82 protein-coding genes and 7 pseudogenes are annotated in these 115,343 nt (G+C 60.8%); 32 read left to right on the forward strand and 57 right to left on the reverse strand.

From position 1 onward, the window contains the following. Positions 1-65: 65 nt before the first annotated feature. Positions 66-629 (forward strand): CBO0543 family protein, encoded by a 564-nt coding sequence (locus PM3016_RS27610; RefSeq protein ID WP_014371709.1) that lies wholly within the window; start codon positions 66-68, stop codon positions 627-629. A 1-nt stretch (position 630) separates the two neighbouring features. Next, a complete protein-coding gene (locus tag PM3016_RS27615) occupies positions 631-1,110 on the forward strand; it encodes a CBO0543 family protein (protein WP_014371710.1) in 480 nt (159 codons plus the stop codon). Between the two features lie 208 nt (positions 1,111-1,318). Here PM3016_RS27615 and PM3016_RS27620 read toward each other — a convergent pair whose 3' ends face one another. Beyond that, positions 1,319-2,278 (reverse strand): acetylxylan esterase, encoded by a 960-nt coding sequence (locus PM3016_RS27620; protein WP_014371711.1) that lies wholly within the window; start codon positions 2,276-2,278, stop codon positions 1,319-1,321. A 226-nt stretch (positions 2,279-2,504) separates the two neighbouring features. Here PM3016_RS27620 and PM3016_RS27625 point away from each other — a divergent pair, with 226 nt between their 5' ends. From PM3016_RS27625 to PM3016_RS27640, 4 genes are all read left to right on the forward strand, one after another. Further along, complete coding sequence (locus PM3016_RS27625) at positions 2,505-4,493, forward strand: methyl-accepting chemotaxis protein (protein WP_014371712.1); 1,989 nt, start codon at positions 2,505-2,507, stop codon at positions 4,491-4,493. A gap of 574 nt (positions 4,494-5,067) precedes the next feature. Continuing rightward, positions 5,068-6,816, forward strand: coding sequence for an ABC transporter ATP-binding protein (locus PM3016_RS27630; RefSeq protein WP_014371713.1), 1,749 nt, complete (start codon positions 5,068-5,070; stop codon positions 6,814-6,816). Positions 6,817-6,854: 38 nt separating this feature from the next. Further along, the gene (locus tag PM3016_RS27635) at positions 6,855-8,975 is read left to right on the forward strand and encodes an ABC transporter ATP-binding protein (RefSeq protein WP_014371714.1); all 2,121 of its coding nucleotides are present in this window, start codon (positions 6,855-6,857) and stop codon (positions 8,973-8,975) included. Between the two features lie 287 nt (positions 8,976-9,262). After that, positions 9,263-10,279: a transposase gene (locus PM3016_RS27640; RefSeq protein WP_014369723.1), complete on the forward strand. Its 1,017-nt coding sequence runs from the start codon at positions 9,263-9,265 to the stop codon at positions 10,277-10,279. A gap of 710 nt (positions 10,280-10,989) precedes the next feature. On the opposite strand, the gene PM3016_RS27645 is transcribed toward PM3016_RS27640, so the two are convergent. From PM3016_RS27645 to PM3016_RS27660, 4 genes are all read right to left on the reverse strand, one after another. Beyond that, complete coding sequence (locus PM3016_RS27645; RefSeq protein WP_014652329.1) at positions 10,990-11,739, reverse strand: amino acid ABC transporter ATP-binding protein; 750 nt, start codon at positions 11,737-11,739, stop codon at positions 10,990-10,992. Positions 11,740-11,766: 27 nt separating this feature from the next. Continuing rightward, positions 11,767-12,444 carry an amino acid ABC transporter permease gene (locus PM3016_RS27650; RefSeq protein ID WP_013919697.1) on the reverse strand — a complete coding sequence of 226 codons (678 nt, stop codon included), beginning with the start codon at positions 12,442-12,444 and terminating at the stop codon, positions 11,767-11,769. Positions 12,445-12,456: 12 nt separating this feature from the next. Beyond that, positions 12,457-13,305, reverse strand: a complete 849-nt coding sequence (locus PM3016_RS27655) for an amino acid ABC transporter substrate-binding protein (RefSeq protein WP_013919698.1) — start codon at positions 13,303-13,305, stop codon at positions 12,457-12,459. A 209-nt stretch (positions 13,306-13,514) separates the two neighbouring features. After that, positions 13,515-14,783 carry an MFS transporter gene (locus PM3016_RS27660; RefSeq protein WP_013919699.1) on the reverse strand — a complete coding sequence of 423 codons (1,269 nt, stop codon included), beginning with the start codon at positions 14,781-14,783 and terminating at the stop codon, positions 13,515-13,517. Between the two features lie 278 nt (positions 14,784-15,061). On the opposite strand from PM3016_RS27660, the gene PM3016_RS27665 reads away from it, so the two are divergent. Then, a complete protein-coding gene (locus PM3016_RS27665; protein ID WP_013919700.1) occupies positions 15,062-15,412 on the forward strand; it encodes a DUF3243 domain-containing protein in 351 nt (116 codons plus the stop codon). A 146-nt stretch (positions 15,413-15,558) separates the two neighbouring features. Here the strand turns inward: PM3016_RS27665 and PM3016_RS27670 are convergent, their stop codons facing one another. Then, the gene (locus PM3016_RS27670) at positions 15,559-16,056 is read right to left on the reverse strand and encodes a metal-dependent hydrolase (RefSeq protein WP_013919701.1); all 498 of its coding nucleotides are present in this window, start codon (positions 16,054-16,056) and stop codon (positions 15,559-15,561) included. A gap of 251 nt (positions 16,057-16,307) precedes the next feature. Between PM3016_RS27670 and PM3016_RS27675 the strand changes: the two genes are divergently transcribed. Beyond that, positions 16,308-17,417 (forward strand): glycine-rich domain-containing protein, encoded by a 1,110-nt coding sequence (locus PM3016_RS27675; RefSeq protein ID WP_238540333.1) that lies wholly within the window; start codon positions 16,308-16,310, stop codon positions 17,415-17,417. 658 nt (positions 17,418-18,075) lie between these two features. On the opposite strand, the pseudogene PM3016_RS27680 reads toward PM3016_RS27675, so the two are convergent. From PM3016_RS27680 to PM3016_RS27695, 3 genes and pseudogenes are all read right to left on the reverse strand, one after another. Continuing rightward, a pseudogene (locus tag PM3016_RS27680) lies at positions 18,076-19,235 on the reverse strand (IS3 family transposase). 558 nt (positions 19,236-19,793) lie between these two features. After that, complete coding sequence (locus PM3016_RS27690) at positions 19,794-20,168, reverse strand: hypothetical protein (RefSeq protein WP_013919705.1); 375 nt, start codon at positions 20,166-20,168, stop codon at positions 19,794-19,796. Between the two features lie 591 nt (positions 20,169-20,759). Beyond that, a complete protein-coding gene (locus PM3016_RS27695) occupies positions 20,760-21,341 on the reverse strand; it encodes a pyridoxamine 5'-phosphate oxidase family protein (RefSeq protein ID WP_041619268.1) in 582 nt (193 codons plus the stop codon). A gap of 293 nt (positions 21,342-21,634) precedes the next feature. On the opposite strand from PM3016_RS27695, the gene PM3016_RS27700 reads away from it, so the two are divergent. Next, positions 21,635-22,345: a glycerophosphodiester phosphodiesterase gene (locus tag PM3016_RS27700; protein ID WP_014371719.1), complete on the forward strand. Its 711-nt coding sequence runs from the start codon at positions 21,635-21,637 to the stop codon at positions 22,343-22,345. Between the two features lie 157 nt (positions 22,346-22,502). Here the strand turns inward: PM3016_RS27700 and PM3016_RS27705 are convergent, their stop codons facing one another. The 10 genes and pseudogenes from PM3016_RS27705 to tkt form a co-directional block, all read right to left on the reverse strand. Then, positions 22,503-24,152 (reverse strand): methyl-accepting chemotaxis protein, encoded by a 1,650-nt coding sequence (locus tag PM3016_RS27705; RefSeq protein WP_014371720.1) that lies wholly within the window; start codon positions 24,150-24,152, stop codon positions 22,503-22,505. Between the two features lie 18 nt (positions 24,153-24,170). Continuing rightward, positions 24,171-25,160: a BMP family lipoprotein gene (locus PM3016_RS27710; RefSeq protein ID WP_014371721.1), complete on the reverse strand. Its 990-nt coding sequence runs from the start codon at positions 25,158-25,160 to the stop codon at positions 24,171-24,173. A 184-nt stretch (positions 25,161-25,344) separates the two neighbouring features. Beyond that, positions 25,345-26,490, reverse strand: a complete 1,146-nt coding sequence (locus tag PM3016_RS27715) for a sensor histidine kinase (RefSeq protein ID WP_041619270.1) — start codon at positions 26,488-26,490, stop codon at positions 25,345-25,347. A gap of 81 nt (positions 26,491-26,571) precedes the next feature. Continuing rightward, positions 26,572-27,147, reverse strand: coding sequence for a chemotaxis protein CheB (locus PM3016_RS27720; RefSeq protein ID WP_041619535.1), 576 nt, complete (start codon positions 27,145-27,147; stop codon positions 26,572-26,574). Positions 27,148-27,173: 26 nt separating this feature from the next. Then, the gene (locus tag PM3016_RS27725) at positions 27,174-28,007 is read right to left on the reverse strand and encodes a CheR family methyltransferase (RefSeq protein WP_013919714.1); all 834 of its coding nucleotides are present in this window, start codon (positions 28,005-28,007) and stop codon (positions 27,174-27,176) included. 4 nt (positions 28,008-28,011) lie between these two features. After that, entirely contained in the window at positions 28,012-29,409 is a 1,398-nt protein-coding gene (locus PM3016_RS40285) for a response regulator (RefSeq protein ID WP_238540641.1), read from the reverse strand. A 36-nt stretch (positions 29,410-29,445) separates the two neighbouring features. After that, positions 29,446-29,664, reverse strand: a pseudogene (locus PM3016_RS40290) (ATP-binding protein); the annotation flags it as partial. Positions 29,665-29,953: 289 nt separating this feature from the next. Continuing rightward, positions 29,954-32,179: pseudogene (locus PM3016_RS40295) on the reverse strand (nitrate- and nitrite sensing domain-containing protein); the annotation flags it as partial. 378 nt (positions 32,180-32,557) lie between these two features. Continuing rightward, entirely contained in the window at positions 32,558-33,214 is a 657-nt protein-coding gene (gene fsa / locus PM3016_RS27735; protein WP_013919716.1) for a fructose-6-phosphate aldolase, read from the reverse strand. A 114-nt stretch (positions 33,215-33,328) separates the two neighbouring features. Further along, a complete protein-coding gene (gene tkt, locus PM3016_RS27740) occupies positions 33,329-35,353 on the reverse strand; it encodes a transketolase (RefSeq protein WP_013919717.1) in 2,025 nt (674 codons plus the stop codon). Between the two features lie 115 nt (positions 35,354-35,468). Between tkt and PM3016_RS27745 the strand changes: the two genes are divergently transcribed. Further along, the gene (locus tag PM3016_RS27745; protein WP_013919718.1) at positions 35,469-36,383 is read left to right on the forward strand and encodes a LysR family transcriptional regulator; all 915 of its coding nucleotides are present in this window, start codon (positions 35,469-35,471) and stop codon (positions 36,381-36,383) included. 244 nt (positions 36,384-36,627) lie between these two features. Then, the gene (locus PM3016_RS27750) at positions 36,628-38,382 is read left to right on the forward strand and encodes a methyl-accepting chemotaxis protein (protein WP_014371724.1); all 1,755 of its coding nucleotides are present in this window, start codon (positions 36,628-36,630) and stop codon (positions 38,380-38,382) included. A 1,212-nt stretch (positions 38,383-39,594) separates the two neighbouring features. Here PM3016_RS27750 and PM3016_RS27760 read toward each other — a convergent pair. The 6 genes from PM3016_RS27760 to PM3016_RS27785 form a co-directional block, all read right to left on the reverse strand. Beyond that, positions 39,595-40,089 carry a PaaI family thioesterase gene (locus PM3016_RS27760; RefSeq protein WP_014371726.1) on the reverse strand — a complete coding sequence of 165 codons (495 nt, stop codon included), beginning with the start codon at positions 40,087-40,089 and terminating at the stop codon, positions 39,595-39,597. 47 nt (positions 40,090-40,136) lie between these two features. Next, positions 40,137-41,840 (reverse strand): long-chain-fatty-acid--CoA ligase, encoded by a 1,704-nt coding sequence (locus PM3016_RS27765; RefSeq protein ID WP_014371727.1) that lies wholly within the window; start codon positions 41,838-41,840, stop codon positions 40,137-40,139. Between the two features lie 24 nt (positions 41,841-41,864). Further along, entirely contained in the window at positions 41,865-43,646 is a 1,782-nt protein-coding gene (locus PM3016_RS27770; RefSeq protein ID WP_014371728.1) for an acyl-CoA dehydrogenase family protein, read from the reverse strand. Between the two features lie 57 nt (positions 43,647-43,703). After that, entirely contained in the window at positions 43,704-44,888 is a 1,185-nt protein-coding gene (locus tag PM3016_RS27775) for an acetyl-CoA C-acyltransferase (protein WP_014371729.1), read from the reverse strand. A gap of 23 nt (positions 44,889-44,911) precedes the next feature. Further along, positions 44,912-47,311 (reverse strand): 3-hydroxyacyl-CoA dehydrogenase/enoyl-CoA hydratase family protein, encoded by a 2,400-nt coding sequence (locus PM3016_RS27780; RefSeq protein ID WP_014371730.1) that lies wholly within the window; start codon positions 47,309-47,311, stop codon positions 44,912-44,914. Between the two features lie 205 nt (positions 47,312-47,516). Continuing rightward, a complete protein-coding gene (locus PM3016_RS27785) occupies positions 47,517-49,664 on the reverse strand; it encodes a (Fe-S)-binding protein (protein ID WP_014371731.1) in 2,148 nt (715 codons plus the stop codon). A gap of 351 nt (positions 49,665-50,015) precedes the next feature. Between PM3016_RS27785 and PM3016_RS27790 the strand changes: the two genes are divergently transcribed. From PM3016_RS27790 to PM3016_RS27800, 3 genes and pseudogenes are all read left to right on the forward strand, one after another. Beyond that, positions 50,016-50,597: a TetR/AcrR family transcriptional regulator gene (locus PM3016_RS27790; protein WP_013919728.1), complete on the forward strand. Its 582-nt coding sequence runs from the start codon at positions 50,016-50,018 to the stop codon at positions 50,595-50,597. Between the two features lie 42 nt (positions 50,598-50,639). Then, positions 50,640-51,407: an electron transfer flavoprotein subunit beta/FixA family protein gene (locus PM3016_RS27795; protein WP_014371733.1), complete on the forward strand. Its 768-nt coding sequence runs from the start codon at positions 50,640-50,642 to the stop codon at positions 51,405-51,407. Positions 51,408-51,447: 40 nt separating this feature from the next. Further along, a pseudogene (locus PM3016_RS27800) lies at positions 51,448-52,432 on the forward strand (electron transfer flavoprotein subunit alpha/FixB family protein). 231 nt (positions 52,433-52,663) lie between these two features. Here the strand turns inward: PM3016_RS27800 and PM3016_RS27805 are convergent. Continuing rightward, positions 52,664-52,957, reverse strand: coding sequence for a hypothetical protein (locus PM3016_RS27805; protein WP_014371735.1), 294 nt, complete (start codon positions 52,955-52,957; stop codon positions 52,664-52,666). Between the two features lie 210 nt (positions 52,958-53,167). On the opposite strand from PM3016_RS27805, the gene uraA reads away from it, so the two are divergent. Beyond that, positions 53,168-54,448 carry a uracil permease gene (gene uraA / locus PM3016_RS27810; protein WP_014371736.1) on the forward strand — a complete coding sequence of 427 codons (1,281 nt, stop codon included), beginning with the start codon at positions 53,168-53,170 and terminating at the stop codon, positions 54,446-54,448. Between the two features lie 256 nt (positions 54,449-54,704). Here the strand turns inward: uraA and PM3016_RS27815 are convergent, their stop codons facing one another. Both PM3016_RS27815 and PM3016_RS27820 read right to left on the reverse strand, forming a co-directional pair. Beyond that, positions 54,705-55,205, reverse strand: coding sequence for a CBO0543 family protein (locus tag PM3016_RS27815; RefSeq protein WP_014371737.1), 501 nt, complete (start codon positions 55,203-55,205; stop codon positions 54,705-54,707). Between the two features lie 24 nt (positions 55,206-55,229). After that, a pseudogene (locus tag PM3016_RS27820) lies at positions 55,230-55,658 on the reverse strand (CBO0543 family protein); the annotation flags it as partial. A 286-nt stretch (positions 55,659-55,944) separates the two neighbouring features. Here PM3016_RS27820 and PM3016_RS27825 point away from each other — a divergent pair. Continuing rightward, positions 55,945-56,955 (forward strand): DUF3231 family protein, encoded by a 1,011-nt coding sequence (locus tag PM3016_RS27825; protein ID WP_014371739.1) that lies wholly within the window; start codon positions 55,945-55,947, stop codon positions 56,953-56,955. 122 nt (positions 56,956-57,077) lie between these two features. Here the strand turns inward: PM3016_RS27825 and PM3016_RS27830 are convergent, their stop codons facing one another. Both PM3016_RS27830 and PM3016_RS27835 read right to left on the reverse strand, forming a co-directional pair. After that, entirely contained in the window at positions 57,078-58,199 is a 1,122-nt protein-coding gene (locus PM3016_RS27830) for a Gfo/Idh/MocA family protein (protein ID WP_013919737.1), read from the reverse strand. 250 nt (positions 58,200-58,449) lie between these two features. Continuing rightward, a complete protein-coding gene (locus tag PM3016_RS27835; RefSeq protein WP_013919738.1) occupies positions 58,450-59,265 on the reverse strand; it encodes a dienelactone hydrolase family protein in 816 nt (271 codons plus the stop codon). 337 nt (positions 59,266-59,602) lie between these two features. On the opposite strand from PM3016_RS27835, the gene PM3016_RS27840 reads away from it, so the two are divergent. Further along, entirely contained in the window at positions 59,603-60,664 is a 1,062-nt protein-coding gene (locus tag PM3016_RS27840; protein WP_014371740.1) for an aliphatic sulfonate ABC transporter substrate-binding protein, read from the forward strand. Positions 60,665-60,788: 124 nt separating this feature from the next. Here the strand turns inward: PM3016_RS27840 and PM3016_RS27845 are convergent, their stop codons facing one another. The 4 genes from PM3016_RS27845 to PM3016_RS27860 all read right to left on the reverse strand — a co-directional run bounded on the left by PM3016_RS27845 (position 60,789) and on the right by PM3016_RS27860 (position 64,340). Continuing rightward, positions 60,789-61,037: an HPr family phosphocarrier protein gene (locus tag PM3016_RS27845; RefSeq protein ID WP_013919740.1), complete on the reverse strand. Its 249-nt coding sequence runs from the start codon at positions 61,035-61,037 to the stop codon at positions 60,789-60,791. A 95-nt stretch (positions 61,038-61,132) separates the two neighbouring features. Beyond that, on the reverse strand, positions 61,133-62,659 hold the full coding sequence (locus tag PM3016_RS27850; RefSeq protein WP_014371741.1) for a tripartite tricarboxylate transporter permease: 1,527 nt from the start codon (positions 62,657-62,659) through the stop codon (positions 61,133-61,135). Positions 62,660-62,672: 13 nt separating this feature from the next. Then, the gene (locus tag PM3016_RS27855; RefSeq protein ID WP_013919742.1) at positions 62,673-63,134 is read right to left on the reverse strand and encodes a tripartite tricarboxylate transporter TctB family protein; all 462 of its coding nucleotides are present in this window, start codon (positions 63,132-63,134) and stop codon (positions 62,673-62,675) included. Between the two features lie 153 nt (positions 63,135-63,287). After that, complete coding sequence (locus tag PM3016_RS27860) at positions 63,288-64,340, reverse strand: Bug family tripartite tricarboxylate transporter substrate binding protein (protein WP_014371742.1); 1,053 nt, start codon at positions 64,338-64,340, stop codon at positions 63,288-63,290. 276 nt (positions 64,341-64,616) lie between these two features. Here PM3016_RS27860 and PM3016_RS27865 point away from each other — a divergent pair, with 276 nt between their 5' ends. From PM3016_RS27865 to PM3016_RS27875, 3 genes are all read left to right on the forward strand, one after another. Then, entirely contained in the window at positions 64,617-66,227 is a 1,611-nt protein-coding gene (locus PM3016_RS27865) for an ATP-binding protein (protein WP_013919745.1), read from the forward strand. Next, positions 66,224-66,937: a response regulator gene (locus PM3016_RS27870; RefSeq protein ID WP_014371743.1), complete on the forward strand. Its 714-nt coding sequence runs from the start codon at positions 66,224-66,226 to the stop codon at positions 66,935-66,937. The genes PM3016_RS27865 and PM3016_RS27870 overlap by 4 nt, the downstream gene beginning before the upstream one ends. A 328-nt stretch (positions 66,938-67,265) precedes the next feature. Further along, positions 67,266-67,889 carry a LysE family transporter gene (locus tag PM3016_RS27875; protein ID WP_013919748.1) on the forward strand — a complete coding sequence of 208 codons (624 nt, stop codon included), beginning with the start codon at positions 67,266-67,268 and terminating at the stop codon, positions 67,887-67,889. On the opposite strand, the gene PM3016_RS27880 is transcribed toward PM3016_RS27875, so the two are convergent. Next, positions 67,886-69,340 carry an amino acid permease gene (locus PM3016_RS27880; RefSeq protein ID WP_013919749.1) on the reverse strand — a complete coding sequence of 485 codons (1,455 nt, stop codon included), beginning with the start codon at positions 69,338-69,340 and terminating at the stop codon, positions 67,886-67,888. The genes PM3016_RS27875 and PM3016_RS27880 overlap by 4 nt on opposite strands. Positions 69,341-69,615: 275 nt before the next feature. Here PM3016_RS27880 and PM3016_RS27885 point away from each other — a divergent pair, with 275 nt between their 5' ends. Together PM3016_RS27885 and PM3016_RS27895 are read left to right on the forward strand one after the other, a co-directional pair. After that, complete coding sequence (locus PM3016_RS27885) at positions 69,616-70,968, forward strand: LLM class flavin-dependent oxidoreductase (protein ID WP_014371744.1); 1,353 nt, start codon at positions 69,616-69,618, stop codon at positions 70,966-70,968. Between the two features lie 885 nt (positions 70,969-71,853). Continuing rightward, entirely contained in the window at positions 71,854-72,774 is a 921-nt protein-coding gene (locus PM3016_RS27895) for an ArsR/SmtB family transcription factor (RefSeq protein ID WP_013919752.1), read from the forward strand. Positions 72,775-73,584: 810 nt separating this feature from the next. On the opposite strand, the gene PM3016_RS27900 is transcribed toward PM3016_RS27895, so the two are convergent. The 6 genes from PM3016_RS27900 to PM3016_RS27925 form a co-directional block, all read right to left on the reverse strand. Continuing rightward, positions 73,585-75,015, reverse strand: coding sequence for a transposase (locus tag PM3016_RS27900; RefSeq protein WP_014368491.1), 1,431 nt, complete (start codon positions 75,013-75,015; stop codon positions 73,585-73,587). 542 nt (positions 75,016-75,557) lie between these two features. Further along, positions 75,558-76,598 (reverse strand): glycoside hydrolase family 43 protein, encoded by a 1,041-nt coding sequence (locus PM3016_RS27905; RefSeq protein ID WP_014371746.1) that lies wholly within the window; start codon positions 76,596-76,598, stop codon positions 75,558-75,560. Positions 76,599-76,769: 171 nt separating this feature from the next. Continuing rightward, positions 76,770-77,615, reverse strand: coding sequence for a carbohydrate ABC transporter permease (locus PM3016_RS27910; RefSeq protein ID WP_013919755.1), 846 nt, complete (start codon positions 77,613-77,615; stop codon positions 76,770-76,772). Positions 77,616-77,619: 4 nt separating this feature from the next. Further along, the gene (locus tag PM3016_RS27915) at positions 77,620-78,549 is read right to left on the reverse strand and encodes a carbohydrate ABC transporter permease (protein WP_014371747.1); all 930 of its coding nucleotides are present in this window, start codon (positions 78,547-78,549) and stop codon (positions 77,620-77,622) included. A gap of 83 nt (positions 78,550-78,632) precedes the next feature. After that, entirely contained in the window at positions 78,633-79,949 is a 1,317-nt protein-coding gene (locus PM3016_RS27920; protein ID WP_013919757.1) for an ABC transporter substrate-binding protein, read from the reverse strand. A 227-nt stretch (positions 79,950-80,176) separates the two neighbouring features. Further along, entirely contained in the window at positions 80,177-81,145 is a 969-nt protein-coding gene (locus PM3016_RS27925) for a glycoside hydrolase family 43 protein (protein WP_013919758.1), read from the reverse strand. Between the two features lie 379 nt (positions 81,146-81,524). On the opposite strand from PM3016_RS27925, the gene PM3016_RS27930 reads away from it, so the two are divergent. Then, positions 81,525-82,445 carry an ArsR/SmtB family transcription factor gene (locus tag PM3016_RS27930; protein WP_013919760.1) on the forward strand — a complete coding sequence of 307 codons (921 nt, stop codon included), beginning with the start codon at positions 81,525-81,527 and terminating at the stop codon, positions 82,443-82,445. A 711-nt stretch (positions 82,446-83,156) separates the two neighbouring features. Here the strand turns inward: PM3016_RS27930 and PM3016_RS27935 are convergent. Next, the gene (locus PM3016_RS27935; protein WP_014371748.1) at positions 83,157-85,562 is read right to left on the reverse strand and encodes a glycoside hydrolase family 95 protein; all 2,406 of its coding nucleotides are present in this window, start codon (positions 85,560-85,562) and stop codon (positions 83,157-83,159) included. 287 nt (positions 85,563-85,849) lie between these two features. Here PM3016_RS27935 and PM3016_RS27940 point away from each other — a divergent pair, with 287 nt between their 5' ends. Further along, positions 85,850-86,692 carry a sugar phosphate isomerase/epimerase family protein gene (locus tag PM3016_RS27940; RefSeq protein WP_014371749.1) on the forward strand — a complete coding sequence of 281 codons (843 nt, stop codon included), beginning with the start codon at positions 85,850-85,852 and terminating at the stop codon, positions 86,690-86,692. Positions 86,693-86,782: 90 nt separating this feature from the next. Here the strand turns inward: PM3016_RS27940 and PM3016_RS27945 are convergent, their stop codons facing one another. Next, complete coding sequence (locus PM3016_RS27945; RefSeq protein ID WP_014371750.1) at positions 86,783-87,055, reverse strand: hypothetical protein; 273 nt, start codon at positions 87,053-87,055, stop codon at positions 86,783-86,785. A 269-nt stretch (positions 87,056-87,324) separates the two neighbouring features. Here PM3016_RS27945 and PM3016_RS27950 point away from each other — a divergent pair. The 4 genes and pseudogenes from PM3016_RS27950 to PM3016_RS38905 all read left to right on the forward strand — a co-directional run. After that, positions 87,325-87,969 (forward strand): annotated as a pseudogene (locus tag PM3016_RS27950) (AraC family ligand binding domain-containing protein); the annotation flags it as partial. 13 nt (positions 87,970-87,982) lie between these two features. Continuing rightward, positions 87,983-88,210, forward strand: coding sequence for a helix-turn-helix transcriptional regulator (locus PM3016_RS40300; RefSeq protein ID WP_238540642.1), 228 nt, complete (start codon positions 87,983-87,985; stop codon positions 88,208-88,210). 402 nt (positions 88,211-88,612) lie between these two features. Then, complete coding sequence (locus tag PM3016_RS27955) at positions 88,613-89,899, forward strand: glycoside hydrolase family 27 protein (protein WP_014371752.1); 1,287 nt, start codon at positions 88,613-88,615, stop codon at positions 89,897-89,899. Positions 89,900-89,988: 89 nt separating this feature from the next. Next, a complete protein-coding gene (locus PM3016_RS38905) occupies positions 89,989-90,129 on the forward strand; it encodes a hypothetical protein (RefSeq protein ID WP_187297973.1) in 141 nt (46 codons plus the stop codon). Between the two features lie 886 nt (positions 90,130-91,015). Here PM3016_RS38905 and PM3016_RS38910 read toward each other — a convergent pair. The 7 genes and pseudogenes from PM3016_RS38910 to iolD all read right to left on the reverse strand — a co-directional run bounded on the left by PM3016_RS38910 (position 91,016) and on the right by iolD (position 98,847). After that, the gene (locus tag PM3016_RS38910) at positions 91,016-91,192 is read right to left on the reverse strand and encodes a hypothetical protein (RefSeq protein ID WP_187297974.1); all 177 of its coding nucleotides are present in this window, start codon (positions 91,190-91,192) and stop codon (positions 91,016-91,018) included. 61 nt (positions 91,193-91,253) lie between these two features. Beyond that, positions 91,254-92,312: an inositol 2-dehydrogenase gene (gene iolG, locus PM3016_RS27960; RefSeq protein WP_014371753.1), complete on the reverse strand. Its 1,059-nt coding sequence runs from the start codon at positions 92,310-92,312 to the stop codon at positions 91,254-91,256. Then, positions 92,309-93,187, reverse strand: a complete 879-nt coding sequence (gene fba, locus PM3016_RS27965; RefSeq protein ID WP_014371754.1) for a class II fructose-1,6-bisphosphate aldolase — start codon at positions 93,185-93,187, stop codon at positions 92,309-92,311. Before fba ends, iolG begins: the two co-directional genes overlap by 4 nt. A 329-nt stretch (positions 93,188-93,516) precedes the next feature. Beyond that, a complete protein-coding gene (locus tag PM3016_RS27970; protein ID WP_013919772.1) occupies positions 93,517-94,974 on the reverse strand; it encodes a CoA-acylating methylmalonate-semialdehyde dehydrogenase in 1,458 nt (485 codons plus the stop codon). 58 nt (positions 94,975-95,032) lie between these two features. Next, positions 95,033-96,047, reverse strand: a pseudogene (iolC, locus tag PM3016_RS27975) (5-dehydro-2-deoxygluconokinase). Beyond that, positions 96,047-96,961, reverse strand: a complete 915-nt coding sequence (gene iolE, locus PM3016_RS27980) for a myo-inosose-2 dehydratase (RefSeq protein WP_014371755.1) — start codon at positions 96,959-96,961, stop codon at positions 96,047-96,049. Before iolE ends, iolC begins: the two are co-directional and overlap by 1 nt. Positions 96,962-96,981: 20 nt before the next feature. Continuing rightward, positions 96,982-98,847 carry a 3D-(3,5/4)-trihydroxycyclohexane-1,2-dione acylhydrolase (decyclizing) gene (gene iolD / locus PM3016_RS27985; protein ID WP_014371756.1) on the reverse strand — a complete coding sequence of 622 codons (1,866 nt, stop codon included), beginning with the start codon at positions 98,845-98,847 and terminating at the stop codon, positions 96,982-96,984. Positions 98,848-99,385: 538 nt separating this feature from the next. Here iolD and PM3016_RS27990 point away from each other — a divergent pair. The 4 genes from PM3016_RS27990 to PM3016_RS28005 all read left to right on the forward strand — a co-directional run bounded on the left by PM3016_RS27990 (position 99,386) and on the right by PM3016_RS28005 (position 103,117). Then, positions 99,386-100,042, forward strand: coding sequence for a helix-turn-helix domain-containing protein (locus PM3016_RS27990; protein WP_013919777.1), 657 nt, complete (start codon positions 99,386-99,388; stop codon positions 100,040-100,042). A 90-nt stretch (positions 100,043-100,132) separates the two neighbouring features. Continuing rightward, positions 100,133-101,101, forward strand: a complete 969-nt coding sequence (locus tag PM3016_RS27995) for an ABC transporter substrate-binding protein (RefSeq protein ID WP_014371758.1) — start codon at positions 100,133-100,135, stop codon at positions 101,099-101,101. 4 nt (positions 101,102-101,105) lie between these two features. Next, the gene (locus PM3016_RS28000; protein WP_014371759.1) at positions 101,106-102,140 is read left to right on the forward strand and encodes a FecCD family ABC transporter permease; all 1,035 of its coding nucleotides are present in this window, start codon (positions 101,106-101,108) and stop codon (positions 102,138-102,140) included. Further along, on the forward strand, positions 102,137-103,117 hold the full coding sequence (locus PM3016_RS28005; protein WP_013919780.1) for a FecCD family ABC transporter permease: 981 nt from the start codon (positions 102,137-102,139) through the stop codon (positions 103,115-103,117). The genes PM3016_RS28000 and PM3016_RS28005 overlap by 4 nt, the downstream gene beginning before the upstream one ends. Before the next feature lie 68 nt (positions 103,118-103,185). Here the strand turns inward: PM3016_RS28005 and PM3016_RS28010 are convergent, their stop codons facing one another. The 7 genes from PM3016_RS28010 to PM3016_RS28040 form a co-directional block, all read right to left on the reverse strand. Beyond that, positions 103,186-103,956 (reverse strand): AAA family ATPase, encoded by a 771-nt coding sequence (locus tag PM3016_RS28010; protein ID WP_014371760.1) that lies wholly within the window; start codon positions 103,954-103,956, stop codon positions 103,186-103,188. 935 nt (positions 103,957-104,891) lie between these two features. Beyond that, entirely contained in the window at positions 104,892-106,400 is a 1,509-nt protein-coding gene (locus PM3016_RS28015; protein WP_014371761.1) for an extracellular solute-binding protein, read from the reverse strand. 180 nt (positions 106,401-106,580) lie between these two features. Continuing rightward, positions 106,581-108,200, reverse strand: a complete 1,620-nt coding sequence (locus PM3016_RS28020; RefSeq protein WP_187298039.1) for a glycoside hydrolase family 43 protein — start codon at positions 108,198-108,200, stop codon at positions 106,581-106,583. Positions 108,201-108,284: 84 nt separating this feature from the next. Continuing rightward, the gene (locus PM3016_RS28025) at positions 108,285-109,157 is read right to left on the reverse strand and encodes a carbohydrate ABC transporter permease (RefSeq protein WP_013919784.1); all 873 of its coding nucleotides are present in this window, start codon (positions 109,155-109,157) and stop codon (positions 108,285-108,287) included. 21 nt (positions 109,158-109,178) lie between these two features. Then, complete coding sequence (locus tag PM3016_RS28030) at positions 109,179-110,144, reverse strand: ABC transporter permease (protein WP_014371763.1); 966 nt, start codon at positions 110,142-110,144, stop codon at positions 109,179-109,181. Between the two features lie 610 nt (positions 110,145-110,754). Next, complete coding sequence (locus tag PM3016_RS28035) at positions 110,755-113,079, reverse strand: AraC family transcriptional regulator (protein ID WP_014371764.1); 2,325 nt, start codon at positions 113,077-113,079, stop codon at positions 110,755-110,757. A gap of 425 nt (positions 113,080-113,504) precedes the next feature. Then, positions 113,505-115,064 (reverse strand): glycoside hydrolase family 43 protein, encoded by a 1,560-nt coding sequence (locus PM3016_RS28040; RefSeq protein WP_014371765.1) that lies wholly within the window; start codon positions 115,062-115,064, stop codon positions 113,505-113,507. Positions 115,065-115,343: the final 279 nt, after the last annotated feature.

The following is a 115,343-nucleotide window of genomic DNA, read 5'->3' on the forward strand; positions in this document are numbered from 1 at the left end:
CGCCCCCGCTTCCGCCCCCTGCATATTGCTGGGATTCCCGCCGCATACTATGCAGGAGGCTCCTCATGAGCCGTCATCCGCGCTTGGGCGGCAGTCTTCAGATTCGTACTCCCATTATCCGGCCGGCAGGTGAACGCCCGATGTCCTTGGATCACGCTTTCCTTCTTGCCATCGCCGTCTCTGCTGTGGCCGTTCTCTTCTTCGGCATTCCGCGCAGCCAGATCAGGGAGGCACTGATCTCTTTCACCTGCTTCCAGGCGCTGACCTGGCCGGTCGGTTTTGCGATCACCGGTCTTGGATGGATCACCTACCCCGTCCGGATTTTCCCCCTAGCCACGGACCTTGGCTTCCTGTTCGACTATCTCTTCTGCCCGGCTGTCTTCACCTTGTTCCAGGTGCGTTACCCGCAGGATCGGCCGCTGATGGTCCAGGGTGCCTATTATGCGGTCTATGCCGTCGGTGTCGCCCTGCTGCAGTCCTGGGTTGCTGATCACACCGGGCTTATTGACTTCAAGCGGTGGACGGCGTACAACTCTATACTGCTATATCTCGCCGAATACTGGGTCGCCAGACGCTACGTCATCTGGTTCCTCCGGCGCTGGGCGCCGTCTCTGAGAGGGGAGCGCTGACATGTATACCACGGAACTCATCATTCTGGGGGCCGCGAATCTGGGTGCGCTGCTATCCCTGTTCCTCCTCCCCCGGGGCAAAGTGCTCCAGTACCACCTTGTCTTTCTGGTTGTGAGTCTTCCCACTTGGGTGATCGGTCTTATGGTCGTGGAATGGGGCCTGCTGGCTTACCCGGTCCGGGAACTGGCCGCCATCAACCGGACAAGCTTCTGCTTTGAGTATTTCCTGCTGCCTATCGTGGCGGTTCATTATAATGCCTGGTATCCCGAGAACAAACGCTTAGGGGGAAGGGCCCTGTACCTGCTGCTGTACTGTTCGGCGCTGACGGTCCCCGAGATTCTGATCGAGCGGTACACCGATCTGCTGAGCTACCTTCACTGGTCCTGGTATATTACCTTCGTCTCGGAAGGATTTATTTTTCTGTATTCCCGGGCTGTGCTGCTGTGGTTCTTCCGGCCTTCCTCTCACCGCATGTCGTAACATACCTGCACAAGATGAGTCTGGGAGAGATGTAGAGATAAATTCTTATATTCTGCACAAAAGCCCCTTCCCGGTCCGGAAAGGGGCTTCTTTGACTTACAGTATGATTCACATCATCTTACTCTGCCCGTTCTTCTGCTGCCCTGCTTCGTAGGCATGCCTCTTCCCCAAAGGGCTGAGTCGGCTGGCCTCACGAAACAGGCGGGCCCTACAGCTCTTTCAGGAATTGATAAATCTTGTCGTTCATCCCCGGCAGGCCCTCATGTCCGAAATCAGGAAAGATTTCGAGCTTCAGCGGCGCCGTCATTTTGTTGAAGGCGGCAAACTGGGTCGAAGGGGGGCAGATCGGATCCATCAGCCCGACACCGGCCAGCGTGTCGGCCTTGATCCGCGGAGCGAGGTGCTGGATGTCGATATAGCCGAGCTTCGTGAAGATCTCCTCCTCCCGCTGGTGCTGCGGGTCGAAATGCCGGAAGTAGGTCCGCAGCTCCGCATAAGCGTCCTTCGCGAGATCCATCTCCCACACGCGCCGGTAGTCGCTCAGGAACGGATACACCGGAGCGGCCTTTTTGATGCGGGGCTCGAGCGCGGCGCAGGCCATCGTCAGTGCACCCCCTTGAGACCAGCCGGTAGCCCCTACCCGCCCGGCATCGACTTCGGGGAAGCCCATCACGATCGAGGCGAGCTGCGCGGTATCCAGGAAAATGTGGCGGAACAGCAGATTCTGCGGCTCGTCATCGAGTCCGCGGATAAAATGACCGTTATGGGTCGTCCCCTTGACGCCGCCGGTGTCTTCCGAGAGGCCCCCCTGGCCGCGGACATCCAGCGAAGCGTACGCGAAGCCGAGGGCCGCGTAGGACAACTTGTCCTGCCAGTCCCCGCTGCTGCCCGTGTAGCCGTGGAAATGCAGCACGGCCGGATGGGGCGTATCCACACCCTTCGGTCTTATGTATTTGGCATGGATGCGGGCTCCACGCACCCCGGTAAAGTACAGATCGTAGCACTCGGCGAACGGCACCGTGAAGCTTGACGGCACCAGCTCCACCTGGGGATCGACGTTTCTCATCTCTTCGAGGGCTTTCTCCCAATAAGCATCAAAATCGTCGGGGCGCGGATTGCGTCCCTGGTAGGTCTGGAGCTGGCCCAGCGGCATATCCAGCAGCGGCATAATGATCGTCCTCCTGTACATTGAGTGGCGGTATATGGAAAAGCAGGCATCCTCTCCACTCTACCTCCTGCGGCCCGCGCCTGCAATAGGCCGATGGGCGTGCGTGAAGCGCTTCCGCCGGTGGCCTGCCAGCCATTCACTCTTTACTTCGCGTCTTCCCCTGCCGACATAAGAAATATCCAACTTTCATTCATCCAACAAAACGACTGCAGGAGGAAATATCCATATGAACAAATGGTTCGGCAAATCCATCCGGGCGAAGATCATCGCCCTGCTCCTGTCGGTCACGATGATCCCGCTGCTGATCGCATGCAGCCTGCTTATGGCTATCTCCACCGGGGCCATGGAAACATCGACAAAGGTCAACCAGACCGCTCTGGCACAGCTCAGCGCAGCCAGCATCGATACCTGGCTCAAGGGGAAAATCACCAGCGCGCAGCGCGTCATCGATGCCCATCCTGAATTCAAGCAAGGCAATCCCGCCCAGATCGTTCCGATTCTGAAGGTCCTCACCGAAGCGGATCCCGATGTGCAGGCGTTTAACTTCGTCACCTCGACAGGCGCCTCCCACCGCATTGACGGCAGTGTGGTGGACGTCAGCAAGTTCGATAACTTCAAGGCGGCCCAGAGCACGATGAAGACGGCGGTGTCCGATATCCGCAAATCCGCGGCCACCGGCGAGAATGTCATCATCATTGACGTGCCGTTCAAAAAGGACAACGGCGAATTCGCCGGCCTGCTCCAGATGCTGCTCAGCCCTGCGGACCTCATCAGCATGGTCAGCTCCATCAAGGAAGGCAGCGGATACGGCTATCTCCTGTCTTCCACCGGCACGTATCTCATCCATAAAGAAGTCGAACGGGTGGGCAAGCCGGCAGGCGAACTGCTTGGGGATGCTGCTGCCGCGTTCGAGAACAGCGTGCTGAAGTATACGAACGGCACGCTGGACTACACGGAAGCCGACGGCGCCTCTTATGCGGCCGCCTACGACGCCGTAGCATCGACCGGCTGGAAGATGGTGATCATCGCGCCGGAGAAGGAAGTCTATGCGGAGGTCAACCGTACCCGCATCACAACCATCGCCATCATCGTCATTTCCCTGATCGTTGTAACGGGTATCGCGCTGGTCGTCGCCCGGATTATCTCCACGCCGCTGCTGCGCATCTCCTCCCTCATGAAGGAAGTCGCACAGGGTCGCTTGGTGGACCGGCTCGAGGTCCGCGGAGAGGATGAGATCCAGACGCTCAAGGCCCACATCAACCACATGCTCGATTCGTTCTGCGAGCTGATCGGCAAGATTTCGGAATCTTCCGAGATCGTGGCCGCCTCCTCCGAGGAGCTCACCGCCACATCGCTGCAGACGGCTGCGGCCACGGAGCAGGTGAACCGTTCCGTCTCGTTCATCGCCACGAGCTCGGAAGCCCAGTACGAAAGCGCAAGCCAGACGAGCATGACCATGACCGAGATGGCCGTGGGGATCACACGGATTGCCGAGTCGGCCTCCGGCGTATCGGAAGCGACGAATGAAGTCGTGTCGGACGTCACCAGCGGCCATGCCGAAGTGCAGGCGGCCATCCGCCAGATGACGGCGGTAGGCGGCACGGTGCGGCAGACGGCAAACGCCGTCCAGTCGCTCGAGCAGCAGTCCCATACGATCGGCGAGATTATCGATGTCATCCGCGGCATTGCCCAGCAGACGAATCTGCTTGCCCTGAACGCTTCGATCGAGGCGGCACGGGCCGGCGAGCACGGCAAAGGCTTCGCTGTCGTGGCCACCGAGGTGAAGAAGCTTGCCGAGCAGACGCGCACGGAAGCCGAGCGCATTACAGTCATCGTCTCCTCCATCCTGGACAACACGCGCACGGTGGCAAGCTCCGTGAACGAAGGCGTCGAGATGATGAACGAAGGCGTCGGCCAGGTGTCCAAGGTCGGCGAGATCTTCGAGCACGTACTCGCTTCGGTGCGCTCCGTCAGCGACCAGATCCAGGAGGTATCCGCCGCTTCGGAGGAGCTCTCCGCCGGTACGGAGGAAGTCGCCGCCTCGATGTCCGAGATGCTGCATGTCACCAAGGAAGCCGCCGAGCAGCTCGCCCAGGTGTCCCGGGCCGCTTCCGAGCAGAAGCAGTCCATGGACGAGGTATCGAACTCGTCGCAATCGCTGAGTGAGATGGCCATGGAGCTGCGCGAGATGGTCAGCCGTTTCAGCACCAAATAAATCCCGCTCAGGGCTCCTCCGGTCTCCGGAAGGAGCCCTTTTCGGCGTTCCCATGGGCTCGAATTTGCCTCAAACCTCCGAGTCCCCCAAGGCCTGCGTGGATTGGAAGCGGGAAGGACTCCGCGGCAGGACGCGGGCAAGCTTGAATATAACGATTCTTTCCCGTTGACACCCCCGGAAGCGGGATGGTACAGTGGCTCTTGTAGATATTACCAAATTACAGGAAAGGACGGCTGCACAATGATGATGACTCCAGGGAACGATCGGCCCCACCGCTTTGTCATCTTCCATCGCCATCACCGCGGCGTAACCGTCCCGCTTCCTTCCTGTGCCCTCATGCCTTCCGAGGCCTGAGACCGACAAGAATGCGGCGCACCGGTTGCGTAATGTAACCCGTGCGCCTTTTTTGCGTGTTCTCCCGCCCTGCCCTCATGCACCTTGAGGTACCGCGGGAGAACCCGCTGCAGAAGGCGTACCGTAAGCGTGATGGGCGGTAGGCCTTTTTGCTGCGGGAGCACCGTGTTCCCCTCCCTCTACGGACATAATTTAAGCACATAGAAAGGAGCTTCCCCCCATGCTTACCGTGCTTTACAAGCTGCGCTGGTTCTTCAGGCAGCACTGGCGGCGGTATACGGCCGCCATCCTGCTTCTAACAGTGGCCGGCGTCATCGACGTCATCCCGCCCAAACTCATCGGTTATTCCATTGACGGCATCCACCAGGGAACGCTCGGCGGCACGCACTTCTACGGCATTCTGGCCCTGTGGGCCGCCATTACCGTGATCGGCTACGCCATCAACTATGTCTGGATGTGCCAGCTGTTCGGCGGGGCCTTCGTGCTCGAGCGCACCCTGCGCACCTCGCTGATGAAGCATCTGCTGCGCATGACGCCTACGTTCTACGAGCGCAACCGCACCGGCGACCTCATGGCCCGGGCGACGAACGACCTCCGTGCGGTATCGACCACCGCCGGCTTCGGCATTCTCACCCTGATCGATTCCAGCATCTTCATGCTGACGATCCTCATCACGATGGCCGGGTTCATCTCCTGGAAGCTGACCCTCGCCTCCCTGCTGCCGCTGCCCGTCATGGCCCTCCTCATCCAGCAGTTCGGCGGGCGCATCCACAAGCGGTTCACCGAAGCGCAGGAAGCCTTCGGTCAGATGAACGACAGTGTGCTCGAGACGATCGGCGGGGTGCGCGTCATCCGCGCCTTCGTGCAGGAGCAGGCGAGCCGGGAGCAGTTCGGCGAGATGACCCGGCACGTCTTCCACAAGAATGCGGAGGTTGCCCGCATCGATGCGCTGTTTGAACCGACGGTCAAAATCCTCGTCGGTCTCTCCTACCTCATCGGCCTCTGCTACGGCGCCTATCTCGTGTTCCACGGAGAGCTGACGCTCGGCGAGCTCGTGTCCTTCAACGTCTTCCTCGGCATGCTGATCTGGCCGATGTTCGCGATCGGCGAGCTCATCAACATCATGCAGCGGGGCAGCGCGTCGCTGGACCGGGTCAACGAGACGCTGGCCTATGAACCGGATGTGCCCGGACCGGCCGCCCCCGCAGCGGTAGCCCGGCCCGAGACCCTTGCATGGAACGGACTGACGTTCCGCTATCCTTCGTCGCCGATCGATAATCTCGTCGATATCACCTTCGAGCTGCAGCGGGGACAGACGCTCGGCATCGTCGGGCGAACCGGCAGCGGCAAGACGACGCTGCTGAAGCAGCTGCTCCGGGAGTATCCCTCCGGCAGCGGGTCGCTTACGGTCTCCGGCACGCCGATCGAGGAGATCGATCTCGATGTGCTTCACGGCTGGATCGGCTACGTGCCGCAGCAGCCGATCCTGTTCTCCCGCACGATCCGCGAGAATATACTCTTCGGGCGCTCCGGTGCGGGTGACGCCGAGCTGGACCGGGCACTCGAGCTCGCCTCCTTCCGCAAGGACATCGCCTTCCTGCCCGAAGGGCTGCAGACGCTGGTCGGCGAGAAGGGCGTCGCCCTCTCCGGCGGCCAGAAGCAGCGCGTGTCCATTGCCCGGGCGCTGATCGCCGATCCCGAGATCCTGATGCTCGATGACGCCCTCTCGGCCGTTGACGCGAAGACGGAGGCCGAGATCATCGCCGGCATCCGCCGGGAGCGCGCGGGACGGACGACGCTGATCACGACCCACCGGCTCTCCGCCGTGCAGCATGCCGACCTCATTCTCGTCCTGGACGAAGGACGGGTGACGGAGGCGGGCACGCACGAGGAGCTGCTGGCGCTCGGCGGCTGGTACAAAGAGCAGTACGACCGGCAGCAGCTGGAGTCTGCCGCCCCAGGTGCATAAGAACATTACTTTAATTGAGACAAGAGGGTGAACCCCAGATGAATACCGATTCACGCCGCACAGGCGCCCGCCTCTTCCGCTACGCCATGCTGTTCCGCCGGCCGATCCTGACCGCGCTGGTGCTGCTGACGCTGGCCGCCTGTGCCGAGCTCGCCGGGCCGCTGATCGCCAAGCGCATGATCGACCGCCACATTCTCGGCATCGAGATGGCGTGGTACGAGGCGCCCGGGCCGGGCGAATCCACCGCCGCTTACAGCGGCAAGCACTACAAGCGGAGCGACCACTGGCTGCCCGGCGAGAAGCCGGGTACCGAGGTGCGCATCGTCCAGAGCGGCATGGGCTACTACTTTGCGGAAGGCCCCTTCGCTTCGGACGGCACCCGGACGGTCGACACTTCGGCCCCTGATGCGCCCCTGCTCACCGTGACTTCACCGTCCGGCGACCGCAGCACGTATCCCGCCCGCCAGCTGACGGCCCCTGAGCTCTACGCGTTCTATGCGCCGGAGTTTCGGCCGCTGCTGATGCTGGCGGCCGGCTACTTCGGCCTGCTCGTGCTCAGCGCCCTGTTCACCTACGGCCAGCGCTACCTGCTGCAGATCTCCGCGAACCGCGTCATCGGCCGCATGCGCGAGGACGTCTTCGCCCAGGTGCAGCGGCTGCCGATTCAGTACTTCGACAACCTGCCGGCAGGCAAGGTCGTTTCGCGCATCACCAATGACACCGAATCGATCCGGGAGCTGTATGTCGCAGTGCTTGCGAACTTTTTCTCCGGCATCATCTATATGACCGCCATTGTCGGTGCGCTGTTCCTGCTCGACACCCGGCTCGCCCTGATCGCCCTGCCGCTGTTCCCCCTCCTCTACTTGTGGATCAAGGTTTACCGCCGCTTCGCCGAGCGGTACAACGAGGAGATCCGCTCCCGGCTCAGCGACATCAACGGGATGATCAACGAGGCGATCGGCGGCATGCCGATCATCCGCGCGTTCCGCCGGGGCCGCCAGACCATGGAGGAGTTCGAGACGCTGAACGGCGAGCACTACACTTATCAGAACAAGCTGCTCAGCCTGAACTCCATCACCTCGCACAATCTCGTCAACGTGATCCGCAACGTGATTTTCCTCGGGGTGATCTGGATGTTCGGCGGCGGCCTGCTGGGTGCGGCCGTCACGGTCGGCGTCCTGTATGCCTTCGTCGATTACATGAACCGCATGTTCCAGCCGATCGTCGGCATCGTGAACCAGCTCAGCAATCTCGAGACCGCCCTTGTCTCGGCGAACCGCGTGTTCGAGCTGCTCGATCAGGAGGGAACCGATGTCGCCGAAGGCCGGCTCGACCGGTATCGCGGCGATGTCTCCTTCGAGAGCGTCTCGTTCGCTTACAAGGAGAACGACTACGTGCTGAAGGAGATCGGCTTCGAGGCCCGGCAGGGCCAGACGGTCGCGCTCGTCGGGCACACGGGCTCCGGCAAGAGCTCGATCCTCAACCTGCTCTTCCGCTTCTATGACCCGCAGCACGGCCGCATCACCATCGACGGCCGGGACATCCGGGACATTCCGCGCCAGCTGCTGCGGCAGCATATGGGCATCGTCCTGCAGGACCCGTACCTCTTCACCGGTACGATTGCCTCCAACGTGTCGCTCGGGGACCCGAATATTTCCCGGGAAAAGGTCGAAAAAGCGCTGCGCGATGTCGGAGCCTACGACATGTTCTCCGCGCTGCCCGGCGGCATCGATGAGCCTGTCATCGAGAAGGGCAGCACCCTGTCCGCCGGCCAGCGGCAGCTGATCTCCTTCGCCCGGGCGCTCGCCTTCGACCCCGCCATCCTCATTCTCGACGAGGCGACGGCGAGCATCGATTCCGAGACGGAAGCGGTCATCCAGTCGGCGCTCGAGGTGCTGAAGCGCGGGCGCACGACCTTCATCATCGCCCACCGCCTGTCGACGATCAAGAACGCGGATATCATCCTCGTCCTTGACCGCGGCCAGATCATGGAGCGCGGCAATCATGCCGAGCTCATGGCCCGGAAGGGACGGTACTACCAGATGTACCTGCTCCAGTCCGGCGAAGCGCTGGACGGCGGCAGAGCGGAAGCCGCAGCGGATGCCGGGAGGGAAGCTGCGGCCCCGCCGGCCGCAGCGGTTCCTTCAACGCTTTCGTAAGACGCACGGGAGCCGGCCGGTCTCCCCATTGGAACGGCCGGCCGGCAAGCCTGCACAGCGCCTGGGAATTGGCTCTGTGCGTGAGAGCCAGCCTGCCAGGGGCAGTTGCCGGCCTCTCTTTGCGCTGCGCCTCTGGGTCCTGCATTACGCCAAGACCGCTCCCCCCGGATGCCTCTTCGCTTCCCGGGGAAGCCTCCGAATACAGCAAAAAAACTACGGCTGATTAACTTACTAACTGCCCCCTCCAATGGGTAATTATCGGTACAGACCATTTGGAGGGATCTTTCATGAAAGCGAGAAGAGGGCTACCTCGAAATCGACTTATTCCTGAAAAAAGAATCTACTTCCGTCCCGAGCTGACACACTGCCCGGATTGCGGTACGAAGCTCAAGCGGCATCATACCGCTTCACATAAGATTGTAGCTACACTGAAGGGAATTTTAGATGTCTGGAATATGGCCTACCACTGCCCGAACGAAGCCTGCGGTAAATTGGAGCGTTATTTTCGTTCGGCTCAAGCGGACGCCCTATGTTTAAAACATACATCTTATGCTTATGACGTTCTTGTGCTTGTTGGAGAAATGCGCTTCAAACAGCATATGACGGTTACTGAAATATCCGAAGCGTTGACCCAGCGAGCGATTCCAACCTCCGAGCGCCATGCGATGCGTTTATACGAATGGTATCTAACTTTGCTTCGCGCTTCTTTAACCGATGATGTAAAGGAAGATTTAAAAAAAATCGTAAAGGAACATGGCGGCCTTCTCTTGTCTATGGATGGGGTTCAGCCCGAAAAAGGTAATGAAACGCTCTATGTTGTTCGCGAAGGATTTAGTGGTCGTATTTTAGCTGCCAAAAACCTGAAAAGCGGATCGTGCTCGGAGCTCAAAGCTCTGCTAAAGCCTGTTAAGGACTTGGATTATCCAGTTGTTGGGTTGGTAAGTGATGGCCAACGGTCGATCCGTATGGCTATGGAGGAAACATGGGGTGACACCCCTTACCAATATTGCCAGTACCACTATCTCAAAGATATTGCCAAGCCGGTAGTCGATTTGGACCGTAAACTGAAGACCGAGATTAAAAAAAGCTTGCGAGGTATTCGGGAAATTGAGAAACAGGTCGAGCACGAGTCCACTGTAGAAGCCGAAGTAGCCCGGGACTACCTGGCCGCCACACGCTCGCTGCTTTTGGAAGACGGCACCCCTCCCCTAGACTTGCCTGGTATTCGGATTTACGAAAATGCCCAAGCAGTAAAAGCTTCACTGGAGCAAAGTGAAGCAAAAAAAGGGGGCCTTCATTCCTGAGTAAAATAACCAAACTCTTCCGAAAGCTGCCGGAATTGACTGCTCAGTATGAAGCTGTAAAGCGTTGGCAGATCCCCATTCAGGAAACAGCCAGAATATTGGAGCCTGCCCTTGTAAAAGCGGACCAGAGTAGTGAAACGGTTCGATGGGAAATGGGCTGTCTGCTGTCTTGGATGCAGCAGACATACACTAGGACGGAGGATACGCCCCTCCTAACCAATTTTCAGAGTTACACTGAAGGTTTTTGGAAGGGGCTTTTTACGTGTTACGATACCCCGAATATTCCGAGAACGAATAACGACCACGAACGATTCTTTCGCCAAACCAAAACCAAGCACCGGCGTACAACTGGCCGCCGCAGTTGGAACGAACACATACTGCGTAGTGGGGAATTTGTTGTCCTTGTGGATGATGCCCTGAAGCAAAAAAACTTACTGCACCGTCTCCGATCTGTTCCCTACGACACTTTCTACAGAGAACGAAGTCGTTGGAAGGAACGATTGACTGAAACAACAAAACGGAGACGCTTCCGCCGTAACCCCGCGGCTTACCTCAGGCAAACTGAGGCCAAACTTTGTAAGTGGATTGGACAGCCGTAGAAAAAAAACCGCATCACCGGCACGGGGCCTTCCCGTTCCGGCGATGCGGCTTTTTATTTGGGTCCGCTGCCATGTTGAACAACTTCTAATCAAGAAGCGTGCTGTCCGCTCCTACGCCTGCGTCTGCAGACGGGAGAGGAACAGCTTCGTCCGTTCGCTGCTCGGCCGGTGGAAGACCTCGTCGGGAGAGCCCTCCTCGACAATGCGGCCGTCATCCATCAGGATGACCCGGTCGGCGACCTCGCCGGCGAACTTCATCTCATGGGTGACGATCACCATCGTCCGGCCTTCGAGCGCCAAGGCCTTGATGACCTTGAGCACCTCGCCGACAAGCTCCGGATCGAGCGCCGAGGTCGGCTCGTCGAACAGGAGCAGCTCCGGCTCCATGGCCATCGCCCGCGCGATGCCGACCCGCTGCTGCTGCCCGCCGGAGAGCTCATGCGGGTAGGCGTCCGCCTTCTCCGCAAGGCCCACCTTGCGCAGCAGCTCCAGCGCCCGGGTGCGCGCTTCTTCCTTCGGCCGCTTCTGCACCGTAACCGGCCCCTCCATCACGTTCTGGAGCACGGTCATGTGCGGGAACAGGTTGTACGCCTGGAAGACCATCCCGGTCTTCTTGCGCAGCTGGAGCACCTGCCCCTGCTTCGGCAGCTGCGCGCCCCCGAAGTCCAGGGCAAGGTCGCCGATCCGCAGCGTGCCGCCGCTCGGCGTCTCGAGCAGGTTCATGCACCGGAGCAGCGTCGTTTTCCCCGAGCCGGACGGACCGATAATCGCCAGCACCTTCCCCTGCTCCAGGGTCAGGTCAATGCCTTTGAGCACCTGTGCCGGGCCGAAGGATTTGGTCAGTTGCTTCATTTCGAGCATGGCGTTGCTGCTTGTCATGGTTCACCTCTATTTGGCGGAAGTGCGGTCGTACCGCTTCTCCAGCCGGTTCTGCAGGCTCGAGAGCACCGTGCTGAAGATCAGATAGATCAAGGCCGCTTCGCAGTACAGCAGCAGCGGCTCGTAGACCGTGGCCGTGATCTGCTGGGCTTTCTGGAACAGCTCCGTGACCGTGACCGTGGCCGCAAGCGACGTATCCTTCACCAGGGAGATGAAGGAGTTGAACAGCGGCGGCACGGATACCCGGACCGACTGCGGCAGAATGATGCGGCGCAGGGCTTGTCCGCGCGTCATGCCGAGCGAGTAGCCTGCCTCCCACTGCCCTTTGGGGATCGACTGGATCGCCGCCCGGATGATCTCCGACGCATAAGCGCCCACGCTGAGCGTGAAGCCGATCACCGCCGCCGGGAACGCTTCAAGCGTCACCCCGGCCGCCGGCAGGCCGTAGAAAATGATAAAGAGCTGCACGAGCAGCGGTGTGCCGCGGATAATCCACACGTAGAAGCTGGCCAGCCAGGCCAGCGGCTTCACGGAGGAGATCCGCGCAAGCGCGGTCAGGAAGGCTAGGATCAGTCCGAGAGTAAATGAAATCAGCGTCAGCGGAATCGTAAAAGCTACCCCTGCCTTCAGCAGGGGTAGAAAGGAATCAACGAAGATATCCAGCAGTCTCTGGGTATTGTCATCCATAGGGATCAACCTTTACTTGGACACATCCTGCCCAAAATATTTTTCCGAGATCTTCAGGTACGTACCGTCGCTCTTCATGTCCGCCAGCGCCTTGTTAACTGCGGCGAGCAGCTCCGGGTTGTTCTTGTTGAGCAGGAGCGCGCTTGGCGTCGCTTCCTTCGTCTCGTCCACTACCTTGATCGCCACATCCGGCTTCTGCTTCTTGAGGTCAAGGTAGGACAGGCCGTCGTTGATCGTCGCATCGATGCGCTTGGAGAGCAGCAGGTCGATCGCCTGGTTGAACCCGTCGATCTGTACGATCTCCGCGCCGTTCGCCTTGGCGATCTCGGTCAGGTTGCTCGTCAGCGACTGGCCGGCCTTCTTGCCCTTCAGGTCGGCGAGGCTCTTGATGTCCTGGTTGTCGTTATGTACGATGAGCACTGCCTTGGACACGATGTACGGATCGGAGAAATCGTACTTCACCTTGCGGTCTTCCTTGATCGACACCTGGTTCGCTACGAGATCGAAGCGCTTCGCATCCAGACCCGCGAACATGCCGTCCCATTTGGTCTCGATGAACTCGGCCTGCACACCCAGGCGCTTCGCCACCTCTTCGGCGATCTCGACGTCGAAGCCGGTGAGCTTGCCGTCCTTATCATGGTAAGTGAACGGTGCGTACGTGCCTTCCGTACCGACGCGCAGCTTGCCGCTGCTCTTGACCGTCTCGAGCAGGTTGGCTCCGGCCGCAGGCGCCGCGCCTTCCTTCGTTCCTTCCGGTGCCGCCGCTCCGCCGTTCGGAGCCGGATTCTTGGTGCCGCAGGCGGCAATGAGTAGCGTGAGTACCGCGAAGAGCAGTACGATGGATGTCCATCTTCTGGTCATGAGTTGAATCCTCCACATCTGTTTTCTCTGTAGTTTGCCAAATTCAGCCGGACCTCATGCTGAGAACAGGCTATTGGTCAGTTTACCACTGGTCGAATTTGCTCGTCAAACCATTTCGGTCCCTCCCCAGCGGAATAGTGCGTAATGAAACCGTTCCCCTGCCTCCGAGGTACCGGGTTTTAGAACATTCCCCCAGCGCATCGGATGTCTTAGGGGGCTGGGTCCGCCCCTTCCCTGCCGACCGCCGGTGCAGGAGACGTGCGAGGCGCAGTCCGGCTGCGCCAGGCCTGAAGGCCGAGGACGGCTGCCGCAGAGGCCATCAGGACGGCCCCCGTGACAGCGAACACCCAAGAGCTGCCGAGCCAGACCCCCAGCGCGCCTCCCGCGAGCGGCCCTATCAGGCCCCCGAGCTGATTGGCGCTGGAGGTCAGCCCGAACGAGCGGCCTCTGGCGGCCGTGTGCGTGTGGCGCATGATCATCGTGTTCACGGTGGGCACGATCCCCGCGATGAAGAGCCCGTAGGCGAACTGCACCGCCGAGAACATCCCCACGGAAGGCACGGCGGACTGCAGCGCCAGCAGGCTGCCGGCCCCCGCCAGGCACAGGGGCAGAATCCGCCGGCCTCCCCATGACGCTCCGCGCCGGCCCCACCAGGGCGAAGCGAGAATGCCGGCGGCACCGGCGAGCGCCAGCACGATCCCCGAGGTCAGCGCCGCATCCTCCAGCTGCCCCTGCAGCTCCGCCAGATGGAGCGAGAGGATCGGCTGGATCGTATTCACGGCGAGCTGGTACAGGAACAGCAGCCCCAGCAGCCCTACCAGCATGGGCGACCGCAGCCATTCTCCCAGGGTCGAGGCCCCGCCCTCCTCCTCATCCTGCTCCGTGTCCGCAGCCGGGCCGCCGTCCGCGGACAGCGGTGCCTCCCTCACGAACAGGATGACCGAGAGGGCCGCCAGCAGCACAATGACAGCCGCAGCCGCGAAGGACTGCCTCATGCCGAACGCCGAGGCCAGTACGCCGCCGAGCAGCGGGCCGAGAATCCCTCCGGACATCGCGGCCGACTGCATGTATCCCAGCGCCTCGCCCAGCTTCTCTTTGGGGGCGGTCGAGGCGACGAGGGCCATCGAAGCCGGGATGAACCCGGCGACGAACCCGTGCAGCAGGCGCACCCCGAGCAGTTCCCACGGGCTGCGCACTACGGTGAAGAGCAGATAGACGGCCGCCAGCGACAGCCCCGCCCGGATGATCATGTTCCGCTTGCCGTACCGGTCCGAGAGCATTCCCCAGAAGGGCCCCATCACCACGCCTACAAGGAAGGAGGCCGACAATACCAATCCGGCCCACAAGTGCACGCCTGTACCGGATACGCCCAGCTCGAAGAGGAACAAGGGCAGGAACGGGACACACATCGTATAACTGGCGGAGCACAGAAGCACGCACGCCCATAAGATCCACATATTCCGCTGCCAACCGGCCATGCCGCTCTCCCCTTTTTTCCGGATCGAATCCCAGAAGCCGTAACAAAAGAGACCCCCTCTCCTTACGGAAAGAGTGCCTCCAGCGGTCTGGTCAACATTCTTTAATCCTACTGTATCGCCCTGTTTACACTTCATTCCATAGTAGCCCCACCGTCTTCCTGTGTCAATAGGGACTCCTCCCCCATTGATTCAGGCCCGGACAACCCGGTTAAGTAGGTCATGTGCAGCGGGGGAGATCCTCCGGTGTGCGGAATCCTTACCCAGAGGAGGCGTTACAGATGTCGTTACAACAGAATCATGTCGTAGACAAGAACGGTAACCTGTCCCCGGACCGGGTAGAGAATGCGCTGAACACGATGGATCCGTCACGCAAGGACGAAATTCTCCAGAACTTCCAATCCTTCAAAAGCTATCTCGCCAAACGCATCGAAATGGCCGAGAACATCGGTCTGAGCGAAGAGCAGATGGCGGTGCTTGCCGAGAAGGTGGCCGGCTATCTCGCTTCCCACGAAGAGCCGCGCAACAGCGAAGAGAAGCTGCTGCAGGAGCTGTGGAAAGTGGCGGATAAAGACCGGCAGCATGCTCTGGCCCACCTGCTGGTGCGTCTGGCCCAATCTTCGTCCAAGTAAGACCGGCAGCCTGACGCACCCGTCCCGCCATCCGCAGGACCTGCGCTCTCGCACAGCAATCAACACGAAGAACGCTGCACGCCCCGCTTCGTCGCTTAAGGGGCAGGCAGCGTTCTTCGTGTTGTCAAGGCCGGTCTTGCTTCACATTACATATGAAGATAATAGCGCACGGGCAGCACGACCGACAAAATGCTGAGCAGATAGCGGATCGCCGTCTCCATCTCGGAGCCCGTATCCACGGCGAGGAACTTCGGCAGCAGCCGGAACTTGATCGGCAGCGGCCACAACAGCTCCACCCCCTGCTCGTTCAGCAGGTCGATCAGCGGATGGGAGGCATACGCCAGCATGAAGCACCAGAACAGCGGTTCCGGCAGCGATATCGACAGAGCGAACATCGCCGCCATGAAGAGGAGCGAATGGGTCATCGTCCGGTGCTTCACCTTCAGCACGCGCAGTACCGCGGATAACGGGAAGAGCACCTTTGCCATCGTCGAGCCCTTCTTGTCCACGTCCGCCAGGGGGCCAGCGATACAGCCGATCATGAGACCGGCCGCGGATTCCCAGGAGAACACCGGCATGTGGTAATACATCAGTACGCATTCGGCGGCCACCAGTCCGGCCGCGCTGTGGGTTTTTTGCAGCATTGTGATTCGATTCTCCCCAGGTTCAGTTGGGCCGCAGCCCTGTCTATCTATGCAGCACCATCCATTATACCAAACATATGATCCCATATCCATACCCATTGTGCCGAAGGCTGAGGAGCGAGGCTGCCGTCTTTTTTCCTCCTTCTGGAAATGTGCTACAATGAGAGTATCCTACTAGCCAAGGAGGCTGGTCATGCTGCCCTTTCTCGTTATTCTGGTTCCCCTTTTGCTTTTTGCCTTATTTGTGACTATTGCCGCCAAATCAAACGCCCGCCGGCCCGCACGTCCTGCACAGCGGACCGGTTACAGACCTCTTCGCCCCGGAGCCGGCGTCCCAAGGCCTCCGCGCCGCCCGTCCCGCCTGTCATATGAAGACGCCCCGCTTCCCGCCGGACTCGGCCTGCAGCCCGATATCCCGCTCGCGCCGGCAGCCGCCCGGCTCGAGGAAGCGCTCGGGGGGCTCCTATCCGGAGCAGCTGAGACAGCGTGTGACGGCCCGGCAGCCCGGCATGACCCGCGCCGAGTTTGACTGGACCTTTCTGGAGCTGAAGCGCTACTTCCTGATGGCCGCCGTGCTCCGCGAGGTGCCGATGTTCAGCGGGAAGGTGGATGCGCTGTGGCATGAGATGCTGATGTTCACCCGCGAGTATCACGCCTTCGGCGAAGGGTTCATCGGCTCCGTGATTCACCACGCCCCCCACACCGGCGGGGCGCCCGATCCCGGAGGCCGGGCCTGGTTCGACTGGGTGTACGCGAATCTCTTCGTCCACACGCCCTACTCCGACCGGATCTGGGGACCATTCTTCCGCCACCCGCTCTCCCCTGCCCTTCTGGAGGAGCTGAGAGCCGCTCCCGGAGAAGGGGCACCTGCCGGCCGCCTGTTCAACAGCATGACGGCAGCCCGCTATCCCGAGATCCGCGAGACGGCGGCCTTGCTGGCCGCCCGTGCCCGGGAGCAGGCCTCCCGGCCGCCGGAGCATGAGGAGTACCCGGGCGGAAGACCGGCCTATCACTCCTCGGATTATATGCCTTTCCTGGCCGGTGCCCTCATGTTCTACTCGGCCGGGGAGCTGTCCCTCTTCAACGAGCGGATGGGGGAGCAGATCGCCGAGGAAGAAGTGCAGCGACGGGAGGAGGACGAGAGGGATGGAGGCGGCGGCTTCGGGGGCGTGAACGGCGGAGATTACAGCGAGGACCCCGACCATGACGACCATGACAGCCATGACGGCTACGACAGTGGAGACGGAGGCGGGGGCAGCGGAGGCGATGGCGGCGGTGACAACGGCGGCGGTTCCTCCTGCTCCTCGTCCAGCTGCTCTTCATCCAGCAGCTGCTCGTCTGGCTGCGGCGGAGGAACCTGAATCTCCGCCCCTCTGTCCTCCGAGCCGCATGGCCGAACAAACATGCAGGGAAAGCACCAAGATAATCGGCTTCGCCGTCCTTTTAAGGACGATGCACGTTTATAAGAAATAAGATGACAGGATCGAGCTCTGGCGAGGTATAATTTCTTATATATAATTTCTTATATTTTAAGAAAAACCCATGATCGGGGTTCGTTTAAGGAGATGCACTTAAACATAAAGGATGGGATGTGCAGCTCCTCTACCGGGACCGCTGGGAGGCGGCAGGCTGGCTGTGATCTGGCAGTATCCCTATCTCACCGCCGTCCATACGGGGGCAGAGGTGCGGAGAGTACGCCAGCCGGACGGATGGTCCCAGCTGCGCCGCTGCAGGCGGAACGGGTCCGCTATTTGCCTCAGGCGCCCCGATCCGCGACCTGCAGGTTCGATCCGGAAGGTATGCGGTTCAGCCTCCGTCTCCGGTGACCGATCGTTTCGGCACGGCGCCGGGACGTTCGTTTTACAATAACGGAAGTCAGGTATCTTATTAAAGGTATTTCCCTGCATTTCCCGGAAAATAGCGGAACTCAAATGCCTTATAAAGGGAAAACGGGTCCCGAAACCTCACCCATGTACTTCTGTCAATAAAGTAGACACAAATTAAAGGAACCCTTTAAGGCTAAGCTGTTCTTTTTTCATGGTACATCTGTTCAAAGCGATGAGGCGTTTTATAACCCAAAGTGGAGTGACGCCGTGTTCGGTTATAGTAAAACTCGATGTAATTATAGAGTTCATCGGTAGCTTGTTTGCGAGTTTTAAACTTGGTCTGGTACACAAGCTCTTTTTTCAATGTACTGTGGAACGACTCAATACACGCATTATCATAGCAGTTACCTTTTCGACTCATGCTGCCCGTCATGAAGTAGCCTGCCAGCCGTTCTTGGTAATCACTGCTTGCATACTGAGATCCGCGGTCGGAGTGGTGGATCAAGCCAGGGGCCGGCTTCTGACGCCTGTAAGCAAGCTCCAGGGCATCGATCACCAGCTCCCTAGTCATCCGTGCACCTGTAGCCCAGCCTACGATTTTACGTGAAAATAAGTCCATCACACTGGCTAGATATAACCAGCCTTCGCCAGTGGCGACATAAGTAATATCTGTTACCCAGACCTTGTTTGGCGCATCGACTTTAAACTGCCGATTTAGGATATTGTCATGAACAGGCATGTTGTGTTTGGAATTGGTCGTTGCTTTGTATTTTCCAACCGTAATTGACTTAAGACCCATCTCTTTCATTAGGCGGCTGACCGTTTTTGAGGAGACAGTACAACCGTCATCCTCTCGCAGAATTGCAGTAATTACGGGGCTGCCCGGGCGTTTCTTCAAACGGAAAAAGTGATGCCGGATACGGTTTTTCAGCCACTTCCGGTGCTTTTCCCGTTTACTAGGCTTGTGTTTTACCCACTTGTAATAACCGCTTCTGGATACTTGTAACACGGAGCACATCTTCTCGACACGGTACTGGAAGCGGTGTTTATGAATAAACGAAAAAATCAGTGCCGGTCTTTCGTGAAGAAGTGCATCGCCTTTTTTAAGATTTCATTCTCCTCTTGTAGTTCGCGGTTTTGCTGCTCCAATTTCCGTAGTCGTTCGTAATCCACAAAGACTTGCGATTGTTCCGCAGTCGCACTTTTGCCATACTGCTTGATCCAGCGGCTCAAGGTACTCTTCGGAATCCCGAGCTCCCGGGCGATCTCTATCGGCTTCTTCCCCTCCTTCTCCATGTGTTCCACCGTTTTTTTCTTAAACTCACTGCCGTAACTCTCCCGCTGCTGACTCATGGCACACCTCGACCTTTGTTGGTTTGTCTTTATTATAAAGGTCGTTCCTTAAGCTGTGTCCACCGTTTAGTCTACATACACCATCCCTACAATAGCGCATTTGAGTTCCTTTATTTCTGATGGGTACCATCGCAAAGTGGAAATAACGTACCGTACTTCCGCTATTTGAAAAACCCCTGATCGGGGCCTTTCGAAGAAGGGCATCTTTGGTATTCTATGAAGTTTTTCTGCCAAAAAAGCGTCCGTTTCCGGTTACTGCCGGAACGGACGCTTTCTTTGGATACTGCCTGCTCTCCGGATCGATGCCCATCCCCGCAGGCTGAAGGGGAAGCAGTCGGCGGAGCTGGCTGTCACAGGACGGCGGACGGCATCGGGTAGGCTGCGGGCCATTCCGCTCCCTGCCGTTCTGCAAGTGCAGGGGGGGCAGAACCTGCGGGGAGGGCCTGCCTTTCCCATCCGCGTGCTCATCCGGGAGACGCCAGAGCCGGTCCCTTCTTCCGCTGCCGACTGCTTTCGAATGGATGTACGCTTCAGATCATTGGGCGAACATTCGCCCCCTTACGGGCGGACGTTCCTCCGCGCAGTCTTCGCTCCGCTCTCCCGGCGGGACGAGCAGATGCGGTTGGTCAGGCGGATCCGCTCCACCTTCAGCGCCCAGATCTGCCCCTGCAGCTCTTCGGCCGATTCGCCGGAATCCGCTTCCCGAAGGCGGGCATACAGCTCCAGCAGACGCAGATTCAGGGCGTCGAACTGACGCCAGAGCTGCTCCCGGACCGCCGCCTGCTCCTCCCGCCGGATCGAGACATCGTGCGAACGGAGCGTTTCCAGGATGTCTGCCTGCCATGCCTCGTCACCAATCGCCTTGGCGTAATTATATAAATCCAAATAATCGTTGATCCATGCCACCGTCAACCCTTTTCCTACCCCGTTCATCTCCGAACCTCCCCAAAACCTTTATTTTCCTAGTATTATACTAGGTTTTATCAGTTTTGCAAGAGAATGTACATCCCCCCTTCACGTTCAGGAAGCCGCTGACAAAACTAGTGCTTTTTCCACAAAGGAATTCCGGGCCGGACAGAGAATTGTTAACGCAGTGTAAAAATAGGCGCATCTTTGTGTAAACTCCTGCATATTCTAGGTTGTTACGTTCACGAAGGAGGCGGTTCCCATGTTTTCACGCGAAGATATCGTTACGCTCCGGCTGGCCTTTCTGTTCTTCGTCATGCCGGTTGTCGCGATCTATGCCATGTTTGCCCTGACCTGACCCACACCACACCTGCACTCCCCTTCACGGCTCTGCAGATGATGCCCCATCACCCGCACCCTTAGCCTGACAGCTCATCTCATCTTTATCACCAAACCAAGAACCTGCTGGGCAGGAGGGGGCGGTCTGCGTCCTCTCCCATCACCCCAGAGGCGGGTCTGCATGCGTCGGCTGCCCCATGGTTCACGCACAGTTCCGATCCCATGAGCATATCTAAAAGCAAGAGGCCGCCGGGATATCCGGCAGCCTCTTTTTTGCCGTCAGGGCACCTTGAGCGCATCCTCTTCCTGCAGCTTCTTCCCGAGCGGGGTCGGCAGGCCGTCCAGGGTGGTCCTGTTCTTCTCCCGCCAATACGCCTGCAGGGCAACGGGTCCCTTGGCCTCCCACCACTTGACCAGCGTCTCCCTGTCCCTCTCATAGCGGTACAGCGGCACCCCGAAGCCGCAGGAGGTCTGCACCTGATCCACCCGGATCCGGATGATCTGCCTCGTGCCCGGCAGCTCCTCGAAGAGAGGAGCCAGCTCGCTCCATGCCTCCGTCCCCGGCAGAACCACCTCTCCCCTGCCGTAGAGGCGCAGAATGTTCGGCGGCCCCTCGAAGGCGCAGAACATCACCGTAATCCTTCCGTTTTCCTGCAGATGTGCGCTGGTCTCGTTCCCGCTGCCCGTCAAATCGAGGTACGCGACCTCTCCGGAAGAAAGAATCCGGAACGCATCGTAGCCCTTCGGCGAGAGATTCACATGCCCCTCCCCGCTGAGCGGCGCTGAGCCCACGAAGAACATACGCTGCCTGGAGATGAACTCCATGTGTTCCTCCAGCATGCAATCAAAGGTTTTCCCCATAACCGTCCCCTGCCCCTTTCCTCCTGCCCGATATCCAGATTATACCACGAATAAGCTGTTAGAAAAGTGTTAGGGAAGCCGTCCGGCCCGGGCTTTTCTTCTAAATCTTTTCTAAAATTTGTGTGATATCTTGGGATCAGAAGCGGTTCACGGGCACCGGCCCCGGATGGCTTCACGGAATGGAGGAGAGAGTTCACCTTGCATAAAACGCTGCTGCTGCTGACCCTGCTGCTCACCGCCCATCTGGCCGCCGTGCCCCCCGCGCTACGACACTCGCCGAGTCCCATCACCAAGTGACCGCCCACCGCGGCAGCTCCGCTTCCGCACCCGAGAATACGCTCGCCGCGATCCGGCAGGCCATCGCCGACGGCTCCGGCTACGCCGAGATCGACGTCCAGGAGACCGCCGACGGCGTGGTGATGCTCATGCATGACGACAGCGTACTGCGGACCACCGGAATCGACAAGCCGATGTGGAAGGTAACGGCCGACGAGCTCCGGCAGGCGAGCGCCGGCGCCTGGTTCCACAAGCGCTTCGAAGCGGAGCGCGTCCCCTCGCTCGAAGAAGCGGTCCGCACCGCCAAGGGGCGCATCCGGCTGAACGTCGAGCTGAAGAATAATGGCCACGGACGGCGGCTCGCCGAAGAAACCGTACGGCTGCTGCAGGCACAAGATGCGGTCCGCGACTGCACCGTCACCTCGTTCGACGGCCGGCTGCTTGCGGCGGTCAAGAAGCTGGACCCGCGGATCAAGACGGGCCTGATCATCGGTGAGAAGCGTTCCGACATGGCCGCGGTACTGGCCAACCCCACGTATGACGCCATCTCCATTGCCTATACGCTCGTTCAGGATACCTTAGTGAACGAAGCGGCGAAGCACGGCAAGGAAGTCTATGTATGGACGGTGAACGATCCGGCCGTCATGGAGCGGATGCTGAATCTCGGTGTCACCTCCATCATCACGAACCATCCCGAGCAGCTTGTCCGGCTGATCCGGGCCCGGTAGACGCACGATTGTCAGCACACGGCCTTATTCCTTTCGTTTTCATTCACATACAGCGGCCCCTGAATAACCAAGAGGGCTGGCGGCACCGAACCGGATGCCGTCAGCCCTCTTGCTTTACTTTTTCCCCTCACCGTCTGTCCCGCAATCTGCTGCGGAGCTACAGCCGGAAACGGGCCACCTGCTCTTCCAGCTCGGAAGCGATGTCCTTCAGCGAGAGCACTTTCTGCTGCACCGCGGACACGGTCTGCAGCTGCTCGCTGCTCGAGGCCGCAATCTCCTCGCTGCCCGCCGCGGCTTCCTCCGTCACCGAAGAGATGTTCTCCACGGCGGCAAGGATGATGTCGCTGACCCGGCGCAGCTCCTCCATCCCTTCACGGATCGATTCGAGCCGGCGCACCTTCTCCTGCACCTTCGTGCCGATCAGCTCGAAGGCGGTCATGGAGGCGTCCGCCGAAGCCTTCTGGCGCCCCACGGTGTCCACGCCGGTCTGCATCACCGCCAGGGCCGTCTCCATGCTCTCGTTCATCGTGGCGATCCGCCCGAAGATCTGGCGGGTGACGCCGTCCGACTGTTCGGCCAGCTTCCGCACCTCGGCCGCCACCACGGCAAAGCCGCGTCCCTGCTCGCCGGCACGGGAGGCTTCGATCGCCGCATTCAGCGCGAGCAGATTGGTCTGGCGGGAAATGCCGGAGACCGCCTCCGCCATCGCATTGATCTCTTCCGTATGCCGGCTCAGCTCCTGCAGTGTCCGCTCGATCTCCGCGGTCACCTGCGTATTCTGCTCGGCCAGCCGGTGCTGCTCCAGCATCAGGCCGCGTCCCTGCGAGACCGCCTGCCTCGACTCGCTGCTGAAGGTGAAGGTCTCGTGAATCTCTTGTGCGCTGCGCTCCAGCGCCGTCCGCATGCCGTAGATCTGCTCCACGGTGACCTGCAGATCTTCCGAGATGGAAGAGGTGCCGCGGGCGATCTCGTCGATCGATTGGGAGACCTGTCCGCTCATCTCCGTCAAGGCCCGGTTCTCCGCCTCAAGCTGCAGCGTGTGGCCGCCGATGCGGGAGCTCGCCCCGTTCACCGATTCGAGGATCGAGCGAAGGTTCATGACCATCTCCCGGAACGACACATTCAGGGCCGCAATCTCGTCACTCGAGCTCACCGGGCGGATCTCCACCCCGAGATCGCCCGAGGCAATCTGCCGGGCTTTGGCCGAGAGCTCCGTCACCGGACGGACGATCTGGCGGGTGAGCCAGAAGCTCGCGGCACCGCCAACGGCCAGCAGCACGGCGCAGCCGGCCGCCGCGATGAAGACGATGCGTGCGATGCGGTCCAGCATCTCCTGCGTCAGCTTGTCGTAATGCTCCGCCCCCTGCTCGCCGAGCTGATGAATATCATTCATGATCCCGAGCGTGCGGATCGACTGCCGTTTGACGCCGGCCAGGTCGGACTTGGCAAGCGCCGCTTCCGACTCCTGGCCCAGCTGCATGAATTTCGCTTCCGCTTTCTGCAGAAGAATCCGGTTCTCCTCCGTCAGCGCAAGGCCTTTCAGCTTGTCGAAGATGGCCTTGGACTGCGTGAGGAGCTCACGGCTCTCCTCCTTATTGGCTTCACTCGGATTAAAGGCGTAATTGCCCAGCGCCTGCTTCACGGAGACCAGAGATGAATTAAGCTTCTCGGTCTCGAGCAGAACAGGCACATAGCCTGCATTGGTGGATTGGATGGAGTGCATCGACACGATGATATATGCAATGAGCGCGATCGCCGGAAGCAGCAGGAACAGCGCATTCGCAAACAATTTGGATCTGAGCTTCATAGGTATCCGGGTTCCTCTCTATTGGGGGATCGTAATGCTGCCTTCCTTCAGCTGCTTCTTCAGCGCCTCCAGCCGGGCGGCCTCCTCTTCGGACAGGCCCAGGAGACGGACGGGCGCATGGTCCACGCCCTGCTCCTTCAGCCCCAGCTGCACCTGCTTGGCGGCGAAGGCACGGTTCACGCTGAATTCCTTCACGGCCTGATACACGGCCACATCGACATTCTTGAGCATGGACGTCAGCACCGCCTTCTCCGCAACGAAGAATTGGTCGGTATCGACACCGATGCCGTACCGGCCTGCCTGCTCGGCGGCCTTCAGCGCCCCTACGCCGGTAAAGCCCGCCGCCGGAAAGACAACGTCGGCCTGGGCCTTGAACATCCCGTCCGCAAGCTCGGCCCCCTTCTTGTCATCGCCGAACGTGCCGGCATACGCGGAGAGCACCTTCGCATGCGGGGCGACGCTGCGGACCCCGTACTCGAAGCCCCGCTGGAATTTGTGGATGATCGGCACATCGACGCCGCCGATAAACCCGACCACGCCGGTCTTGGACTTCATGCCGGCAATCACGCCCACAAGGAAGCTGCCTTCGTCTTCCTTGAACGTGATGCTGCTCACGTTAGGCAGGTCGGATACTTCGTCGACCAGCAGATACGGCAGCTCGGGATGCTTCTTCGCCGCCTTCTCGAGATCTTCCTTGGCCGAGAAGCCGAGGCCGATGATCAGCTCGCTGCCCTGCGCGGCCAGCTCCTCGAGAGCCTGCTCCTGGGAGGCCTTGTCGTTACCCGGTTCCCGGTAATCGAAGCGGATGCCCAGCTCTTCGCGGGCCCGGATCAGGCCCTTAATCCCCGCATCGCTGAAGGACTCATCCCCAAGCCCGACATTGGACAGCAGAATCCCCGCGCGGAGGGGCTCTGTTTTTTTACTTTCATTGTTTTTCATGACGGAACAGCCCGAAGCGGCCGCGAGGACGAAGGCCATCAGCGGAACCAGCAGTGTGCGTATGCGCATAACCCATGCTCCTTTGGTATGTAAAGTAATCTCACTTGAGTAGGATATCGGCAGGAGACGCCCCTTTTTTTAGACCATCGGATGATAAAATGAAATGGAAAGGGAATGACACCGGCGGCATGCCAAAAAACAGTGTGGAAGCTTCCACACTGTTTCTGCACCGCACGGTACAACCGCAGCGGTCTTATTCCCGTTCCTCCGCTCCCCCGCGGGCCTGCAGCACCACCCGAAACTTGGTGCCCACCCCCGGCAGTGAAGACACGGCGATGTCCCCCCCGTGACGCTCCACGATCCCCTTGACCGTCGCCAGTCCGAGTCCGGTGCCCTCGTACCCTTTGGCGTTGTCCAGCCGCCGGAACGGCGTAAAAATCGTCGGAATGTCCTCCGGGCTCATCCCGATCCCGTTGTCCTCTATGACGAACGCCACGCGCCGGTCCGATTCGGTCCGCTCACTGTACACCTGAACCCGCGGCGGCGTGTCCGGCCGGTGATACTTGACGGCATTGCCGATAAGGTTCAGCAGCAGCTGGTACATCTGGGTCGGATCGGCCTCGATCACCGGCAGGGGAGCCAGCTTCTCCACCTGCCCATCCGTCTGCTGCAGGCGGCTGTCCAGATCGGCCAGCACATCCTCGTACACCCGGTTGAGGTCCACCTCCGTCAGCTGTCCCGGCTCGGCATTCGCCTGGGAGAAGCTCAGAATATCCGTAATCAGCGAAGTCATCCTATGGGCCGCACTGGTAATATGCGAGAGATACTGCCGTCCCTTGGGGCTCAGGCCCTCCGCATGCTTGGCTTCCATCAGCTCGCAGAGGCCGGTGATGACATTCAGCGGATTCTTGAGATCGTGCGAGACGACCTGCGCGAACTCCTGCAGGCTGCGGTTGCTCCGCTCAAGCTCCGCCTGGATGAGCTCCAGCTCTTTCTTCTTCATGTTCAGCTCGAGGAACACCTTGACCTTGCTCAGCAGAATATCCGTATCGACCGGCTTGAACAGGTAATCGACCGCCCCCGATTCGTACCCCTTGAACACGCTCTTGTCTTCCTTGTTGATCGCCGTCACGAAGATGATCGGAATGTTCTTCGTCTCCTCGTTCATGCGCAGGAGCTCGGCCAGCTCAAAGCCGTCCATCTCCGGCATGTTCACATCGAGCAGCAGCAGGGCAAAATCGTGACGCAGCGTATAGCTCAGCGCCTCGTTGCCGCTCTCCGCCGTATAGACTTCACAGCCGAGCGTCCTCAGCGTTTTCTCCATGGCAAATAAGTTTTCCCGGCGGTCGTCTACGACCAGAATCTTGGTTTGAGGTTCCCGGTTTCTCTCGGTTCCCATAACCGTGTCTCCCCCTTGGCGATTCGGCGTGCGGACAGCCTCGTCCATCACGCAGGGCCGCCCCTTCCATAATAAAAAAACCTATTCCTCTTCCTGCGCCAGCCTGCTCAGCAGGCTGCCGATCCCCGTCAGCGGCAGGATGTAATCCGCCTTCACCGCCGCGATCGCAGCCCGGGGCATCGCGTCATATTCCGCCTCCTGCGGGTCCTGCACGACCGCCAGTCCGCCGGCGGCGGCAATCCGGGCCAGACCCGCGCTGCCGTCCCCGTTCGCACCGGTCAGTACGACGCCGATGCACCTTGGCCCGTACACATACGCGGCGCTTTCGAACAGCACATCGACCGACGGCCGCGAATAATTGACGCGCGGGTCCACCGACAGGCTGGCCGTACGGGTCTCCTCGGCGAGCAGATGATAGCCCGCGGGGGCCAGGTACACGCAGCCTCCTTCGAGCTCCAGCTTGTCCTCCGCTTCCCTGACCCGGATCCTCAGGGAACGGTCCAGCGATTCGGCCAGATAGCTGTCGCTGCTCTCCAGCCGGTGCTGAACGATCAGCACGGGGAGCGGGAAGTCCCCCGGAAGACAGCCGAGCAGGACCGACAGCGCCTGGAGCCCGCCCGCGGACACGCCGACCACCACCGCTTCATAGCGCCTCATGCCTTTGCCCCCCTCCACTTCCATCCTCAGAGCTCCGGAAGCTGCTTGCGGAAGATCCGCCACTTTGGCACGAGGGGTTCGAACTGGTCCCCGTTGTCCGCAAAATCCAGCGACTCCTTGCTTCCGAGGCAGAGAAATCCGCGGTGTCCGAGGCTTCGGCCGAACAGGCCCAGCACCTTGTCCTGCAGGTTCCGGTCGAAGTAGATGAGCACGTTGCGGCACAGAATCAGATGCATCTGGCCGAACGACTCGTCGGTCACGAGGTTGTGCTGCGTGAACACGATGTTCTTCTTCAGCCCCTCGTTCATCTTAGCCATCCCGTACTTCGCATGATAGTAGTCCGAGAAGGAGGCCCGGCCGCCGCTCTTCAGGTAATTGGCCGTGAACTTGCGGATATTCTCCTGCGGGTAGATGCCCTCCTGCGCCGTCACGAGCGACTCGGCGTTCATGTCGGTGCCGTAGATCTGCACCCGGTCATAGAAGCCTTCCTCCTGCAGCAGAATCGCCATGGAGTACACTTCCTCCCCGGTGGCGCAGCCCGCATGCCAGATCTTGACGAACGGGTACGTCTTCAGCACGGGAATGACCTTCGTCCTCAGCTCGTAGAAGAACTCGGGGTCCCGGAACATCTCGGTCACCGTCACGGACATGTCGAGCAGGAAGCGCCTCAGGAATTCTTCGTCCTGGAGCACCCTCGGGATCAGGTCGGCGATCCGCCCCGCTCCCGCCTTCTGGCGGATATGATGCAGCCTGCGCATCAGCGAAGAACGGGCATATCCCCGAAAATCGTATCCGTATCTCCGGTAAATGGCTTCAAGCAGCAGGTCAATCTCTATTTTTTCCGCTTCCTTGGCGTCCATCGGGCTACACCGAGAGCCACACGCGGATCAAGGACAGCAGCTTATCCGTGTCTACCGGCTTGGTCATATAGTCGTTGGCCCCTCCTTCGATGCTTTTCTCGCGGTCCCCCGCCATCGCCTTGGCGGTCAAAGCGATGATCGGGAGCGCCGCATGCTTCGGATTCGCGCGGATGCGCTTCATGGCTTCGTAGCCGTCCATTACCGGCATCATGATATCCATGATCACGAGCTCGACGCCATCTTCACTCTCGAGCTTCTCGAGGGCAAGCTTGCCGTTGTCGGCCATCACCACGTTCAGGCCGTGCTGGCGGAGCACCTTCGACAGCGCGAACGTATTGCGCAGATCATCGTCCACGAGCAGAATCTTGCGCCCCTTGAGCGACACATCGGTCTCCTCCATCGGCCGCAGCGACGGCTTCCGCTCATCGGGCAGCGCCCGCTTCACGCTGTGGAGGAACAGGGAGACTTCGTCAAGAAGCCTCTCCGGCGAGTTGACCCCCTTGATCACGATGCTGTCCGTAAAAGAGCCGAGCTCCCTGTACTCCTCCTGGGTGAGCTCCTTGCCCGTATTGATGATGACCGGCGGCAGCGCCTTCTCGCCTTCGGCCACAAGCCGCTGGAGCATCTCGAAGCCCGTCATGTCGGGCAGCTTCAGGTCCAGAATGACACAGTCGTAGGTCTGCGACTTCATCCGCTCCAGGGCATCCCGCCCGGAGAAGACGCTGTGGATCTCCACATTCTTGCCGCGGAGCAGCTCCTGGATCGCCTTCTGGTTCCCCGCGTCGTCCTCGACGACGAGCACCTGCTTGATCCGCTCCTGCAGCGCATCCTCGAACCGGGCGAAGACGCCCTCGAGCTCCTCGGCCGCCACCGGCTTCGGCAGGAAGCCGATCGCCCCCTTCTGCAGGGAGGCCGCACTCTCGTTGCGGCCCGACACGATGTGAACGGGGATGTGCCGCGTCTCGCTGTGGAACTTGAGATGGTCGAGCACCTTGAGCCCGCTCATATCCGGCAGCCCGAGGTCAAGCAGGATGGCCGTCGGCACATACTGCTTGGCGAGCTGCAGGGCGCTGAAGCCGTCCCCCGCGGCCAGGCAGCGGAAACCCTTCCTGCGGGAGAGGTCCATGAGCACCTTGGCGAACTTCGGATCGTCCTCGACGATCAGCAGCACTTTCTCGCCTTCCGCACTGCGAATCGCTTCGCGGTCATCCGGGATGAACACCTTCGCCGGCTGCGCCGGAAGATCAGCCTCCGCTGATGCCGGGGAGGGGACATCCTCGGGCTCCTGCGTGAGCCCGCTCCGGGGCGCTTCCGGCTCGGATGGCCGGACGGCCTCCTGTGCCGCTCCAGGCCCCCCGGCCTGCACGCGGCTGCCGCCGGCCGGCAGAAACAGGGTGAACACGCTGCCCTCTCCTTCGCGGCTCTGCAGCTGGATCTCGCCGCCGAGCAGCCTCGCCAGCTCCCGCGAGATCGTCAGCCCGAGGCCCGTGCCGCCGTACTGGCGAGAGGTTGAGCCGTCCGCCTGCTGGAACGCCTCGAAGATTGCGCGCTGCTTGCCCGCCGGAATGCCGATGCCGGTATCTCGCACCTCCAGTGCGACCGTCTCCTCCGGCACGAGCGCCCCGCTGAAGAAGCGCGTCCCCCGGGCCCGGCGCATAGATCCGCACCGAGACGCTGCCCTGGGAGGTGAATTTGAAGGCGTTCGAGAGCAAGTTCTTCAGAATCTGTTCGGCCCGCTGGCTGTCGGTCACGATGGTCTCCGGCAGCCCCGGAGCCAGCTCCAGCTTGAAGACCAGCCCCTTCTCCTGCGCCACGTGGCCGAACTGGTTCTGCAGGTGGCGCAGCATGCCGGCCAGCCGGACTTCCTCCCGGTGGATATCCATCTTGCCTGCCTCGACCTTCGAAAGGTCGAGGATATCATTGATGAGCGTGAGCAGATCCAGTCCGCCGCTGTGAATGATTTTGGCGGATTCGATCTGATCTTCGGTCAGATTGCCCTCATCGTTGGCCGCAAGCGACTTGGCCAGAATGAGGAGGGAGTTCAGCGGCGTCCGCAGCTCGTGGGACATGTTCGCGAGGAATTCGGACTTGTATCTGCTCGCGAGCGCCAGCTCTTCGGCCTTCTTCTCGAGCTCCGTCTTCGAGTGTTGAATCTCCGCGTTCTGCCGCTCGATATCCGCCTTCTGATGCTCGAGGTAGTTCGTCTTCTCCTCGAGCTCCTCGTTGATCGCCTGCAGCTCCTCGCTCTGCACGCGTAGCTTCTCCTCCGACTGCTTCAGCATGCGGGTCTGTTCTTCCAGCTCCTCGTTGGCGGTGCGCAGCTCCTCCTGCTGGGTCTGCAGCTCTTCGGCAAGCTCCTGGGATTCCCGCAGGAGCTCCTCGGTACGCTGGCGGCCCACGACGCTCTGGATCATGACGCCAAGCAGCTCCGTGAGCTGGTGAAGCAGATCGCGCTGAATGTCCGTGAAGCCGCCGAACGTGGCCAGCTCCAGCACGGCTACGACTTCATCCTGGTAGAGCACCGGAAGCACGAGGATCGACCTCGGACTGGCTTCGCCGAGCCCGGACGAGATCCGGATATAATCCTCGGGCACACCGGTCAGCAGGATCGGCTTCTTCTCCAGCGCACACTGGCCGACAAGGCCTTCGCCCGGCCGGAACCGGTTCGAGAGGTGCTTGCGCTCCTGGTATGCGAAGCTGCCGAGCAGCACATAGACGACCTCCCCGGCCGTTACCCGGCTGCGCTCTCTGACATAGAATGCCGCCTGGCCGGCTTCGACCAGGAAGGCAATCTCGGAGACCAGCATGGAGACGAGCGCCTGCAGGTCCGTGACCCCCTGGGCCAGTCCCGTCAACCGGGCCAGCTCTGTCTTCAGCCAGAATTGGCGCTCGTTTTCCGCCTTCGTGTCCCTCAGGGACTCCAGCATCTCCGTCAGCGCGTAACTCAGACGGTCCCGGTCGGACCGGGGGACGATCGTCAGCTCATAATCCCCCTGGGAGATCCGGTCCGCCTGGGTGATGACATCCCGCGTGCTCTCCACCATCTGGTTGAACGCCTCGGTCAGTTCGCCGAATTCGTCGCGGGAGCGGACCTCGATGCGGACGTCCGTCTCGCCCTGCAGGATGAGCTCCGTGGACCGGCGCAGCTCCCGGATCTGCTGCAGCAGCATCCTCGAGATCGCCAGGATGAAGAGGACGGACAATCCGATGATAAGAACATTCAGGATCATCATAAAGATCAGCGAGGACATGGACTCCTGCTTCATCCGCTCGAGCGTGGAGAGCAGCTGCTCCGAGAAGCGGGTCTCCACTTCCTTGTAGAGATCAATCTTCTGCGTGGATGCCGCATACCAGGCCGACGGATCCATATTCAGCGGCTTATCCACCCCGATGGCCAGGGCTGCCTGCACCATCCGGTCGACTTCCGTCACCGGCTCCCCGCGGACGGTGGTGCGGAAGAGCTCTTCCATCTCGGCGGGAGCAAAGGAAGCGAAGACGTTATAGTAGAGCGTTTGTTCGCTCCTAAGAACATTGGCCTGCACTTCCAGCGCCCGGCTCAGCGTATTGACCGAAAATGCATGATTGAAGAGCGTCCGTTCCCGGCTCACCGCATATTTGCTCTTCGACAGATTGATGTAGGCGGAGAGCATATTGCCGACTTCCTGATTCGTGCCGGTGTGCGTCATCGCTTCCATGGACCCGAACAGCGACTCCATCAGCTCCCGGTAATAATCCAGAGCTTCGAGCTCCGTAGCCGTCCTCTGGTCGATCCTCGAGCGTTCCTCTGCCAGACGGTCCAACAGTCCGAGGCCCTTGGCCAGATAAGCGTCGAACCGGCTGCCGTAGTTCTTGTCCCCGGCCTCCGTAAGACTGCTTCGCATCTCCGCCAGGAAGCGGTCGGTATCGGCGCGCTGCCTGTTCATCGCTGCGGTGTCGACGGTCCCCTGCTCCCCGTAATAACCGGCGACGAGGCCCCGCTCCTTCTGCAGTTCATGCACGGCGTCGTTGATCCGGACTGCCAGCCCGGTCATCTGCTGCAGCCCCGTCATGGTGCGGGTATCCGCTATTTTGTCAACGATGGCCGTTACCGAGAAATACAGGACTCCCAGCATCGGGATGAGAATCATAAGCATGAGCTTGCTGTTCAGCCTGGCGTTCTTGATCCACTGCATACGTGCTCCTCATTTCGTTCATAAATAATGCTTATTATTAACTTTTCTTTATAAGAATTCTCCCATCACGACAGAATTCCTCCCGCTTTTCCTGTATTCGCCATAAAATGAGATGATTCTGCATGCGCGCTAAGAAAAATGCCTGTTGGAGTCTTTTAAGATCTTTACTTGCCAGTCCATACTTTTGGCACACTGGGGGGGGGGAGGGGTGTGGGGTTCCAGCCGCTCTTGAAGTCGTGTTCAATATGAATTTTTTAGTGGTAAGAACACGAGCCTCTGCAAGTTAGAGGTTCTGAAACTTCAAAAAAGCCGCCTCCGACGCACGGTCGGAAACGGCTTTTGTCATGTCTGTATAGAGTGTTGGCAGGATACTTTGACCTAGAATACGCTTTGCTTCGCGCCTTCCCAGTCAGCCAGGAAGCGCTCGATGCCCGCATCGGTCAGCGGATGCTTCGTCATGGACTGGATCACTTTGTACGGAACCGTCGCGATGTCGGAGCCGTGGAGAGCCGATTCGATGACGTGTGCGGAGTGGCGTACAGACGCCGCGATGATCTCGGACGTGATGCCGTGGATTTTGAAGATATCCGAGATTTCCTTGATGAGGTTCATGCCCACCTGGTTGATGTCGTCCAGACGGCCGATGAACGGCGATACGTAAGTCGCACCTGCTCTTGCCGCCAGCAGCGCCTGTGTGGAGGAGAAGATGAGGGTGACGTTCGTCTTGATGCCGAGCTCGGAGAAGATCTTCGTCGCCTTCAGGCCTTCTTCAGTCATCGGCAGCTTCACGACAACGCTGGAGCCGAGAGCGGCCAGCTTCTTGCCCTGCTCGACCATTTCATTCGCTTCGAGCGAGATGACTTCCGCGCTGATCGGCAGATCGCCGACGATGGAGATAATTTCTTTTACCGTTTCGAAGAAGTCGCGGCCTTCCTTGGCAATCAGGGAAGGGTTCGTCGTTACCCCTGCAATCACGCCCAGCTCATGCGCTTTGCGGATTTCTTCTACGTTCGCCGTATCGATAAACAGTTTCATCTTCTCATCTCTCCCGGTTTGTAAGTTTTGGCTGTCTTCCTCATGCAAATGCGAGTTATAACTTTCTGATATTTGAACAGAGGCCGGACGGGCCGGCCCTGTCATTCCCTAACCTTACGCAAAAAACTTCTGAACGACGCGCTCCGCGATCTTCTCCGGCGTGAAGCCGTACTCGGAGATCACTTTATCCGGCTTGGAGGACGCGCCGAACTGCTTGATGCCGACGGCAAACCCTTCGCCGCCAAGGACTTCATCCCAGCCGGACGGGTATGCCATCTCGATCGCCACACGCGCCTTCACGCCCGGCAGGATGACCTCGTCGCGGTATTCCTGCGGCTGACGCTCGAACAACTCGCGGCTCGGCATCGAAACGACGCGCGCCTTGATGTTCCGGGCAGCCAACGTTTCTTTGACCTTCAGCGCCAGGGATACTTCGGAACCGGTCGCCACGAGCTGCACGTCCGGAGCACCGCCCTCGGCGTCGGACAGCACATAAGCGCCGCGGTGGATGTTCGCCGCCGCCAGCTCGCGGGTGCCTTCGAGCACCGGCAGGTTCTGGCGGGACAGCGCCATCACATACGGGCCTTCCGCCGCTTCAACCGCATAGCGGTAAGCCGCGGACGTCTCGTTCGCATCGGCCGGACGGAACAGCGTCAGATCCGGGATCAGACGCATCGACGGGATCTGTTCGATCGGCTGGTGCGTCGGGCCGTCTTCGCCGACCGCGATGCTGTCGTGCGTGAAGACGTAGATCGCCGGCACCTTCATCAGCGCCGACAGACGGATCGCGCCGCGCAGGTAATCGCTGAATACGAGGAACGTGCCGCAGTAAGCGCGCAGGCCGCCGTGCAGCAGCATGCCGTTCACCGCCGCGCCCATTGCGAACTCACGTACGCCGAACCAGAGGTTGCGGCCCGCATAGTTCTTCGCGCTGAAGGCATCTTCGCCGTTCAGTGCCGTCAGGTTCGACGAAGCAAGGTCGGCCGAGCCGCCGATGAAGTTAGGGATGCCCTTCGCCAGCGCGTTCAGCGCCTTGCCCGAAGCCGTACGGGTCGAGATCGCCCCGTCTTCCGGCGAGAAGACCGGCAGGTGTGCATCCCAGCCCTCCGGCAGCTCGCCGCTTACAGCCGACTTGAGCTGCTGCGCAAGCTCAGGATAAGCCAGAGCATAGCCGCTCCACAGCTTCTCCCACTCGAGCTCTTCCGCGCTCCAGCGCTGCTGCAGCTCCGCGAAGTGGGACGTTACCGCTTCCGGCACGTAGAAGTCCGGCTCGAGCGGCCAGCCGAGCGCTTCCTTCGTCAGGCGCAGCTCTTCCTTGCCGAGCGGGGAGCCGTGCGTACCGCCGTGGCCGCCTTTGCCCGCTTTGTTCGGGGAGCCGTAGCCGATCGTCGTCTTGATCTCGATCAGGGTCGGACGGGACAGATCCGCCCGGCCTTCCTCGATCGCCTGGGCGATCGCTTCGATGTTGTTCTCTTCTTCCACGCGCAGGTACTGCCAGCCGTAGGACTCATAACGCGCCTTGACGCTCTCGGAGAAGCTCATGCTGAGCTCGCCGTCGAGCGAAATATCGTTCGAATCGTACAGCACGATGAGCTTGCCGAGCTTGAGGTGGCCCGCCAGCGAAGAGGCTTCGCCGGAGATGCCTTCCATCAGGTCGCCGTCGCCGCAGATGGAGTAGGTGTAATGATCGACTACCGGATAGCCTTCTTTGTTGTACACCGCACTCATGTGCGCTTCCGCCATCGCCATACCGACAGCCATCGCCACGCCCTGGCCGAGCGGACCGGTCGTCGCTTCCACGCCGTCCGTGTGGCCGTATTCCGGGTGGCCCGGCGTCCGGCTGCCCCACTGGCGGAACTGCTTCAGGTCCTCCAGGGTCACGTCATAGCCGGTCAGGTGCAGCAGCGAGTACAGCAGCATCGAGCCGTGGCCGGCCGACAGCACGAACCGGTCGCGGTTCACCCATTTCGGGTTCGCCGGGTTGTGCTTCAGGAAACGGCTCCAGAGCGTGTACGCCATTGGCGCCGCGCCCATCGGCATGCCGGGGTGACCCATGCCCGCCTTCTCTACGGCGTCGATGGTCAGGGTGCGGATCGTGTTAATGCTCAGATGTTCAACCGAAGTATCTACGGTAATCAAGTCATCGCCCTCCCAGGTGCATTGTCAACTTTTTCTCCCTTCATTATAATAAAGACCATGCTTATATACGTAATCGATATCTTGAATACTTGCTATAGAGGGTGTCTATATCCATATGATCAACTTTGAGCTGTATAAAGTGTTCTACCTCACCGCCCGCTCCGGCAGCCTGTCGAAAGCCGCCAAGGAGCTCTATATCACGCAGCCGAGCGTCAGCCATTCGATCAAGCTGCTCGAGGAAGGCCTCGGCCTGCAGCTCTTCGCCCGCACCTCCCGCGGCGTGGAGCTGACGAAGGAGGGCGGCGTGCTCTACACGTACATCGAGCAGGCCTTCAATTTTATCTCCCTCGCGGAGCAGAAGATGGAGGAGCTGCGGAGCAACACGAGCGGGGAGATCCAGATCGGCGGCAGCGACTCGCTCTGCAAGCATTACCTGCTCCCCTTCCTGGAATCGTTCCACCGCGAGTTCCCCGGGATCGGCATCAACCTGGTGCACGGCACGACCCCCGAGATCGTCCGGAGCCTCAAGGAGGGCAAGATCGACATCGGCATCGTCCGCCTGCCCGTTACCGACGAGCAGCTCCACGTCCGGGAAGGCATCACGATCCGCGACTGCTTCGTCGCCGGCCCCAAGTACCGGGAGCTCGCCGAACGGGACGTCTCGCTCGAAGAGCTGCTGAACTACCCGATCATCCTCTTCTCGCGCAACTCTTCTTCCCGGCGCTTTATCACGAAGCAGTTCCTGGAGCAGGGGCTTGTCCTCGAGCCGGAGATCGAGCTTGGCAGCGTCGACCTGCTCATCGAGTTCGCGAAGATCGGCTTCGGCGTCTCCTTCGTCACCCGCGAATTCGTCGCGAAGGAGCTCGAGGAAGAGTCGCTCTTCGAGGTGAAGCTGAAGGCGCCGCTTCCTTCGACGCGCGTCGGCATCATCACGCTGAAGAGCGTGCCCCTCTCGGCGGCGGCGGCCGAGTTCATCAAGAAGCTGGAGGGCGGCAGCGGCGCGGAGGGGGCGGCCGCCAACCCCGCTTGAGGGTCGGCGCGCCCGTTGAGCCGCAGCATGCCGCATAGTGCACCGTATCGTGGGAGATACGGTGCTTTTTGCCATACCCGCGTCTGTTGTCAGGATTGCGCTGCGGGCTCCGTAGGACTTCAGCACTCTCGGGCGGACGGGAATCCCTTCGAAACTCCTATGCAGACGGGAGACGGCACCGCCGATATAGAGAGTAACTCTACCAACAATATGACCAGCTCTCAACGAAACGGAGAAACCGACCATGCTCAAAAAACTCGGCCTGCGCGCCAAGCTAGTGATGATGCTTCTGATTCCCCTGCTCCTTCTGCTGGTAACCAACGCTTACGGCATGCAGAAGATGAGCGTCATGCAGCAGAACCTGATCGTCTCTCTGCACGATTCGACTTACCGCAGCTCGGAAGCGCTGCTCAATGCCGACCGCGACCTGTATCAGGCCCTCGTCGCCGCGGAGAAGCTGCTCCTGATCCCGGCCGGAACCGAGGCTTTCGCGGCCGGTGAGAAAGAGATCAAAGATAACCTGGCCCAGGCCAAGGAACGGGTCCAGGGCGCCGAGGCCATCTGGAAGCAGAATCAGGACCAGCTGCTGGCCCCTGATGCCGAGGCGAAGCTGGCCGCCCAGTTCAGCCTGTTCCGCCAGGAGATCGCCGCTTGGGAATCCGGCTCCGCCGAGGTCATCCGCTCGCTGCCCGGAACACAGCCCGGCTTACGCGAAGCACAGACAGCGAAGCTTGACGGACTCGACAAGACCTTCGGCACGGCCCGCAATGCGCTCAACGAGCTGGAAGCAATCGTGGATGCTAATGCCGGCGAGCAGATTGAACAGACGAAATCGGCGATGAACGCCCTGAAGCTGAAGCTGGCCGCCGTCGTCCTGCTTGCAGGTCTCGTGATCGTGGCCTTGGGCTGGATGGTGTCGCAGGACATCCGCCGGTCCGTCGGGCGTGTAGTCGAAGTCGCCAACCGCGTCGCGGAAGGCGATCTGACGGTCGGGGAGATCCCGGTTCATGCGAAGGACGAGATCGGCCGGCTGGCCGCCTCCGTTAACGGGATGACGCGTAACCTGCGGGACCTGATCACGGCCATCAACACGACCGCGATGCAGGTGGCCGCCTCCTCGCAGGAGCTGTCCGCTTCGGCCGAAGAGACGGGCAAGGCGAGCGAGCATATCGCCCACAGCATTCAGGGCATCGCCTCCGATGCCGAGACCCAGCGGCTCAGCGTGGGTTCCGGCTTCCAGAACCTGCAGGAGATCACCGGCGGCGCCCGCCGCATCGCGGAGAGCCTGGACAATGTCAGCGGCCACGCCGGGGAGACGTCCCGGAAGACGGGCGAGGGCAGCCAGCGCATCCGTGCGGCCGTCGCGCGGATGACGAGCATCGGCCGGTCGGTCGCCGATCTGGGCGGCTCGGTCCGCACGCTCGGGGACCATTCCCGGGACATCGAAAGCTTCGCCCGCACGATCGCCGGCCTCTCGAACCAGACGAACCTGCTTGCGCTCAATGCCGCCATTGAGGCCGCACGGGCCGGCGAGCAGGGCCGCGGCTTCGCAGTGGTTGCCGGTGAAGTGCGCAAGCTGGCCGAGCTCTCCAGCGAGGCCGCCAAGAACGTAAGCGAGCTCGTGCAGCAGATGCTGGCGGTGACCGGCCATACCACCGCTTCCATGAGCTCCACGGCCCATGAAGTGGAGCTCGGCATCACGGCCGTCCATGAAGCGGATGCCGCCTTCACGGAGATTCAGGAGTCGATCGGCGAAGTCGTCGATTACATCTCCCGCATCTCGGCGGATACCCGCGAGATGTCCGAAGGCGCCGGCCAGGTGAACGCCGCCTTCCAGGAGATCGGCGCGATCATGGACCGTTCGGCCGGCGACGCGCAGAACGTGTCGGCCGCCTCCGAGGAGCAGCTCGCCACGATGGAGGACATCTCCTCCTCCGCCCGGGCCATGGCGCACATGGCCGAGGAGCTGCAGGGGCTGATCCTGCGCTTTAAGCTGTAAGGCTGAGGGGGCTGCGCTGAAGAGGCTGGCGCAGCGGCGGACATGCGCGGCAGCGGGCAGTCGGCTGCATCCAGCTCATCGAACCGCCGCCTGGCTTGCTCGCATGCAGCCGCTTCGCACAGCCACCTGGCTCGCACGCATGCAGCCGCTTCGCACAGCCGACTGGCTTACCCGCATGCAGCCGCACCGGACCGCCTCCTGGCTCGCCCGCATGCAGCCGCGCCGGACCGCTACCTGGATTGCCCGCATGCAGCCGCGCCGGACCGCCACATGGCTTGCTCGCATGCAGCCGCGCCGGACCGCCACATGGCTTGCTCGCATGCAGCCGCTTCGCACAGCCACTTGGCTTGCACGCATGCAGCCGCGCCGGACTGCCTCCTGGCTCGCCCGCATGCAGCCGCTTCGCACAGCCACTTGGCTTGCACGCATGCAGCCGCGCCGGACGGCCTCCTGGCTCGCACGCATGCAGCCGCACTGGACCGCCGACTGGCTTGCCCGTATGCAGCCGCACTGGACTGCCACCTGGCTTGCACGCATGCAGCCGCGCCGGACCGCCACCTGGCTTGCACGCATGCAGCCGCTTCGCACAGCCACTTGGCTTGCACGCATGCAGCCGCGCCGGACCGCCACCTGGCTTGCACGCATGCAGCCGCGCCGGACTGCCACCTGGCTCGCACGCATGCAGCCGCGCCGGACAGTCCATAGGGCTCGCACGCACGCAGCCGCCAAAAAGACCGCATCTTCCAGGCATTCTGCCCGGGGTGCGGTCTTTTTGGCGCTGCCTCGGAAGGCTCCGTGGTACTGCCGTGCAGCTTTCTCGGCGAAAACAACAATAGCGGAACTCAGATGCCTTATGCGGCCCAGAAAAGAGCAGCTGAGCCGTATAGAGGAACTGAGGTTCGCTATTTCGATGCATGAGGCCGTTTGGGGAGTGAACGCACATGCATAGCGCATCTGAGTTCCGCTATCCGCCGGGAAATAACGGGAAATATCCCAATAAAGCATCCTAGTTCCTTTATTTCAACAGGAGGGCGGATCCGTCGGCGGGTGCTCCTTGCGGCGCTCGCGGAGGGTGCCGTTTGAGAAGCCGTACAAAGCAGGCGTGCCCCCTCCTCCCGACCTGAATCGATTCACCCCGTAGCCGCGGCATGGACACCGCCAGCCGCACGGGAACCGGAGCCCGTCTGCCCCGCCTGAAACTGCAGCCTGGCTCTAAGGCCGGGATGCGTCCGGCCCTCCCGAATCCTCCGCCGCCTTCGTACCCGGGTTCCCGCCCCCGGCCGAGGACTCCAGCACCCGGAACGTGCCCGTGCCGTACGCACACAGCGTGCCGTCCTCCGCATGCACGTACCCCTGCGTCGTCACCATGCGGCGCGATTGGTGGATAACCTCCGCACTGACCGTAACGGTGCCTTTCCGGACGGAGCTCAGGTAATGCAGATTGAGGTTGGTCGTCACGACCGCCTCCAGCGGCCTGACGGCCATCGCCATCAGCCCCATGATCGAATCCAGCAGTGCGGCATGGACGCCGCCGTGCAGGATGCCCAGCATGTTCAGGTGATGGGCCTCGATCTTCAGGGCGGCCGCCACGCGGTCCGGCCCGAACTCGGTCACCTCGCCGCCGACATGGTCCCAGAAGGTGCCCTTGGGCGAGGAGGCTTTTAACAGCTCCAGATGCGCCTCGCTTCCCCCTTCAATATTCTCCATCGCTCTTCCCTCCAGCCCTGCTGACGATATGGTTAGGATTAGGGTATTCAGGCCCCCTGATCTTTATCCTTGCCCGGCGGCTCCTGCCCCTCTTCAATCAGCCTGCGGCGCAGCACCTTGCCGACCATCGTCTTCGGGAAGCTCTCGCGGAACTCGAAGATCTTCGGGACCTTGTAGACGGCCAGCCGCTCCTTGCACCAGCGCTTCAGGCTTTCCTCGTCCGCCGCGGCCCCCTGCTTCAGCACGATGAACGCCTTGACCGTCTCACCCCGGTACGGATCGGAGACACCGGCGACAACCGCCTCCTCCACGTCCGGATGCTCGAAGAGCACCTCCTCGACCTCGCGCGGATAAATGTTATAGCCTCCCGCAATGATGAGGTCCTTGCGCCGGTCGAGGATGAAGAAATAGCCGTCCTCATCCATCCGGGCCATATCGCCGGTGGACAGCCAGCCGTCCTTCAGCACCTTCGCCGTCTCGTCCGGCCGCTTCCAGTAACCCGCCATCACCTGCGGCCCGCGGACGACCAGCTCGCCGATCTGCCCCTGCGGCACCTCCTCCCCGCTCTGCGGATCGACGATGCGCGCCTCGGTATCCGGGAACGGGATGCCGATCGACCCGAGCTTCCTGGCCTCCCAGATGTTGTTGGCATGGGTCACCGGCGAGGCTTCCGTGAGGCCGTAGCCTTCGATGAGCTTGCCACCCGTCAGGCTCTCGAACCGCTCCTGCACTTCATGGGGCAGCGGGGCCGCGCCGGAGATGCAGAACTCGATCGACGAGAGATCGTACCTGCGGATATCCGGGTGGTTGATCAGCGAGATGTACATCGTCGGAGCTCCGGGGAATACCGTGGGCCTGCACTTATGAATCGTCTTCAGCACGTCCTCGACCCGGAAGCGCGGGATGAGGAGCAGCGTGCCGGCCAGATAGACGGACTGGTTCATGAGCACCGTCATGCCGAACACGTGGAAGAACGGCAGGGCCGCCAAATATTTCTCCTGCGCCTCCTTCGTCCGGTAGGCCCAGAGGCGGCTCTGGATCGTATTGGCCACGAGATTCAGATGCGTGAGCATGACCCCCTTGGGGCGCCCCGTCGTGCCTCCGGTATATTGAATGAGCGCGAGATCGCTCCCGGCATCCACCTGCACATCCACGGCCTCCGGAGAAGACGTTTTGAGCAGTCTCGAAAAAGAAAGCACGCGCTCCCCGTAAACGATATCGGGTTTCTGCCCGTCTTTGCGGAGCTTCAGCCCATAGAGCACGTTCTTCGGAAAAGGCAGATAGTCCGCCAGGGACGTCACCACGAGGTGACCGAGCCCCGTGGCCGGCATCACCCCCTGGACCCGCTCGCAGAGCAGGTCCAGGGTGACGATCAGCTTCGCGTCCGCGTCGTTCAGCTGGTACTCCAGCTCCCGCGGCATATACAGCGGGTTCGTCATGACGACGACCCCGCCGATCAGCAGCGTGCCGTAGTAGGCGATCACTGCCTGCGGACAGTTCGGCAGCATGACGGCCACGCGGTCCCCCTTGCGGACCCCGAGGCCGAGCAGACCGTTAGCGAAGCGCCGGGCGCTCTCAAGCAGGCTCCGGTAAGTCACCGTTCGGCCCATGAAATACAGGGCCGGATGGTCGCCGTGCCTCGCGGCGGAGTCCTCCAGGAACTTCGCCAGATGATGATGCGGATAATCGTAGGTCGGCGGTACGGATGCGGGATACTGTCCAATCCAAGGTTGGCCTGACAAGTCGAACACCCCTATCCTGCATAGGCTGGCTTCCTAGAGCGCGTACTTCTCCGCTTCGATGACCTTGGCGGCGATGCCGCGCTTGAGTTCGATGGTGTTCACCGCCGACTTGCGCGTAAGCTTCTTGAGCACCGACAGCTGCGTCCTCAGCACGTCGCCGGTCTCCATAGCGGCCAGCGTCTCCTTCGCGAGCTCGTGGATGCGGTCGAACGACTCATGCACGAACACGGACGTCATATCGACCGCATGCTTCGCTTTGGCCTCGCCCGCGCGGCCGATAAGCTTCTTCGTGCGGAGCAGCGCGCTCTCCATAGCGAAGACAAGAATCATGACATCGGCGAGGTGGCTGAGAATCTCCTGCTCCGCCTCGAGCTTCGTCTGATACTTCTGCACGGCCCCGGCGCCGGCCATCAGGAAGATCTTCTTCGCCATGGCCAGCAGATGCGTCTCCTCCTCCAGCGCGCCCTCGAACACCTGGCCCGGCACCAGCTGGAGCAGCTCGGACTGCAGCGCCATCGCCTTCTGCATGAGCGGCAGCTCGCCCTTCATCGCCCGCTTGATCAGCGTACCGGGAATGAGCAGCCGGTTGATCTCGTTCGTGCCCTCGAAGATGCGGTTGATCCGCGAATCCCGGTAGATGCGCTCGATCCGGTACTCCTGGATGAACCCGTAGCCGCCGTGGATCTGCACGCCTTCGTCGGCGACGAAGTCCAGCACCTCGGAGCCGAACACCTTGTTGATCGAGCACTCGAGCGCATACTCGGCGATCGCCTTGGCCGACTGGGCGCCGGCCTGCGGGGAGCTCGTGTCGACCTCGGCCAGACCTTCGTCGAACAGGCCCGCCGTGCGGTACACCATGCTCTCGAGCACATAGGTGCGGATGTTCATCTCGGCGAGTTTCTTGCCTATGAGCGGGAACGACGAAATCGCGCGGCCGAATTGGGTCCGCTCATTGGCATACTTGGCGGAGAGCGCAATGGCGTCTTTGGCCGCGCCGACGCAGCCCGCGGCGAGCTTGAAGCGCCCGATGTTCAGGATGTTGAAGGCGATGAGGTGGCCCTTGCCGATCTCCCAGAGCAGGTTCTCCACCGGCACGTGCACGTCTTCGAGTATGAGCGGGCAGGTCGACGAGCCCTTGATGCCCATCTTCTTCTCCTCCGGCCCGATGCTCACGCCCTCCATCGTCCGCTCGACGATGAAGGTCGAGAAGTCCGTGCCGTTCACCTTCGCGTACACGATGAAAAGGTCCGCAAAGCCCGCATTCGTAATGAACTGCTTCGTCCCGTTCAGCACATAGTGCTTGCCGTCCGCAGACAGTACGGCCGTCGTCTTCGCGCCCAGTGCGTCCGAGCCGGAGGAAGGCTCCGTGAGACAGTACGCCGCGATCTTCTCGCCGGAAGCGAGGGGCGGCAGGTACTTCTGCTTCTGCTCCTCATTGCCGAAGTAGACGATCGGCAGGGTGCCGATGCCGACATGCGCGCCGACCGAGAGGGCGAAGGCGGACGCTTTCGTCAGCCGCTCGTTAATCAGCGTCGAGCTCACCTTGTCGAGGCCGAGGCCGCCGTAAGCCTCCGGCACATCCGCGCCCAGGAGGCCGAGCTCGCCGGCGGCCCGCAGTTTTTCTACCGTAAGCTCATAGTTCAGCTTCTCGATCGCCTCGTCGTGCGGCTCGATCTCTCCCGCAACGAAATCCTCCGTCGTCTGGGCGATCATGCGGTGCTCTTCGTTGAAATCCTCCGGGGTTACGACCCGGCTTGGGTCCATTTCTTCAATAATGAAGCTGCCCCCTACCACTTTGCCTGCCGCTTTGTTCATCCCGATCACTGCTCCCTTTTCCTGAATATGGGTGATGAAGTAAAAAGAGTGCCCGCTCTACGCCCCGTGCACCTCGAACACGCCTGCAGCTCCCATCCCGCCGCCGATGCACATCGACACGACGCCGAAGCCGCCGCCCCGCCGGCGCAGCTCATGCAGCAGCGTCGCCGTAATCTTCATGCCCGTGCAGCCGAGCGGGTGACCGAGTGCGATCGCCCCGCCGTTCACGTTCACCTTCGCCTCGTCGATGCCGAGCTCGCGGATGACCTGCACACACTGCGAGGCGAACGCCTCGTTGATCTCGAACAGCGACACGTCCTGCAGCCCGATGCCCGCCATCTGCAGCGCCTTCGGGATCGCCTTCACCGGGCCGACGCCCATAATCTCCGGCTCCACGCCGGCGAGAGCGAACGAGCGGAACGTCGCCAGCGGCTTCAGCCCGAGCGTGTCAGCCTTCTCGCGGCTCATCACGACGCACGCCGCCGCCCCGTCGCTCATCTGCGAGGCGTTGCCAGCAGTGACGCTGCCGCCGAGCCGGAAGGCCGGACGGAGCTTCGCCAGCCCCTCAGGCGAGGTGTCCGGCCGGACGCCTTCGTCCGTGTCGACGGTGTACCGCTTCCGCTTGACCTTCCCGGCCTCATCCAGCACCGTCCACTCCGCCTCGAACGGGACGATCTCCTCGCGGAACCGGCCTTCCGCGATCGCGGCCGCCGCCTTGCGGTGGGACTCCACCGCGAAGCGGTCCTGGTCCTCGCGGGTGACGCCGAACCGGTCCGCCACCTGCTCCGCCGTGTGGCCCATGCCGATGTACACCTCCGGCATCGTCTCGACGATCTTCGGATTCGGCGACACCTTGAAGCCGGTCATCGGCACGTGGCTCATGCTCTCCACGCCTCCGGCGATGATCACGTCGGCATGGCCGAGCATGATCCGCTCGGCGGCGAAGGCGATCGACTGCAGCCCCGACGAGCAGAACCGGTTGATGGTGAGTGCCGGCACCGTCACGGGAAAGCCTGCGTACAGCGACATGATGCGGGCGAAGTTCAGCCCCTGTTCGCCCTCCGGCATCGCGCAGCCGATGATGACATCCTCCACGTCCTCCTTGCTCAGCCCCGGCGCCCGGTCGATCACGGCCTCGAGCACGGCCCGGCCGAGGTCCTCGGCCCGTGTCTGCGCGAACACGCCCTTTTTGGCTTTGCCGATGGCGGTTCGGGCGATGGATACGATCACTGCTTCTCTCATTGCCTCAAGTCCCCTCTCCGTGGTTAGTTGCGCAGCGCTTTGCCTTTGGACAGCATGTGGCTCATCCGCGCCTGGGTCTTCGGCTCGCCGCAGAGGCTGAGGAACGCCTCACGCTCCAGATCGAGCATGTACTGCTCCGTCACCAGCGTGCCTGCGGGCACATCCCCGCCGGCCAGCACGTGGGCCAGCTTCTTCGCGATATGCAGGTCGTGGTCGCTGATGTAGCCGCCCTGCCGCAGACCGAGCGCGCCGAGCGTCAGCACCGCCTTGCCTTCGGCGCCCGCCACGCGGAACTTCTCCTCACGGACCGGCTCATAACCGGAGGCGACCAGCTGCAGCGCCGACTGCTTCGCCTCGTAGATCAGGTGGTCCTGGTTCGCCACGATCCGGTCCCCCGGCGTCATCAGCCCGAGATTCTTGGCGTCATGGCCGCTGGTGGACACCTTCGCCATGCCGACCGTCTCGAACACCTGGTTCAGGTACGGCTGCAGGTCGCTGTCCGGATGCGGATTGTTCCGTGCGATGCGCAGCGCGAGCTCCTTGCACCCGCCGCCGGCCGGGATGACGCCCACCCCGACTTCCACGAGGCCGTAGTACGTCTCGGCCGCCGCCACGATCCGGTCCGCCGGCATGCACGCCTCGACGCCGCCGCCGAGCGTCATCCGGTGCGGGGCTGCGACGACCGGTTTCTCGAACCTTTTGACCTTGTACATCGTGTTCTGGAAGAGGCGGATGATGCCGTCGATCTCCTCCCACTCCTCGTCCTGCGCTTCCATCAGGAGGATCATGAGATTCGCCCCGACGCAGAAGTTGCGTCCCTGGTTGGCGATGACGAGGCCGTCGAAGCCGCGCCGGACCTCCTCCAGGCTCTGCCCGATCATCGTCAGGATGTCGGCTCCGATCGCATTGTTCGGCGAATGGAACTCCAGGCAGGCGATGCCGTCGCCGATGTCGATCAGGGAAGCGCCGGAATTCGAGCGCACCACCTTGTTCCGCTCCTTCAGCGCCCTCAGCGAGATGACTTCCTTCGGCTGGTCGAGCGCCGTGTACGCTCCCTGGTGCACATAGAACGTGCGGCCTTCCTCCTGGCGGTAGAAGCTCCGGTTGCCGGCTTCGATCCACTCCTTGACCCAGGCGGGAACGGTCAGCCCTTCGGCTTCCATCCGGTTCACGGACCTCACCAGCCCGAGCGCATCCCACGTCTCGAACGGGCCGAGCTCCCAGTTGAAGCCCCACCGCATCGCTTCGTCGATCTCCTGCACCGTATCCGCAATCTCGCCGAGCCGCTCCGCCGAGTACACGAGCACGAGCTTGAGAATGTCCCACGCGAGATCCGAGTACTTGTCGCCCGCACCGATCAGCGCCTTGACCTTCTCCCGCGCACCCTTGGCCAGCTTCGCCGCTTCCAGCGAGCCCGAGCCGGTCTTTTTCTGCGACCGGTAGTCCATCGTGCCGAGGTCCAACGACAGAATCTCGCTGCGGCCGTCCTCGCCCTTGCGCTTCAGGTAGAAGCCCTGCCCGCTCTTCTCGCCGAGCCAGCCCTTCTCCACCATGGTCCGCAGGACGCCCGGGACGGCGAACACCTGCTTTTCCGCTTCGTCCGTGACGTTCTCGTATACGTTGTTCGCCACATGAACGAAGGTGTCGAGACCGACGAGGTCCAGCGTCCGGAACGTCGCGCTCTTCGGCCGGCCCATCGCCGGCCCGGTGACCGCATCGATCTCCTCGACCGTGAAGCCCTTCTCCGTCATCGCCTGCAGCGTGACGAGGAGCCCGTAGGTGCCGATGCGGTTTGCGATGAAGTTCGGCGTATCCTTCGCCGTCACGACGCCCTTGCCGAGCACCCTGGAGCAGAATCCCTTCATATCCTGCAGCAGCTGCGGGTCGGTGTGCTCCCCGGGAATGAGCTCAAGCAGCTGCATGTAGCGAGGAGGATTGAAGAAGTGGGTGCCGAGAAAATGCCGCTTGAACTCCGCCCCGCAGTCCGCCGACATCGCGTTAATCGAGATGCCGGAGGTGTTCGACGACACGACCGTCCCCGGCTTCCAGTGCTCCTCCACGCGCCGGAGCAGCTCCTTCTTCACCTGCAGGTTCTCCACGACGACTTCGATGACCCAGTCGGCCTCTCCGACCACATGCAGATGATCTTCGAGGTTCCCCGGCGTGATCCGGGCGGCGAAGCTCTCGTCATACAGCGGGGCGGGCTTCGTCTTCGCCAGCCTCGCGACCGCTCCGGCCGCCAGCCGGCTGCGGACCGCCGGGTGCTGGGGCGTCAGGCCCTTGGCCTGTTCTTCAGGGGTCAGCGTCCCCGGCACGACGTCGAGCAGGTGGCACGCAATGCCCACATTGGCGAGATGGGCCGCGATGCCGGACCCCATCACCCCCGAACCGATGACTACCGCTTTGCGGATGCTTTTGCTCATGGATACGTTCCTCCCAGTCCCATGTGGTAAATAAAAGTCTTTCTCCTGCATGAACCGCTGCGTAAGCTCAACATCTTGCATGTTTTACACTCGTGCATCTCTGATCGGATATCTCTATTGGCGCTACGTCAGGCTTCTTTTATTGGCCGCTGTCCAAAAGATCATCTCCCGCCGGCATGAACCATCAGGCTGCAATGCTGCTCCGTCATAACTTGGAGGAAGTGCCGAACACGGACTCCTCGAGGAGCTCGGCGATGTCTCGTGCTCTCACCCGGTCTTCTGCTTCCTTCATCTTCGTCCCGTCCTCGACCATCGTCAGACAGTACGGGCAGGCCGAGGAGATGACCGTCGGGTTCACCTGCAGCGCCTGCTCAGTGCGGGCTACGTTCACCCGCTTGCCCGACGTCTCTTCCATCCACATCATGCCGCCGCCCGCGCCGCAGCACATGCCGTTCTCCCGGGTGCGCTCCATCTCCACGAGCTGCACGCCCGGGATGGCCCGCAGCACATTCCTCGGCTGGTCGTACACATCGTTGTAGCGGCCGAGATAACAGGAATCGTGGTACGTAATGCGTTCGTTCAGTGCATGCTCCGGCTTCAGCCGGCCTTCCTGAAGCAGCCGGTCGAGCAGCTGCGTATGGTGAAGAATCTCGACCCCCTCCAGCCCGAATTCGGGATATTCATTCTTGAATGTATTAAAGGTATGCGGGCAAGCGGTTACAATCCGCCGGACGCCGTACTTCGTGAAGGTCTCGATGTTCTCCATGCAGAGCTGCTGGAACAGCATCTCGTTGCCGAGGCGGCGCGGCGTGTCGCCGGAGTTCTTCTCCTCGTTACCGAGAATCGCGTAGGAGACGCCCGCTTCGTTCAGCAGCCGGACCAGCGCCTTCGTAATCCTGCGCGAGCGCAGATCGTACGAGCCCATCGAGCCGACGAAGAACAGGTACTCGAAGTCCGGATGGTCCTTCACCGTCGGTACCGGGATGCCCTCCAGCTCGCCGGTCCACTTCGCCCGGTCGCTGCGCGAGATGCCCCACGGGTTGCCCTGGCGCTCGATGTTCTGCATGGCGCGCTGCCCTTCATGCGGCAGGCTGCCCTGCATGAGCACGAGATGGCGGCGCAGGTCGACAATCTTGTCGACATGCTCGTTGCCGACCGGGCATTGATCCTCGCAGTTGCGGCACGTCGTACAGGCCCAGATCTCCTCCTCGGTCATGACGTCGCCGATCAGCTCCATCTCCTGCACAGGCTTCGGCGACGACCCCCAGGTCTTCCCCTGCCAGTCCAGCGTCGGCCGGATGTTCGTGATGCTTCCCGGGGCGGCGGCGAACTCGACGCCCGGCCGCTCTTCGGCCGCCCCGTGCGCGGGTCCTCCGGCGAAGGCGAATGCCGGGACCCACGGCGACTTCGAGGTGACCGCCGCCCCCTTCTCCTGCAGGTGGTCGCGCAGCTTCGTGATCAGGTGCATCGGGGACAGCGCCTTGCCCGTATTGGAGGCCGGGCACACGTTCGTGCAGCGGCCGCACTCGACGCAGGCATAGAAGTCCAGCATCTGCTTCTGCGTGAAGTCCTCAATCTTCCCCGCGCCGAAGCTCTCCGCCTCCTCATCCTCGAGATCGAGCTTCTTCAGCCGGCCGGCCGGCTCCGTACGTCGCAGCCAGATATTGACCGGGGCCGTGATGATGTGAAAATGCTTCGACTGCGGCACATACACCAGAAAGCTCAGCAGGATGAGCAGATGCAGCCACCAGAAGACGTAGAACCAGACCTCGGCCGCCCCTGTGGAGACGCCCTGCAGCGGAGCTGCAAGGAGAGACGAGATCGGCGCATACGCCGAAGGCCCGTGTCCGTGCCAAAGCCGCTCGAAGGTCAGCGAGAGCAGGACCGACAGCATCAGCGAGAATATAAAAAATACGACAAGGCTGGGCTTCCACCCCTTTTTCAGCCGGACCAGCTTCTCCCCGTACCGCCGGTACGCCGCATAGCCCATCGCCGCCAGCACCAGGAATACCGTGATCTCCTGCAGCAGATTGAACGCCTCATAGCCCGGGATCGGAAGAGAACGCCCGCCCGTCAGCCCCTTCACGATGAGATCCAGCGCCCCGAACTGCAGCAGAATGAAGCCGTAGAAGATGACGATATGCATGATGCCGCTCTTCGGGTCCTTCATCAGCTTCTTCTGGGCGAACACCTGGGACAGGAATTCCCGGATGCGCTCCCGGTTCTGCTCGTGGAAGGAAAAAGGCTGCCCGAGCTTCACATACAGATACCGGTGATAGACCGCTTGGTAGAACAGGTACAGCGCATAGCCCGTAATGCCGAGGAAGAGTACAAAGGTAACGATCTGCAGCATGGTTTGTTCTCCTTCCTTTCCGTAAGTACGCTCGATCTGCCTGAAAAATCCGGGTCCAAGCGGCCCGCCATCACTATTGAAACCGCTTGCATTGTCCCTGCGAAAAAATCTTATGACGATAACCGGGCTCTGCGCTTCCCCTCCGTACAAGAACGGGCCGGGATGCGCATACACTTCATTAGAACGAACGCGCTGATCAAGACTTCTCTCTAAGGTATATGTGGCCGGGGCCTTCACCTTGCGGAATCCTGTTCAAAACACATTGACAATTCGTACGGTTTCTCATAAGATTAAGAAAAATGAATGAGTATTCATTCACTACACTTGAATCTTAACACCGGGGTGACCTCATTGGCAAGTAGGAAAAAGGAAAAATACGATCTCATTCTCGAGGCGGCCCTGAAAGTCATTGCGGAGCACGGGTTCCACGGCTCCCAGGTCTCTCGGATCGCCAAGGAAGCCGGCGTAGCGGACGGGACCATCTACTTGTACTTCAAGAACAAGGAAGACATCCTGATCTCACTGCTCCGGGAGAAGCTCGGCGAGCTTGTCGCCAAATTTAACTCTTCCATTCAGGAAGGCGATACCGCGGACGAAGCGCTCCGCAAGATCTGCGAGATCCATTACACGGCGCTCGAGGAGAATGTGCATCTGGCCCACGTCGCCCAGATCGAGCTGCGCCAGAGCTCCATTGAGCTGCGGAAGGAGATCGGCCTCGCGGTCAAGCCGTACATTGAGCTGATCGAGAGCGTGATCCGCCGCGGGATGGACGCCGGCACGTTCCGGCAGGGTCTCGACCCGAAGGTGGTCCGGCTGCTGATCTTCGGCGGCATGGATGAGGTCGTCACCTCGTGGCTCATCTCGGGACGCAAGTATTCGCTGTCGGAGCAGGCGGGCAAGACGATCGATTTCTTTTTGAAAGGGCTGTCCTAGTTTCCCTGGATTGGTTTCTTACTTAAGGGAGGAGCGGGTTCCATGAATATTGTTGTATTGATGAAGCAAACGTTCGATACCGAGGAGAAAATCGTCATCCGCGGCGGAGTGGTATCCGAGGACGGGGTCAAGTTCGTGATCAATCCGTATGACGAGTATGCGGTCGAAGAAGCGATCCGGCTGAAGGAAGCGCACGGCGGGACGGTCACCGTCCTCTCCGTCGGCCCGGACCGCTGCACCGAAGCGCTGCGCACCGCTCTGGCCATGGGAGCGGATGAAGCGGTGCTGATCAACGACAGCCGCATCACCGGCGATGAATACGGGCTCTCGCGCGTTCTTGCCGCGCACCTCGGCGGGCAGGCCTACGATCTGCTGCTCGGCGGCAGCTTCTCCGTCGATAACGGGGCGGGCCAGATCGCCGTCCGGACGGCGCGTCTGCTCGGCATCCCGCACGTGTCGTCGATCACGAAGCTTGAGGTCAGCGGCACGGCGGCTGCCGTCCTCCGGGATGCCGAAGGCGATACGGAGACGGTGGAGGTCGCGCTGCCCGCGCTGTTCACCGCCCAGCAGGGACTGAACGAGCCGCGCTACCCGTCCCTGCCCGGCATCATGAAGGCGAAGAAGAAGCCGCTGCGCACGCTGACGCTGGATGACATCGGCCTCTCGGAAGCCGACATCGCCCCCCGCACCGAGCGCGTCACGCTGAGCCAGCCGCCGGAACGCGGGGCGGGCCGCGTGCTGCAGGGCGATCTCGCCGCCCAGGCCGCCGAGCTGGTCCACCTGCTCCGCACCGAAGCGAAAGCGCTTTAATATCCGCAGTGGAATCCAACCAACCGAGGAGGACGAAGCGATGAGCAAAGTACATGTGATAGTAGCGGAGACCCGCGGAGGCAAGCTGCGGCAGGTGACCTTCGAAGCGGTGCAGGCCGCAAGACAGGCCGGCGGCGACGGCGACCGGCTCGCCGCCGTGCTGATCGGCGCCGGTGTCGGCTCCCTGGCGGATGAGCTGGCCGGGGCAGGCGTGGACGCGGTCCACGTGATCGACAGCCCTGCGCTCGAGCTCTATAACCCGGAGGCGTACGGCGCGGCGCTGAACGCCCTGCTGGACCGGCTCCAGCCGGACACCGTGATCTTCGGCCATACGGCCATCGGCCGGGATCTCGCTCCGGCGGCCGCCGCCCACCCTGCAGGCCGGGCAGATCTCCGACGTCACCGCGATCGAGCGCTCAGGAGAAGACGTGCTCTTCACCCGGCCGGTGTATGCCGGCAAGGCGTTCGAGCAGAAGAAGCGCACGGGCGGCGGCCCGCTCGTCGTGACCGTGCGGCCGAACAACATCGCGCCGGCTGCCGCTGACGGGGCGGCCGGCGCGGCGGCGGTCACCGCCGAGGCGTACGACGCCCCGCCCTCCCTGCGCACCGTCATCAAGGATGTCGTGCGCAAGATGAGCGGCCGGGTCGACCTCGCCGAGGCGAAGATCGTCGTCTCCGGCGGACGCGGCGTGAAGAGCGCCGACGGGTTCAAGCCGCTCGAGGAGCTCGCCGGGGTGCTGAACGCCGCCGTCGGCGCCTCCCGGGGCGCCTGCGACGCCGGGTACTGCGACTACGCACTGCAGATCGGCCAGACCGGCAAGGTCGTCACGCCGGAGATCTACATCGCCTGCGGCATCTCCGGGGCGATCCAGCATCTCGCCGGCATGAGCCAGTCGCGCATCATCATCGCGATCAACAAGGACGCCGAAGCGCCGATCTTCAAGGTCGCCGACTACGGCATCGTCGGGGACCTGTTCGACGTCGTGCCGCTGCTGACGGAGGAGTTCCGGAAGGCGCTGGCATAAGGCTCGGGGAGCCCTGAAACTGGGCGGCCCGACTGGGTTCCCGTCCTGTGAACAGCAATCGAATGAAATACAAAAAGGGGCGGCTCCTATAATCAGAAGCCGCCCCTTTGCGCTAACCTGTCAATTCCAGAATTCCAGGAACCGCTCCGCTTCGGTATCCTCGAGCCATACCCGGCCCGCGTCTTCCCCGAGCAGGTACAAATCGCCCTGCATGCTGTAGGCGCTCTTGGCTTAGTAAAGGTTCCAGTCCTGCTCTTCCCCGAAGTTCTTGTGAAAATCCCGGAACTTCTTGGTGAACTGCTGCTCTGTCATCGAAGCATCCAGAGCGAAAAAGCCCATGGCCCGGTAGTACCTCGCCGCATCCGCAACCCGCACCTCAGGAGAAAATGTCCCAAACTTCTCTTGAAACAGAACCTCACTGCTCTTCACTTCCTTAGCCGAGTACGACGCAGAGAGGCCGAGCAGCAGTGCTGCGGCTGCCGCGAGGGCTGCGGTCTTTTGTGTGAATTGTGCTGTGTTCCTCATGGTCGTACCGTCCCATTCTCTCGTTGTCTGTATACCACAATCGTTCTATCACGAGAGATGGGATTCGTAGAGTGGGCGGATGTAAAAAATCAGGCAAATTCCAGGCAAATTCGACAAGATCCGGCTTGTCCAGCGGGCCCAGGAATTGTACAATCAGTAAGATCTATTGTCCGTATCCCCAAACTACGATAAAGCCAGGTGATTGTACCCATGTCACAGATGTCAAAGCAAGTCATTCAAGTGGAGGAACGCCCTCCCCTATCCAAGAGCATCCCGCTCTCCCTGCAGCATCTGTTCGCGATGTTCGGGGCCAACATCCTCGTCCCGGTGCTGTTCCAGGTGAACCCGGCGACGATCCTGCTCATGAACGGGATCGGCACGCTGCTCTACCTGCTGATCTGCCGGGGACGGATTCCGGCCTATCTCGGGTCGAGCTTCGCCTTCCTCTCGCCGGTCTTCCTCGTGCTCTCCACCGGATCGTATGCTGAGGCGCTCGGCGGCTTCATTGTGGCGGGGGCGATCTTCCTGCTTGTCGGCCTGCTCGTGAAGGCCGTCGGCAGCGGCTGGATCGACGTCGTCTTCCCGCCCGCCGCCATGGGCGCGATCGTCGCCGTCATCGGCCTTGAGCTTGTGCCGACTGCGGCCGAGATGGCCGGGTTCATCAAGCCCGCACAGAACGCGCCCGCGAACTGGTCTCCGGATCCCGCCACGGTAGGCGTAGCAGCGGCCACGCTGCTGATCACCATCCTCGGCACCGTCATGTTCCGCGGCTTCCTGAAGATCATACCGATCCTCGTCGGCGTAGCGTCCGGGTATGCGATCGCCGCCGCAGCCGGCATGGTCGACTGGAGCAAGGTGGACGCCGCCCCCTGGTTCGAGCTTCCGACCTTCTACGCTCCCCAGTTCAGCTGGTCCGCCATCGCGGTCATCGCGCCGGCCGCGCTCGTCGTCATCGCCGAGCACATCGGCCACCTTGTGGTCACCGAGAACATCGTCGGCCGCCGGCTGTCGCAGGATCCCGGGCTGCACCGCTCGCTGATCGGCAACGGCGTCTCGACGATCCTCTCGGGCTTTGCCGGTTCCACGCCGAACACCACCTACGGGGAGAACATCGGCGTCATGGCGATCACCCGCGTTTACTCCTCCTACGTCATCGGCGGAGCGGCCGTCTTCTCGATCCTGCTCTCCTTCTCGGGCAAGCTCGCGGCGCTGATCTCCACGATCCCGTCCCCCGTCATGGGCGGCGTCTCCCTGCTTCTTTTCGGGGTCATCGCCTCCTCCGGAATCCGCATTCTTGTGGACGGGAAGGTCGACTACAGCCGACCGGTTAACCTAATCCTGACGACGGTCGTGCTCGTCATCGGGATCAGCGGAGCGGCCTTCACTTGGGGGGCGTTGACGCTCAAGGGCATGGCACTCGCCACGGTCGTTGCCATCGCGCTCAGCCTGTTCTTCCGGGCCGCCGAGAAGGCGAAACTGCTGAACGAATAGCAGGCACAGCATCCGAACGAATAGAGAACAGGCGGGGGACGCTTCCCCCGCCTGTTTTTTCGCATACACTCCTGTACACCACGCAACACCACCGCACCGCCTGCCAGGTAAGACCGCCCGCTTCCATGCTGCGCCCGTTTTCCCCCTATACGTTCTGCTCCGCCACCGCCATTCCTTCACCTGGCAGCACCGCCGCCACCCTATTCGAACAGCAGTTCCCCCGCCCCGCAAACAAGCTTGGCAGCTCCCTGTCCCTTCAATCCTTGCCTCCGCGATGCTCCACTGCCGGTCCCGAGACTCCCTTCCTGAACCACAAATAATACCCTCTCGACACGAAGAAGGTGGCCAGCAGGGAGAGCCAGGTCCAATACCAGGTCCAGCTCACATACTCGATCAGATCCGTATACTTCTCCAGTGCCACCTCGAATAAGGTCATCACCGTCGGAAACACCAGAATCCAGGCCCACTTCCTGCCCCATCCCCGGTCAGCCGGAAAGTGGAGATTGTAGATTACACAGATGGCCGGATAGATGAAGAACTCAAATGAAAAGCTCGTGCGGTTCGCAATAATGAATTCCCGGGCCGGATATTCAATCAGATGATACTCCACAATCAGCAGCCCCAGCACCCAGGTGATCGATTGCTTGAAAGTATAAACCACGGCAGCTTCCCTGAGCCTGCTCCGGGGAGTAAGGAGAATCAGCCCCGCCAGGGTAATCCCGTTAATGATAAGAAGAATGATCTGCTCTTTGGACATAGAACCCCCGCTTGGCTGCAGCATTTAGCGAAAAACCGGAAAGGGAATCCGGAACCACACCATATAAAACACAATCAAACACACGGATACGGCATAAGCGGCCAACGGGCGCCGGTGATGGAGATACAGGACCGGAAACATGGTGCATACGAAAAACACGGACCACGCAAAGCTCCAGCCCCGGTGGTAACGGATAAAATGAAGCTGCACCGCAGCCTGCTCGGCAAGCATGTAGACCAGCGCCCAATACAGCAGATGCCGGGCCAGCCGGAGCTTGCCGCCGTGAGGGAGACGGTCCAGGAACAGGAGCACCGTACAGGGAAAGACGACGAAGGACAGAAGCAGCTCGGCCCCCCAATGCGTCACCCAAAAGACGGGCGTATACTCCCAGAGCAGCTGTCCCCCCACCAGAAAGTAGTAGAGCATGCTGCACAGAATCATATAGAGCACCGTGGGCTGATACCGCTCCTACCTCCGGTGGCTCTTCGACAGTCTTACGGCAGCAAGAGAGATGAGTGCAATCAATACAAAATAGATGGCCGCTCCTCCTTCCTGCAAGCCTGTCCGGACGCAGGTTTCAGATGATTCCTATTATTTTACAAAAAGGTATCCTTTATCCCTCCCCCTGCTTCCCCCACGATAAAACCGCCTTCGTCCCGCATGAGAAGATCTTCCATGGGGGACACTATCCCCTATCTAATCCCACTATCCATTCCTTGACGGAGGAGGCATCCGAACGATGCACATCGCCAAGCATACACCGCTCTCATCTACCGAGCTCGGGACCCTGTGGATGACGTACCAGACGAAGACGATGATGCTGCAGATCTACGCTCATTTACTGGAAGGGGCCAAGGACGAAGAGCCGGGGCAGATCATGACATACGACCGGGACAAGACCGCTGAGACTGTCTCCAAGACCCGGGAGATGTTCCGCGAAGCGGGAGCCGCCATCCCCCAGGGCTTCACCGAACAGGATGTCAAGCGGGGGGCGCCGCGTCTCTTCGACCCGGTATTCGAGGTCATGTATCTGCGCATGATGTCCAAAGTGTTCACCGGCTTGTACGCGCTCTACAACAGCATGTCCTACCGCTCGGATATCCGCCAGCTGTACCGCAGGCTGACGATGGAGTCCCAGGAGATCTACGACCGGACCACCGAGCTGCTGTTGGAGCAGGGCACGCTGATCCATCCGCCCGATGTGACGATGCCCCGTGAGGTCGAATTTGTCCGGGACACGAGCTACATGCGGGGCATCAATCCGTTCGGGAGCAAACGGTCGCTCAATACGGTGGAGGTCGGCCACCTGTATCAGGCCGTCGAGACCAACCTCTGCGGCATGCAGCTCATGACCGGGTTCGCGCAGGGTGCAGCAGAGCCCGAGGTGCGGATGTATTTTACCAAGGGGAAGAATCTGGCGAAGAAGATCGTCCAGGAGCTGAGCGGTGTCCTGATGAATAGCGATGTTCCGGCCCCGGCCCCCTGGGCGGGCAAAGCCACGGACGCCACCGTCTCTCCGTTCTCGGACAAGCTCATGATGTACAACACTTCTCTCCTGAGCAACTTCGGCCTCGGCAGCAACGCGCTCGGCACCGCCTTCAGCCTGCGCAGCGATCTGCCGGCCCTGATGACTTCACTCTCGAAGGACATCTTCACCTATGCGGTGGACGGGGGCAAGCTCATGATCAAGAACAACTGGATGGAGGAGCCGCCCCAGATGGAGGACCGCAAACAGCTGACCCGTTCGTAGCCCTTGATCGCGGCCGCATGAAAACAGCCTGATCCGTTCCCGGTATGACCGGAGCAGATCAGGCTGCTTTTTACCTGTTTTTTTGTACGTATTGGCCTCTTCCCTGTGCAGGATGGGCACATTCATTCTTCCACGCGGATCCACCGTCTCTCCCGATGGCTGAGGAGGATCGCTTCGATGAGCTTCATGATCCGGTGGCCGTCCTGCAGCGTCGCGAACAGGTGATTGCGGCGTTTCGGCAGGCCCTCCTTTTTCTCCCGCACGGCTTCGTAGAAGTCATGGAAGAGGTTGCGCAGCGCGTCCGGCCAGCCCTCCTGATGGCCCCCCGGATAGTGCGAGAATGAGGCGGCCCGCGCCGACAGCAGGTTCGGGTCCTTCATCAGCGTCTGGTTAGGCTCGTCCCGCTTCCCGATCCACAGCTCGTTGGGCCGCTCCTGATTCCAGGCGATGGAAGCGGTCCGGGCGCTGATCTCGAAGCGCAGCTTGTTCTTGCGGCCCGCACTCACCTGGGAGACGGCGAACATGCCCTGCGTGCCGTCCTCGAAGTGCACAAGCACCGAGCCGCAGTCTTCGGTCTGCACCTCGACTTCTTTGAATGCCGGATCCGTACGCACCGGATGGATCGTCTTGAGATCCGCGAACACCTCGGTGATGGGGCTGTCTAGCACGAACTGCACGAGATCGCACCAGTGGGAGCCGATATCCGCCACCGCCCGCGAGGCGCCGCCCCGCTCCGGATCGAGCCGCCAGTTGATGTCGGTATCGAAGAGCAGCCAGTCCTGCAGGTATTCCCCGATCACCATGTGGGGGCGGCCGTACTTCTGCTCGGAGATCCATTTGCGCGCCTCGGAAATCAATGGGTAGTGGCGGTAGTTGAAGCAGACGCCGGCGACCACATTGCGCTCCCGCTCCAGCCGGCAGAGGATGCCGGACTCCTCGGAGTTCATCGCCAGCGGCTTCTCCGACAACAGATGCTTGCCCTCCTCCAACACACTGCGATTCAGCGGATAGTGCATATCATTGGGGGTACAGTTGTGCACCACATCGATGTCCGGGTCGCGGATGAGCTCCTCCGCCCGTTCGTACGCCTTCGGCACCCGGAGCCGCTCGGCGAACTCCAGCGCCTTGCTGCTGTCGGTGCCCGCCACCGCAGTCACCTCAATCCCCGGAAGCCTCCGCAGCATGTCCACATGCGCCTGGGCCGAGAAGCCCGTGCCGATAATCCCCACTCTAATGCTTCCCATGACGGCCACCTCCTCCTATGATTTTTGGCGCTCGCTTCAGCAGCTGCCCGTTATTCTCTCTACCTATTTATTAAAGCGGTGCCTCCGCTTTGAAACGACAGGGGCGGAAGGGAGCGGCAAAGGGGCAGCAGGGCATGGGCCGCCGGATCGGGTCGCACGAAGAGACCGGGCCCCCGGGAACGGCAAAAAGAGCCCGCAGCGCCATATCACATGGCACGGGCTCTTCAAGCATGGGCTCAGAGTGAAGAGATCAGGAGAGAACCTCGCTAAGGAAGGCCAGCGTCCTTGCGAACGCCTTCCTGGCGGAATCCACGTGGTAGGTCGGGCGGGAATCATTGAAGAAGGCATGCGGCGCCTTCGGGTAAATATGATACTCGAAGCGCTTGCCCTCCCGTTCCAGCTCCTGTGCGAAACCAGGGATGTCATCCGTAATGCGCGGGTCGAGCTCCCCATAGAAACCGAGCAGCGGGGCGCCGATCGAGGGAATGAGCTCCTTCGGCGGCGGGCTGCCGTAGAAGATCACGGCTCCGCGCAGTTCGCCGTCCTTCGCAGCCAGCGTGCCGGAGAGCAGCCCGCCGAGGCAGAAGCCGACCGAGGCGACGCCCTGTCCGGCGGTAGGCGCATACGAGTCCCGCAGGAAGGCCGCGGCGGCCGTGATCTGCTCCGTAAACGCCGGGATGCGAGAACCTGCGCTGAAGATGAGCTCGAGCGACGCCGAGATCTTCGCCTGCTCTTCTTCGGGCAGCGCAGAGAGGGCCGCCTGCCGCTCCTCCGGACTGCGCCAAGCGCTCGGCGGGATCGTGTTCAGGAACTGCTTCGCCCGTTCGACCCTATCCGGCGACAGCGCTTCGGGCTTCGGCCCTTCCGCCGTGAAGAGATCCGGGGCGAAGGCCGCATAACCGGCTTGTGCGAGACGGCGGGTCACATCCTGGATGTGCTCGTCCACCCCCCAGATCTCCTGAAGGACGAGAACAGCCGGCAGCTTCTGCTCCACATCCGGCCGGGCCGCATAGCCCTGCCACCGTCCCTCCGTGCCGTACGATATCCATTCGGTAATGATGCTCATGCCCATCTCTCCTCTCATCGGCTCCACAAATACCCAACCTATGTACTTGGTAATGTGAATGTAGCACAGCCCCCTGGGAGCGTCAAGGACGACTCTGCCCCTGAGGCCGCCGGAACTCCCCACACCGCAATAAGCTGAAAAATCCTTATTGACAGCGGAAGCCGACCTTGCTATGATTCAATCCATAGTATACCACTTTGATTTAATTGAATTGAGTCGACCGTACGAACGGAGACCATGCTGCCCCCTCCAGGGACACATGCGTCTCCGTTTTTTGGTATATACGGTCCGGCCGGTTCCATGCCTGATCTTCCCATTCGAAAGGAGTCCACTCCGCATGACAACCCAGACCACCCGCAAGACCCGCTGGCTTACCGCCCTGACCGGCATTCTCCTCTTCTCTCTCCCTTTGCTTTCCGCGTGCGGCAAGACGGAAGCCGTGAACGGCGCGGCAGCCGCGGGCAGCGGCACTGCAGTCGGAGCCGTCAAAGAGAAGATCGTCGTCAACCTGGGCATCCAGGGTTCCACTAACCTGTTCTCTTACGCCCGGGACAAAAAGATCTTCGAAGAAGCCTTTGCCAAAGCCGGCGCCGAAGTGAAATGGCACGAATTCGCCAGCGGCCCGCCGCACTTCGAAGCACTCGCTTCCGGCCGCCTCGATTTCGGCAGCGTCGGCGGCACGCCCGTCGTATCCGCCCAGACCGGAGGCGTCGACTTCAAGGCGATCGCCGTGACCGGCGACGGCAAGAAGGGCAACGCTATCGTCCTGCCGAAGGGCAGCACCATTAAAGATATCAAAGAGCTCCGGGGCAAGAAGATTGCCGTGGCCAAAGGCAGCTCCGCCTATAACTTCCTCTACCGCACGCTGGAGGCGGCCGGACTGAAGGACTCCGACGTCAAGATCATCCAGCTGCAGCCCGACGAAGCGAAGCCGGCTCTCGATACCGGCGCCATCGATGCGTGGTCCGTCTGGGAGCCTTACATCACAACGGCCGTGGTCCAGAGCAAAGCGAGCATCCTTGTCTCCGGCCAAGAGCTCGGAGTCGTCGCGCCCGGCTTCCTCGTGGCCCGCACCCAGTTCACCGAGCAGCATCCCGAGCTCACCGTCCTGTTCCTCAAAACCTATGAAGAGCTACGGCAGTATTACACCTCCCATTATGATGAGGTGACGGATCACTTCGTGAAGACGAAGAAGGTTGACAAGGAAATCGTCTCGACCGTTCTGAAGAAATCCGAGCCGCTGCTCTCACCGATCACGCCTGAATTCGCCAAGGCACATCAGGATCAGGCGGACTTCCTCTTCAACGCCGGAGCGATCACCAAGAAGCTCGACACCTCGAAGGTGCTCGAAAGCAAATTCGTGGAGCAGGCCTTGAAGGAGCTGAAGGAAGGCAAATAAACTTCCGCCGGAAGTCGTCCCCATATTCCCGTATGCAGACAATGGTGATGACCCCTTTTCCTCAAAAAAAACGCGCACCGTCCATGGAGACCGGTGCGCGTTTCTATTTTTACCTCTGATGCCCTCAGCCTTCCAGTACTTCAACCGAAAGCCCGTGCTTCTCGAAGACCTCGGTCATGGCCGCTTTGGCCTCCTCCGCATCCGGCCCGTAAATCTCGAGCTTGTAGGCTTGGCTGCCGAACAGCGTAAAGCTCAGGCCGAGAATACTCTTGGCGTCGATGCTGCGGTTGTCCACGCGGATGACAATGCTCGACGTATACCGGCTCGCCGTCTGGTTGATCTCCACGATGGCTCTTGGTTCGATCCCGCTCATATGGAACCTGCCTCCCTTCGGAAATTCTTTGTTCTTACTCCTATGTCTTACCCCTCTTGTCTTATGCTTTACCGGGGAGGGCCGACTTAGCCGCCCTAGCCCTCCTCGTTGACCAGCACGTTCTTCCCTCTGAGCTTCAGCACCAGCGGCACCAGGATCCACAGGGCGCCGACGATCAGGAAGGCAAGCGAGATCGGCTTCTGGAGGAAGATCATGAAGTCGCCGTTCGAGATCGTCAGCGCGCGGCGCATGTTGTTCTCCATCATCGGCCCAAGGATCAGGCCGAGCACCAGCGGAGCCAGCGGGAAGTCATTCCTCGACAGATAGTACCCGATCAGGCCGCAGGCCATGACGAGCAGGAGATCGAAGATCGAATACTGCACTGCATACACTCCGAAGACGGAGAAAACAATGATCAGCGGAATCAGATACTTCGTAGGCGTTTCAATAACCTTCGCAAAAATCTTGACCATCGGCATGTTGAGAATAATGAGCATCAGGTTGCCGACGAACATACTGGCGATGACGCCCCAAGCCAGCTGCGGGTGGTCCTGGAACAGCAGCGGACCCGGCTGCACGTTGTACATAATGAAGGCGCCCATCATGATCGCCGTCGTGCCGGAGGACGGAATGCCGAGGGTCAGCAGCGGAATCATCGCACTGCCCGCGGCGGCATTGTTCGCCGATTCCGGCGCCGCTACGCCCTCGATCGCCCCTTTGCCGAACTTCGACGGATTCCTGCTCAGCTTCTTCTCCATGATGTACGAGAAGAACGAGGCGAGAATGGCGCCGGCACCCGGCAGAAGACCTACCGCGAAGCCGAGCAGGGAACCGCGGGCGATCGGTGCCGCGCTGTCCTTGAGATCCTGCTTGGTCGGCAGAATCCCGTTGATCCGTGCGATCTCGCCTTCGTTGCCTTCCCGGTGCAGGATCGTCTTGAACACCTCGCCTACCGCGAAGAGACCGACGGCGACGGTGAGGAACTCGAGCCCCTGGTACAGCTCCGGCAGATCGAACGTGAAGCGGGCGACACCCGACACGTTATCGATGCCGATTGTGGCAAGCAGCAGGCCAAGTGCCGTCATCATCAGCGCCTTCGTCATCGACTTGCCCGCCAGCCCACTGATGGCCAGCAGGCCGAGCACCATCAGCGAGAAGTACTCTGCCGGCCCGAACTTGATCGCGATCGCCGACAGCGGATTCGCCAGGAAGATCAGGCCGATGAGCGCTACGAGGCCCGCTGCGAAGGAACCGATGGCCGCGATCGACAGCGCGGCGCCCGCCCGGCCCTGCTTGGCCATCTGGTAGCCGTCCAGCGTCGTCACGACCGACGAAGATTCGCCCGGCGTATTGAGCAGGATCGAAGTCGTCGAGCCGCCGTACATGGCCCCGTAATAGACGCCGGCCAGCAGAATAATCGACGACGTTGCCGCTTCTTCGGGACCGAGTCCCGCGGTGAGCGAAGCCGTGATCGGAATGAGCAGCGCCACCCCGCTCATCGGTCCGATACCGGGCAGCACGCCCACTACGGTGCCGATCAGCACGCCGAAGAAGACGAAGAGAACATTGTGCCACTGCATGGCCGTGGCCAGGCCGTTCAACAGATAATCGATAGTGCCCATCAGAATTCCCTCCCTACGTTAAGCCTAGCCAAGCTGGGAAACCGGGAAGCGATCCTTCCAGCACGTGGACATACAGATAATAGACGCCGAAGGAGAAAGCGGCCGAGATCAGCAGCGATACCCAGATCCTGCCCCGCTCCATCGTCTGGAAGCCGAGCATCAGGAACAGGAAGGTGCCGAGAACGAAGCCGATATCCTCCAGAAAGAACGCATAGAGCACGGCGGCGGTGAAGATGATCCCGAAGCGCTTGTAATCGAGGTTTTCTTTGCGCTTCTGCCGCTGCTGGTACCGGAACGTTTCGTAGATGAGCCGGATGCTCATCAGAGCGAGGAAGATGCCGAGCACCATCGGAAAAATATTGGCCCCCACATTGCTCCCGTAAGCGCTCGTCGAGATCGTCCCGCTGCCGACGGCGAAGGCGGCGCCGACCGCGAGAAACACGATGCCGGCGTAACGGTCGAATGTTTTGTTCATGGTTGACACGCTCCTGTTTGCTGTCTGCTAAGATAAACGGCTTTGCCGTCCTTCACGGACGATGCACATTGATTAGAAATAGAAGAGTACAGAATCGAGCCCGGGGGAGAAGGGCTTCCCCCTCTCCCCCGGCCCGCCCGTCTGCAGATGTGGTTACTTCTGCATGCCGAGCGCCGTCAGGATATCCTTGAGCTGCGTTTCCTGAGCCGTCAGGAAGCTCTTGAACTCCTCGGACTTTTTGTACTCGGTCTGCCAGTTGTTCGCCGCCACTTCCTTCTTCCACTGCTCGGATTCCACCATTTTGCCCAGCGTTTCCTCCCAGAACTTCTTCGCGTCCGCGCTCATGTTCTTCGGTCCGAAGATGCCGCGCCAGATCAGGAATTCAGCGTCCACGCCCTGCTCTTTCATCGTGGGAATGTCCTTCATGTTCTCGAGACGCTGAGGAGCTGCAACGGCGAGAATCTTGATTTTGCCGGCCTTCACGTATTGGTCGAGGGAGGAAGCGTCCGTACCGAGCACGTCGGCATTGCCCCCGAGCAGCGCGGTTACGGCTTCTCCGCCGCCGTCATAGGAGACATACTTCACTTTCTTCGGGTCGATGCCGTACTTGAACGCCGGGAGGATCGCCACGATATGGTCCATGGAGCCCGGGGCGGAGCCGCCGGCCACCGTCAGCTTCGTCGGGTCGGCTTTCATATCGTCAAGCAGCGACTTCAGATCGTTGTATTTGGAATTCGCCGCCACCGCAATGGCGCCGTAGTCTTTGGTCAGCTGCGCCAGCGGCGTCGTGTCCTTGATGCCGTAAGGCGAGTTGCCTTCCTTCTTGATATGGTTGATCAGGATCGGCGGGGAGCTGACGAACAGCTTGTGGTCGTCTTTGACGTCCTTCGTCGCGTATTCGGCCATGAAGACAGCGCCGCCGCCTCCTGGCTTGTTCTCTACGGACATCGGCTTTGCAACCGCCTTCATTTCGGAGAGCACCTTGGTGATCGTCCGGGCCGTCATATCCCAGCCGCCGCCCGCACCGGATGGAGCTACCAGCGTGATCGCCTTCTCGGGATATTTTGACGCCGTCTGGGCCGGTGTCTGGGCCGCATCGCCGCCGGCTTCCGGCTGCTGCTTCGCCGCGCCACAGGCGGTCAAGCTGGCTGCGAGTACCCCTGCTGCCGTTACTTTCCAAGCTCTGTTCATCATGCGGTTCATCATAAGGTTCACCCTCCAGTTTTATATAACCCCTGATTTATGTTTTGTTTGAATGCGCTTTCTTGAGAACGGTTTCATCATATCACCCTGCACACCGCTTTGAGAAGTTTAACGGCATTAATCGCATTGCGTCCATTGCGGTAATTATGATCATTTTGTTCACGGATGATGCGGGGCGGTTCTTCAGCCGATATATGTTATAATGTTGGCGATTACCGGCACCCTTGCCGGTGCCAGGGCCTTCAACCTACCCAGAACAAGCCAGGGGGAACCGCATCCATGCGTCTGCAAAACAAACTCATTCTCGTCATCTGCTCACTGCTCGCCCTCGTCACCTTGAGCCTCGGCGGCACCTTTTATTATCTGATGAGCTCCGCCCTGGAAGAGCAGATCGGTACGCGGGCCCTGAAGGTCGCCGAGACGGTCGCCGCCGTTCCGGATATTCGGAAAGCGTTTACTCTCGCGGAGCCTTCTGCGGTCATCCAGCCCATTGCCGAGAGCATACGGCTGAAGACCGGGGCAGAATATATTGTTATCGGCTCGAGGGAAGGCATCCGCTACTCCCACCCGCTGCCCGAACGCATCGGCAAGGAAATGGTCGGCGGAGACAACGGCCCCGTGCTCGAAGGCCGGTCCATTGTCTCCAGGGCCGTCGGATCGCTCGGCCCTGCGCTTCGCGGCAAGACGCCGGTCAAGAATGAGAGCGGCGATGTCATCGGCATCGTATCCGTCGGCTTTCTGACGAAGGACATCGACGTTCTCACCGAGACGTACCGGTACCGGATCGTCTGGCTGACCCTCGGCGTGCTTCTCGTCGGCGCCATCGGGGCCGTTCTCATCGCACGCAGTGTGCGCAGCTCCATCCACGGTCTCGAGCCCCGGGAGATCGGCTCGCTCTATATGGAGAAGCAGGCGATCCTGGAGACGATCCGCGAAGGGATTCTCGCGGTGAACCGAGAGGGCGTCGTCACCCTGGCGAACCCGTATGCCCTGCGCCTCCTCGGACTGCCGGAGCACAGCGATATCACCGGCCGGCCGCTTCAGGAGCTCCTGCCGAACACCCGGCTCACCGAGGTGATCTCCTCAGGGCAGGCCGAATTCGACCAGGAGATGCTGATCGGCAGCCATGAGGTTATTGTGAACCGCGTGCCCATCACGGGCTGGAACGGCGGAATTGAAGGCGCCGTATCCAGCTTCCGCAGCAAATCCGAGCTGTACCGGCTGGCCGAGGAGCTCTCGCAGGTGAGGAGGTTCGCGGACGCTCTGCGGGCACAGACCCATGAATATTCGAACAAGCTGTACCTGATCTCCGGCCTGATCCAGCTCGAAGCCTATCAGGAAGCCGTCGACCTCATTGCCCGGGAGTCGGATGTGCACCAGAACCTCGTGGCCTTCCTGATGCGGGAGATTCCCGATCCCATGATCGGCGGCCTGCTCATCGGCAAGTACAACCGCTCCCGGGAGCTTAAAGTGATCTTCGAAATCGACCGCGAAAGCTCCTTCCGTGACCTTCCGCCGGGGGTGGACCGCAGTCTGCTCGTCACGGTCATCGGTAATCTGGCCGATAATGCGATGGAAGCGGTACTGGCCTGCGGGGACCCGGCCGGACGCGGCGTGAAGCTGTTCCTGACGGATCTCGGGGAAGACCTCATCATCGAGTGCGAGGATACCGGGATCGGTATTCCCGAAGAGGCAGGGGACTCGGTGTTCGCCAAGGGCTTCTCCACCAAGGAAGGGGAGCACCGCGGCATCGGTCTCGCGCTCGTCCAGCATGCCGTACACAAGCTGGGCGGCTATATCACCTACCAGCCTCACCCTGGGGGCGGCACGGTCTTTACCGCCGCCATCCCGAAGAACGGCCGAGGCACAGAAAGGAGAGCCCTCCAGTGAACGAACAACCTTCCCACGAGATCACAGTGCTCATCGTCGACGACGATCCCAAGATCGCCGAGATCAACCGGAGATTCGTCGAAAAGGTGCCGGGATTCTCGGTCATCGGCATCGCGACGGACGAAAGCCAGGCCAGGGAGCAGCTCGAGATCCTCGGCCCCCAGCTCGTGCTGCTCGATATCTACATCCCGAATTCGAACGGCATCGACATCCTGCAGCAGATCCGGCGGCATCACCGCGACACGGAGGTGATCATGATCACCGCCGCCAAGGAGATCGAGCCGGTCCGGGAAGCCGTACGCAGCGGAGCGTTCGACTACATCATCAAGCCGCTCGTCTTCAACCGGCTGCAGGAGACGCTGCTGCGCTTCCGGGACTTCCAGCAGCAGCTGCAGCGGCTGGGCTCGGGCGGCGGCCAGGTGGCCCAGGACGACATCGACCGCCTGCTGGCCAGAACCGACAAGAAGGAAGGCCCGTCTTCCGCCCCGCTTCCGAAGGGAATTGACAAGCTGACGCTCGACAAGGTCGTGGGCGCGCTCTCCTCCACGCCGGAGGGCATGACGGCCGACGGCGTCGCGAAGCTGATCGGCGTCAGCCGCTCGACCGGCCGGCGGTATCTCGAGCACCTCGTCTCCCTCGGCGACGTGTATGCCGACCTGTCCTACGGCGTGGTCGGCCGGCCCGAGCGGGTCTACCGCAGCCGCCGGTAAACCGGAACCCGCGGGACCGTCCGGCTGCGGGGAGCGAAAGCGAAGGCGGCACTGCGCCGGAAATAGCCGCCGTGCAAAAGCCTGCAGCGCCTCCTCCCCCGCTTCCCAAGATCAATGGCTTCGCTGTCCTTTACGGGGCGATGCGCGTTTTTGAAAAAAGCTGATCCCCGCAGGGTTTCTTCCCCTGCAGGATCAGCTTTTTTTGCATCCGGCACATATCTTCCATAACTTGTCGTACGAGCCGTTCCTCCCGAATACAATGAACCAAGCCCCCTTTGTGCGGTTTTCGTCCGGGCTCAACAGGTGATCGGGAGGGTTGTTCACGACCATGAGCGTAATCTTAAGCTATATCTTTCTCGGGCTGTCGCTCTCGGCTCCGATCGGGCCGATCAACGCCGCCCAATTGGACAAGGGCATCCGCTGCGGCTTTTGGCATGCATGGCTCGTCGGTCTCGGCGCCATGATGGCCGACGCCCTGTACATGATCATGGTGTATATGGGTCTCGTCCACTTCCTGAGCACACCGCTGATCCAGACGCTCCTGTGGAGCTTCGGCAGCTTTATGCTCATCTACACGGGCATCGACAGCCTGCTTGGGGCAAGCAGTGTGGCCGTCGTCACCAAGAAAAAGGACGACACGCTCTTCAAATCCTTTTTCTCCGGCTTCCTGATGTCCCTCTCGAACCCGCTGACGATCCTCTTCTGGCTCGGCATCTACGGTTCCGTGCTGGCCAAGACGGCATCCGTCTACGGCACCCAGCAGCTGCTCGTCTACAGCTCCGCGATTCTGGTCGGCATCCTCGTCTGGGATTTCTCCATGGCGGGCATGGCCAGCACCTTCCGCCGGCTGATGACCCCGCGGCTGCTCACAGGGATCTCCGTCATCTCGGGCTTGTCCCTGATCGGCTTCGGCCTGTATTTTGCGGTCGCCGCCTGCCGGCTTCTCTTCTAAGTGAACGATTTGCGTCTGCGCGGCAGTACGGGCCGGTTCACACTCGGCTCGTATTCGTCATGCCCGGACTGCTGCCCTTCCGCGTGCTTGGATCGGCCTTGCGGCCCGCTCTCGCCTCCTCCGCCCTGCTGCTTCTTCCACACCCTGCGCATGATCAGGGTCACCGCGGAGATCACCGCCACGAACCCCAGCGAGATAAAAAAGCCCGGCCGGCTCGTCTCGTGGAACAGCGTGCCGACCACCGCCAGGGCGATGAGCAGGATGCCGCTCCACCGCTTCGTCTGGCCCCAGCCCGACAGCTTCAGCAGCCTGCCCGACGTCACGAGAATAAAGGTCCAGTTGTAGAGCAGCATGAGCCCGGCCGCCGTCGTCACGTACTCATAGACGGACTCGGGCATGAGCAGCGCCGTCACGACGGAGACCGCCAGCCCCCCTGCGGTGAAGCCGATCGCCGTGAACGGCAGCTTCGAGGAGTCCTTCTTCGCTGAGAACATCTTCGGCGCATCATGGTCCCCCGCGAGCGTGACGAGCATGGTCGTCACCGCGAATAACGAGGCGACCATCGTCGAGAAGCCCGCAATGATCAGCACGGAATTGAACACGTGGGGGACGAACGGCAGGTTATAATGATTCAGCGCCGAGGCGAACGGGCTTTCCTTCGAGTTGAAGGCGCCGATCGGCACGAGGATGACCGCACAGACCAGGGACGCGATGTAGACGGTCGTCAGGAGCAGAATCATCATTTTGCCGGCCTTCGGCGCTTCCTTCGGGTTCTTCAGCCGCATCGCCATCAGCCCCATGATCTCAATGCCTCCGAAAGCATAGAACGCAAAAATGAACGCGGACCATAAGCCGATGCCCCCGCCGGGCCACACCTCCGGTCCCGTCGCAGGCACTTTGGGCGCGTAAGCCCCCTGCCCCAGCATCCCGAACAGCGCCGCGCCGGCCAGTACCAGGAACATCAGGATCGCCGCGATCTTCATGACGGCGAACATGTTCTCCAGCCGCTCGAAGCCCTTCGTGCCGAGCAGGATGATGCCCAGCCCGAGCAGGCCGTACACCGCGGCGAACATCCACATCGGCAGGTTCGGAAACCACATGCGGGTGAACAGCGAAAGCGCGGCCAGCTGGCTGCCCATGATGAGGAGCTCGCTCGACCAGTACACCCAGCCGCTCGTGAATCCGGCCCACCGGCCGTATGCTTTTTTGGCATAGGAGCGAAACGATCCCTGCTGCGGATCGGCCGCTGTCATCCGGGCCAGCGCATCGAACACCATGTACGTGCCGAAGGCCGCCAGGATGAACAGGAAGATGACCGCCGGTCCCCCCATCGTCAGGGCGATGCCCGTGCCGAGGAAATATCCGGTGCCGATGGTGCACGCCACACCCAGCAGGGAAAGCTGCCACCATTTCAGCTTGTCATCCTTCGAGCTTGTTTTGCCTTTGCTCATCCTATCCTCTCCCTCCTGCTATCCAAGAGGATAGGATACGCTTCGATGCCTTTTTTTATCAAAATGGGTCTGACCGCTTTAAAACCCACTTGTTTAATAGGAATAGTTGTATTATAATGAGTTTTACAACCTGTACGACTGCCGCCTATTGGTCAACCAAAGGCTCTCCGTGTCCGCAGCCTCCTGCGCCCCGAGAGTCTTTTTTTAATTGTCCGGGCTTGGAACACCGCCTTGCACACGCCTTGCTTCATCATTCCGCTCCGGAGGTACGCCCTATGAGTTCACCCCGTTCCCAGCTTCACTTGAATCTCTTTCTTGCTCCGCTCGGGCATCATGAGGCCGCCTGGCGTCATCCGGGCTCCGAGCCGCGGCGGCTGACGGAGTTCGCTCTGTACCAGGAGATCGTCCGGAAGGCGGAAGCGGCCAAACTCGACTCGATCTTCCTGGCCGACCGGGTCGCCGCTTCCCCTGAAAGCCTGCGGCATGGCGCCGTCGGCGGGCTGGAGCCGCTCACGCTGCTGTCCGCGCTGTCGGTCGTCACCTCCCGCATCGGTCTGATCGGCACCGTATCGACGTCTTTCAACGAGCCGTTCAATCTGGCGCGCCGCCTGGCGTCTCTGGACCACCTCAGCGGCGGCCGGGCCGGCTGGAACATCATTACCTCGGGCACGGACGGGGAAGCGCGCAACTTCGGCCTGCACGAGATTCCAGGCCACGCCGTGCGCTATGAACGCGCCAGGGAGTTCCTTGAGGTGGCGGTCAAGCTGTGGGACAGCTGGGAGGACGATGCCGTTCTCGCGGACCAGGCCGCCGGCCTGTTCGCCGACACCAGCAAAGTCCACCCCGTCCGCCATGAAGGCACCTACTTTCGGGTTGACGGCCCTCTGAACCTGCAGCGCTCCCCGCAGGGACGCCCGCTCCTCGTACAGGCCGGCTCCTCGGAGGACGGCCGGAGCTTCGCCTCGGAATACGCGGAAGCGATCTTCACGGCGCAGCAGACGCTGGCCGACGCGCAGGCCTTCTACGCCGACGTCAAGGCGCGGGCGGCCCGCTTCGGGCGCGATCCGCAGACGGTGAAGATCCTGCCGGGCATCTGCCCTGTGATCGGCGATACCGAAGAAGAGGCCCGCGAGAAGGAAGCCCGCCTCCACGAGCTCTCGAACCCGCAGCACAGCCTGCTGCAGCTCTCGAACCGGCTCGGTATCGACCTGACGGGCTATCCGCTCGACGCCCCGTTCCCCGAGCTGCCGGAGCCCGAGGCGGTCCGCGGCCACCAGAGCCGCGCCCGCCTCATCGCCGAGCTGGCCCGCAGCGAAGGCCTGACCCTGCGGGGGCTGCTCGAGCGCCTCGCCGGCGGCCGCGGCCACCGGACCTTCACGGGCACGCCCGTCCAGGTGGCCGACCAGCTCGAAGCCTGGTTCCGCGGCGGCGCGGCCGACGGCTTCAACGTCATGCCCCAGCTCACGCATGAGGGGCTGCCGGACTTCCTGGACAAGGTCGTCCCCGAGCTCCAGCGCCGCGGGTTGTTCCGCACGGAATACAGCGGCTCCACCCTCCGCGAGCATTATAGGCTCCCCCGCCCGGCCAGCCTCTATGCGGCCAAGCCCGCTCCCTCCCTTCCCGGCTGAACCTCCCGCCGGTCCCCTGCCTCTCCCTGCCCCGGCAGTTTCTCCCCTGGAGGCCTCTTCCCGAGGCCTCTCCTCTCTTCCTCGCTCGGCCTGTCGCCTTTCTCCAGTTCCCGGTCTGAAGCCCCTTTGCTTTTCCCCTTTGCTCCCCATTCCTCGTTCAATCCGTCCCCCTCTGCCCTCCACGTCCAGCGCCTCCCCCGCATCCTCGCTCTCCTGTCCACCATTCATCGTCCGATCGCTTTTCACCATCCCTGCATAGCCAGTGTACCCGCTGCCCTTCTTCCCTTAATTGAGCCTCTCGTCGCTTACCGCCCGACTCTCAACAGGCCTCGTCCTGCCCCCCTTCTTTTTTCCTGTCCGGCGCAGCTCCCCCTTTCTCTTCCGCTTATCGCTCCCACCCAAACCCTCGTTGTCACTTATCCAAGACATCCACTCCTTTGCTTTTCACCCCTAGACTCTCTACTGTCCTCCCCTTTGCCTTGCTCTTCGCCTTTCTCCTGTCCGGCCCAGCCTCTCACCTCTTTCCAGTCCTCCAAATTCAGCGCGCTCACTCCCCTCACTCCCCTCTTTTCTTATTCACCTCCGGCAGCTGCCCACTCCAAGTCCTCTTCCTCCGCCGATGCCCTTGCCTTCCTTACTTCGTACCTGCTGCTTGTCGTATAAGATACGTCTGTTTATTTTATGAATTTATGACGCCAGCTGTAAGCATAATCCAGCCAATGGTCAAACCCATTTTTCGTCTCCACTCGCCAAAACCCTGAATAGACAACGGTTTCAAGAATCCCTTCCCAAACCAGAAAAAAAATCCTTGTTTCTTTTTCCGCGTAAATTAATTATAATTAATTTAAAATAAAATAGGTAAAGTAAAGAAGGGATCTTACGCAGATGCTCTACATCAAGGATCTAAAGACAGGCTTAAACATATTCAAAGCCTTGGGGTCTGATATCCGGATCGAAATTCTCGAACTCCTCGCCAAAAATCAGAGTCTCAATCTCAACGAAATTGCTACCCGGCTGAAGCTGACGAACGGTGCCATCACCATGCACATTAAGAAGCTTGAAGAAAGCGGACTGATCGAGATCGGCACGGCCGTCGGCAAGCATGGCGTCCAGAAGATCTGCTATCTCACCGAAGAGAAGCTCATCGTCGATCTCCGCAGCAAGGAAACCGACAATCTCTATGAGGTGGATATCAAGGTCGGGCATTACAGCAACTACCAGGCCGTGCCTACCTGTGGTCTGGCGACCAAGGACAGCATCATCGGCGATTTCGACGAGCCGCGCTATTTTGCCGATCCGCAGCGGATCGATTCGGAGATCATCTGGCTCTCCGAGGGCTTCCTGGAATATCGCATTCCGAATTACCTGAAGCCGAACCAGGATTTCGCCGAAATTCAGCTGTCGATGGAACTGAGCTCCGAGGCGCCGGGCTATAATAACAATTATCCTTCTGACATTTATTTCTATCTGAATGACATGGAACTTGGCTCTTGGACCAGTCCCGGCGACTTCGGCGATGTGCGCGGTACCTTCAATCCCGATTGGTGGCCGCCGCACCTGAACCAGTACGGGATGCTGAAGCTCATCCGCATCAATGAGGAAGGCAGCTATATCGACGGCTGCCGGATCTCCGACGTGAAGCTGTCCGATATCAACCTCGATTACAAGAGCGATCTCAACTTCCGTATCGAAGTCGGAGAGAAGTCGAAGAACAAGCGCGGCATGACGATCTACGGCAAAAACTTCGGCAACTACAACCAGGATCTGCTGGTCCGCGTGATGTACACGGAGCGGGATATCGACTAGGTTTGATGTTCGGGAGGCACCTGCTGCCTTTTCATTGATACGCTTAAAGTCCGCGGCTCCTAATTCGGCAGGTATCGGCGATCTTTACTATGAGGCATGGGTGAGGCCGTGGTAACTGTTGCGTACCCACCCGTACAGCGGCCCCTTGCTTATTCCAAGCAGGGGGCCGCCGTTTTTTGCGCACCCTTCGGCTTCTATGGGGCGGCTCCGCCTTACGTGCCACCTCCAGCTACCATGAATTCTGCCTCTGCCTTACGTGTCACCGCCAGCTTCAACGGATCTGCCTCCTCTGCCTCGCGTACTAGCATCCTTCTATAGAAACAAGCCGGCTGTACGACAGCTTATCCTTCCAGCCTCTATGGAGCGGCCTCTGCCTGATGTGCCACCTCTAGGAGCAAGCCGGCTATATATCTCACCCTTCCTTATAGCCTTCTATGGATCAGCCTTTGCCTTACGTGCCACATGTTTAGTTTCTATGGAATCAGGTCGTATATTAATCACCCATCCCGCCGCTTCTATCCAGCGCCCTGCGCTGCGTGCTGCTTCCCGGCTTCTATGGAAACAGGCCATCTGCACGGTACCCGTAAGCCCCTCCCTGAAAAATAGCGGAACTCGGATTCGTTATTTCCTGTTTTGAGGAGCCTCGGCCCAAAATAGCGGAACTGAGATTCGCTATTTCAGCGTTTAGCAGTAAATAATCCGGTAATTGGCAGAATAAGATACCTGAGGAGGGTATTTCATAATTGTTTCACTCTGTCTTCGAAAAGGCAGAATTTCTAAAACGCTATTTTTAAAACAGGTGGCTAAATTTTAGGCTGCCTGTTTTTGTTGTTTTTGGCGCATGCAATCAACAGCATATTGACAAAGCGTGTAGCTAAGAACACTCAGGGCGGCGTCAACCTCAGCTCTTTTACCGCGCTTCCTAGACGCCCCCAGTCCGTAGTAACCCTTCAGATAGGCAAAGATTCGCTCAACCGTTGTCCGTTTCTTGTATATTTTTTTGTAAGATTTACTGCCCCTGGCTGGTACGGTAAATCGTCTGAGATCCTTCTCTACCTTGATTTTATAGACCCTTTGACACCTGCCGCTTTTTTCTAGCGGGCATGCTTTGCACTCTTGGGGCCTAGTGAATTTTAAGCTTTTGTTCTTGGCATCGAAGCTGTCATATACGTAAGAGTGCCCTTCCTGACACACCGGGTGAAAATTCTCATTCAATCCTTCCGGCGGCTTTTTCGCTCGCTCGTTATAGTCAATTAGAGGCCAGGCTCCCAAGCTCCTTACTTGTTTGTAGACGGCCATAACATCATATCCAGCATCAGCCAAGGCGTGTTTGACCTTCCAGTCAGGAAAATCGGTTTGAAACTTCTTTAGCAGCGGAATCGCCAGCCGTCCGTCATTTACGTGAGCGGAACTGAAGAGGGCGCTCAAAATGTAATGCCCTTTACTGTCTGCGAGAATATGCAGTTTGTATCCATGCCACCACATGAGTTTTCCATTGGAGCCTTTTTTACTGCTCGTACTTGGATGTATAGGAATCAGCGGTTTGAGCTGCTCAAATGTGTAAGGGAGCATATCCTCGAGTTTACGTTCGAACAGGGGCAAAGAAGCTTCCCATGCTTCTCTTTCCAAACGGCGGCGCTCCGCCTCTGCCTTCGTAGGCGCACCCCTTTTATATTTCTTCCGCGGGTCTTCCAGACGCTTAGCGCTGGTGGATGGGGAGTGTTCCATTTCAAGGACAGGTTGTTCGTTAGACTCGGCCTTCGATTCCACTTCCTGTTCTTTACGCGGTTGGCGTTCCTCTGCCTCTACATGGGTGGAGTCAAAGCTAATAAAACTGGGAGAGACGAATCCCGCCGCAGCGGCGAGGGAAATGACTTGGCGCTGCAGCTCCCACAGCACACCGGAGTCGGCGAGTTTTGTATACAACCGTGAAAATGAAGCTTCACTAGGAATAGCGTCGGATCCGCGAAAACGGCAAGTCCTGCGGAACTCTTCATTTGTCCGCAAGCGCTTCAGCAAATCTTTTGTGGTCGGAATACGTTCAATGGTCCCAATGAGCATAGCGTATACCATGGCCGCATAGTTCAGCTCTTCTGGCCGGCCTCTGTGCGTTCTCTTGTTGAGCACGCGCAGTGCAGGTAAGAGGTCAAGCGTTTTGAAAACGATGCTGTATTTATTTTCTGGTGCCATTTCCATAAGCTCTTGCAGGGAAAACAGCTCTTCTTGACGAATAGTATACAAAAGAGTACCTCCTTCGTTTGAGTGTGGTGTGGTAACCATACATTCAATAACTTGGGTAGGTACTCCTTTTTTTTCTGCCCTGAAAGCCAGTTACGGCATGGGTTTTGAATTATGAAAGTGACTCCTGAGTTCCGTTATTTCTTGGGAAATGATGGGAAATAACCTGATAAGGCATCTCAGTTCCTCTATTTTATTTCCGGCCCGTCAACGGCCGGAGGGGATGATCGTTACGCCCGCCTGAACATCCCCCTGCTTCATCTTAAGTACTCCCCACGCTCTCCGCACGTCGAAAGGCCGTTCCATCCTATAGATGAAACGGCCCTTTCGGGATTCGGCGGGAAAGCGGCTGATTAATCGCTGCTCACGCCGGCCTTCCCATCACCGAGCATACGCCCCCAATTCGGCGGCGGGACCGGCCACCTACGTCTTTTTCGCAGCAGGCAGACGCCCCCCAACCTACACCTTTTCTTCGCACCATGCGGCCACCAGCCACCTACTTCACTTCACTTCACTTCATACCAGGCGGAGCTCCCTGCCTCTCCTTACTTCTCTTGCTTCGTATCCGGCAGCGGCACGCCAAAGTTCGGCGTCCCGTCCGCATTCCACGTGACATACTTCGCGCGGGCATGGCGGTTCGGATCATAGAGCGGGTCACCCGTGATCTCTTTGTAGCTGCGCGCATGGTACACCATAATATCCCGCTTCCCGTCCGGCGAGACCGTGAACGAGTTGTGCCCCGGGCCGTACTGCCCGTTCTCCTCGCTGGTGGCGAAGACCGGCTTCTCCGATTTGGTCCACGCCTTCGGATCGAGGAGATCCGCCGATTCGGACGCGGTCAGCAGGCCCACCGCATAGTTGGCATCGGTGGCGCTGGCCGAATAAGTCATGAACAGACGCCCGTCATGCTTGATGACCGCCGCCCCTTCGTTCACCCAGAAGCCGATCTGCTCCCAGTCATACTCCGGCTGCGAGATTAGAACCTGCCGGCCGCCCAGCGTCCAAGGATTCGCCATCGGGGCAATATACAGGTTGCTGTTCCCGTAGATGGACGGATCCTTCTGGGCCCAGACCAGATAGCGGGTGCCCTTGTGCTCGAAGGTGGTCGCATCCAGCGCGAACGACTCCCAGTCCGTTTTGAGCTGCCCCTTCTCGGTCCATGTGCCTTCAAGCGGATTGGCCGAAGCGTTCTCGAGCACATAGATCCGGTGGTCGAACGGCGCATTCGTCCGCGCCGCCGCAAAGTAGATATACCATTTACCGTCAATGTGATGAATCTCCGGCGCCCAAATATGCTTGCTCATCGGCCCGCTCTCATGCTTCTGCCAGACGGTGACTGTTTCCGCCTTCGCCAGCTCTCCAAGCGTCTTGGCCCGCCTGACTTCAATGCGGTCATACTCCGGCACCGAGGCCGTGAAGTAGTAGTATCCGTCCGTGTGACGCATAACGAAGGGATCCGCCCTCTGCTCCACGAGCGGGTTGTTCCACTCGATAGCCTCCTCCTTGGCGCCGGACTTCCCTTCGGACGCCCCCGGCGTATTTCCCCCAGCCTGGCTGCAGCCTGCCGCAAGCAGCGACAGTCCCATCAGCAGGATCCAACCTTTTCGACTCCATGTTCCCATTATCTTCGTCCACACTCCCCAGCATTTCTTTTTTCCGCAGCACAAAAAAAACAAAACCGGCACAGGAGAGGAACATGCGCCCTTCCCTGTACCGGTTGATCATGTAACATCATTCCCTGCTCTGCCGCAGCAGGATTATCCCTTCACACCGCCAACGGTCAGACCGGAGACGAAGAACCGCTGGAAGAAGATGAACAGGATGAGAATCGGCAGAATGGCCAAGACAGAGCCTGCGATCAGAATATCGTAGTTGTTCCCGTAAGGGGTAAGCAGCGTCGCAAGACCGATCGGCAGTGTGAACTTCTCGTTGGACTTGAGCACGATGAGCGGCCACAGGAAGTTGTTCCATGCGCCCATCCCCTGCAGGATCGCCATCGCCCCGAACGCCGGAGCCATAAGCGGAGCCATCAGCCGGAAGAAAATGCCGTACTCGGAGCAGCCGTCAATCCGCCCTGCATCCAGGAAATCCTTCGGCAGTCCTTCCGCATACTGGCGGAAGAAGAAGATCGGCAGCGGAGCTACCATGAACGGGAGGATAACCCCCCAGATGCTGTCCATCATTCTCAGACCGATGATCAGCTTGTAAAGCGGAAGCAAGATGATCTCTACAGGCACCATCATGACGATGAGCACCAGGACGAAGATCAGGTTCCGGCCTTTAAAATCGTATACTGCGAGCCCGTAGCCTACCATCGAGGAGAACAGAAGGCAGAGCAGCGTCGCCAGGACCGTAATGACCAGCGAGTTCGTATACCATCCGAAGTAGTTGCTCGCATCGCCGGAGAAGATGAACGCATAGTTTTTGAGGCTCATGAGTTCCGTATCGAACCGGAGATTGAGACCGTAGCGGAGCAGCTCCTGCGATGGCTTGAACGAAGCCAGGAAGAGCGCATAGATCGGGAACAGGGTAAAGACGGCGATAGCGGCGAACAACAAGAGAAGAAGGACCGATTGAACGGACCAGGATTTAGTCTGAGGCACGTGTTTAGTCCCCCTTCCGGAATTGTCCGGTGATTTTGAGCTGAACCAGGTTGATGAACATCGTGATGCCGAGCAGTGTCAGACCGATGGCGGAGCCGAGACCGAGGTTGTTCTTCTCGAGACCCTGCTGATAAATGTAACCGACGATCGTCAGTCCCATATCCTTCGGCGAACGGTTGCCGTTATAGAGCATGTAGCTCTCGGTGAACATGGCGAAACCGGCATAGATGGAGATCGTAAGTACGTAGATGGTAACCGGCTTGAGCAGCGGAAGCGTGATCTTCACGAATTTATCCCAGGTGTTCGCACCGTCGATATCCGCAGATTCATACAGTTCCGTCGGGATGCTCTGCAGGCCGGAGAGGAAATATATGATATTGACGCCGAGCCACCGCCATGTCGCCAGCAGAACGAGCACGAGCAGGGCTGTCGAGGACTGTCCAAGCCATTTTTGCGATTCGATTCCAAAGAAACCGATGAACGTATTCGCAAGTGCGCTGTCAAGTTCACTGAATACCAGCTTGAATACCGTACCGGCTACTACAACGGAGGTAAGTGCAGGCACGAAGAGCGTGGAACGGAAGAAATTTTTGCCTCGCATGAAAGTGGAATTAAGGAAGACCGCAAGCACCAAAGGCAGTGGAATCAGGACGAGCAGGGTAAGCACCGTGTACTTCGCACTGTTCGCAATCGCTTTGTAGAACGTAGGGTTAAGCAGTTTCTTGTAGTTGTCGAAGCCGATGAATTTGGTCTGGCCCGGCAGCACTTCCTGGAAGCTCATCAGGACGGTTGAAGCAACCGGATACGCGAAAAACAAAATGAACGTGATGAGAAAGGGCGCCACAAACACGTAGGGAGCTAGTCGCTGGTTATAAGCCAGGCTGCCACTCCGCTTCTTCTCTACGGCTTGAATAGCTACAGTATGGTTCTTCACGGCACGGTTCCTCCAATTGTCGGTTTATGGATGACCGTCCAGCCCCGCCGGAGCGGGAGCTGGAAGCGGTCACGCCTAACCCATTATTTTCTCAGCTGATCAGCGGATTCCTTCAGTACTTTCGCCGGATCTTCCATATCGTTCAGAGCCTTGAAGAGCGTCGTCTTCTTGAGCTCGTCGTTTACTTCTGGCATTTTCTCATTGACGTTGATCGGTCCGATCTCGTCCTTGATTTCGATCATTACGTCGAAGATGTCCTTACCGAAGTACTGCGTGAACTTGTTGTCTTCCTTCAGCTCCGGAGCTGTCCATACTTCCGTACGGATCGGGTCGAAGCCGAGCTGCTTCCAGATCTGGATGTTCGCTTCCTTGGAAAGCTTCGCGAAGGCGAGGAATTCGGCTGCCAGTTCCTTGTTCTTGGACTGCGCCGTTACCGCCGTACCCGTACCGCCCATACCTACCGAACGGTTGCCGCCCTTGGTCCAAGCCGGCATCGGCTTGATGACCAGCTTGCCCTTCAGGTCAGGCATGTAGTCCGTGAAGCGGCCCATGTACCACATCGGCATCGCGATGGAAGCGGCGCCCGCTTTGTTCATGAAGCCGTAGTACTCTTCAGCATGGTGGAAGCCGCCCGGTGCCACGATGGCGATCTTCTCCTTCACAAGCTTCTGCATGTACTGCAGGACTGCGATGTTCTTCTCGTTGTCGAGCGTGACCTTGCCGTCCTTGTCCGTAATGTCGGAGCCCTGCTGCGCGATCATCGGCCAGAAGGAGAACGGATCCGTCGCTTCGAAGGTGATCATCGGTTTGCCTGTCGCCGCTACAACCTTCTTGCCCGCTTCGTAGAACTCATCCCAGGTCGTGATGCTGTCCGGGTTCACGCCGGCTTTGTCGAGCATTTCTTTATTATAGTAGATAACGGAAGCGCCAACATGATAGTCGATACCGTAGTACTTGCCGTCTTTGGAGTAAATATCCACACGCGATTTGACGATGTTCTTCAGCTCCGGCTCCACCACCGTGTTCAGCTCGGCGAGCTGCGGCGTGCCCTTCAGGTAGTTCGGGAACTTACTGATCTCGATGTCAGAGATATCCGGAGCACCGGTACCGGACTGAAGCGCTACCAGAAGCTTGTTGTGCATATCGTCGAACGGCAGCGTGCTCGCTTCGAGCTGGATCGCTTTGTCCGGGTGCGCCTTGTTCCAAGCTTCCGCCATGCTCACGAAGTACTTCTGGTGCAGCTCGTTGAAGGTCCAGAACTGGAGCTTCGTCTTGCCGCCGGCTGCCGCGCCGCCCGCATTCGCGTCAGGCTTCGCCGTTTCGCCGCCGGAAGAGCAGGCCGTTGCCAGAGAGCTGAGGAGCAGAGTCGTTGCGAGCATAAGACCATGTGCTTTTTTCATGTGTAGTTACCCCCGTGTCTGTTTTGTTAACGCATTCTTTTCTAAATATGGTGGATTTATTTAATCTAAAAGAAGGAATAGCTATTTGTTTTAGTTTCTGTTAAAACACAATAGCTATTTTCTTCTTTTATTTTAAACCGACATAAAACAACTGTCAATGATTTTTTTGAATACGCTTTCTTAATGGTTCTTCTTTATATTTTACTGAATCAGTCCACGTAAATATGCTACTCTTCCTTCGTGTCCGGCAGCGGTACTCCGAAGTTCGGCGTTCCGTCGGCATTCCACTCCAGCACTTGTACGCGGGTATGGCGGTTCGGATCGTACAGCGGATCTCCTACGATCTCCTTGTAGCTGCGCGCATGGAATACGAGCAGGTCGGTTACGCCGTCCTCGGCGACCGTGAAGGAATTGTGGCCCGGACCGTACTGCCCGTTCTCTTCCGACGTCTGGAATACCGGTACGGGAGACTTCGTCCAGGAAGCCGGATCAAGCAGATCTGCGGTTTCCGAAGCGGAAAGCAGGCCCATGCAGTAGTGATGGTCGGTGGCGCTGGCGGAGTAGCTGATGAAGATTTTGCCGTTCTTCTTGATCACGGCAGCGCCTTCATTCACGAGGAACCCGATGACTTCCCAATCGTACTCAGGCTTGGTCAGCATCACCTGCGGACCGATGATCGTCCACGGATTGCTCATGGCGGCGATGTACAGGTTGGAGTTGCCCGGGATCTCCGGATCTCTCTGTGCCCAGACCAGGTACTGCGTGCCATTGTGTTCGAACGAAGTCGCGTCGAGGGAGAACGATTCCCAGTCGGTCTTGAGCTGGCCCTTCTCGATCCATTCGCCTTCGAGCGGGTTCTCTGCATCACACTCCAGGACAAACATCCGGTGGTCGAACAGACCCTCTACGGTTTCGGTCGTCTTGGCGGCTGCGAAATAGATGTACCATTTGCCCTGAACGTAATGAATTTCCGGAGCCCAAATGTTCGCGCTCATCGGACCGGTGTCGTATTTTCTCCACACCACGACAGGTTCGGCAGAGGTGAGTCCTTCGATCGTCTCCGATCTTCTGATCTCAAGGCGGTCATACTCCGGTACGGAGGCCGTAAAGTAATAGAAGCCGTCCGTATGCTTATAGATCCACGGATCCGCGCGCTGCTCGATCAAGGGATTGCGGAGCTTGTAAGAAGTAATCATATAAGGGCTTTCCTTTCCGAATAAAATGTTTTAATATAATCTAAAACAGTGCCTACTCCGGATTATACTGGAAAGGATATTTTAAATCAATATAAAATATTTTAAACTTTTATACCAAGCCTTGCTGTTTCTCCCCTTCAGCGCCTCTTTATCGGCTAAAACTCCCTTCCTGCAGCCTCTTTTGGCCTCTATCCTTCTTTTCCCTTTACATCCATATAAAATTAAAATACACTTAGGTGAGATAAACGGCTTCGCATCCTTTAAGGACGACGTGCGTTTATAAGAAATATAAGATGACAGGATCCGTGAGATATAAATTCTTATATTTTTAAAGAAATGCCGCATTCTGCCCAAGCTACGGGCCAAAGGAGTCCAGGCCATGCTCTATATCAAAGATTTGCGCTCCGGTCTGCCGATCTTCAAGGCGCTCGGTTCGGACATCCGGCTTGCGATATTGGACCTGCTTGCCCAGCATCAGAGCCTGAATCTGAACGATCTTGCGAAAGCGCTTCAACTGACCAACGGAGCCATTACCATGCACATCAAAAAGTTGGAGGAAAGCGGACTCATCGAGGTGACCACTGCCGTCGGCCGCCACGGCATCCAGAAGCTCTGCTACCTCAGCGAAGAGAAGCTGATGGTCGATCTGCGGAGCAAGGAGCTGGAGAACCTGTATGAGGTCGAGATCAAGGTGGGCCACTACAGTGATTACCAGGCCTCCCCCACCTGCGGGCTCGCCACCAAGGACAGCATTGTCGGGGATTTTGACGATCCCCGTTATTTTGCGGATCCCGGACGGATCGATGCCCAGATGGTATGGCTGACCGAAGGCTATCTCGAGTACCGGATTCCCAACTATATCAAAGCGCACCAAACCTTCAAAGAAATTCAATTCTCGATGGAGCTCAGCTCGGAGGCGCCCGGCTACAACAACAACTATCCGTCGGATATCTTCTTCTACCTTAACGGCCATGAGATCGGAAGCTGGACCTGCCCGGGCGACTTCGGCGATGTGCGGGGCAAGTACAATCCGGACTGGTGGCCGCCCCATGTGAACCAGTACGGCATGCTGAAGCTCATCCGCATCACGGAGGACGGAAGCTATATCGACGGCTGCCGCATCTCCGACGTAACGCTGGCCCAGATCGGCATCGATGACAAGAGCGACCTGCAGTTCCGTATCGAGGTCGGCGAGAAGTCGAGGAACCGCAAGGGGCTTACCCTGTACGGCAAGCACTTTGGCAATTACAAACAGGATCTCCTGGTACGGGTCCTGTATTCCGAGCCGTATGCATCGTGATCTCTAAAAGCAGCGTTTCCTCTGCAGGCCGCCGGTGCGAACCGTCCGGCCTCTATCGCCTTTCCTCACGAAGTTTGCACTCCCAACGGATGCGTAAAAGGAAGACCGGCCGCACTGAAGCGGACAGGGATGCGCAGGGGGAACGTGATAAGGGAGCGGCTTGGAGAACAGGCTGTTGTTCGGGTAACATTCCGGTACTCGCAGCCTTCACGTCCGGCCGGAGAGGATGCCAAAAAGGCAGGGAACCTTGTTTCCCTGCCTGCCATCTTCTGCCTTCCAACGTCAGCCGCCCGGTGAATCAAAGCCATATCGTGCACGGGGCAGCTTCCCTGCGCCCTTGTCCCTGTGAACCGCAAGTTGGGATCATGGGAATGCGAATGCCGGCCGCCCATTTTTCCAACGAACACCGTACGGAATCTCATGAATTTAGATCCATCGAATTGGATTTAATCTCAGTATAAGTCATACGCGAAATTTGTCAATGAATTCTTGTATGCGCTATCATAATTTGTCGATTTATGGATAATAATGACACTTTCCGTCGTATCGAAGTGCGTTACCACCCTCCGCAGAACCTGTGGAATCAGACCATAAGCTTCCTGTCTCCTCCTGAAGATCAACGGACATACGAACCGTACCCTGCCGCGGCACAGCAAAAAAATCCCCGGTTCTCCCTTTCCAGGGAGACCGGGGGATTGCCAGGGGCGACAGCTAGATGGCCGCGCCCGAGGTGACTGGCCGGAGAACATAGGTGCGCCCCGCTTCCGTAGGGAAGGCCGCCGTGCCGCCGTCTCCGGCTTCCGCGGACAGAGGCTCCCCTTCCCCGCCCAGCAGCAGGAAGCTGCCCTCCGCCTGCAGCCGGCAAAGTCCGCCTGCCAGCGAGCGGACCCGGGCCTCGGCCAAGCGGCCCGCCTGCCAGCTCAGGCCGATCTCGAAGCCTCCGCGGGCGCGCAGGCCGCTGACCTCGCCGTCCGGCCAGGCGTCCGGAAGCGCCGGAAGCAGGCGGATGACGCCCGTGTGCGACTGCACCAGCATTTCGGCGACGCCGGCGGTGTAGCCGAAGTTGCCGTCGATCTGGAACGGCGGGTGGGCGTCGAACAGATTCGGATAGACCCCGCCCTGCTGGCCCCGCTGCCCGCCCGCCTCATACTCCGAGGTCAGGCTCAGCAGGTTGCCGATCAGCCTGTGCGCCCGGTTGCCGTCGCCGAAGCGGGCCCACAGGCAGATTTTCCAGGCGAGGCTCCAGCCGGTTCCCGCGTCCCCGCGGCGTTCGAGCGACTGCCTCGCGGCCTGGAACAGATCGGGCGAGTCTTCCGCCGTAAGCTGACGGCCCGGATACACTCCGTACAGATGCGACACATGCCGGTGGTGCACGTCTTCGTCCTCGAAGTCCCGCTTCCACTCCTGCAGCTGGCCGTACTGTCCGATCTGCAGCGGCTGCAGGCGGTCCAGCGCATCCTGAAGCCCCGCGCTGAATTCGACATCCGTGCCAAGCGTCCTTGCGGCCTCAATGCAATTGGTGAACAGGTCATGGACCAGCGCCAGATCCATCGTCGCAGCGGCCGTCACCGCGGCCAGCTCCCCCTCCGCCGTCACGAACCGGTGCTCCGGCGAGGTCGACGGGGAAGACACCAGGAAACCGTCGGCATCTTCCACAAGCCAGTCAAGGCAGAAGAGCGCCGCCTCCTTCATCACCGGGTAAGCCTGCTCCCGCAGGTAATCCTCCTCCCGGCAGAAGGCATAGTGCTCCCACAGGTGCGCACTCAGCCAGGCTCCGGCCATCGGCCAGTACGCCCAAACCGGGTCTCCATGGCCGTAAGCTCCCACCGGCGCGCTCTGCGCCCAGATATCGGAGTTATGGTGGGCGGTCCAGCCCCGGAGGCCGTAATTGACGGATACGGTCTTGGTGCCGTTGACGGCCAGGCGTCCGATAAAGCCCAGCAGCGGCTCATGGCATTCGGACAGATTGCAGGTCTCGGCCGGCCAGTAGTTCATCTGGGCATTGATGTTCAGCGTGTAATTGCTGCTCCAGGGCGCCCGCACTTCCTTGTTCCAGATCCCCTGCAGGTTCGCCGGCTGGGTGCCTTCACGCGAGGAAGAGATGAGCAGATAACGGCCGTAGTGAAAGAGCAGCTCCGCAAGCCCCGGGTCCGAAGCCCCGTACTCGGCGATCCGGCGGTCGGTCGGCATGCCTTCGGGCGCGCGTGAGGCGCCGAGGCTCAGGGTGACCCTGCCGAACAAGGCTCTGTAATCGTCCTGGTGGCGCTGCAGCAGCTCATCGTAGGTAAGTCCGGAAGCGGCCCGAAGATCATCGGCAGCGGCCCGGGATTCGTCTCTTCCCTGCTCGGCCGGCTGCTTATCATAGCCGTTGAAGCTCGTAGCGGCCGTCAGCAGCAGGGTGACCTCCGTCGCGCGTTCCACATGCAGGGCGCCGCTGTCCACCTGAAGCTCCGCGCCGTCCGCCTGAACCCGAAGCCGCGCTTCAAAGCGCATGCCTCCCCCGGCATCCCCTTCCGCATACCGTACAGGCTCGTCCGTCCGGTAATAATTGGGGTCGACCTTCGCCGGTGCCCGGCCTTTCAGCACGAGATCCCCCGCGTCCGCTGCGGTCCGGTGCTTCAGCGCACTGTCCAGCTTCGCCGTGAAGCTCAGCGCCCCCGGGCGGTCAGCCGTAAGCCGCAGGACGAGAACCTGATCCGGGTGGGACACGAACAGCTCGCGCGTGTACGTCACAGCCCCGATCCGGTAGCTTGTCCGGAGGATGCTCCCTTCGACATCCAGATGACGCTCATAATCGCCTGCATGGTCCCCGTGATGGAACCGCAGACTGAGGTCTCCCAGCGGCAGATAAGACTGGGTGTAGGGGCCGAGCATCTCCTTGCACAGCCGATCGGCCTCGCGGTACCGGCCCTCCAGGGCGAGACGCCGCACCTCCGGCAGCACCTCCCGCGCCCGCGGGTTATTGTGATCGCCGGGCGCTCCCGACCACAGCGTGTCCTCGTTAAGCTGCAGGAGCTCGTGCTCCACCCCGCCGAATACCATGGCGCCCAGCCTTCCGTTCCCTGCCGGAAGCGCTTCCGTCCAGACACGGGCCGGCTTGTCATATGTGAGCTTCATCGTGAATCCTCCCCTCCCGGCTGATCCGGGATCCTTGATCTCTTCATCGTAACACAGGCAGATGCCTCCCGGGTCAGAGGCAGAACGCATCATTTTTCATGTCAAAACCCGTCATTCCGGCGAACGGACGCAGACCCTTGTGTTCCCATCACGCTGTCTTCCGATTTATGCACAGGTGTGCAAAAGCATCCGAATCCGATATAATGAAATCGTAATCTAAACGCTTCAATTCCGCAATCCTAATCTAGCCATTCTACTTCAGCATTCGGAAGGGGTATCGTATTCGTATGAGCAAACCCGGTATTCTCGCACACAATTTCGGCCGTCTGCCGCTGGAAGAGCTGGCTGACCGCGTGGCCGGCGCAGGCCTTGCCAGCGTCCAGCTTGCGCTCGCCAAAGCCCTGTCCGACGTCGACAGCGCTACGGGCAAACTGAGCCCCGGTCTCGCCAATCATGTCGGCGAAGCCTTCGCGAAGCGCGGCGTGCGGATCGCCAGTCTCGGCTGCTACATCAATCCGGTGCATCCGGACCCTGAGCAGCGCAAACAGGAGCTGCGCCGCTTCAAGGAGCACCTGCGGTTCTGCCGTGACTTCGGCGCAAGCGTCGTCGCCACGGAAACCGGCAAGCTCGACACGTTCAAGGCGGACGAGCCGGAGCGCTATGAGGAGAAGGCTTTCGAGACGCTCCGCAGCTCCGTGCTGGAGCTCGCCGAAGAAGCCGACAAGTGGGGCGTAACCGTCGGCATCGAGCCGGCCTACACCCTCGTCATCCACTCGACGGAAGGCATGCAGCGCCTGCTGGAGGAAGTGCCTACCTCGACGCTCGGTGTCGTGCTCGATCCGTGCAATCTGCTCAACGCCTCCCTTCTGGACCGGCAGCAGGAGATCGTCTCGGCGGCCTTCGACGCGCTGGCCGACCGTGTGGTGCTTTTCCATGCCAAGGACATCCGCAAGACCGCTTCCGGCGGAACCGAATACACGCCGCTCGGTACCGGCGAGCTCGACTACCCGCACTTCCTCCGCCTGGTGAAGGAACGCAAGCCGCACTGCCATATCACGATGGAAGGCCTCGAGCCGGACCAGATCGCCCCTTCGCTGGATTTCTTCCGCAAGGTGTGGAACGAGGTGTAAAGGCACTGCAAATAGACCGTCCGGAAGAGCCCGGACGGTTTTTTGGTGTTGGAAGGGGATGGCGGTAACAAGTTCAGTCCGTACTTGTCTCTATCCTTTCTCTTGAATTCCTTGGATCTCCAGCAGCGTTCGGATATAAGGGGTTACCGCAAAACCGTCTTCCAAATCCTCGCCGTGCAAGGCCCAATAAGGAATGGTGTTCACATGAATATCGATATCCTCTGCTAAGCAGCGGCGAATCCGCTCCCAAACCCCGCCAGGAGCATGTCCGCCACTAAGGGCATCGTCAAAGGAAGAAATGATGATGATCATCAGTGCGAATTTTTCCTCGGTGTCCAGCACCGCATGCTGATAATAATCCATAAACTCCTCAAGCCTTCCGGCATTGGATATTTCATATTCCCAATCCTGACAAAACACCTCTTTTTCAGGTAAGCTCAATTTAACAGTCAGACTGTCGATTGCATGTCTGGTTACATATTTGGGACGATCTTCGCGGATTCCAATCCCCCCTATAGAGTATCCATCATTATGTATCGCAGGACTTCAACAGCGCGATCGCACACCAGCCGTACAGCGTGATAGGATGGATGATATCATGAAAATGAATTCACCGAAAGGCGTTGAATCTCATGCAGTCAAGCACCCCGCTGGGCGTCTACGGCTTCCGCTTTCTGGATACGCCGGGGGATGCCTTTTATCAGCTGTTCGCCTTGGGTCATGAAGTGCGTTCCGGGCCTTCCTATTCCTGGGACGGGCTTCAGCGCTCCGACGGTCCCCTCCTGCTGCTGCAGTACACGGTGAGCGGGCACGGCTTTCTCGAGAACGGCGGCCGGGTGCACCGTATAGGCCCCGGACAGGCCTTTCTGGTCGACATTCCTTCCCGGCACCGCTATTATGCTTCGCCTGAGGGGGAGGCGTGGGAGTTTTATTTTATCCTGCTGCGGCCGTACGGTCTGGAGACGCATTGGAAACACATTACCGAGCGCACCGGTCCCGCAGCCGACATTCCCCCGGACAGCCCTGTGGCGCATCTGCTGCTGGATGCGTTCCATGCGGCGGCCCGCGGACGGATCACGGACGGATATCTCGCCTCCTCCCTCGTCTACCGTCTGGTCATGGAACTGCTGCGCTTCTCTTCGGCACGCCGGAGGGACAAGGAACACTGGCCCCCTGCCATCCGTACGGCAGCGCTTCGGCTCGAAGCGGACTACGCCCGTCTGCCCGGCATGGAGGAGATCGCGAAGGAAGCGGGCATGTCGGCTTCGCATTTTACCCGTTCCTTTCACCGTGCTACCGGGTACACCCCCCGTCGAATACCTCACGAAGATCCGGATCGAGGCGTCCTTCGATCTGCTCCGCCGCTCCTCCCTGCCGATCGAGGAGGTAGCCAAGGCGGTCGGCTACTCCGGAGGAAGCTACTTCTCCCGCGTCTTCCGGGAATGGGTCGGCTTCTCCCCCGGCGATTTTCGTTCGGGCCGGGAAGTGACGGCGCTGCAGCATGTGACGTTCGATTAAAGTAGCGGATAGAAGGAGCGGAATGTAAGGTGCGGTGTTCGGGCAGGCCGGGAAAGGTACATAAGTGCAGGCAAGGAAGCCTTCCGTTGTACACAAAAATCTGTTGCCGGTATCCCGCCGTTCAGAGGCGGTCCGAATGATAGACTTCGGGGCGTTAAAGAGGTCTCAAACCTTAAGAAATCTGCGCGGTTTAACCCGACTCACCCTCAAGTGAGCTTATCTGCATTTCACTAATGGATCATCGGCAGCTGCCAGCCGGGTGGTTGTCCCACGCCGGATTCATTCTTGTCATGAGCAAAAAAGTACGGATGGGAACAAATTATTATCGTGGAATCCCGCTGCTTCTCTCTTTTATCATAAAGGTGCAGATCAAAAAAAGACGAGAGAGGACGACGGCTGATCATGAAGCATCATCTTTTCGCTCCGACGCCGCCCATGGGCTGGAACTCCTGGGACTGCTACGGAGCCAGTGTGACGGAGGAAGAAGTCCGGGGTAATGCGCAGTATATGGCGGAGCACTTGAAGCCTTACGGCTGGGAATATGTCGTGGTGGATATTCAGTGGTACGAGCCGGGGGCGAACTCTTCGAGGTACCGGCCTTTTGTGCCCCTCGAGATGGATGAATACTCGCGCCTGATGCCTGCAGTGAACCGGTTCCCGTCTGCAGCGGACGGACAGGGATTCAAGCCGCTGGCCGAGTATGTTCACGGACTGGGCCTCAAGTTCGGCATCCATATCATGCGGGGCATTCCCCGACAGGCGGTGCATGCGGCATCGCCGATCCTGGGTTCGGAGGCCACCGCCCGGGAGATCGCGCACCCGAATTCGATCTGTCCGTGGAATACGGACATGTACGGTGTGGACGCGTCCCATGAAGGCGCTCAGGCTTACTATGACTCCCTGTTCCGGCTGTACGCCGAGTGGGGGGTGGACTATGTCAAGGTCGACGACATCGCCGCTTCCCGCCTGTACGGCATTCATCTGCCGGAGATCGAGCTGATCCGCCGGGCGATCGACCGCTGCGGACGTGACATGGTCCTCAGCCTGTCCCCGGGACCGGCTCCGGTCGAGCATGCACAGGAGCTGGCGTCGCTGGCCAACCTGTGGCGCATGACCGACGATTATTGGGACCTGTGGAGCCTGCTGCTCGACATGTTCGACCGCTGCGAGCAGTGGTATACCCACGTGGCGCCGGGCCAGTGGCCGGACTGCGACATGCTGCCGCTCGGCCATATCGGCATCCGCTCCGTCGACGGGGGCGCCGCCGACCGCTGGACCCGCTTCACCCGCGACGAGCAGCGGACGATGATGAGCCTCTGGTCCATCTTCCGCTCCCCCCTCATGTTCGGCGGCGAGCTCCGCGACAATGACGAGTGGACCCAGTCGCTGCTCACGAACCGGGAGGTGCTCGATGCGCACCGGTACGGAGAGCGCATCCGCCCAGCCTCCCGTGAAGAGGGACGGATCGTCTGGACGAGCATCGACAGCCGTACCGGCGACGTATACGCCGCCCTGTTCAATACGGCGGAGGAGACGCAGACCGTCACCGCTTCGTGGGAAGCGCTCGGGCTGAGCGGCTCGCGCCGGGTGCGCGATCTCTGGGCCGGTAAGGACCTCGGCGAGGCCGCCGGGGCGGTCAGCCTCGAAGTGCCGCCGCACGGAGCCGTGCTGCTGAAGCTGGCGGAGTAGGTGGAACGGCGGCAGGGACGCTACAGGGGAACGCCGCACGAGCTTTCCGTCGAAGCTGGCGGAGCGGCCGAGGGCGTGCTACGGCTCCCGTGCGTGCCGCCGCAGCGTTTGGCGCCGCAGTGCGGCTGCTCGGCTGCGGGCTGCCCAAGCTGGCTGAGCTGCGGGAAGCGGCCGAGCAAATTCTAGGCGTCACGGCTTCCGACTTGTCACCGCAGCGTTTGGCGCCGTAGTGCGGCTGCTCGGCTCTGTGCTGCTGAGACTGTCGGAGTAGGCGGGGACGGCGGCCAAGGGCTCACTCTTCGCGCCATGCCTCCCCAGCTTGCCACCGCAGCGTTTGGCGCCGTAGTACGGCTGCTCGGCTACGGGTTGCTGAAGCTGGCGGAGTAGGTGGTACGGCGGCGGGGAAGCTACAGGGGAACGCCGCACGAGCTTTCCGCCGAAGCTGGCGGAGCGGCCGAGGACGTGCTACGGCCCCCGTGCGTACAGCCGCAGCGTCTGGCGCCGTAGTGCGGCTGCTCGGCTGCGGGCTGCTGAGACTGCAGGAGTAAGCGGGGACGGCGGCCAAGGGCTTCACTCTTCGCGCCATTGCCTCCCCAGCTTGCCGCCGCAGCGTCTGCCGCCGCAGTGCGGCTGCTTGGCTCCGTGCTGCCCAAGCTGGCTGAGCAAGATTTGGGGCGGCGGTATGCGCTAGGACCCACGCCCTCAGGGGGCACAGCCGCAGCTGGCGGTTCCCCATCCATACAGCACGCCTCCCTGGCCCCGCGCCTAAAGGCTGGAAGCCGTCCATGGCACGGTTGGACCGGAATACCAAATAGAGGAACTACGATGCGCTATTTGCTCATTTTCACACGGGTAACAGGAAATAACGGAACTACGATTCGCTATGCGACCGATTTCCCCCTCCTTCCCCCGAATCTGAGGCAAATAAGTAACTGTAGTTCCTCTATTTTGATTTTCACCCTCCAAAGGGAGCAAATAAGATACCTGAGTTCCGCTATCTGCCGAAGCCCCCTTCCCTGCCGGGAGGTATGCAAAAAATCAGCCAACCCGCTGCCTATCAAGGCTGGTCGGATCGGCTGATACGGCGTGCACTGAGCAAGCCTCAGGTTCACGGTATCACGGTGCAGTCCATTCCTGGTCCGCCGGTGCAGGATTAAGGACCCTGCCGGAGCCCGAGACGTCCGAGACGACCGAACAGCCTGTACAGCTGCTGCTGTGCACACGATAGGCGGCCCCTGGGCTCGAGCATCCCTCCCTCTTCACGGGAAGCGGCTTCACGATCAGCTGCGGCACCTGCACCTCTCCCTTCCCTGGGTCCCGTTATGTCCAGCCCTTCATCCCTGCAGCCGACCCGCTACACGACTTCGCTCTGCACCTGCACGCCCGCACCCGCGCCTGCCGTCCCGATCTCGCTGAGCTTCACCGGACGCCCCTGCTGCCATGACAGCTTCGCCGCATGGGCGATCCGCTCCGCCTGCAGCGCGTCGATGCCGTCCACCGGCAGCGGCCTGTCGTGCAGCAGCGCTTCCACGAACTGCCGGGTCTCGTCCATGTACGCCTCATTGTACCGCTCGAGGAAAAAATGCAGCGGCTTATCCCGCAGCAGTCCTTCGGCTGTCGACACCTCGGCCGTGTTCGGATGGTCGTTGCTGACGGCGGCGCTGCCCCGGGAGCCGAACACCTCGACCCGCTGATCGTAGCCGTAGACCGCCTGCCGGGAGTTGTCGATGACGCCGAGCGCCCCGCTCGCAAACCGAAGCGTGACAATCGCCGTATCCACGTCGCCATGCTCGGCGAATACCGGGTCCACCAGCACACCGCCCTGCGCATACACCTCCACCACCTCGCTGCCGGACAGGAAGCGCGCCATGTCGAAGTCATGGATCATCATGTCCATGAACAGCCCGCCGGACCTCGCGATGTAGTCGGGATGCGGCGGATTCGGGTCCCGCGAGGTGATTCGGACGATATGCGGCTCGCCGACCGTGCCCTGCAGCACATGCTCCCGCACCCGGCGGAAGTTATGGTCGAAGCGGCGGTTGAAGCCGACCTGCAGCTTGACGCCAGCCGCCTGTACGGCTTCGATCGCCGCTTCCGTCGCGGAGAGATCCATGCTGACCGGCTTCTCGCAGAAAATATGCTTGCCCGCCCGGGCCGCCTCGATGATCAGTCCCACATGCGTATCGGTGGAGGAGCAGATGAATACCGCATCGATGTCCGCTCGGGAGAGGATCGCTCCGCTGTCCTTCGTCACCTGCCCGATGCCGCGCTGCGCCGCCCAGGCCTCCAGCTCTTCGCCTGCGAACAGATCGCTGATGGCCGCCACTTCCGCCCCCGGCAGACGGAGCAGATTGTCCGCATGAATTTTGCCGATCCGCCCTGCACCGATAATCCCGATTCTGATCTTCTTCATCTCCTGGATCCCTCCGCTTTGCCTGCACAGCCGAACAGGCGGATTTTGGCCCGTACCGATGCCTTGACGGCTTCTCTTGCGGGAATAAGATAGGAACGCGGGTCGTAAGCCTCCGGGTGCTCCGCCAGGTAGCTGCGGATGGCCGCCGTACAGGCCGCTTGATTGTCCGTGTTCACGTTGATTTTGCTTGTGCCGCGCGCGATCGCCTCACGGATCTCCTCGTCGGGCAGGCCGCTGCCCCCGTGCAGCACGAGCGGCAGTCCGGTCAGCCGCCGGATCTCTTCCATGCGGGAGAAGCCCAGCTTGGGCTGTCCCCGGTAGGGGCCGTGCACGGAGCCGAGCGCCGGAGCCAGGCAGTCGATGCCCGTCTCCCGCACGAGCCGGACGCAGTCTTCGGGCACGGCGTACATGCCCTCCGCCTCGTCGACGACAAGATCGTCCTCCCGGCCCGTAATGCGGCCCAGCTCGGCCTCCACCGCAGCGCCCAGTACATGAGCGGCCTGTGTGACCCGCCCGGTCACGTCGATATTCTCCTCCAATCCATGGTGGGAGGCATCGATCATGACCGAGGTAAAGCCGGCCTGCAGCGCACGAAGGCAGACCTCGTACGTGGATCCGTGATCGAGATGCAGGGCAACCGGTACGGTAATCCCATAATGGTCGATCAGCGCCCTGACCATGCCGGCAATGCAGGGGAGCCCGCCCATATAAGGGATGTAAGCCTCACTGACGCCAAGGATGACCGGCGCCTGCTCCTCCTCGGCTCCCAGCAGGATCGCCTGGGTGAATTCCAGGTTATTGAGATTGAACTGCCCGACGGCATAGCCCCCCTCGAGCGCTTGCTCCAGCATGTTTTTCATTGAGACGAGCGTCATAGCCCCATACCTCCTTTTTGGGCAAAAAAAAGCGTTGTCTGTCCAAGTGCCTCGCAGGCTGGCGGGTCTGAGGGAAAGCAGAGGGCGCTAGACGGATAGCGGCCCGGTGCACCAGGCCGTCAACCCGCCGGGGGCTGCCTCCTGTCCATGGGGGACCGTCGAGCTAACAGGCCTTGCTTACTGCCTGCCGGCCTCCGCCGCCACAGCGTTCTGCCCCGGCAGGCCTCCCTGCAGCAGGGCCGCCTGCCGCTTCAAAGCCGGCCAGCCCTGCTCCCGCCTGCACGAATCTCCCTGTGCCCCGAAAAGGGCCCGTCTCCCGCCCCCTTTTTTTACCAGCGGGCCGTGACCATCTTCTTGCGCGTGTAGAACTCCACCCCGTCCGTCCCGTTGGCGTGCAGATCGCCGTAGAACGACTTCTTCCAGCCGGAGAACGGGAAGAACGCCATCGGGGCAGGCACCCCAAGGTTGACGCCGAGCATGCCCGCATCGATCGTCTCGCGGAACTGGCGCACCGCGCTGCCGCTCTTCGTGAACAGGCACGCGCCGTTGGCGAACTCGGATCGGTTGGCAAGCTCAATCGCTTCCTCCAGCGTCTCTACGCGGACAATCGAGAGCACCGGGGCAAAAATCTCATCCTGCCAGATCTTCATATCGCTGTCCACGCCGTCGAAGATCGTGGGGCCGACGAAATAGCCGCTGCCCTCCGCCGCCGCATCCCGGCGCCCGTCGCGGAGCAGGATCGCGCCCTCGTTCTCGCCGGTCTCGATGTACTTCAGCGTCCGCTCCTTGTGCGGGCCGCGGATGACCGGCCCCAGGAAGACGCCGTCCTCCAGCCCGTTGCCGATCGTGATCGCATCCGCCGCCTGGAGCAGCTTCTCCACCAGCGCATCGCCGATGTCACCGACAGCCACCACCACGGAGCAGGCCATGCAGCGCTCTCCCGCAGAGCCAAAGGCCGCACTCGTAATCTCCTTGACCGTAAGCTCCAGGTCCGCATCCGGCAGCACGATGGAATGATTCTTCGCGCCGGCGAGCGCCTGTACGCGTTTGCCATGCTTCGATGCGCTCGTGTAGACGTACTCGGCCACCGGCTGGGAGCCGACGAAGGAGACCGCCCCGATCCCCGGATGCTCGAGCATCCCGTTCACCACGTCATGCGCGCCATGCACGATGTTCAGCACGCCGTCCGGCAGGCCGGCTTCCGTGAACAGCTCCGCCAGCCGGTTCGCGAGCAGCGGCGTCCGCTCGGAAGGCTTCAGCACGAACGTATTGCCGCAGGCAATCGCGAGCGGGAACATCCAGCAGGGCACCATCATCGGGAAGTTGAACGGCGTGATGCCGCCCACCACCCCGACTGGGTAGCGGTACATGCCCGATTCCAGGCCCGTCGCAATGTCCGGCAGCTGCCGGCCCATCATGAGGTTCGGCGCGCCAGCGGCGAACTCCACGCACTCGATGCCGCGCTGTACTTCGCCGTAGGCTTCGCTGTAGCTTTTGCCGTTCTCCAGCGTGACGAGCTTCGCGAGCTCCTCCCAGTGCTCCACGAGCAGCTGCTGGTAGCGGAACAGGATGCGGGCGCGTCTGGGCACCGGCGTGCGGCTCCACACGGCGAACGCCTCCTTGGCCGTCCGCACGGCCAGATCCACGTCACCCTTCGTGGACAACGGCACCTGCGCGATCACTTCCTCGGTCGCGGGATTGTACACCGGCTCGCAGCGGTCCGACTCGGAGGGGGTCCAGCGGCCGCCGATCCAGTTGTTCAGCACCTGCGTAATCACTTGGGTCATAGGGAAGTGCTCCTCTCTGCTCAGGTTCATTTTTATCAATACAGCCTATTCTAAAAAGTCAAACGGTCGCCGTAATCTCCCCGCGGTTGCACCGCTCAATGTAATCCTCGACGGCTTCGGCCGTCGGCATCGCATCCGAGCAGCTGTGGGACGAAATGACGATGCAGGCGGCGGCGCTGCCGAACTCCATGCTTTTCTCGAGCGTCCAGCCCTGCATGACGCCGTACAGGAAGCCGGCCGCATAGGAGTCTCCTGCGCCGAATGTCTTGACGACCTTGGCCGGGAAGCTCTTGGCCCGGTGGGATGCACCGTCCCGGGTGTAGGCGATCGAGCCCTCCTTGCCGTGCTTGATGATGACGATCTTCGCCGCATAGTCGAACCACTTCGCCGCCGTCACCCGGTCATCGCCGCCCGGATTGCCCCCGAGCGCCTCCATCATATCGAACTCCTCGCGGGTGCCGAGCAGGATGTCGCACTTCTCGGCCGCCAGGTTGTAGTAGACTGCGGTTTCTTCCCTGGAGGTCCAGGTGTACGGCCGGTAATCCAGGTCGAAGGCCACGACCGTCCCGTGTTTCTTGGCATAGTCCAGCGCCAGGAATACCGCTTCCCTCGAAGGACTCTTCGCGAGGGCCGTCCCCCGAGATCAGGAGCAGCTTCGCTTCCGCGATGAGATCCTCGCGCACCTCGAGCGGGGACAGCAGCAGGTCGGCGGCATTGTCGCGGTACATCAGGATGCTGCACTCGGAGGGGCTTTTGATCTCCGTAAAAGCCAGCCCCGTCACCGCGCCCGTCCGGTCCGTCACGACATTCTCCGTGGAGATGCGGTTGCGCTCCAGATAATCCGTGATGAAGCGGCCCATCTGGTCGTCCGCCACCTTGCCGATGAACGCCGTGCGCAGGCCGAGGCGCGACATGCCGATCGTAATGTTCGCCGGAGAGCCGCCGACATACTTGGTGAACGTCATCGTCTCCTCCATCGGGCGGTTGATCTCGTTTGCGTTCAGATCGATGCAGAGACGGCCGACCGCCACAAAATCCAGCGGCTTGCCCGCCGCAAAGGAAACATAACTCATTACGCGATCCCTTCCTTTCGGTCGATGAGTCCTTCCAAGTAGAGCAGCGCCTGCTTCGCATAGTCGTAAGGCGGGTGAGCCGCCGGATCCTGCTCCCCTTCGAGCATCGCCCAGCCGCCGTAGCCGCGTGCGGCCAGCTCGCCGACAATCGGGGCGAAGTCGATGCACCCGTCACCTGGCACCGTGAAGACTCCTTTGCGGATGCAGGTAATAAAATCAGCCCCTTCCGCGCGCGCCTCCTCCAGCACCTGCGGGCGGATGTCCTTCAGGTGGACGTAAGCGATCCGGTCATAGTGCTTCTGCAGCACGCTCAGCGGGTCCGCCCCGCCGTAGTACGCATGCCCGGTATCGAACAGGAGATGCACCAGCGCCGGGTCGGTCATCTCCAGGAGACGGCCGATCTCGTGCCCCTGCTCCACGACCGTGCCGCCATGGTGGTGGTACGTCAGCTTCAGCCCGTACTCCCGGGCAATGACGCCGGCTTCATTCAGGCCTTCCGCCAGGCTCTCCCAGCCCGCATCGTCCAGCCGGAGCACTTCCTTCTCGTGCGGGGTGCGTCTGGGGTCAAAATGCAGCGAGCCCCCGATCTCGCAGGTGGAGATGACCTCGGCGCCCATCTCCCTCAAGAAGGCGGCATGCCGGCGGTACGCTTCCAGCTCTTCTTTCCGGTATGCCGGGTCCGAAAACAGCACCGACTTCCACTGGGACACGAGCTGCAGTCCCCGGCGGGAGAGCTCCTCCCTCAGCACGGCCGGGTCCGCCGGGTACTTGCGCCCCATCTCCGTCCCCCGCAGCCCCAGCGCCGCCATATCGTCCAGTATCCGCTCGTACGTCGTATCGTCCCCATGCTCCTTGACATCCTCCCCGACCCAGTTGATCGGGTGCGCTCCCAGGCGGAACGGCAGTTTCGCCATCTTAGATCTCTCCTCTCTTCTCACCGGACCGTAACCGCTTCGATCCGGCTCTTCATCCCGCGGTGCGCTTCGAGCACCTTCCCGCTAACCGACACTTCCGGTACGCCGACATTCCACCACGATTCGTAGCCGCCCGTGTTCGTTCCCGGAACGACCGGGATCTCGATCAGGGTCGTGATGCTTTCCTCCTTCGCCAGCCGCAGCGCCTCCTCCAGCTCCTCCGGCGTGGAAGCCTTGTAGGCCTTGGCCCCAAGCGCCCGGGCATGGGCGGCAAAGTCGATCGGCAGGTACGCCCCGGTCAGCCGGGAGGTCTCCTGCGAACGGCGGCGGAATTCATTGCCGAAGCCGTCGCTCCCATGCTCCCGCTGCAGGTTGTGGATGCACTGGAAGCCGTGGTTGTCGAACAGCAGCACGGTGATCTTGCGTCCCTCCTGCAGGGACGTCAGCAGTTCCGAGTGCAGCATGAGATAGCTGCCGTCGCCGACCAGAGCGTAGACGTCCCGGCGGGGGTCGGCGAGCGCGGCCCCGAAGGCGCCGCTGACCTCATAGCCCATGCAGGAGAAGCCGTACTCCATGTGGTACGTCTTCGGCCCGGCGGCCCGCCACAGCCTGTGCAGGTCGCCCGGCAGCGAGCCGGCGGCGCAGACGATGACCGCCTCCGGTCCGACGGCCGCGTTGATAACGCCGAGCGCCCGGGTCTGGGCGAAGCCCGCCTCATGCTCCGCCGTGTACAGCCGGTTGACCTCGGCGTCCCACTCGGCCTTGCGGGCGGCGATCTCGCCGGGTGCATAGCCGCTGGCATAGCCCGACTCCTGCAGGGCCTCCCGCAGGAGTCGCAGTCCTTCCCGGGCGTCCGCGAGGAGCGGCGTTCCGCTGAGCTTCGCCCCGTCGAAGGCGCTCACGTTCAGGTTGAGGAAGCGGACCCCCGGATGGCGGAAGGCCGACTTTGATGCCGTCGTGAAGTCCGAGTACCTAGTGCCCACGCCGATAACGAGATCCGCTTCCTGCGCGAGCCGATTGGCGGCGAGCGAGCCCGTGACGCCGATCGCGCCGGCGTTCAGCGGATGGTCCCAGGGCAGCGCGCCCTTGCCCGCCTGCGTCTCCGCCACCGGGATGCCGAAGGTTCCGGCAAGCGCTTTCAACTCCTCTGCGGCTTCCGCGTAGAGCACGCCTCCCCCGGCGACAATCAGCGGCCTGCGGGCCGACTGTACCAGCTCCGCCGCCCTCCTCAGCGCTTCCGGGGCAGGAGGCCTGCGGTCGATGTAATGCACCCGTTTATCGAAGAAGGAGAGCGGGTAATCGTACGCTTCCGCCTGCACGTCCTGCGGGAGCGCCAGCGTGACGGCGCCGGTCTCGGCCGGGTCGGTCAGCACGCGCATCGCCTGCAGCAGGGCTGGCATCAGCTGCTCGGGCCGCTCGATGCGGTCCCAGTATTTGCTCACGGGCTTGAACGGATCGTTGGCCGAGACCGTATAGTCCCCCGCCACCTCGAGCTGCTGCAGCACCGGGTCCGGCTGCCTCGTGGCGAAGTTGTCGCCCGGCAGCAGCAGCACCGGGATCCGGTTGACCGTGGCGGTCGCCGCGGCCGTCACCATATTGAGCGCGCCCGGCCCGATCGAGGAGGTGCAGGCGAAGATTTCCATCCGATTACGCTGCTTCGCAAACGCGGCGGCGGCATGCACCATGCCCTGCTCGTTTTTGCCCTGAATGAAAGTAAGACTTCCGCTGCTGCGCTCCAGCGCTTCCCCGAGCCCGGTCACATTGCCGTGCCCGAAGATGCCCATGACCCCGCGGACGAATTTGGTCTCCCGGCCGTCCCGGCTGACATACTGCGCATCGAGAAACCGGAGCAGCGCCTGGGCCATCGTGAGACGGATCGTGCTCATACCCATTCTCCTTTCGCATACTCGTTGAATTAATGAAGCGTGTGCGTTAAGGCCTTGCAGGTCATATCAGATAAGGAACAGGTTAAAATGAATGCCGGTTAAGTTAAGTTAAGCGCTTAACCCTTTCTAGAGAAACGCTTGCCCGTTAAGGTAAGCGCTTTATTTGATCTTACTACAGACCGCGTTTCCCGGCAATAGCTTTTTTGGAAGAATTTTCTGATGCGTCTGCCGACGCCCCCATGCCCTACTCGACTGGAAGCCTTTTCCCTGGAGCAAGCAAAAGGATTTCCCCGCTTTCCTGTCGAATCTTCTTCATTAACCCTGAACTCCGCTGTCAAGGCAAATCAAAAGCGGTGACATTCCCGGGAGAGGAACGCCATCATGAACTTTCAACAGCTATTGGGGATGATTCCGATCCCCCGGCGCATTGAGTCCTGCTCTGCGTCCCAAACCCTCCTTCTCCAAGCAGACGAGCACGTGCTGCTCATTGTCCGCCGGGGGCACGTTACGGTCGCCGCCCGGGCGGGAAGCCGCCGTTGTGGCACAGGCTTTCGCCTGTCATCCCACTGCAGGCCCCTGGGTCATCCAGGTGCCAAGGACCAAGGAAGCCGAGTATGCGGTGATCCGCTACGGAATGCTCCCCGAGCACAGCGAATGGACGCTGGAAGGGACGCTCCACACGGTCAGCGAAGTCAAAATCCATTACATGATCGACGAGCTTCTCCGTACGTGCGACGCGTTCGGTCCGGAGCCTCTTCCCCCAGAGGAAGAAGCAGCCCAGCGGTTCCGGATGCGGCTGATGCTCGAGCGGATCCTGTTTATCTGCCTCTATGAATCGCAGGCCCAGACGGAGAAACACTCTTCCGCCGAAGCCATCGAAGAGACGCTTTCCTATATTAACGAGCATTACATGCTGAAGCTGACGCTTCCGATGCTCGCCAGACGCGCGGGCATGAGCGGCGGGCACTACACCGTGCTGTTCAAGCGGCATACGGGCATGACGCTGACCGCCTACCTGCACCGGCTGCGGATCGAGAAAGCCCGGCAGCTGTTCCTGCAGACCGACCTGCCCGCCAAGGAAATCGCCCTGCGGGTCGGATTCGCGGACTATTTTCACTTCAGCAAAACCTTCAAAAAAGTGACGGGCACCGCCCCTTCCGTCTTCCTCCAGCAAACATCTAAAAATCAGACATAGGCTTTCTGCAAATTGGACATGTCCGGCCGCGGAAGAATGGGCTATAATCCAACTGATAATAATTATCATTTTCAGGGGGAGAAAGAAACCATGTCTCATTGGATGACCCGCACACTTCGCACCGTACTGATCTGCCTGTTCGCCGTAAGCCTCGCTGCCTGCGGCAAAACGGTTCCCAAAGAGGAGGCCTCCGCCTCCGGAAATGCCGCACCTGCATCTGCAGCCCAGAAAGCAGGCAAGATTACCGTTCAGGACGCCATGGGCACCGTCGAGCTGGCCCAAAAACCGGAGCGCATTGTCACGATGGAATTCAGCTTCACGGATGCCCTCGTCACCCTGGGGCTGAAGCCGGTGGGCGCAGCCGACGACTCCAATCCGGCTCTGTTCATGGACGCGGTGAAGAGTCAGATCGGCGATTATAAGTCTGTCGGCTCCCGCTACGAGCCGAATATCGAGCTGATCAGCTCGCTGCAGCCCGACCTCATTATTGTGGATCTCAACAAGCACAAGAATGCGATCCCGCAGCTCAAGGCCATCGCCCCGCTGCTCGTGCTGGATGATTTTCAGGCCGACTATGCCCAGATGCTCAAGAACTACATGATCATCGCACAGGCGACAGGCAAGGAAGAGGAAGGCAGGAAGCGCCTTGCCGAGCATCAGACCAAGATGGACGAAGCGAAGAAGAACATCAAAAACACGAACCTCCGCGTCCTCCCGGCCGTCGTCAATACCAAGGGCTTCTTCGCCCACTCGGACCACTCCTACACCGGCTCCTTCATCGCCATGCTGGGCTTTACCGATCCGGTGAAGAACGAAGCTTCGTATCCGCAGTTCACGCTGGAGCAGCTGGCCGAAGCGAACCCGCAGGCGATGTTCCTGATGCCGATCGAGAAGGAGAACATCGAGAAGCAGTGGGCTTCGAACCCGCTGTGGGGCCAGATCGAAGCCGTCTCGGGCAATAAGGTATTCTATGTGGAAAGACGCGACTGGTCGCTCTCACGCGGTCTGATCGGCTCTGAGAAGATGGCCGAGGATATCGTGAAGCATCTGGGGGCGTAGCTCTATGCCTATGCCGCATCATAATCCAAGCTTATCGGACAAGCAGAGCCCTGCCGGGCGTCTGCTTCTCCTTTTTTGTGCCTCCGTGCTCGTGCTGGCGGCCGGCATCCTCTGCTCCCTGAAGTGGGGGGCCGCGCACGTCACCTGGACGGAGCTGGTTCAGGCGCTGACCTACCAGGGAAGCGGCAAAGCGCACCTCTACATCCAGACGCTCCGCCTGCCCCGCACCCTGACGGCCTGCATCGTGGGGGCGCAGCTCGCCCTGGCGGGACTGCTCACCCAGCTCGCCACGAAGAACCCGCTCGCTTCCCCGCATGTCTTCGGCATTAACGCGGGGGCGGCCTTCGCCGTCGTGCTCGGGCTGGCGGCGGCCGCGGAGCTGGCTCCCCTGGGGACTGTGCTGGCGGCCTTCGCCGGTGCGGCCGGCGGCGCTCTCCTGATCTGGACCCTGGCGGGGAACGGGCCGAAGCAGGTGGTCCGGCTGGCCCTCTCGGGCATCGTGATCCATTTCCTGCTCTCCTCCCTGACGGAGGGCCTCATCATCCTGAATCAGCAGTCGACCGAGAACATTCTCTTCTGGCTGGTCGGCTCGGTCAACCAGGCGGCCTGGCCGGAGGTCCGGCTGCTGCTTCCCTTCCTGGCCGGCGGCCTGCTCCTCCTGCTCTTCATGCTGCCCGCCTTCCGGCTGCTCACGCTGGATGATGAAGTGGCTGCGGGCCTCGGCCAGCGGGTGACCGTGGTGAGGACCGCCTGCATGGGGCTCGTCATCCTCCTCGCCGGCTCAGCCGTTGCCGTGTGCGGACCGATCGGGTTCGTCTGCCTGATCGTGCCTCATATCGCCCGGGCGCTGGCCGGCAGCCGTCTGCCCGTACTCGTGCCGCTGACGGCGCTGCTTGGAGGTGCCATGCTCGTGTACGCCGACTTCCTCAGCCGGTTTATCGCGTTCCCTTATGAGTCTCCGGTCGGGATCGTCACGTCCGCCATCGGAGCCCCCTTCTTCATCTACCTGACCGTCAAGAAAGGAAGGGCCGCCTCATGAACAAAAGCATCGTACTGGCCGCTTCGCTGCTGGCCCTGCTCCTGCTGACGGTCCTCTCCGTTCGGGTCGGCGCCGTGCCCGTGCCCTTCGGCGACATCGGGTCTACATTGCTCGGGGAACCGAACAAGTCCTATTTCATCGTGCATGACGTGCGTCTGCCCCGGGTGCTTGTCGCCATCCTGGCAGGCATGGGGCTGGCCGTCGGCGGCGTGATCCTGCAGGGCCTCGTGCGCAACCCGCTGGCGAGCCCCGACGTCATCGGCATCACGAAGGGAGCCGGCTTTGCGGCGGCAGCGCTGATCTTCCTGTTCCCGGGTGCGCCGGGCTATGCCCTGCCCATGGCCGCCTTCGCCGGGGCCCTCGCCGCTTTCGCCATTCTGCTTGGGCTCAGCCGCAGGCTTACTCTGAGCCCTTCCGCCCTCGCCCTGACCGGCATCGCCGTCGGAGCCGTCTTCCAGGCCGGCACGCAGTATCTGATCGTCTCGCATCCGGCCGACGTCAGCATGGCGCTGCTCTGGATGACCGGCAGCCTGTGGAGCCGGCGCTGGAAGGATGTGCTCACCCTGCTGCCCTGGATCGTGGTGCTCGTGCCGCTCGTGTGGAGGCTGTATCCGAAGCTCAACGTGCTGCAGTTCGGCGACGAGACCGTCACTTCCCTGGGGGTCAACCTTCGGGGCGAACGCCTCCTCCTGCTGCTTCTGGCCGTCGCCCTCGCCGGCATCTCCGTCTCTGCGGTCGGAGCCATCGGCTTCATCGGACTCGTCGCCCCGCACATCGCCCGGAGCCTCGTCGGGGCGAAGCACCAGTGGCTCATCCCGGTCGCCGCGCTCCTCGGCGCGGACCTCATGCTGCTCGGCGATGCGGTCGGACGGATCGTCATCATCCCGCGCGAGGTGCCGGTCGGCATCATGACGGCGGTTATCGGGGCGCCTTACTTCATCTATCTGCTGCAAAAGGAGCGGTGGAAGCTGAGGTGACGCAGACGAGGTTTAAAGGGGGATGATGGAGTACATCACGGCTGTCCTATCGGGCAGTCTATGAGAAACTATTCGCCGTCCTCTTCCCGGAACAGCTCCTGCAGCATGCGCTGCCGGTTATTCAGAAACCGCCGGGTAAGCTCGTAGTGGTCGGTTTCCTCCAGCGTCACCTCTTCGATGCCACGGGAGGTCAGCTGATAGATGACGGACTCGGGATAAGACATAAGAATGGGCGAATGGGTGGAGATGATGAACTGCGAGTTTCGCTGCACAAGCTTATGGATCTGGGTCAGCAGCGACATCTGCCGGAACGGGGAGAGAGCCGCTTCCGGCTCGTCCATCATATACAGGCCGTTCCCTCTTAACCGGTTCAGGAAGGCGGCGAAGAAGGATTCGCCATGCGACTGCTCATGAAGGGAGCGTCCCCCGAAGCCCTCGATGATCTTGGGAGCGCTGGAGATTTCACGGTCCATGTCCTCGATATTGCTTGCCAGATTGTAGTAGCTCTCGGCCCGGAAAAAAAAGCCGTCCCTGGGCTTCCTTATCCCGCGCACCAGCCGGAGATACCGGTGCAGCTCCGAATGCGAGGCGTACGTGGAGAACTGAAAGTTCAGGCTTCCCCCCTCGGGATTGAAGCCCCAGGCCACGGCGAGCCCCTCGATGAGGGTGGATTTGCCCATGCCGTTGTCACCGACGATGTAGGTGACTTTGGGATGCAGCTCCAGGGTGTCCAGCTCGCGGATGGCATGCAGATGAAACGGGTACTGCTCGAAGGAGGGTACCTTCTCCCGAAGCAGCTGGATGCATCTCAGATACGTGTCGGACTGAAAACCGGTCATGCGGAGTACAACCTCCTTTCCCTTATGAGCCTATTGTACCCCGTACGGCAGCTTGTGAGAAAATCATCGTCCGTTGGCCTGGGGGGCGGGAAGGGTTGAGACTGGACCGCAAGAATCACGTGGGCACAGCGATGGGGGCGATGCCGGGTTAATCAGAATCATACACAGCACAATATAGCCGCCTGGACTGATGGAGTCCATGGCGGCTTACGCTGCGTTATGGCCCATGTCCCTGTGAGACGGCCCTGCACCGACCGCCCCTCTTCAGACAGGTCCGTCCAAACCAGACAGCCTTGTAAGTCGAGTCTACGGTGGCTTAACGTTATGTTATAGACCCTGTTCCTATGAGATGGCCCTGCAGCCGCCTGTCGCCTTAGGTCCCGACTTATCCTGAGCGGACAAGCCTTTCTCTTCTGACGGTCCATCCAACCAGACAACCTAGCCCGTTTCCTCCACCATGGAACGGGAGACCTTCTCTGTTGAATATAGAGGAACTTGGATGCCTTATTCGGGTATTTCCCGTGATTTCCCAAGAAATAGAGGAACTCAGATGCGTTATGGTGGTCATTTTCAATCAAATCCGCCCCCCTGGCTCACAATAGCGAACCTCAGTTCCGCTATCTTCAAATTGCCCTGTCGCTGAAGCGTATAACGCACCGTAGATCCTCTATTTCCGTGTTTCACCCAAACGTGCCCCGTCGCGTCGCATTACAACGCGAGCTGCCGTGCACTCTCAGCCGCCCGGACTTTAGCGTCCGTGGCGGCTTTCGTGCTTTGCAAGCTGCAGCGGCGAAAAGGGGAACGTCCCCGATGATCACGGGAGCCGTTCCCCTCTTTCCCCTGCAGTCTCATAGATGCGGGACGGTCTGCCGCGCCGCTGAACTTATTTCCCCAGCGTCACGCCACCAGAGACCCGCCCCTTCCTCTGCAGCCCCTTACTTCTTCGGCGCCCTCGCGTACGCCTCCTTGTACTCCTGGGCCATGGCGTCGCCGCCGGCCTTGCGCCACTTCTCGATCTCGGCCTTCCAGCCGGCCTCGTCGATCTTGCCCATGATGAACTTCGTCATCGCGTCGGTGATCATCTGCTCGAGCTCCTTGCCGCGCTCCGAATACGTCGCGGATTCGAGCGTGTGCGCCGGGTTCGTCACGATGAACTTCTCGTTCTCCTTGCCGACCGTCTGGCTCTTGCGGAAGAGATCCGTCTCCTTGCTCGGCTTCGCGACATTGTACGCTTCTCCGCGGTGAGGGAGCGTGTCGCGGTACGGCTTGACCTCCTTGGCCGCGGCCGTTGGGTCCAGCGGCTGGGTGTAGTCGCCCTTATCCTCCCAGTGGCGGCCTTCGATGCCCTTGACGAGCAGCGTCGCCATCTGCGGGTCCATGAGCTTGTCGACGAAGGCCAGCACCTTCTTCAGCTCAGCCTCGGAGGTGACCGTCGACTTCGGCACGGCGAGGAAGCCGGCGTTGCCCGGCTCACCCGGCAGCCTGCGCCCGCCCGGCCCTTCGACCGGCGCTACGTCGGCCACCGCGCCTGGCACCACTTTCACGAGCTTATCCTGCCAGCTCTGCGTGTTGCCGCCGGTGAAGCGGATGCCGGCCCGGCCCGATTCGTACACCTTATCCATCTCGGTGGACTCGTATACGGCGAAGTCCTGGTTGATCAGCTTCTCGTCGTAGAACCGCTTGAAGAGCTTCATCGTCTCGAAGTAAGGCGCCGTGGTGAAGTCCGGAATGAAGCTTCCGTTCTCCACGAGCCACTTGTTCGGCGCCCCCTGCGATACGGCGAGGCGGGCCAGAGTGGAGTTGACGTCCAGGTTGTATTTTTTCTCGAGCATGAGGCCGTAGGTATCGTTCTTGCCGTTCTTGTCGGGGTCGTTCAGCGTCAGCGCCTTGACCACGTTGTACCAGTCGTCGAGCGTCTTCGGCACCTGCAGGCCGAGGGCGTCGAACCAGTCCTTGCGGTACTGGATCGCGGCCCGGCCGAGATCGCGGAACAGCGGCACACCGTAGATTTTGCCCCCCACGGCGATGTTGTTGTAGTACTGCTCATTCTGCGCCGCCAGGTTCTTGTAATCCTTGAGGTAAGGGCCGATCTCCCAGAACAGGTCGGACTTCAGCGCGCCGACAATCGTCGGGTTGTAGTTCAGCTTGATGAGCTTCGGCAGCTCGCCCGAGGCGATCATGACGTTGATCTTCTCGTCGTAGGCCGACTGGGGAATCCACTGAATCTGCAGGTCCGTGTTCGTGTAAGCCTTGATCGCCTTCTCGACGTCATTGTCCTTCTGCGGAATCTCGCCGACCTGATTGACGATCAGGGTCAGCGGATAGGGTGTGCCGTCATCCTGCGGTGCCCCCTGGGCTCCTTCTCCCGTACTTTCGCCGCCGCACCCGGACAGAACGCTGGTCAGCAGCACCGTGCCTGCCAAAGCCGCCGTTACTTTCTTCATGTAATATCCCCCTCAGGATGGAATGAAAAAATGGTCGTCTCATGTCTCATGCTCGGTCAAACGCCGGCGGCAGTCCCGACAAGGGAGGGAACCGGCCAATGAAGTAGGGGAGAAGGCCGCCGAAAAACTGCATTCGCGGACGCGGAAGGAAGCAGCCGATGTGACTAGCTGCGCGATATCCTACTCCAGCGCCGTGTATTCAAAATAATCAAAGTCCGCCGCACGCCCGGCTGATGCCGGGGCATCCCTGCTCTCGGCGAACAGCCCGATGTACGCGCCGACGAAGCTTCCCGCGCTGTCCGGGCTGAGCAGCCGGCCGTCGACCTCCTCGGCCAGCGTCAGCCAATCCTCCGCCCGCTCCGCCACCGCGAAGCGCAGCGACTGCCCGTGCGCTTCCGCGAGCAGGTACAGCCGCACCGCGGAGACTTCCCGCGCGGCCAGCACGCACTCTTCGCCCGCTTCGCGCCGCACGACGCGCACCGCTGCCCCGCCGCCGGCATCCGCACCGCTGCCGGCTCCCACAATCTCCACCCGGATCTGGTAATCCGGGCTCTGGTACAGCACCAGCCCCGCCGCTTCGCCCGCCGCCTGCGGCGCGAATTCCACCGCGGTGCGCACCGCGAAGGACATGTGCTGCTGCCGCCGGCCGACGAAGGCCGGGTTGCCCGGCTCCGTGATCTTGTCGTCCTTGAGCCGCAGCCGCAGATACCCCGGCCGCTCCTCCAGGCTCCAGAATTCGCCGCGCGGGGTCCGGATGAAGTTCCAGCGGTCCTCAAGCATCGGAGCATCGAAGTGGTCGCACGCCGGCAGCGAAGACCAGCGCTGCTCCGGCAGGTCCGGCCGCACGGACTCCAGCTCCACGACGCCCTTGCCGGGATTGACGACCGGCCAGCCGTCCTCCCAGCCCATCGGCACGAGGAACGTCTCGCGCCCGAGGTTGCGGTGGGAGCCGCCGTACGGACGGGAGGCGAGGCAGACCATCCACCACTCACCGTTCTGGGTCTCCACGATGTCCACGTGACCGACATTGGCGATCGGACTCGTGCTGCCGAGATGGCGGTGCGTGAGGATCGGGTTTCTTTTGCACGATTCGTAAGGTCCCGTGAGGCTCTCGCTTCTCGCGACGGTCACCGAGTGGGTGAATCCGGTGCCGCCTTCGGCGATGAACAGGTAGTAGTACCCGTTCACCTTATAGAGGTGCGGTCCCTCCTGCGCATGAATGCCCTTGAGCGCGCCGTCCCAGAGGCTGAACTTCGGGCCGGTGAGCTGATGCGTCTGCAGATCAAGCTCCTGCAGCCAGATCTCCATATGCTTCGGGTAGAGCTGACCCCCGGGCGGCATCCGGTTGCCGGTGTAGTACACCCGGCCGTCGTCATCAAAGAACAGCGACGGGTCGATGCCCGGCGCATCCTCCAGCCAATACGGCTCCGACCAAGGGCCCGCCGGGTCCTGCGCGGTCACGTAGAAATTGCGGCGCACGCTGGTCGCATTCTCCACGAAGGTCGTGATCATGTAGAACGTCCCCTCGTGGAAGCGCAGTGTCGGGGCATAGATCCCGCGCGAGACCTGCACGCCGTCCAGATTGAGCTGGGACGGACGGTCCAGGGCATGCCCGAGCTGCCGCCAATTCACGAGGTCCCTGCTGTGGAAGATCGGCACGCCCGGATAATATTCGAAGGTGGACGCAGCCATATAATAGTCCTCGCCTACCCGGCAGATCGACGGGTCCGGATACATGCCGGGCAGGATGGGATTGCGGAAGGTGCTTTGCTGCGGATGCGTATTCGTATTCAAGTTCATCATACTCCTTCGGTTATTAGGTTGGATCACGACGCGGTGTTCGTACCACTCTCCGCTCCGGTGTCCAGACCCCGACCGTCCCGCCTACCCTTTCACCGAGCCGAGCAGCACACCCTTGGTAAAATGCTTCTGCAGGAACGGATACACGAGCAGGATCGGCAGGGTGGCGAAGACGATCACCGCCATCCGGATGGTCAGCGGCTGAATCTCCGCGTCGTCGATATTCGTGTCGCCGATGCGGCTCTGGGCAAGAATGACGATCTCCCGCAGCAGCACCTGCACCGGCCATTTCGTATTGTCGTTGATATAGAGCACGGCGTTAAAATACTGGTTCCAGTGCGCCACGGCATAAAAGAGCGCAAAGGTGGCCATGGCCGGCATGGAGAGCGGCAGCACGATGCGGAACAGCACCCCGAGGTCGGAGCAGCCGTCGATCTTCGCCGAGTCCTCGAGCCCGTCCGGAATCCCCTGGAAAAAGTTCTTGAGCACGATGAGGTTGAAGGCGGAGATCGCGGACGGAATCATGAGCGACCAGAGCGTGTTCGTCAGCCCCAGGCTTTTGACCACAAAATAAGACGGGATCAGCCCCCCGCTGAAGAGCATCGTGAAGAGCACGCCGAGCAGGATCGTCTGCCGGCCCCGCAGGTACGTCTTCGCGAGCGGATAGGCCATCAGCGAAGTGAACAGCAGGTTGATCAGGGTGCCGAGCACGGTGACGTAGACCGACACAAGCAGGCTCCGCAGCAGGGTATCCGTAGAGAAAATATACCGGTAAGCGGCCAGCGACCACTCCTTCGGGAACAGGATCATGCCCCCGCGGGCCACCTCGGCCGGGTCCGTGAACGATACGGCAAGCACATACAAAAACGGAATGACGCACAGGATGGCGGTTACGAGCAGAACCCCGTAGATAACGAAGTCCAGCAGACGGTTGCCGAGCGTTTTGTCGTATGACATGGGAACTCCTCCTCTCCGGCGCTAGTAGACGCCTTCCTCACCGAATTTTTTGGCCAGCCGGTTGGCTCCCAGCACGAGAATCAGCCCCACGAGGGACTTGAACAAGCCTACCGCCGCACTGTAGCTGTACTGGGCCTGCGTCAGGCCCTTCACGTACACGTACGTGTCGAAGACCTCTCCCACCTCGCGGTTGGTCGGCGTCAGCATGAGGAAGATGTGCTCGAAGCCCGAGTCAAGGAAGTTGCCGAGCCGCAGGATGAGCAGGATGATGATCGTGCTGCGGATGGCCGGCAGCGTGATGTGCCAGAGCTGGCGCCAGCGCCCGGCCCCGTCGATCCGCGCCGCTTCATAGAGCTGCAGGTCGACGCCCGCCAGGGCCGCCAGGAAGATGATCGTGCCCCAGCCGACTTCCTTCCAGATCGACTGCGTGATGATCATCGTCCGGAACCACTCCGGCTCGAGCAGGAAGGCGACCTTCTCACCGAACAGGTAGAAGAGCAGCTCGTTGAGCACCCCGTTCTCGGTCGTCAGCAGCATATAGAAGATCCCGACCACAACGACCCACGACACAAAATGCGGAATGTACACCAGCGTCTGCACGAACCGTTTGAACCGCTCCCGCCGCACCTCGTTCATCATCAGAGCGAGCACGATCGGCAGCGGAAAGAAGAAGATCATGTTGTACAATGCAAGAATGACGGTGTTGCGGAACAGCGTCCAGAACTGCGGCTCCGCGAAGAAGCGCCGGAAGTGCTTCAGCCCTACCCAGGGGCTGTCGGCGTACCCGAGATGCGGCTTGAAGTCCTGGAACGCCATGACCACCCCGTACATCGGTACATACTTGAAAATGATAAAATAGGCGACGCCCGGCAGCAGCATCAGATACAGCCACTTGTCCCGGATCACGTCCCTGAGCCAGGCGCTGCGGCTCTTCAGCCGGGCATCCGCGCCCGACCCGCCGGCAGGCCATGCCGATTCAGCCTTCATGTTCCCGGTCCTCCCCGTGAATTGGTGATGCCCCCATTATCCGGCGAGGGGAAGCGCCAGGCTATAGCCGGGGGATAACTTCCTTCGGGGGACCGGGAGAACAGGCGCTGCAGAGGGCGACGCCGTGCGCGGGCATAGCCTTGAAGCAACCCGGTGTGCAGAAGGCAACCAGGTCTCGGCAGGGTCTCCTCCCGCATCCGGCGGGAGAGCAGCGACAGGATGCGTGCCCAAGGGCTGTATCCGCCCAGCGGATGACCGGGAGGCGGGAAGGCTCCTTATCCCACTATTTCTCCCAGCCGTTGAGCTTCTGGAAGCCGCTCACCACGCTGCGGTTCATCGGCTTCGCGTATATACGATATCTGTGGCGGAGGGGCAGCTGACCCGGGCCCGGCCGGTGAAAGGATTCCTGCAGGCTGCCGTTTCACCAGCCCTAAGCCCTGCAGGCTGCCTCCGCCCTGCTGCTTAGCCTGCGGCACCTTCTCCTTTTGTCCGCGCGTACGTGTCTGACATCCGCCCCCTGCCCGTGCGAGGTCGGCCCAGCTGTCCCTCCTCCGCCCTGCTGCCGGCATACCAAACGGGGCAGTCCCGGCCGGGCTCCCCGTGTGGCATTCTATCCTTGCTGGTCGATGAGGTCCCTGTACTGTCCCGGCGTCATGCCGAAGGTCTTGCGGAAGCTGCGGATGAACGCGCTGATGTTCTTGTACTGCAGCTTCTCCCCTACCTCGGAGATCTTCAGCGTGGTCGTCTCGAGCAGCACCTTGGCCATGTTCATCCGGTATTCGGAGAGATAGTCGCTGAACGGCACGCCCATCTCCCGCTTGAATACCCGGCTGAGGTACACCGGGTGAAAATTCAGCTCCGCCGCACACGACTCCAGCGTAATGTCCCCGTCGTACCCCTCGTGAATCATCCCGACGAGCCGGTCCGCGATGTTCACATACTGCGATTCGTTCTTTTCGGAGAGCAGGGCGATGATCGGCGCGAACAGGCGCGTGGCGAACCAGACCGAGATCTCTTCCCGGGTACGCAGCCGCATCAGCCGCTCCACCGCGCTGTCCCCCTCTAGCACCTTGCGCAGCGGGACGCCCTGGTCCTGCACCAGCAGCATCAGGCGCGACATGAGCTGGAGCAGCAGCAGATGGTGCTCCTGCGTGAAGCTGTCCTTGTGCAGCACGGCCGACAGGTACTGGTCGAAGACGGCGGACGCCCGCTCCGGCTGCATCTCCCGCAGTGCCTGCACGAGCTGCTCCTCGAGCACCTTGAGATGGGCGTAGACCGTGGTGCCGCTGCCTTCATGCCGGGCGATATCCTCGTAGCGCACAATAATCTCCGGGCCGAGCGAGATCCGGCACTTCAGGGCGTCGAGACTCTCGCCGTAGGCTTTGACCGTACCCGACAGCTTCATAAACGGCTGGGAGATGCCGATGCTCACCTGAAGCTGAAGGTAGCTCTCCACATGGGTGCGGATCGCCTCCGCCGTGCGGTAGAATTCCTCCTTCAGCGCTTCGGGTTCCTCCGTCTGGGAAGCAAGCAGCGTGACCTGCGTCTCGTCGAGCAGAATCGGAGAGAACCGGCTCGCGGGCGGCAGGAGTTCGCCGACGATATTGTTCACGGCGAACAGCAGCAGCTCCCGGTCCTCCTCGGCGTAACGGGTCTCCTGGAGGTTGTCGATCGCCAGCGTCAGCACACCGAGCCGCTTCCACCCTTGGGGAAAGCCGTACATCTGGGAGCGGTACTCCACATCGTTCGTGGAGATCTGGCCCGTGAACAGCTTCAGCACGAAAAACTCCTTGAGGTGTCCGGCCTGCCCTTCCATCCGCTCCTGCAGCTGCGAGCGGGAGACGGCCAGCGACTGGAGGCTCTGCCGGATGTAGGCAAGCTCGTCGCCGCCGTCCCGGACCTCCTCCGGCCGCTCCGGCGTCAGGCCCCGGCTGTATTCGAGCAGGCTGCGGATCGGCGAGTACATCCGCCGGGAGCCTACATATGCGAACACCAGCACGAGCAGCAGGATCAGCGCGCAGGCCGCCCCGGTGATCAGCGCGATCTTCTTCGGCTCCTTCGTGATCTCCGCCTGCGAGATCAGGGACACGTACGTCCATCCGTTGTATCCGGAGGTGCGGTACAGCACGCTGACCTTCTCGCCGCCCGCCTCCGCATGGAAGAAGCCCGTCCGACCCCCCGGGCTGCCGGCCAGATCGGCGATCCGGCGGTTGATATCCCCGAGCTGCGCCTGCTCCTCCGGCGTGGCCAGGAAGGCAAGGCCGCTGGCATCCAGCACATAGTTGTTCCCGAGACGGTTCTTCGGGGCCAGCAGACCGCGGATGTCATCCTTCGCCAGATGGACGACAAGCAGTCCCTTGGGCGCCGCCGAGCGGGGCAGCAGCGGGATCTTGTGCACCAGAGTCACGGTCTCCGTCGTGGCGGCCACCGTTTCCACTCCGGGCGACACGCCGCTCGATGACACGGGGACAGGCGCGCTCCGCGTGCTCCAGAAGATGCTCGACGGGTGCATCGCGTAGGCGGCGAATTCCCGGCGCTGCTCCATAGCGCTCAGCTTGTAAAGCATCCCGAGCGAGACGGCCCAATCGCGGTCGATGTTCACGAGATACGCCTGCTTGATGACCGCCTCCGTCTGCAGATGGGACAGCTCGGCCGACAGCTCGCGCACCTCCGGGAACTCGCCCGGCGTCAGCGTTTCGTTCATCGCCGTTTTGACCCGGGAGGAGGAGACGAACTGGGTTGCCGACATCTCCAGCGATTTCAGTGACTGCTCCACCCTCATCTGGGTTTGGGACAGCAGCTGCATGTTCCCTTCGCTTACCTTTTTCTCGATATCGCCCGCAGCGATGTAGTAGGAGACGATGCCGATGAACACGGTCGGCAGCGCACCGAGAACCAGACTGAAGACCAGAAGCCGCAGCAAATATCCACGCATGTTGATGTTCTTCCCCTTCCGAAGGGCCGGCTTCCGCTTCCTGTCGATCGCTCCGCTGCCTGTTCGTCCGCCCCGCCCTGCTCGCAGTGTATTATTGTCAAGTATCGCCTATAGCCCCTACTGCTTACAAGAGAAAAAATAGAGCGCTTTCTTTACAAATCAGAGAGAAGGCTTGCCAATTCAACCCTAGTCAGCGATTGGCGTTCCCCTGCAAGCCTCCATAGGAGCTGGAGCTGCCGCAAAGTACGGGATACCATGGACCTTCGCGTGTCTCCTGCAGTCCGGGAGAGCCGCCAAGACGCAGGGACCGGAAGCATCGTTCCGGTCCCTGAATCGGTATGGCTGCAGGCCGGAACAGCGTCACCCCGGGCCGCTTGATGCCGGAGCTCCCGTCGTTCCCCCTGCTTGGAAACCTTCTCTGCCGCTTACAAGGACTCCACGCGGAACCAAGGGAAGTCGGCATGGCCGCCGTCCTTGCCGAGGCAGAACAGGCCGAGCTTCGCACCGACCCAGCCGCCCGGTACGGCCTCGAACGGCTCGCCGATCGTCTCGTATGCGGTGCCGTCCAGGCTGTACTCGAAGGTGCATACGGCTTCGAGCACGATCTTCACCCGGAGGTAGACGGTCCGCACGGCAGCGTCCAGCTCCACGACCGCCGCCACGGCTTCGGATGAAGATTCTTTGCTGCCCGTCCCGGCGACGAAGACAAGCTCCGTCCGCTGCCCCGTGCTGCGCAGGGCGGCATAGCGGTAGTCGTGGCCGAACACGGTCAGGCCGGCCAGCGTCTCGCCGGAGCCCGGCGTGAGCGTGAGCGCGGTGGAGGCTGCAAGCTCGGGAGCCGGAAGCTTCTGGCAGAGCACGTTCGGCGCATCGTAGAACGTGTCGGAGCCTTGGGGCAGCGCACGGGCGAACAGGCGCAGCTGCCCCGGATTCTCCGTGAGCGAGTGCCAGCCCGGTTCGCGGTTGCCCTGCCACTGCCACTGCAGGCCGAGCTCCGGCTTCTCGAATGTGTCGGAGGTCTCCGGCACAGCGGGCGGGTAGATGCGGCCGACATCCGGCTTCTGGTGGATGAGCACCGGCTCGCCGATCCCGTCGCCGTTCGTGTCGATCCCCATCACCGGCCAGTCGTTCTCCCAGGACATCGGCTGGAGATGGACGATCCGCCCGTAAGCCTCTCGGTCCTGGAAGTGGAGGAACCAGGATTCGCCGGACTCCAGCTCGACATAGCCGCCCTGGTGAGGCCCGTTCACGATGCTGTCCCCCTGGTGGAGCACCACTTTCTCCTCATAGGGGCCGAAGACCGAACGCGAGCGGAGCACCAGCTGCCACCCTGTCGATACGCCGCCGGCCGGAGCAAAGATGTAGTAGTAGCCGTTCCTCTTGTAGAACTTCGGTCCTTCGACCGTCGGGTGATGCTCCGTGCCGTCGAAAATCATCACGCCGTCGTCCAGCAGCGACCTGCCGTCCGGGCTCATCCGGCACACCTGCAGCCGGCTCTTGATGCCGCAGCGGCTCTTGGCGAAGGCATGCACGAGATAGGCCTGTCCGTCCTCATCCCACAGCGGGCACGTGTCGATGATGCCCTTGGCCTCTTGGACCAGATGCAGCGGCGACCAGGGACCCGCCGCATTCTCGGCGTTCGTCATGTAGACTCCCTCGTCCGGGAAGCCGACGTAGATCCAGTACTTGCCGTCGTGGTACCGCATGCTGGGGGCCCATACGCCGTCCCCATGGCGGACCTTGCCGTTGAAGCTGTCCGGCAGCCGGTCTACGGCATAGGTGAGGATCGTCCAGTTCACGAGATCCTTGGAATGGAGAATCGGCAGACCCGGGGAACTGACGAAGCTCGAGGCGGTCATATAAAAATCTTCGCCGACGCGGATCACATCGGGATCCGAATAGTCGGCATACAGGATCGGATTGCGGTACTGCCCGCTGCCGAGGTCCGCGTACCACACAGGTTGATCTTGTGAAGTCGTTTTCATGGCTGGGTGAGCCCCTTTCTCTGGCCGGATTTGGAATGCTGCATGCGTTCGGTCTGACGGTCCTGCCCGGTATCGCAGCCGCAGCCGAATCTCTTGAATATAGCCTTCATTCTAAAACAAAATTATGTGTACTTCTACCCGTTCCTTTGCCCCAAGGGCACAAAAATTGTATATTGTTGTCCCCCCCTACAAAAACCTTATCCCCCTGCTCGCTGGAGCAGAGGGATAAGCGGAAGCTGCAAACCGCAGCATGGACAGGCCGGGAATGGATAGACTTGA

Source organism: Paenibacillus mucilaginosus 3016 (assembly GCF_000250655.1).
Lineage (GTDB): Bacteria > Bacillota > Bacilli > Paenibacillales > NBRC-103111 > Paenibacillus_G > Paenibacillus_G mucilaginosus.

Excerpts from the sequence above, each read along its gene's own strand:
- PM3016_RS27835 (WP_013919738.1), bottom strand. The coding sequence starts at position 59,265 with ATGAGCATCATTACCGAATGGATATCGTACGGCACGGAGGGACGGTGG.
- PM3016_RS27725 (WP_013919714.1), bottom strand. The coding sequence starts at position 28,007 with ATGGACGCCAAGGAAGCGGAAAAAATAGAGATTGACCTGCTGCTTGAA.
- PM3016_RS27930 (WP_013919760.1), top strand. The coding sequence starts at position 81,525 with ATGCTCTATATCAAAGATTTGCGCTCCGGTCTGCCGATCTTCAAGGCG.
- PM3016_RS27655 (WP_013919698.1), bottom strand. The coding sequence starts at position 13,305 with ATGACCAGAAGATGGACATCCATCGTACTGCTCTTCGCGGTACTCACG.
- PM3016_RS27880 (WP_013919749.1), bottom strand. The coding sequence starts at position 69,340 with ATGAGCAAAGGCAAAACAAGCTCGAAGGATGACAAGCTGAAATGGTGG.
- PM3016_RS28010 (WP_014371760.1), bottom strand. The coding sequence starts at position 103,956 with ATGACCGGTTTTCAGTCCGACACGTATCTGAGATGCATCCAGCTGCTT.
- PM3016_RS28005 (WP_013919780.1), top strand. The coding sequence starts at position 102,137 with ATGAACAAAAGCATCGTACTGGCCGCTTCGCTGCTGGCCCTGCTCCTG.
- PM3016_RS27795 (WP_014371733.1), top strand. The coding sequence starts at position 50,640 with ATGAATATTGTTGTATTGATGAAGCAAACGTTCGATACCGAGGAGAAA.
- PM3016_RS28025 (WP_013919784.1), bottom strand. The coding sequence starts at position 109,157 with ATGTCATACGACAAAACGCTCGGCAACCGTCTGCTGGACTTCGTTATC.
- PM3016_RS27635 (WP_014371714.1), top strand. The coding sequence starts at position 6,855 with ATGAATACCGATTCACGCCGCACAGGCGCCCGCCTCTTCCGCTACGCC.
- uraA (WP_014371736.1), top strand. The coding sequence starts at position 53,168 with ATGTCACAGATGTCAAAGCAAGTCATTCAAGTGGAGGAACGCCCTCCC.
- PM3016_RS27610 (WP_014371709.1), top strand. The coding sequence starts at position 66 with ATGAGCCGTCATCCGCGCTTGGGCGGCAGTCTTCAGATTCGTACTCCC.
- PM3016_RS27860 (WP_014371742.1), bottom strand. The coding sequence starts at position 64,340 with ATGATGAACCGCATGATGAACAGAGCTTGGAAAGTAACGGCAGCAGGG.
- PM3016_RS28020 (WP_187298039.1), bottom strand. The coding sequence starts at position 108,200 with ATGAACTTGAATACGAATACGCATCCGCAGCAAAGCACCTTCCGCAAT.
- PM3016_RS27645 (WP_014652329.1), bottom strand. The coding sequence starts at position 11,739 with ATGCTCGAAATGAAGCAACTGACCAAATCCTTCGGCCCGGCACAGGTG.
- PM3016_RS27760 (WP_014371726.1), bottom strand. The coding sequence starts at position 40,089 with ATGGAGAATATTGAAGGGGGAAGCGAGGCGCATCTGGAGCTGTTAAAA.
- PM3016_RS27785 (WP_014371731.1), bottom strand. The coding sequence starts at position 49,664 with ATGCTGCAGATCGTTACCTTTGTACTCTTCCTCGGCATTACGGGCTAT.
- PM3016_RS27745 (WP_013919718.1), top strand. The coding sequence starts at position 35,469 with ATGATCAACTTTGAGCTGTATAAAGTGTTCTACCTCACCGCCCGCTCC.
- PM3016_RS27720 (WP_041619535.1), bottom strand. The coding sequence starts at position 27,147 with ATGAGGCGCTATGAAGCGGTGGTGGTCGGCGTGTCCGCGGGCGGGCTC.
- fba (WP_014371754.1), bottom strand. The coding sequence starts at position 93,187 with ATGACGCTCGTCTCAATGAAAAACATGCTGGAGCAAGCGCTCGAGGGG.
- PM3016_RS27815 (WP_014371737.1), bottom strand. The coding sequence starts at position 55,205 with ATGTCCAAAGAGCAGATCATTCTTCTTATCATTAACGGGATTACCCTG.
- PM3016_RS27825 (WP_014371739.1), top strand. The coding sequence starts at position 55,945 with ATGCACATCGCCAAGCATACACCGCTCTCATCTACCGAGCTCGGGACC.
- PM3016_RS27710 (WP_014371721.1), bottom strand. The coding sequence starts at position 25,160 with ATGCGCATACGCACACTGCTGGTTCCGCTGATGGCCTTCGTCCTCGCG.
- PM3016_RS27855 (WP_013919742.1), bottom strand. The coding sequence starts at position 63,134 with ATGAACAAAACATTCGACCGTTACGCCGGCATCGTGTTTCTCGCGGTC.
- fsa (WP_013919716.1), bottom strand. The coding sequence starts at position 33,214 with ATGAAACTGTTTATCGATACGGCGAACGTAGAAGAAATCCGCAAAGCG.
- PM3016_RS28035 (WP_014371764.1), bottom strand. The coding sequence starts at position 113,079 with ATGCGTGGATATTTGCTGCGGCTTCTGGTCTTCAGTCTGGTTCTCGGT.
- PM3016_RS27935 (WP_014371748.1), bottom strand. The coding sequence starts at position 85,562 with ATGAAGCTCACATATGACAAGCCGGCCCGTGTCTGGACGGAAGCGCTT.
- PM3016_RS27920 (WP_013919757.1), bottom strand. The coding sequence starts at position 79,949 with ATGAAAAAAGCACATGGTCTTATGCTCGCAACGACTCTGCTCCTCAGC.
- PM3016_RS27845 (WP_013919740.1), bottom strand. The coding sequence starts at position 61,037 with ATGAGCGGGATCGAACCAAGAGCCATCGTGGAGATCAACCAGACGGCG.
- PM3016_RS27840 (WP_014371740.1), top strand. The coding sequence starts at position 59,603 with ATGACAACCCAGACCACCCGCAAGACCCGCTGGCTTACCGCCCTGACC.
- PM3016_RS27865 (WP_013919745.1), top strand. The coding sequence starts at position 64,617 with ATGCGTCTGCAAAACAAACTCATTCTCGTCATCTGCTCACTGCTCGCC.
- PM3016_RS27805 (WP_014371735.1), bottom strand. The coding sequence starts at position 52,957 with ATGAGGAACACAGCACAATTCACACAAAAGACCGCAGCCCTCGCGGCA.
- PM3016_RS27715 (WP_041619270.1), bottom strand. The coding sequence starts at position 26,490 with ATGGGAACCGAGAGAAACCGGGAACCTCAAACCAAGATTCTGGTCGTA.
- PM3016_RS27875 (WP_013919748.1), top strand. The coding sequence starts at position 67,266 with ATGAGCGTAATCTTAAGCTATATCTTTCTCGGGCTGTCGCTCTCGGCT.
- iolE (WP_014371755.1), bottom strand. The coding sequence starts at position 96,961 with ATGGCGAAACTGCCGTTCCGCCTGGGAGCGCACCCGATCAACTGGGTC.
- PM3016_RS27970 (WP_013919772.1), bottom strand. The coding sequence starts at position 94,974 with ATGACCCAAGTGATTACGCAGGTGCTGAACAACTGGATCGGCGGCCGC.
- PM3016_RS27830 (WP_013919737.1), bottom strand. The coding sequence starts at position 58,199 with ATGGGAAGCATTAGAGTGGGGATTATCGGCACGGGCTTCTCGGCCCAG.
- PM3016_RS27695 (WP_041619268.1), bottom strand. The coding sequence starts at position 21,341 with ATGGGGAAAACCTTTGATTGCATGCTGGAGGAACACATGGAGTTCATC.
- PM3016_RS27750 (WP_014371724.1), top strand. The coding sequence starts at position 36,628 with ATGCTCAAAAAACTCGGCCTGCGCGCCAAGCTAGTGATGATGCTTCTG.
- PM3016_RS27640 (WP_014369723.1), top strand. The coding sequence starts at position 9,263 with ATGAAAGCGAGAAGAGGGCTACCTCGAAATCGACTTATTCCTGAAAAA.
- PM3016_RS27690 (WP_013919705.1), bottom strand. The coding sequence starts at position 20,168 with ATGAACGGGGTAGGAAAAGGGTTGACGGTGGCATGGATCAACGATTAT.
- PM3016_RS27895 (WP_013919752.1), top strand. The coding sequence starts at position 71,854 with ATGCTCTACATCAAGGATCTAAAGACAGGCTTAAACATATTCAAAGCC.
- PM3016_RS27650 (WP_013919697.1), bottom strand. The coding sequence starts at position 12,444 with ATGGATGACAATACCCAGAGACTGCTGGATATCTTCGTTGATTCCTTT.
- PM3016_RS27775 (WP_014371729.1), bottom strand. The coding sequence starts at position 44,888 with ATGAGAGAAGCAGTGATCGTATCCATCGCCCGAACCGCCATCGGCAAA.
- PM3016_RS27850 (WP_014371741.1), bottom strand. The coding sequence starts at position 62,659 with ATGGGCACTATCGATTATCTGTTGAACGGCCTGGCCACGGCCATGCAG.
- PM3016_RS27955 (WP_014371752.1), top strand. The coding sequence starts at position 88,613 with ATGAAGCATCATCTTTTCGCTCCGACGCCGCCCATGGGCTGGAACTCC.
- PM3016_RS27885 (WP_014371744.1), top strand. The coding sequence starts at position 69,616 with ATGAGTTCACCCCGTTCCCAGCTTCACTTGAATCTCTTTCTTGCTCCG.
- PM3016_RS27905 (WP_014371746.1), bottom strand. The coding sequence starts at position 76,598 with ATGGGACTGTCGCTGCTTGCGGCAGGCTGCAGCCAGGCTGGGGGAAAT.
- PM3016_RS27615 (WP_014371710.1), top strand. The coding sequence starts at position 631 with ATGTATACCACGGAACTCATCATTCTGGGGGCCGCGAATCTGGGTGCG.
- PM3016_RS27940 (WP_014371749.1), top strand. The coding sequence starts at position 85,850 with ATGAGCAAACCCGGTATTCTCGCACACAATTTCGGCCGTCTGCCGCTG.
- PM3016_RS27945 (WP_014371750.1), bottom strand. The coding sequence starts at position 87,055 with ATGGATTATTATCAGCATGCGGTGCTGGACACCGAGGAAAAATTCGCA.
- PM3016_RS28000 (WP_014371759.1), top strand. The coding sequence starts at position 101,106 with ATGCCTATGCCGCATCATAATCCAAGCTTATCGGACAAGCAGAGCCCT.
- PM3016_RS28040 (WP_014371765.1), bottom strand. The coding sequence starts at position 115,064 with ATGAAAACGACTTCACAAGATCAACCTGTGTGGTACGCGGACCTCGGC.
- iolD (WP_014371756.1), bottom strand. The coding sequence starts at position 98,847 with ATGAGCACGATCCGTCTCACGATGGCCCAGGCGCTGCTCCGGTTTCTC.
- PM3016_RS27925 (WP_013919758.1), bottom strand. The coding sequence starts at position 81,145 with ATGATTACTTCTTACAAGCTCCGCAATCCCTTGATCGAGCAGCGCGCG.
- PM3016_RS27670 (WP_013919701.1), bottom strand. The coding sequence starts at position 16,056 with ATGCTGCAAAAAACCCACAGCGCGGCCGGACTGGTGGCCGCCGAATGC.
- iolG (WP_014371753.1), bottom strand. The coding sequence starts at position 92,312 with ATGAAGAAGATCAGAATCGGGATTATCGGTGCAGGGCGGATCGGCAAA.
- PM3016_RS27705 (WP_014371720.1), bottom strand. The coding sequence starts at position 24,152 with ATGAAGCTCAGATCCAAATTGTTTGCGAATGCGCTGTTCCTGCTGCTT.
- PM3016_RS27995 (WP_014371758.1), top strand. The coding sequence starts at position 100,133 with ATGTCTCATTGGATGACCCGCACACTTCGCACCGTACTGATCTGCCTG.
- PM3016_RS28015 (WP_014371761.1), bottom strand. The coding sequence starts at position 106,400 with ATGAAGAAAGTAACGGCGGCTTTGGCAGGCACGGTGCTGCTGACCAGC.
- PM3016_RS28030 (WP_014371763.1), bottom strand. The coding sequence starts at position 110,144 with ATGAAGGCTGAATCGGCATGGCCTGCCGGCGGGTCGGGCGCGGATGCC.
- PM3016_RS27620 (WP_014371711.1), bottom strand. The coding sequence starts at position 2,278 with ATGCCGCTGCTGGATATGCCGCTGGGCCAGCTCCAGACCTACCAGGGA.
- PM3016_RS27665 (WP_013919700.1), top strand. The coding sequence starts at position 15,062 with ATGTCGTTACAACAGAATCATGTCGTAGACAAGAACGGTAACCTGTCC.
- PM3016_RS27770 (WP_014371728.1), bottom strand. The coding sequence starts at position 43,646 with ATGAACAAAGCGGCAGGCAAAGTGGTAGGGGGCAGCTTCATTATTGAA.
- PM3016_RS27630 (WP_014371713.1), top strand. The coding sequence starts at position 5,068 with ATGCTTACCGTGCTTTACAAGCTGCGCTGGTTCTTCAGGCAGCACTGG.
- PM3016_RS27625 (WP_014371712.1), top strand. The coding sequence starts at position 2,505 with ATGAACAAATGGTTCGGCAAATCCATCCGGGCGAAGATCATCGCCCTG.
- PM3016_RS27780 (WP_014371730.1), bottom strand. The coding sequence starts at position 47,311 with ATGAGCAAAAGCATCCGCAAAGCGGTAGTCATCGGTTCGGGGGTGATG.
- PM3016_RS27660 (WP_013919699.1), bottom strand. The coding sequence starts at position 14,783 with ATGGCCGGTTGGCAGCGGAATATGTGGATCTTATGGGCGTGCGTGCTT.